Source organism: Zhongshania marina (assembly GCF_002915595.1).
Lineage (GTDB): Bacteria > Pseudomonadota > Gammaproteobacteria > Pseudomonadales > Spongiibacteraceae > Spongiibacter > Spongiibacter marinus_B.
This window is the reverse complement of record NZ_PQGG01000024.1, coordinates 1-102500: the sequence shown is the minus strand read 5'-3', so window position 1 is coordinate 102500 and position 102500 is coordinate 1. Positions and strand designations below refer to the sequence as shown.

Below are 102500 nucleotides of genomic sequence, written 5' to 3'. Positions count from 1 at the left end.
ACGCCGTGAATCAAGCGGGTCATTTCTTCGGCAAGCACTCGCTGCGCCGCCGGCTTGCCGACAGAGCGATCCTCAAGCTCGATAGCATCGATATCTGCGAGAGACAAAAATGTGAAGTAGCGAAGGAATTTGTATACGTCCGCATCTGCCGTGCCAAGCCAGAATTGATAAAAGGCATACGGTGATGTCTTGGCTGGATCAAGCCAAATGGTGCCCGATTCGGTTTTACCAAACTTTGTACCATCTGCTTTCGTCACCAGTGGCATAGTTAAACCATGAACCGCGGCACCATGCTGGCGACGAGCGAGATCCACCCCCGCGATTATATTTCCCCACTGATCTGAGCCACCCAGTTGCAAGGTGCAACCGTGCCTCTTATATAGCTCTGAGAAATCCATACCCTGTAATAGCGAATAACTGAACTCGGTAAACGAGATACCAGAGCCCTCTCTATTTATACGCTGCTTTACCGACTCCTTGGCAATCATGCTATTTACAGAGAAGTGCTTACCAATATCACGCAAAAATTCAAGCGCCGACATAGGACCAAACCAATCTAGGTTATTGGCCACCTCAGCGGAGTTTTCGCCACAATCAAAATCAATAAACCGTGAAACCTGCGCTTTTAGACGATCAACCCAACCAGCCACTACATCAGGCGTATTTAATTGCCGCTCCTGCGCCTTAAAACTTGGATCACCAATAAGCCCTGTCGCTCCACCAACCAAGGCGATGGGCTTATGGCCTGCCTGCTGAAAACGACGCAGCGCTAATAAAGGTACAAGATGACCAATATGGAGACTGTCGGCGGTCGGATCAAAACCACAATACAGTGTGCGCGAGCCCTCAGAGAGATACTCACCCAAGCCATTCTCACCAGTCATCTGCGCAACCAGACCTCTTGCCTCTAACTCAGTGAGTAAATCTGCATTTACTGCTGTCATACACCGACCTTCATATATAAGAAGCGCAAATCACCATATAGGCAATCTGCAAAATTAGGAAAATACCGAAGAGCCGGCAAGATACAACAACCGACAACAAATGCAAACCGCGAAAAGCTGACAGGCCGGCCCGCCCAAGCTAGAATCTACTTTAAGTTTCGGTTTTTACGGGCTTTAAGCACGCAGTACATTTGTTATACTGCGTAAAAAACCATCAACAGGCATTTAGTAATTAGACTATGCAAAACTGGATACCCAAAAGGCACGCCGTTCGCAAAGGCACAAACGGCAAATTTCCGCGACGCCATTTGGCTCTTGCTGCATCGACTCTTATCGCACTTGGTTTGTCCCTACTACTATTGCCAGGCGAAAATGCCGAAGCAAAACGCACTGCAATTCCACTCAACCTAGAGCTCAGTCCAACAAGAGCCGCCAGCAGCTCAACAGACACTGCACCTATAATAGAAGAAACCGAAAAACCCTGGACTGAAGTACAGGTAAAATCTGGGGACTCACTTTCTGCCATCTTTAGCCGCGCAGATCTCACCCCCCAAGATCTTCATGAATTGCTCACAACAGCACCCAAGGCGAAAGCACTGAACAAGATCCGTCCGGGACAGAAGTTATCATTCCAAATAGATGATGGCGGCAAACTCGCCGCCTTGAGCTACCAAATAGACAAACTTAACAGCCTTGTTTTTGAGCGCGGCGTAACGGGCTTTGGCACTACCGAGCTTGCAGAAACCCCCGAAATTCGCCAGCGCGTCGCCAGCGCAACCATCACCTCGTCGCTGTATAAGGCTGCGCAAGACGCCGGCGTAAATCAAAGCATTATTATGGAGCTCGCCAATATTTTCGGTGGCGTCTTGGATTTCGTATACGACGTTCGCAAAGATGATTACTTCATTGTTATATATGAAGAGCTTTACTTAAATGGCGAACGCCTAGGCAGCGGGCAAATTCTCGCGGCGCAATACTTCAACCAAGGCCGCTCGTTTCAAGCCTATCGCTATATAAATAGCCGTGGCGATGTCGACTATTTCTCTGAAAGCGGCGAAAGCATGCGCAAGGCATTTTTGCGCGCGCCACTAGACTTCACACGCATCAGCTCTGGGTTCAACCCCAAACGCTTACACCCAGTGTTTAAAACCGTACGCCCACACCGCGGCATAGACTACGCAGCCCCCCGCGGAACGCCGGTATATGCAGCCGGCGATGGCCGAGTTTCAGACGCAGGCTACTCAAAAGCAAACGGCAACTACGTGTTCATCAAACACGGTGAGGCCTATATCACCAAATACCTGCATTTACATAAGCGCGCCGTGTCAAAAGGCGAGCGAGTTCGACAGCGTGAGACAATTGGCTGGGTGGGCTCCACTGGCTACGCGACGGGACCACACCTGCACTACGAATTTTTAGTTAATGGCGTACATCGCAATCCTGCAACAATCGTCACCAAGCTACCGCCACCGACCAAGGTGAGTGCTGGCGAGATGTCAATTTTCAAAAGCCAGATTTCTGGCATGCAACTCCAGCTAAAAACCTACGCTGCCCAGCGCAGTTACAACAATATTGACGCTGGCTAATGGTGTCGAAGTATATTGGATTGATGTCCGGCACTAGCCTAGACGGCATCGACGCAGCGCTAATTAGCGTCGATGAAGATGACAATATCCACTTCGAACACAGCATTTCGGCAATTCTGCCAGCCGAGCTAAAAACAGACATACTCACGCTCTGCGCTTCGAGCACCGACGAGATAGAGCTACTCGGCAAAACCGATCGAGAAATCGGCCGCGTGTTCGCCAATGCTGCTCTGCAACTCTGCACCAGTGCGAGTATCAGCCCCGCCGACGTCACCGCAATTGGCAGCCACGGCCAGACTGTGAGACACCGCCCACCAGACGCCACACGAAATAGAAATCAAGCATTTACCTTGCAAATTGGCGATCCGAATACAATCGCGGAATTAAGTGGTATCACCACCATCGCCGATTTTCGACGGCGCGATATTGCCGCCGGCGGCCAGGGAGCACCACTGGTACCCGCCTTTCACGCCGCGGCATTTGCTAGCGAGAACGAAGAGCGCGTTATTCTAAATATTGGCGGCATGGCCAATATTAGCCTTCTAAAGATAAATGGCGATGTTATCGGTTTCGATACCGGACCCGGCAATGTACTGATGGATAGCTGGATACACACTAGCCTAGGGCAAGACTTTGATCGCGACGGCAACTGGGCAGCCAGCGGCAAATCCGATGCAGAATTATTAGAGCACTTTTTACAGCTGCCGTTTTACGCCCAATCTGGCCCCAAAAGCACAGGACGCGAGCAATTCAATCAACAATCCATTTTCGATGCTTTACGCCATTTCCCGAGCATTGCGCCAGAGAATGTGCAGGCAACATTATTGGAACTCACGGCGCGCAGTATTAGCGATGCCATAGAAAAGTCCAGCGCAGGCACGACACCGGTTTTTATATGCGGCGGCGGCAGCGCCAACCTCGCACTTTGCAAACGTATTAGCGCGCTACTTCCCGACCGTCGAGTTGAAGATACCCGCATGCTTGGCATTCCACCCGACTGGGTAGAAGCGGTAGCATTTGCATGGCTAGCCAAACAAACGCTAAACCAGCTTCCTGGCAACGTTCCGGCTGTTACCGGCGCCGACGGACCACGCATACTGGGCGCAATTTATCCTGCATAATTAGATGCAAAATCGAACAGCACGGGAAATAAGAAAGAGAATGGTACACAGATCGGCCCAACGAGCGTCAGGCCGAGATAAAACTAAACCGAAAACGAAGACCCACAACCACAGGTGGTACTCGCATTTGGATTGCTGACCACAAAGCGCGAGCCCTCAAGCCCCTCTGTGTAATCAACCTGCGCACCGTCAATGTACTGATAACTTAATGGATCGACCAGCACAGTAACGCCATCGCGCTGCACCAGCGTGTCATCTTCTTCAGCAATTTCATCAAATGTGAAACCGTACTGAAATCCAGAGCAACCACCACCAGTAACAAATACGCGTAACTTCAAATCATCGTTAGCTTCTGACTCGACTAGGCTTCTAACCTTTGCCACCGCCTTATCCGTCAATGTTAGGACTGACGGCGTGAATTGTTCAACCGCAGACATATATCACCTCGCTACTACATTGGTACAAATTTGTACCACAACTGACGTAATTATCGGCTTTCCCGACTAATTTAGTCAAGTATTAAAGCCCTAACAGCAAACTACGGCAGCAAGGCCAAGCCCTGCAGCCCCATTGTCTCTGGCAAGCCGAACATAATATTCATATTCTGAATAGCCTGACCAGAAGCGCCCTTCACCAAGTTATCGATAACCGACAAGACCACCACGGTATCTCTATTCTGCGGACGGTACAGCGCCAAGCGGCAGGTGTTTGCACCCCGTACCGAGCGGGTTTGCGGCAAACTGCCCAAAGGCATTACATCAACAAACGGGGCGTCGGCGTAGCGCTTTTCGAACATAAACTGCAGCTCATCCAAAGATACCGCCGGATCCAGCAACTCTGAAAACAAGGTGGCGTGAATGCCACGCACCTGCGGCAACAAGTGCGGCGTAAAGGTAAGATTAACCGGCCCCTCAGCAGCTAAAGCCAACTCCTGCTCAATTTCAGGCAAATGACGGTGCCCCGCCACACCATAGGCCTTAAAGCTTTCAGACAATTCCGCATAAATATTATCTAGCTTGGCCTGACGCCCTGCGCCACTCACACCCGACGCAGCACTCGCAATCAAACGCTTAGGGTCAACCAACTTCTGTTCAAGCAGTGGAATCAGCCCAAGCTCCACCGCTGTTGGATAACAGCCAGGGCAGGCAATCAGCTTTGCATCGCGAATCTTAGCTGCATTGCGCTCTGGCAAGCCGTAAACCGCTGTCGCCAACACATCTGGGCACACGTGCTCTTCGTTGTACCATTTAGACCAAAGCGCTGCGTCGCTGATTCGGAAATCCGCCGACAGGTCCACGATACGCGTTCCCGCCGCCAATAGTTCAGGCACCATATTCATCGCGACATTATGGGGTGTCGCAAAAAATACCACGTCACAACTCGCCAGCGCGTTTACATCCGGCGCGGTAAAACGCAGATCAATAGCACCGCGCAAACTCGGAAACAATTCATCAACGGCAACACCGTCTTCAGCGCGGGAGGTAATCATCGCCACCTCAGCCTCGGCATGGGTAGACAATAAACGTAGCAACTCTGCACCGGTGTAGCCTGTACCGCCTACTATTCCAACTTTTAACACCCGAATATTCCTCTCTTAACGCTGTTCATTCTTTTGCTCAGCAAGGGGCTTATCTGTCGCCACTGCCAAACCTGACTCTTCCTTTTCACGCAGCAAGTAATCCCAGCTACGCACTAAATCTCTTGCTAATACGTGGTACACCGGCTCCGTCATTACGAGCTTCGACACCGCTGTTGCCACAAGTGCACTGACCATTAATGCGGGCAGTATGTCATGATTATTACCCGTCAGTTCCAACACAATAACAAATGCGGTAATCGGCCGCTGCACTACCCCCGCAAAATAACTGGCCATGCCAACCAAAATTAACGATACCGCAGGCACCTGTGGAAATAGGGGGCCCATCACCGAACCAAGCTCAGCACCTGCCGCCAAACTCGGTGAAAAAATACCACCGGGCACGCCACTGAAGTACGTCAGCAAGGTTGCCAGTATTTTACCACCCGCGGTCAACCAACTACCTTCCGCCTGCCCTGCCAGCAGGGCTTTTGCCTCTACATAGCCGCTACCCATCGTAAGGCCACCGGACAGAATCGCCATACCAGCTAAAAATATACCGATAATAAACGCGACTCGCAGTGGTCGCCGCGTTACAAAGGGTGCTATAGCCCGATTACCCTGCACTAAAAACAAACTAAACAAGCCACCCAGCAAACCACAGACTACGCTTACCCCAATAATATAAGGGTAATCAGACAAGGGCATTGCCGTGACATCGGGAACACCAAAATAGCTATAGTGCCCAGCAAATGCCAGTACAACCACCCCCGAGAGAATGATCGCCATAATAAATGTACCAGTGGTTCGCGCCTCCATCGACTGCTGAAGCTCTTCAATTGCAAACACGATACCCGCCAGCGGCGCGTTAAACGCTGCCGACACCCCTGCAGCACCGCCGGCAACAATCAAACTGCTTTCCACTTGACGCTGTTTCAACTTGGCCCAAGTGCCAAATTTATACATTAAAGCCGCGCCAACATGAACACTCGGTCCCTCTCGCCCAACCGTTGCACCGACCAATAAGCCGGCGCAGGTTAACAGCACTTTTAATATGGCCACTCGCAATGACAGAAACGGACCACGCAACCAGTGATAGCTCTGCTTATGCGCCAGCAGTACCTGCGGAATACCACTGCCTCTGGCCGCCTTTCCCCCTAAATTCATTACCCACACAATAGCCATTAGCCCAAAGGGGGTGATTACCAAAAAAGCATAGGGGTAGCGATCAAAAACATGCTGGGTAATTGAGAAGCTTTCTTCCGACAACCACGCGAAACTTTGGATAACCAGACCAACAGTTAAGGCCCCAAACCAAAATACACCGCGGGTTTTCCAGTCTTCTACGGTACCCAATTGCCGACGCGTATGACGGTTGCCCAGCGTCCACCACAGACGAAGTCTGCGAGCAGTCTGGGTACGTTTACGATTGGCAGTCATGCAATAGGGGCCTGTGCAGGCGGCAGAGCTTAATCAGAATGTGCCGATAAAAATGGTGCGGCGGGCCGCAATTGGCTGACAGATATTGTATGCTAATTCACCGACAACACCCAGTGCTCAGAAACGTGATTTTATCCAAACGGCGCAATGCGACTGCTTAACGTCGCTTTATGCCACGGCACCCCGTACAAATAAGCTAGGTAAATCATCATGCTTTGGTTAAAAGCCTTCCACATTATTGCCGTCATTTGCTGGTTTGCCGGCATTTTCTACCTGCCTAGATTATTTGTTTACCATGCAATGGCGGAAGATCAAGCAACCCGTAATCACCTAAAAACCATGGAGCGTAAGCTCTACCGTTTCATCAGCCCCTTTGCGGTATTAACCATCGTGTTTGGCGCTTTACTGATCGCACCGAATATTGATTACTACCTGCAGGCTGGTTGGCTGCACTTAAAATTACTCTTCGTTATTGGGCTTGTTGCCTACCACTTATACTGCGGCCACCTAGTTAAAGTTTTTGCCAACGACAGCAATCAGCGCCAACACGTTTTTTATCGCTGGTTTAATGAAGCCCCTGTTATCGCCCTATTTGCCATTGTATTGCTGGTGGTACTCAAACCCTTTTGAGCCCAGTCAACCCCGCACTAGCGATAATGTACCCAGCGCGGGATAATGCCCGCATACACTTTTCACAATTAAGATCTTTATATGACTAGCTCCGAACACTTATTTGAAATCGCCCGCCAACGTATCCCCGGAGGCGTCAACAGTCCGGTGCGCGCCTTTAAAGCAGTCGGCGGCACGCCAAAATTTATCGACCACGCATCCGGACCATACCTCTTCGACACCGAGGGTAAAAAGTACATCGATTATGTATTGTCTTGGGGCCCCATGTTACTCGGCCACGCCCACCCAGATGTCATTGCAAGCGTTACCGCCCAGCTCCAAAAAGGCCTTAGCTTTGGCGCACCAACAGAAATAGAAACCCAGCTCGCCGAAAAGCTCTGCAGTATCATGCCCGGCATGGACATGGTTCGCATGGTTAACTCCGGCACCGAAGCCACCATGAGCGCCATCCGCCTTGCGCGGGGTTATACCAAACGCGACAAAATCATCAAATTTGAAGGCTGCTATCACGGCCACTCAGACTCCTTGCTAATAAAAGCCGGCTCAGGCGCGCTAACAATGGGCGTACCGAGTTCGCCCGGTGTTCCCGCTGCACTGGCAGAACACACCATCACCCTGAGCTACAACGACATAGACGGCGTACGCGCCGCCTTTGCCGAGTATGGCGAACAAGTTGCCTGCATTATCGTGGAACCGGTTGCCGGCAATATGAATTGCGTACCGCCCATACCAGGTTTTCTCGAATGCCTAAGAGAGTGCTGCGACGATAACGGTGCAGTTTTCATTATTGATGAAGTCATGACCGGCTTCCGCCTAGGCCTGCAAGGTGCGCAGGGCTATTACGGCGTGAGCGCAGACCTGACTTGTCTGGGCAAAGTCATAGGCGGCGGCATGCCGGTAGCCGCGTTCGGCGGCAAGCGTGAAATCATGGAACACATTGCCCCCAGCGGGCCGGTCTACCAAGCTGGCACCTTATCTGGCAATCCCATTGCGATGGCGGCCGGGCTTTGCATGCTAAAACACATCGAAAAGGACGGCTTTTACGAGCCAGTTTTCCACGCAACCGATATGCTTGTTGAAGGCTTAAGAGAGCGCGCCAAGGCTGCCAACATCCCCATGACCAGCAACCACGTTGGCAGCATGTTTGGGGTATTTTTTACCGATGCCGAACACATCACCAACTACCAACAAGTCATGGCCTGCGACACCGAGCGCTTCAATCGCTTTTTCCACGGCATGCTAGAAGGTGGCGTTTACCTAGCCCCCGCCTCCTACGAAGCAGGCTTTCTGTCATCGGCCCACAGTGACGCCGATATTAACGACACTTTAGATGTTGCGGAACGTGTTTTCGCTACACTCCGCTGAGGTAGGTCAATGACTAAATCACTTGAACGCGGTGCCTTTCCCAATACTCGACTTCGCCGCCTGCGCGCCAAAGACTTTACACGGCGGTTAATGCGCGAAAACCAACTTGGTGTCGACGACCTGATCTACCCCATGTTCGTATGCGAAGGTAGCGATACTCGGCAAAGTATAAAATCCATGCCGGGTATTGAACGCCTGAGCTTGGACTTAATGGTCACAGAGGCTAAGCTCCTCGCAAGCCTTGGCATACCCGCCATCGCACTTTTCCCCGTGGTCGGCGCAGACAAAAAGTCACTACTTGCGGAAGAGGCCTACAATCCAAATGGACTAGCTCAAAACACGATAAAAGCGATTAAAGATGCCGTTCCCGAGCTCGGGATTATCACCGACGTCGCCCTCGACCCCTACACCACCCACGGGCAAGACGGCATCATCGACGACACTGGCTATGTATTAAACGACCGCACCGTAGAAACCTTATGCCTGCAAGCCCAAGCGCAAGCGGATGCCGGCGCCGATATTGTCGCTCCCTCGGACATGATGGACGGACGTATCGGCGCAATACGCCAAGCGCTTGAAAACACAGGGCACATCAACACCTGCATACTGAGCTACGCTGCAAAATACGCCTCAGCGTATTACGGCCCGTTTCGCGACGCCGTAGGTTCAGCGGGAAATTTAGGTGGCGGCAACAAATACACCTACCAAATGGACCCCGCGAATAGCGACGAGGCCCTGCACGAATGCGCGCTGGACTTGGCAGAAGGGGCCGACATGATCATGGTAAAACCCGGCATGCCCTACCTCGACATTATCCGCCGTGTTAAAGACGAACTAGCAGTACCCACCTATGCCTACCAAGTCAGCGGTGAATACGCCATGCACTGTGCGGCATTTGAAAACGGCTGGTTAGATAAAAATGCGGTCATGATGGAGTCGCTGCTCGCCTTTAAGCGCGCCGGCGCAGATGGGATACTCACGTATTTCGCCAAAGACGTGGCATTATTACTTAACAAGTAGTGTTTACGCTGTCACATGCAACGCTTATCGTTACGATGAATAAAACGACATACTACAGGGGATCTACCATGCAAAAACGACTGATAGCCTTGGCAATACTCGCAGCGAGCGCATCTGTTGCTACTCAGGCTGATATTGTCGGTGCCACCGCAGGCGCCTATATGTGGAAGCAAAGCTGGGAAGGTGATGTAAAAGCAGGTTCTCAAAGCGTAGATATGAATAAGGACCTAGGTTATGACGACGAAACGGGCAAAAGCTTTTATGTAGCCCTAGAGCATCCAGTTCCTGTCATACCCAATATTCGCCTGCAACGCACTGATCTCGATATTTCCGAGCAGGGCACATTAACAAAAAGCTTCACCTTCGATGGCAAAGGCTATGCGCAAAGTGAAGTCGTAGATTCAACGACTGACCTAAGCCACACCGACGCCACCCTGTACTACGAAATTTTAGACAACTGGGTCAATCTTGACGTTGGTGTAACCGTGCGTATGTTCGACGGTGAAGTGAGTATAAAAGGTACAAGTGGCGAAGGCGCCATCGACCTTGATGCACCCGTACCAATGGGCTATATCAATGCACGCTTTGATCTGCCGCTGACTGGGCTGTACGCATCTGGCCTCGTAAACGTCATTTCCTACGGCGACAATAAAATCTCTGACGTCACCCTTGGCCTCGGCTACGAGCTAGGTATTGTCGGCCTAGAAATCGGCTACCGTAATTTCGACGTCGATCTTGAAGATGACAATGAAGAGGCCAATGTCACCGTTGATGGCTACTTTTTAGCAGTGGTTATCGACATCTAGTCAGCATCAGAACCTACAAAAAGGCGCATTTCTATTGCGCCTTTTTTGTTTAGTGTTGTCCTATAACTACACAGCTAACTATTTGCCCTACAACACGCCATAAAATGAAAAGTACTATGTTGAAAGCACTTCCGGTCATAGCCGGCCTTTTTTTCAGCCCGCTCGCATCAGCTTGCGAATGCTTGTGGGAAGGACCATTCAAGTCTGTTTATAGCGAAGCAGATCTGGTCGTTTACGGCGAGGTCAGCGCCCGCCAAGGCAACGGCTTTGATCTTGTAGTAGACACCATATTTCAGGGCAGCGAGTACCGCGAACAAATTCGGGTATGGGGCAAAAAAGACGATTTATGCCGCCCAGAGGTAGACGAATTCACCCCAGGCAGCCAGTGGGTTATGGCGCTCAAGCGCATCGACAATCCACCAGCCGACGCCTTCAATCCCTTTAAAGCCAATATCAGCTTTGGTCGCCAAGATGACTTCAGTCTATCTAGCTGCGGTGTTTATTGGCTACCGGTCAAACAGCAGCGAGTGTCAGGAAATATTCTAGACGGCTCTCGCTGGCAGTACCTAGACACCAAAAAGACGCCGGTTATCATGCCCGTGTTTGAAGCGTGGATAAAAAACATTCTGCCCGATGACGCCATAGCTGAGGCGGTAAAGCCACAAACCCGGGCAAGACAACTACTAAATGAAACCAAAATTCATTTATGGGAACAGCAGCGCAACCCGCTGCCGGACGCGGAAGACTTAGATTTTCGACCGCCCACAAGACTTGAAGATATCGCCCTGCCTGAAAACAACGACAACTCAAACGAGACTGAGTAGCTCGTCCAACATTTTTAGGGACATCCCCCAAATTCGGCGCTTACCAAAATGGTAGCAGGGCAAAGTCATCGCCAACTTACCACGGCGCCACTCCATCGTATCGCGCTGGCTGGGATCCATTAAAAAGCTCAGCGGAATCCACACTGCCTCCGCTACCTCGTGGTTTGCCTGAATGCTGACCGCGGTGTGCAATTTAAAAACATAGGGCGTCACAACCATCGGCCGCCGACCGGAATGCGGGCGACTAACGATATCTGACAAGCGGCCAATACAGTGGCCCGCTTTTTCTAAATAAATGCCCGTCTCTTCCTCGGTTTCTCTAATCGCGGTACGCAAACCGGTAACATCATCTCGATCCATTCTTCCGCCGGGAAACGCCATATGCCCCGACCAAGGATCGCCCTCACGATCGGCTCGTTTAATCATTAGCACTTCAATATGGTCGTTCAGCTCTCGTAAGATTAGCGCCACCGCTGAGCGCTTCACCCAGCGTCGCCACCATCGCTGGCGGGGCTTAAACTTATCTAAACGCTCAATAATATGCTGAAGCGCCACCTCTTCCGACGTTTTACCGCTCAATACAAACCCCTAAAATTCAAACCCACGACGATCATCTTGGCCGTGCTAACATTGCTATATAATAGCATTGTAGGCGGCTGGGCCGACGACAATCCCACCCAGCATTGAGAATTGAAAGCATAGCCATGACGAAAACAGACATTATTGGTCGCCATGATCTTGAGATACTACTCAGGCATTTTTACCAAGATGTTCTAACAGATCCCATCATCGGCTTTTATTTCACAGACGTCATACCGTTTTCATTGGAGCACCATCTGCCACGTGTTATCGACTTTTGGGCACAACTACTTTTTGGCGAAATGTCTTACCAGGGACAGCTGTTTGAGCGCCACCAAAACCTTCACCGCCAAGCCAAACTCAGCCAACACCATTTTCACCGCTGGCTATACCTGCTAAACAACAGTATCGACCTGCTATTTGAAGGTAAAAACTGCACCGCGATGAAAACCCGAGCGGCCCGCATTGCAAATTCAATGGGAGAGGCTCTGGAGCAAAAAGCACCGCCCAGCACCACCCTCGACGGTGTACAATTTTTTAATCCGAATTAATTATCCATACAAGCGACGAAGACGGGAAACAGCTTCCTCTAATCGATCAAGCCCAGTGGTGTAGGCAAATCGAACATGTTGATCTGCCTTATAGCGGCCGAAATCCTCACCAGGGGTAATAGCAATGCCGTGATTTTCTAATAAATCTAAGCACAGGCGCTGGCTAGTCGTTTTAAATCGCTCAATACCCGCATACAAATACAAAGCACCAGCAGGACAATGGGGAATATCGAACCCCAAATCCCGCAACGCCGGTAATAAATAATCACGCCGCGCTGCAAATTCATCCCTGCGCCGATTAAGCTCAACGCGAGTATCTGGCTCAAAAGCGGCCAAGGCTGCATATTGAGCCATGGTAGACATGGAGATAAAAAAGTTCTGCGCCAGTTTTTCCAAATGCGGCACCGCCTCTTCCGGCGCGACCAGCCAACCCAGACGCCAACCTGTCATGCCAAAGTATTTAGAGAAGCTATTAATCACAAAGGCTTTATCTGTCATCGCCAAAATACTGGGGGCATCCACGCCATAATTTAAACCGTGATATATTTCGTCAACGATTAAATGGCCCTGCTTCTTCTCACACAAAGCCTGTAAATCCCTCAACTGCGCGGCAGTTAATATTTCACCCGTCGGATTCGCCGGCGACGCCACCATAATACCCTTGGTATTTGCCTGCCAATATTGCTCTGCTTTCTCTGCACTTAACTGAAAACGATCTTCTGGCCCAACCGGTACCAACTGCCCTTCACCTTCCACCAAACGCAAAAAATGCCGGTTGCAGGGGTAACCTGGATCCGTCATTAGCATGCCTTCACCCGGGTTAATTAATAGCCCCGCCAACAACAGCAATGCACCCGAGGCCCCAGGTGTAATCATGATCCGCTCGGGGGCAATATCCAGCCCGTAGTCGCTACGGTAGTAACGCGAGATTGCTTGGCGCAACTCGGGAATACCCGTCGCCGGCGTATAGTGTGTTTCTCCTCTATCCAGCGACGCCTTAGCGGCATTAACAACTGCAGCAACCGTACTAAAGTCAGGCTCGCCGGCCTCCATATGCACGATGTCACGGCCCGCAGCAGCTAGTTGCTTTGCCCGCGTTAACACTTCAACGACTCGAAATGGCTCTATATCGGCAAGCCGATGCGCAAAGGAGTTTTTCACCTATACTTCTACCTATTGGATAAAAATGGGAGTTTAGCTTTATCCTCATCACCTTAACATCACCATATCAGGGTAGTGGATGCACTAAAGGTGAATTTCGTGTAGCGCGAGCGGCTCATATCTGGTAGTTTTGCCGGTTTGGCGACACAGCGTCGTCGCGCATGTCCGCAGTTTGCGGTTAACGGCTTGTACAGAAGAGGGCCAGCCATGCCTGCACAGCAGAGTACACCTGAGAATTTAAAAACTTTCGTCCCTTATAAAGAAAAAAAGGGCGAAAAATACATGAACGAAGATCAGAAGGAGCACTTTCGCCAAATTCTGCTTAGCTGGAAGGCTGAGCTGATGGAAGAAGTAGACCGTACTGTAAGTCACATGAAAGACGAGGCAGCAAACTTTCCCGACCCCGCAGATCGTGCGACTCAGGAAGAAGAGTTTAGCCTTGAGTTGCGCACCCGTGACCGCGAGCGCAAGCTCATCAAGAAGATTGACTCTACCCTCAATCTGATTGACGAAGACGATTACGGCTTTTGCGATACCTGTGGCGTAGACATTGGCATTAAACGCCTTGAAGCCAGACCAACTGCAACCTTGTGCATTGATTGTAAAACGCTAGACGAAATCAAAGAACGCCAAGAACGCGGTTAATCTATATGGGCGGCTTCCCGCCGCCCATATAAGCAGGCTTGCTATGTCAGTCTCCAATACCGACTATATTGGCCGGTTTGCCCCCTCCCCCAGCGGCCCACTCCATCTCGGTTCCCTACTTACCGCAGTCGCCAGCTATCTCGATGCACGCGCCAAGCACGGCAAATGGCTATTGCGCCTAGAAGATATTGACCCACCACGGGAACAAGAGGGAGCGGCAAACCTCATTATTAATAGCCTCATCGCCCACGGCCTAAAATGGGATGGCGATATTCTTTGGCAAAGCCAGCGAAGCAAGCATTACGACACCGCATTAAACCAGTTATTAAACAATCAACGTGCCTACTACTGCAGCTGTTCCCGCGCTCAACTCAACAGCACCGGCGGCATACATCCAGAATCCTGCCTTCAAGCTTTCACGCCCGGCGACGCAGCTATTCGCCTCAAGATCGAACAGCACAACGTAGAATTTGTGGACCGCGTACAGGGCCCCCAATGCTTTCAAAGTAAGAATATTGGCGACCCCGTTCTCAAACGTCGAGATGGACTTTATGCCTATCAGCTCGCCGTCGTTGTCGACGATGCCGAGCAAGAAATTACCGATATTGTTCGCGGCGTAGACTTACTCGACGCGACCGCATGGCAAATTCATTTACAAGAGGCACTTTCGCTACAGACTATTCGTTACCTGCATCTTCCCGTTATTGTCGGCGACGACGGCCACAAACTCAGCAAACAAAGTTTTGCCCCCGCCATAGATGATCAAACCGCCAAAACGAACCTGCTTCAGGTATTGCGCTATTTAGGACAAACACCCCCGCCGGCAGAACTAAATATTGCCGAGCTCTTACAATGGGCTACTCAACATTGGCGGACTGACCACATACCAAGCCAAACCGCACTTAGCCTGCAAAGCAGCTAGCAATGTTTTGCAGTTTGATAGCGGCTCCAGTAACATCAGTTCGACATTGAAAGTCTCGCGGCCACCATGCAAATTCACTCCTCATTACTGCTTCTAGCGACCTTTACCTTTATCTTTGCACCGGCACTAAACCGGTGGCTGAGCGACGCCAGTAGCGTGTGGTATCTCCATCATGTAGTTTGGCTGCTGATCATTATTTTTGTCTTTATTAGCCTATATCAGCAGCGCCGCAATGACCCTTAGCCCAAATACGCTGTTCTTTATTGGCATTGGCTATTTATTACTACTATTTGCCATAGCCTACGCCACCGAACGCCAGCTGCTGCCGTCACGCTTAGTCAACCATCCCAGCATTTATGTCTTGTCGCTGGGTGTGTATGCCAGCGGTTTCGCCATTTACGGAGCGGTCGGCTTTGCCGAGCGCTATGGTTATAGCTTCCTCAATTACTATATTGGCCTGTCCGCCGCGCTGATTTTGCTACCCATTTTGCTCGCACCGCTGCATCAAATATGCAAAAGCTATCGCCTAAATTCCCTTGCGGATTTATTGAGTTTTCGCTTTAGAAGCTCATGGGCAGGTTCGCTGGCTACCTTCTTCTTGGCTCTATCCGTTTGGCCTCTACTCGCCATACAGATAAAAATTGTGTCTGAATCTTCCCTGATTTTAAGTGCCGGCGGAGCTATTGGCGGCGACAGCAGCATTTTTAAAAACCTAACCGCACTGCTTTTTTGCGTGGTCATCACTGTCTTCACCATTTTATTCGGCTCACGGAACCTCGCCTCTAAAGACAGCCATCGGGGACTCGTTGTCGCCCTCGCGTTTGAATCCGTCGTTAAAATGCTCGCTATAGTTTTAGTTGGCATCGTCGCCGTTTACTCGGTATTCGACGGTTTCGACGGCCTTCAACTCTGGCTAGACAATCACCCAGACGTCATTCAAGAGTTAAGCGCTCCGCAATCAGGCGACACCAATCGCCTGATGCTTATTATGTTTTTTGCCGCCGCAGTCTGCATGCCCCACGTTTTTCACATGTTATTTGCCGAAAACCCCAGCAGAAAAAACTTGACCACCGCAAGCTGGGGCCTGCCGCTCTTTTTATTGGTAATGAGCCTACCGGTACTCCCCATACTCTGGGCCGGACAAGCATCAGAGCTAAGCTTAGCAAGCGATTATTTCGCACTTGGCCTAGCACTAAATACCGACAATTTATGGCTAACCACGCTGATTTATCTAGGCGGGCTATCTGCAGCGAGCGGCGCAATTATTGTCACCACCCTCGCACTGGCCTCAATGAGTTTGAACCACCTCGTTCTCCCCATATTGCGCCCCAAAGGTCGAAATGTTGATATCTATCGCTGGCTGCTAATGACCCGCCAACTGCTGATCTGCGCGATCATTTTAATCGGCTATATTTTTTATGAATTAATTGACGAAACCCAGTCCCTTACTAACCTGACTATGGCGTCGGCCTGCGGCTGCTTGCAATTCTTACCTGGCGTACTTGCCGTACTCTATTGGCCTCGCGCCAATCGCAATGGATTCATAAGCGGCCTAAGCGCCGGCTTTGCGGTGTGGACTCTAGGCCTACTAGCGCCCATGTTCGTCGACTACCACCCCGCCTTTATGGAAAACCTCTACATCAACGAGGTGGACGAAGATCTTTTTTGGGTCGTGGTCGCCAGCCTCTCGCTGGGTATTAACAGCGCATTTTTTATTGTGGTGTCTATCTTTAGCGACACCTCGGCAGAAGAGCGCAGCGCTGCAGAAGCCTGCACACTCGATGACTTAAACCGCCCCAGCAGACATACGCTAAACCTGCAAACGGCAGGAGAAATGAAACAGCGCCTGCAGGAAGCGCTAGGGGATCACGCCGCCGAGCAAGAATTTAGTCGCGCGCTAGAAGAGCTGCAACTGAATGAATTAGAAACTCGGCCCTATGCACTCCGGCGTATTCGCGATCGAATCGAAATCAATCTGTCCTCGCTAGTCGGGCCATCAAGCGCTCGCCGTGTCATTGACCGCACACTGCCCTACACCGACAGCGTGCTAGGTAGCAGCGAAGACATAACCTATATAGAAGAACGCCTAGAGCGCTACCAGACCAACCTCACCGGCCTCGCCGCTGACCTCGACAGCCTGCGCCGCTATCATCGCCAAACTTTGGAAGACCTTCCCATTGGCGTATGCGCTCTGGGTCGCGACCAAGAGATTCTGCTATGGAATATGTCCATGGCGGAGATCACCGCCATTAAATCTGGAACCGTTACCGGATCCCGCTTAACTGGCCTACCCGAACCTTGGGCGAGCTGCCTAATTAACTTTTTAGCCAGCAGCGATCTCCATCGCAGCAAATTTTGCGTCGAAACCGAGAAAGGTCTGCGCTGGCTAAATTTGCACCGCACCGAATCTCAGATGTGGGGGCGTGACGAAGTAATTGTGGTAGTAGAAGACATCACCGACACTCAACTGCTAGAGCACGAACTCACCCACCAAGAGCGACTCGCCTCTATCGGCCGTTTAGCCGCCGGTGTAGCACATGAAATTGGCAATCCCGTTACCGGTATTGCCTGCCTTGCGCAAAACCTGCGCTACGAAACCGAAAACCCCGACACACTTGAAACAGCTTCACAAATCGTTAAGCAAACCCAGCGCATTAGCAGCATTGTTCATAGCTTGGTTAATTTTGCCCACACCGGACGCGAAGCCCGCTCCCTAGTGACCGAAGCGGTCAATGTGCGAAGCTGTGTTTCCGAAGCAGTGCAACTGCTAAGCCTAGATAACGAAGCGCGGCAAATTCATTACAACAATAACTGCCCTATCGACATTATTGTGCAGGGTGACAATCAGCGCCTTATGCAGGTATTTATCAATTTACTATCCAATGCCCGTGACGCCAGTAGCGACAATGCAATGATTACCATTGATGCACTGCGCGAAGATAGCGAAGCGCATATCACGGTCACGGATCAAGGCAGCGGCATCGATCAACATTTACAAGACAGAATTTTTGAGCCGTTTTTCACCACCAAAGACCCAGGAAAAGGCACCGGCCTCGGCTTGGCGCTGGTTTACAACATTATTAACGACTTAGGCGGTGACATTAGTATCGAAAGCCCCGTGCCGGAATTCAGTAGCCACGGCACCCGCATACACATACGGCTAACACTAAGCCACGCCGAGCCGAACTAGAATTATTTTGCTGATCGCGTTATGTTGTTCGGCTACGCGCCAGCTCGGTAGTGGCCGCACGAACCCACGGAGAAAATTATGCCCAGAATCCTAATAGTCGAAGACGAAGATGTCATCCGTCTGGCACTGCGGCGCCTGCTCGAACGCAATGACTATCAGGTAGATGAAGCCGACTCCGTACAAAAGGCTTTAACGAGCTACAACGTCAACGACTACTCACTCATTATTAGCGATCTGCGACTGCCCGGCGCTGCTGGCACCGACCTCATCAGTAAAACCGAAGCACCCGTGCTAATAATGACCAGCTACGCCAGCCTAAAGTCTGCGGTAGACTCCATGAAGAAGGGCGCAATCGACTACATTGCCAAGCCCTTCGATCACGATGAAATGCTGGAAACCGTCGAGCGCATTATTCGCAGCACCACCGTCGAGCGGCAGCCCAACACAGTCGAACCCACTAGCATTCAGCGCAAGCAAATTGCCGATGCCAACGGCATGATCGGCAGCTGCAAGGCCATGCAGCAGTTATATGACCATATTCGCCGCGCCGCCCCCACCGACGCGACGGTGCTGGTTCACGGCGAAACCGGTACGGGTAAAGAATTAGTCGCCCGCGCAATTCACAATCAGAGCACGCGCAGCGGCAAACCCATTATCTGCGTCAACTGTGCGGCAATCCCGGAAACTCTCATTGAATCGGAGCTATTCGGCTATGAGAAAGGGGCATTTACCGGCGCCAACACCAATCGCACCGGTCTTATTGAAGCGGCAGATGGTGGCACTTTATTCCTTGACGAAATTGGCGAGCTACCTTTAGAAGCTCAAGCGCGGCTGTTACGTTTTATTCAGGAAGATGAAATTCGCCGCATCGGCTCGGTAGAATCAATAAAGGTAAACGTCAGACTGATCTGCGCAACCCACCGCGACCTAAAGGAAATGGCCCACTCTGGCCGCTTCCGCGAGGATTTATACTACCGTATAAACGTAATGAAGCTGGAACTGCCACCCCTGCGTGAGCGCGGCAAAGACATTTTAGAGCTAGCCGAAACCCTGCTAAAAAGCCGTTGCGAAAAAATGAAGAAACCGCTGATGCACTTCAGCCCCAAGGCCATTCAAGCAATTACCACCTATATATGGCCAGGCAATATAAGAGAGCTAGAAAACGCCATCGAGCGAGCTGTCATATTATGCGACCGCAAAGAAATCGATAATGAGCTGCTCGACATAGATTTAGAGCTGGTCGATATCAGCCAAATCCGCGGTCGGCGCAACGACACCCCGCCTCGCGCAGCAAACAATACACCTGATCGCAATCGCGACAACCGCAAACCCATTCACGCAGACCCAAGTGAAGACCTGTCGCTAGAAGATTACTTCCAACGCTTTGTACTTGAACACCAAGATTCAATGAGCGAAACCGAGCTCGCGCAAAAGCTTGGCGTTAGCAGAAAGTGCCTCTGGGAGCGTCGTCAACGCTTAGGAATTCCACGCAAGAAGGTTAGCGCACGATCCTAGGTGCAGCGTTACCAAGGACAAGCAATCGTAACAAAGGGCGTTTATTAAGGTAACAATTCACAAATTTGCAAAGCGCAAAACAAATGACAAACAAATCCAAGTCATTGATTAAAAAAGAAATTGCAAAGTTGGCACAGCACATGCTCTATATTGGGAGCGAAGAATAATAAAAAACGAAAATAATAATAAGAAAACAGAGAAAGAATAATAATAATACATAAGCAAAGAGACCTGGGTGGGGAAGACATTGTTTTCCCCTTCTTCGTTTTTGAAGCCCCTAAATTATCCCGTAGACACTTATTCGAACCCACACTCCCAATAAAATTCCATCCGTCGTTTAACAACACTCCAAATACGCCTGTGCTAGAATACTGGCTTCATAAAATTCACCGGCTACCCGCAGACATCAATGACATCTAGCTCCGTTACTGGGCTCTGGAAAAAGTTCTCAAGTAAATTTTCCAAACCCAGCCAATACACGCCAAACTCCGTGACAGTCATTCCGCGAGACGAACACTGTGTTTCTCGCAAAAATATCAGCGACGCCGCAATCAAAGTGATAAGACGGCTCAATGAAGAAGGCTATGACGCCTTTCTCGTTGGCGGCGGGGTCCGAGACCTTTTATTAGGCGGCCACCCCAAAGACTTCGATATTGCCACCAACGCCACCCCCGAGCAGGTTCGCGGCGTATTTCGCAATAGCCGCATCATCGGCCGCCGCTTTCGCATCGTTCACGTCCGCTTTGGCAATGAAATTATTGAAGTCACCACCTTTAGAGGCGGTCACGACGCGCCGAGCACAAGCGCCCAGCGCAATAAGCATTCAGCGCGTACTGAGTCCGGCATGCTAACCCGCGACAATGTCTACGGCTCCATCAATGAAGACGCCGCCCGCCGCGATCTCAGCATAAATGCCCTGTATTACTCCAGCCGAGACTTCTGCGTCTACGACTATGTCGGCGGCATGCGGGATCTAGAGCAAAAACTTATCCGCATTATTGGCGACCCAGAAACCCGCTACCGAGAAGATCCCGTACGCATGCTGCGTGTTGTGCGCTTTGCGGCCAAGCTAGACTTCGATATTGAACAGCACACCGAAGAGCCGCTAAAGCGTTTAGCTCCGCTGCTGACCGATATCTCTGCAGCACGCATGTTTGACGAGGTCATCAAGCTGCTAATGTCTGGGCAAGGCATTCAAACCTACGCCTTATTGCAGCGCTATGGACTATTCAGCCCGCTCTTCCCCGCCACCCAGAAAATGCTCGACCAACACGAGCCCGCAGCGGAAGCCATTATTCAACAGGGCCTCATTAATACCGACGCTCGCATTGCCGAAGGCAAGCCTGTTACACCGGCATTTATTTATGCGGTATTGCTATGGCCAATGGTAAAACGCATCCACAAAGAAATTATCGACAGCGGCGTGCCTGAAATCCCCGCACTTCATCAAGCTGCCGAGCGGGTGCTACACAAACAGCAACAAACTGTGGCTATCCCCAAGCGCTTTTCACAACCCATGCGCGATATATGGGAGCTGCAATGCCGGCTCACGCGTCGCTCGGGAAAACGCGCAGAACAACTCTTAGAGCACCGTTACTTTAGAGCCGGCTTCGACTTCTTATTATTGCGGGAACAAGCTGGCGAACTAAGACCAGAACTAGGACAGTGGTGGCTGGCATTCCAGGAAGCCCACGCCGACACTCGGGGCGCCATGCTCACCCAAGTTCCCAGTGGCGACAAACCTCGCCCCAGACGTCGCCGCAGCCCTCGCAAACCACGATGATTCGCAGCTATATCGCGCTGGGCAGCAACTTAAACCAGCCGAGACAACAAGTCAGCACGGCAATTAGCACCCTTGCCACGCTGGCAAACTGCCAACTCATTGCTCAGTCACGCCTTTACGGCTCCGTGGCTATTGGGCCTGGGGAGCAAGACAACTACGTCAACGCCGTCATTGCCCTCGACACAAGCCTAAGCCCTGCAAGCTTATTGCTTGCCCTGCAATCTATCGAAGCGGAGCACCAGCGCCAGCGCAATGTCCGCTGGGCCGCCAGAACCCTTGACCTCGACCTCCTGCTGTACGGCACAGAATCCATAAACACACCCGAGCTCACCGTTCCGCACCCCCGCATGTTTGAGCGAGACTTTGTGCTTCGCCCCCTTGCGGATATTGCGCCCGCTGAATTACTTCGCCACTATCTGCACAACAAGCTCGGCAAGGACGGCAAGGACGGCAAGCTTGATTACTCCGATAACGACAACTTATGGGTTTTAGAACCAGATGATAAAGCGATCACTAATTAACGAGCCCATTATCAATAGCGAAAAGCCGCCTTGCTTTATCGCCATAGAAGGCCCAATTGGGGTAGGAAAGAGCACCCTAACTCGCCGATTAGCCGAATCACTGGGTTATCAAACACTGCTGGAAAAAGCCGAAGACAACCCCTTCTTAGAACGTTTTTACGCCAACCAACGCCACGCGGCCCTGTCTGCACAGTTATTTTTCCTATTTCAGCGGGCGCAGCAGCTCAGCGACCTGCGCCAAAGCGATATGTTTAACCAAACCCATATCGCCGACTTTTTGTTTCAAAAAGACCCTTTATTTGCGCAAATCACCCTTGATAGCAACGAGCTAGAGCTATATCAAAAAGTTTACCAACAAGTACAGGTTGATATACCAACGCCAGATCTGGTGATTTATTTACAAGCACCGGTGAAAGTTCTTAAAGAACGCATTCAACATCGTGGCGTACAATTTGAGCAAAGCATACATGGCGACTACCTAGAGCGAGTCAACGCCGCCTACAGCGAGTTCTTTTTGTCATACAACGACTCCCCGCTACTCATTATTAACGCCAGCGACATCGATTTCGCCAATAATGACCAACAATATGAGCAATTGCTGCAATATGTACTGGAAATACGCAGCGGCCGCCATTACTTTAACCCCACTTTTTTCTGAGCACTGCCGAGGCCCACTATGAGTAAGGTCAACATCCTCAAACTGCTGACTAAAAAACAACAGCAAGAAAAATTTGCTGTGGTCACCTGTTACGACGCCAGCTTTGCTAAAGTGGTCGAAAAGGCCGGTATCGATGCGATTCTCGTTGGCGACTCGCTAGGCATGGTATTACAGGGCCGCGACTCCACCCTGCCAGTCACTATAGAAGACATGAGCTATCACACCGCCTGCGTCGCCCGCGGCTGCGATCAACCCTTAATCATTAGCGACATGCCATTTGGCAGCTATAACACCCCCCAGCAATGTGCCGACAACGCCGCCACCCTCATGCGCGCCGGTGCCCATATGGTCAAAATTGAAGGCGGTAGCTGGCTCGCCGACAGCATTACTCTATTAAATCAGGCAGGTATCCCAGTCTGCGGTCATCTCGGCCTAACACCGCAATCTGTCAATGTCTTGGGCGGTTACCGCGTACAGGGCCGGGACGACAGCCAAGCCAAGGCCATTCTTGCTGATGCAGTGGCGCTAGAAGCCGCAGGGGCCGCAATGCTGGTACTCGAATGCGTACCACGCAAGCTCGCGACAGAAATCAGTGCAACCCTAAAAATTCCTGTTATTGGTATTGGTGCTGGCAACGGCACCGACGCGCAAGTACTGGTGTTACATGACCTCCTCGGCATTACCGAGAAGACCGCCCGCTTTGTACGTAACTTTGCGGAGGGCAGTAACGGTGTAGAAGATGCCTTAAAACGCTACAATAGCGCCGTAGTCGATGGTAGTTTCCCCGCAGACGAGCATAGTTTTGACTAAGGGTTTATAATCCCAACCTGTTACCTGGGGGAACATTTTTCAAGGTAACAAAGTCGTGAATTTTTTGTTACCAAAGCATTGAACGGCAATTCCGATTGGGGCATACTTGCCCGCCACTGGCCAAACTGATCAGATTATGAACAGTCTTTTCAGCTTTTATAGGCCGTATAGCCAGTGTATTGGTCGCCAGCCCGCGGTGTGCGCGGACTGACTTCACAGCAAACTACCTTCGCCCTGCGAAGTATGAGATTGGGAAGTTGGGTGGTATGAAAACTTACAGCACAGCCGCATCATTAAGGGCCGCTCTTAGCTCGGGGAAACGCGCCGGTAAAACCGTCGCCTTTGTACCGACTATGGGCAATCTGCATGACGGGCATCTACGTCTTGTTCAGCGCGCCAAACAGCACGCCGACATCGTCGTTGTCAGTATCTTTGTTAACCCGCTGCAGTTTGGCGCCAACGAAGACCTCAGCAGTTACCCACGCACCTTAGCCGCAGACAAAGAAAAATTGTTTGCCGCAGGCGCACAATTTTTATTCCTTCCGCACGTAAACGAAATTTACCCGGAAGGCATGTACAGCCACAGCAAAATAGCTGTACCTGAGCTGTCTGACCGCCACTGCGGTGCGAGTCGTCCGGGGCACTTTACCGGCGTCGCGACCATTGTGGCGAAGCTGTTTAATATTGTGCAGCCAGACACTGCCGTGTTTGGCGAAAAGGATTTTCAGCAACTTAGCGTTATCCGTAAAATGGTGCGCGACCTCTGCATGCCAATCAATATTGTTGGCGTTGCAACGGCTCGCAGCGAAGACGGTTTAGCCCTGAGTTCGCGCAACGGCTATTTAAATGCCGAGCAACGTGAAATTGCACCGGTTTTACATCGTGTATTGCAGGAAACCCGCGAGGCCATCGCCTGCGGCTACGACAGCTATAGCAAGCTAGAGCAGCACGCCAAAATCAGCCTTAACAAGGCTGGCTTGGAGTCTGACTACTTTACTATTTGCGACGCTAGCACCCTGCGTCCGGTAACAGCGGACACCGAAGAAGTGGTCATACTCGCCGCCGCCAAACTTGGCAGCACGCGTTTGATTGACAACGTAACCCTGAATGTTAACCCTAGCGCCGACTGGGGAATGCTGGCTACTAATTAAGCCAGTAAAGACTGAGAGAGAAAGGAATAGCGTTATGCAGTCCGTTATGCTGAAAGCTAAACTTCACAAAGCCCGTGTTACCCACGCAGTGCTGGATTACGAAGGGTCTTGCGCCATTGACGGTAAATTGCTCGATATGTCGAGCATCCGTGAGTTTGAGCAAATTCAAATTTACAACGTCACCAATGGCGAGCGCTTCACCACCTATGCAATTCGTGGCGAAGACAATAGCGGCATCATTTCTATTAACGGCGCCGCTGCACACAAAGCCAATGTTGATGACGTTATTATTATTTGCGCGTATGCAACATATTCTGAGGCCGAGCTAATCAACTTTAAGCCGCGCCTTATTTATATGAATGCTGACAACACTGTTAGTCACGCCAGCAACGCCATCCCCGTTCAAGTCGCTTGATTTCCTGACAGAGGCACGGCCTCTGTCACTCCCCTCCCCAATATTTAGCTGCCCTTCGCCGGCGAATTAGCCCTGCCCTACACCTTCGTATTTCTGCAAATAAAATTAGTCTATTTTAGGGTTCAATCACCGCGACCAAGCCGTTATCCTGCGAGTAATAATTACCACCTTCAAGGTCGTTTGCTGCAAAAGCAACGGCCCGCAATGATAACAATCGCCTTAAAGAGAGAAAGGTCATGAGTAAGATTAACGTCCACCCCGTTCCAGCCAATTTCGCCGCCAGCGCGCACATCAATCGGGCGCAGTACGATGAGATGTACCAGCAGTCACTTAACGACGCCGACAACTTCTGGGCAGCCCAAGCCGATGCATTTTTAAGCTGGGACAAGCGCTGGCACACCGTTAATCAATACGACTTTGTAAAAGGCGAAGCAAGCTGGTTTGACGGCGGTAAACTAAATGTTGCCTACAACTGTATTGATCGTCACTTAGAAACCCGCGGCGAACAGACCGCCATCATTTGGGAAGGCGACAATCCCGACGAATCAAGCCACATCACCTATCAAGAACTTCATACCGCCGTCTGTAAACTCGCAAATGTACTACTCGCCCAAGGCGTCACCAAAGGTGATCGAGTATGCATTTACATGCCAATGATTCCAGAGGCCGCCTACGCCATGTTGGCCTGCGCCCGCATTGGCGCCATTCACTCAGTTGTGTTTGGCGGATTTTCCCCCGAGGCCCTTAAAGACCGCATTCAAAATGCCGAATGCAAAATGCTTATTACCGCCGACGAAGGCCTGCGCAGCGGCAAAAAAATCCCCCTCAAAGCCAATGCTGACCTCGCCCTACGCGACTGCCCCAGTATTGAATCCTGCTTGGTCGTAAAACGCACTGGTGGCGCCATTGACTGGCAAGAAGAGCGCGACTTTTGGTACCACGACGAAGTCGCTAAGGCATCCGCAGACTGCCCAGCCGTCGCGGTAGAAAGCGAAGCCCCACTATTCATTCTTTACACCTCCGGCTCCACCGGCAAGCCCAAAGGCGTACTGCACACCAGCGCCGGCTATCTTCTGCAATCGGCGATGAGTCACAAATACGTTTTCGACTACAAAGACGGTGAAGTATTTTGGTGTACTGCAGATGTCGGCTGGATCACCGGCCATAGCTACATTGTGTATGGCCCGCTAGCCAATGGCGCAACCACATTGCTATTTGAAGGTGTGCCGACCTACCCCGACGCATCCCGCTGCTGGCAGGTGATCGACAAACACAAGGTCAGCATTTTCTACACTGCTCCCACCGCACTACGCGCACTAATGGGTGCTGGCGACGAATTCGTCAACAAAACTGACCGCAGCAGTCTGCGCTTGCTAGGCACCGTCGGAGAACCCATCAACCCAGAAGCGTGGGAATGGTATCACCGCGTCGTCGGTGAAGAACGCTGCCCCATCGTAGACACATGGTGGCAAACCGAAACCGGCGCCCATATGCTCACCCCGCTACCCGGCGCCATTGATATGAAGCCAGGCTCCGCTACTCGCCCCTTCTTTGGTGTGGAACCCGCGCTGCTGGACAATGACGGCAATGAAATCGAAGGCGCCGGCGAAGGCTTATTGGTCATCAAGCGCTCTTGGCCTGGACAAATCCGCAGCGTCTACGGCGACCATCAACGTCTTATTGAAACCTATTTCAGTACCCATCCCGGCTACTATTTTACCGGCGATGGTGCCCGCCGCGACGCCGACGGTGACTACTGGATTACCGGCCGTGTTGATGACGTTTTAAATATCTCGGGCCACCGGATGGGTACTGCAGAAGTCGAAAGCGCCTTAGTGCTGCATGAGGCCGTAGCCGAAGCCGCCGTTGTGGGTTATCCCCACGATATAAAAGGACAGGGAATTTACGCCTACGTCACTCTTATGCATGACGTTGCCGGCAGCGAGCAACTCATCAAAGAACTCACCGCACTGTGTGTGCAAGAGATTGGCCCCATCGCCAAACCAGATTTAATCCAGTGGGCACCGGGACTACCCAAAACCCGCTCAGGTAAAATTATGCGCCGTATTTTACGCAAAATTGCCGCCAATGAACTCGACACACTAGGCGACACCTCAACACTGGCCGATCCAGCGGTGGTTGATAAGCTCGTTGAAAATCGCCTAAATCGCTAACAGTCACCACAACGCAAAACGGGGCGCACAATTATGTACGCCCCGTTTTATTTAATGGCACCAACGAAAAACTAACAAGTATTATCAGCGGCAAAAATAAATAAATATTACGGAAAAATATACAGCGGAATTAGAGCAGATATAACTTTTGTAGCACTATAAAATCACCGAGCGACCACCATCAACCGCAATAATCTGACCGCTAATATAGGGCGCATCCACCACCAAAAACGCCACCGTCTGAGCAATATCACTAGCCTCGCCCTGCCGCCGCAATGGCACTCGCTGGGTCAATTCCTGCTTTTCTTGAATACTGTATTCGGTCTCTTCCGCGGGCCATAAAATAGCGCCTGGCGACACCCCATTCACGCGAACCTCCGGCGCAAGCTCAAGAGCCAGAGACTGAGTCATCATTGCCACCCCCGCTTTCGCCATAGAATAAGCGGGATAGCTTTTTAAAGGTTTACTACCGTATATATCGACAAGATTAACAATGCATCCAGCCGACTTCTTCAGAGCCGGCGCCAAAGCCTGCGACAAAAAGAAGGCACCCTTAAGATTACTGCCAAACAAATCATCCCACTGCGACTCCGTTACCGACGCCATCGGCGTTGGGTAAAAGCTAGACGCGTTATTGACCAATACATCTAAGCGCTGCCACTGCGAAACCGCCTTGGCTGCCAAGGCTTCGACATCAACAAGTGAATTCATATCGGCACTTAAAGTCACGGCAGATTCAGGCCGCAAGGTATTCAAGGCCTCACATAACTCACTCGCCGCCTCCCCAGAAGAACGGTAATGAATCACAATACGATAACCCCGCGCATGCAGTGTTCGGCAAATTTCAGCCCCCAAACGCTGCGCCGCACCCGTGACTAAAGCGACCGGCAACACTGCCCGATCAGACTCGGAAGCCCCGATACCCATTCACGCAAACCCGCCATCAACAGGGCCTATCAAACAATCTATACCCTCTTCTCTTATAGTTGCCTCTATTTCAAATAAAGCATCTTGGTCTGATTCGAAAGCATCTTCCCATACCGTAGAATTATTAAACTCATCAAAAACCTCTAGCAACCACGCTCCGTCGCCATCTTCACAAATTTCAACGCGAAGCTTTTTACCATCTTGCTCAATGGTGCGGCTCAGTGGAGAGAGTTTTAATTCGGCGTTATCAGACATGAGGCGTATCTCATCGTTGTAATGACAGGAAATTATCCTGTGCATTATACGCAAGCAGCCCAGCCCTGCGACAACTCGCGACAAAACCACGCCAAACCTCGACCTGAAGCCCATAAACACGTATAGTACGCGCCCCGCACATCATCCTCTTTTTACTAATTTCACTTCACACTCATTGGGTATAAAACATTGATTTCCGCCGCAAATATCACCATGCAGTTTGGTGCCAAGCCGCTTTTTGAAAACATCTCCGTTAAATTTGGCGGTGGTAATCGCTACGGCCTTATTGGCGCGAACGGCTGCGGCAAGTCCACTTTCATGAAAATTCTAGACGGCAGCCTAAAGCCCAGCTCGGGCAATGTGTCGCTAGACCCCAATGAGCGCATCGGCAAGCTACACCAAGACCAGTTCGCCTTTGAGCAGTACTCGGTTATCGACACTGTCATCATGGGGCACACCGAGCTTTGGGAAGTTAAGCAGGAGCGTGACCGTATTTACTCGCTACCTGAAATGTCAGAAGAAGATGGCATGAAGGTCGCCGACCTAGAAACCCAATTCATGGAAATGGACGGCTACAGCGCGGAAAGTCGCGCTGGCGAAATCTTACTCGGCGCCGGCATTGAGCTCGATCTGCATTTTGGCCCAATGAGCGAAGTGGCGCCCGGCTGGAAGCTCCGCGTACTGCTCGCGCAGGCGCTGTTTTCTGATCCAGATATTTTGCTGCTCGATGAGCCAACCAACAACTTGGACATCAACACCATCCGCTGGCTGGAAGGCGTGTTGAACGAGCGTAAAAGCACGATGGTGATTATTTCTCACGATCGTCACTTCTTAAACGAAGTGTGTACTCACATGGCCGATATCGACTACGGCGAGCTGCGGGTTTACCCCGGCAACTACGACGACTTTATGACCGCCGCCACTGCCGCCCGCGAGCGTATGCAATCTCAAAATGCTAAAAAATCAGCGCAAATTGCTGATCTGCAAGCATTCGTTAGCCGCTTCTCGGCCAACGCCTCTAAGGCCAAGCAAGCGACCTCGCGGGCCAAGCAAATCGACAAAATACAGCTAGACGAGATCAAAGCCTCTAGCCGCCAATCACCTTATATTCGCTTTAAGCAAGACAAGAAGCTGCACCGTCAGGCGCTGACCTTAGAGAACATCGGCCACGGTTTTGACGAAGTGCTGTTCAAAAACGGCAATATGATTTTAGAGGCCGGCACGCGGCTAGCTATATTGGGCGAAAATGGCGCCGGCAAAACCACCTTCCTGCGCTGCTTGGTAAACGATTTAAGCGCCCAAGAAGGCGTTGTTAAATGGGCGGAAAATGCCACCCTCGGATACTGCCCGCAGGACAGCACCAGCGATTTTGACAACGACCTAAACCTTTTTGACTGGATGAGCCAGTGGCGCAAACCAGAACACGACGACCAAATCGTTCGCGCCACCTTAGGTCGCCTGTTATTTTCTTCAGACGACTTTAAAAAACGCGCCAAGGTCTGCTCAGGTGGTGAGAAAAACCGCCTTCTATTTGGCAAACTCATGATGCAAGACACCAACGTCTTAATCATGGACGAACCCACCAACCACTTAGATATGGAAGCCATTGAGGCCCTCAACCTTGCACTGGAACATTACGAAGGCACCTTAATCTTCGCCAGCCATGACCGTGAGTTTGTATCTTCATTAGCGACCCGTATCATCGAAATCAAAGATCAGCAACTCATTGATTTCCAAGGAAACTACGACGAATTCCTATCGCACCAACTGGCGCTCGCCAAGTAAATCATGCACCGCCGAGGGCCCGCATAATCATGTCGGCCCTCCACATCCACTGCGGCAAGCCCCTATTGAGTAAAAAACGTACAAGCCTGACAGTGTAAGGTCATTTGTACTACACAGACTCAGCAATGCCGGTAACAGAAGCCTTAGCAACACCGCCCAAAACACAACTTTTAAAGTTTGTGGCGGACTCCTTGCGCGCCGGCACGATAGAATTACCGAGCCTTCCAGATATTGCTATCGATATCCGCGTCGCGATAAACCAAGCAGATTTAGAAATAAGCGACCTTGCAAAACTCATCCAGCAGGACCCCGGTCTCAGCGCCTATTTACTAAAAATTAGTCACAGCGCACATTACAACCGCGGCAAACCCGCCCGCAATCTTACCGCCGCCATCCAGCGTCTAGGCCTCAACGCTGCCCGCGACTTTAGCGCGAGCTATGCCTTAAAAACCCTATTTCTAATCCAGGATCCAACCGTAAAAAGCTATATGCGGGATATTTGGAAGCGCAGCGTGCACACCGCCGCACTCGCCCATGTTATGGCTAGGCACTGTAAATTTGACCCAGACCGCGCACTGCTGGCAGGGCTACTGCAAGACATTGGCGCGCTGCCATTACTAGCCAATGTAAAGTCATACCCAGAACTTTGCTCCAACCCCGGTGAATTACAAAAATTACTCGCCGAATTTAGCGGCAAGATTAGCGGACTCATACTGCACAACTGGCAGTTCGACGAAGAGCTCGTTCAAGTAGGCCTTAACCGCGAAAACTGGATGAGAGACAAATCTCCGCAAGCTGACCTAGCCGACCTTATTTTAGTCGCTCGCTACCACACCTACCTTGCCGAACGCAGTCACGGCAAACTGCCACAACTATCAAGACTACCGGCGTTTAAAAAACTAGGGTTAGAAGAAATAGGCCCCGAACAAGGCCTGGCATTTTTAACAGAAGCAAAACAAGAGATTGATGAGCTTAGAAGCACCTTACAGTAACGCCGGCAAACACAAGGAGTCAGCGCCGGCTGATCACGAGCCCACCTCAAGCCACATAACCAATGCACCACGTCTAATTGCGTAAATTAATGGATCATTGCCGCGCGATATCTTAATATTATCATTGAGTTATAATTTAATGATAATTGGAGATTGTTTTGGAATCAAAAACTGCTCGACTGACTGTCTTAGTTGACCCTGCAAAGAAGGCGGCATTCGAAGAGCTTTGTGCCACACAAGACCTCACCCCATCACAAGTAGTGCGGCAACTAATTCGCGGCTACCTAAATGATCATGGCGTCACCTACAGTACAAGCCCAACTCCGGCAAAAGGTCCCAAACCAAAGCGCTAGCACTGACCGCTAAGCAATAGCGGCGACTCGCAGGCACTGCCCCAAAGCGTATTCGCCGCAATAAAAATAACAGAAACCATCAAGCAAACTGAAGTGGGGGAAGAAGTACTAGCCGCACTCAACACCCACCTCAAATTGGCGAATATTTCACGCTAGTCTAACTTAGGACCGGCAGCCACCAAGGCAAGCCCCTCCTCGGTATCCGTAAATTGACTAAAGTTAGCAACAAACTTAGCGGCCAAGGCGGAAGCTTTGTCGGTCCACTCTTTAACATCACCATAGGTATTTCTCGGGTCAATAATGCCGCCATCGACCCCTTCAAGCGCGCTCGGAATTTCTAGCCCAAATATCGGCAAGGTATTAAATTCAGCCTTTTCAATTGAGCCATTCAAAATGGCATCAATAATACGACGCGTCGCCTTAATGGAAATTCGCTCACCAGTACCATTCCAACCAGTATTCACGAGATAGGCCTGGGCATTAGACTGCTCCATGCGATTATTGAGCACCTCCGCGTACTGCGTGGGATGCAAACTTAAAAACGCAGCGCCAAAACATGCTGAAAAGGTTGGCGTAGGCTCGGTAATTCCCCGTTCGGTGCCCGCCAATTTAGAGGTATAACCCGACAAGAAATAATAACGAGCCTGCTCTTTAGTCAAACGAGTCACCGGCGGTAACACGCCAAATGCATCTGCAGTTAAAAAGATAACTTTATTTGCATGGCCACCCACAGAAACTGGTTTGACGATATTCTCAATATGGTAAATCGGGTATGAAACGCGGGTATTTTCAGTTTTAGACGAATCGGAAAAATCGACATTGCCCGCCTCATCCACAGCTACATTTTCCAATAGCGCATCACGCTTGATCGCCGCATAAATCTCCGGCTCTTGCTCTTGACTGAGGTTGATGGTTTTGGCGTAGCAGCCACCCTCAAAATTAAAAACGCCGTTGTCGTCCCAGCCGTGCTCATCGTCACCAATTAATGCGCGCTTTGGATCGGTTGATAACGTGGTTTTTCCTGTCCCTGACAACCCAAAAAATATCGCGGTGTCGCCGTCGGGGCCAACATTGGCTGAACAGTGCATGGACGCAATACCTTTCTGGGGCAGCAGATAATTCATTACCGAAAAAAGGCCTTTTTTCATTTCACCGCCATACCAAGTACCACCGATAAGCTGCACCCCTTCGGTCATATTAAAGGCAACAAAATTCTCTGAATTAAGCCCCTGCTCTTGCCAATTTGGGTTAACCGCCTTAGCCCCATTCAGCACGACAAAGTCCGGTTCAAAATTTTCAAGTTCAGCCGCAGCAGGGCAGATAAACATATTTTTTACAAAATGAGATTGCCAAGCCACTTCGGTTACAAAACGGACTTTTAGACGACTCGCGGGATTCGCACCACAGAATAAATCATCAACAAACAAACGCTTACCGCTAAGCTGCCCTCCCACTACGGCTTTTAGCGACTGCCACGTCTCTTGCGTAATAGGCTTATTATCATTCCGCCCCTGATCTGACCACCACAGCGTGTCGCGAGTTGTATCATCCTTAACAAAATACTTATCCTTTGGTGAGCGTCCAGTGAAGATACCCGTATCCACCGCGACTGCACCACTGCTTGTTAAGCGTGCCGCCTCATACCCCTCCAACCCCTCGCGCGTCTCTTCTTGGAACAGAGTCTCGTAATCCGGATTGTAAAGAATAGCCTCAGGATCATGAATACCGTAGTGCTTGAGGGCCTGCTGCAATCGGAGATGGGGCATGGTAGGAATCCTTTTACTGAAATTAATACAGATGTGACTTTCAACAACGTTAAATGATAATATTATTATAATGCTATTATCATACTTAACAATGCCCTGTTACGACACAGGTAGGCAGCCCTCGTAAAAACATTGGCATTTCCGCACCAAGAACTACGGCTAATTTGATAGTAGTAAAAAGCTAATTCTCACTTAACCCGAAAAGGAATATCCGGCTTGTCTCATAGAGCACATCTTTTGTCATTGCGAATAGGACATGCACTGCGCGAGGTATTTGCCGATGGATACTCCCGCGCAGACCTACTCAAAGACCTTATTGCCGGAATAACCGTTGGTATTATTGCCATTCCTTTAGCAATGGCACTGGCTATCGCCAGCGGTGTCGCGCCGCAATATGGCCTGTATACCGCAATGATTGCCGGCGCCATCATCGCGCTCACCGGGGGAAGTCGCTTCAGTATTTCTGGGCCAACGGCCGCATTCGTCGTCATCCTGCATCCACTGGCAGAAAAACATGGCTTAGCCGGCCTATTACTAGCTTCCATTATGGCCGGCGGTATTTTAGTGACAATGGCCTATGCGCGACTCGGCCGCCTCATTGAATACATACCAGAATCCGTCACGCTGGGATTTACCAGCGGCATCGCCATTGTAATCGCGGTATTACAGATCACTGATTTTACCGGCATCACAATCGACACCATGCCCGAACACTTTATTGATAAGCTAATCGCCATCAGCAGCCAACTTCAGCAAACCGATTTGGGTAGTTTCGGCATCGCCCTGTTCACGCTTGCAGTTATGATCGTGTGGCCGCGGCTTGGTAGCCGCATTCCAGCACACTTGCCCGCACTCGTATTAGCCTGTTTATTAGGTATTCTATTGAGTTGGCAAGGCATCGATGTAGACACCATTGGCTCCCGCTTTCATTACCTACTACCCAGCGGTGAACAAGCACCCGGCATCCCCCCTTATTTGCCCACATTTGACTGGCCTTGGAACAGACCCGGCGCAGATGGGCAAGCACTGGGGTTATCGCTGAATTTAATATCAGAGCTACTTCCCGCCGCCTTCGCCATCGCCATGCTAGGCGCCATCGAATCATTGCTGTGTGCAGTTGTACTCGACGGCATGTCAGGCAAACGTCACAGCGCCAATAGCGAATTACTAGCGCAAGGTTTAGGCAACCTAATAACACCCTTCTTTGGCGGCGTAACCGCAACAGCAGCCATCGCGCGCTCAGCAACCAACTTCAAGACTGGCGCCGTATCGCCTATTGCAGCCATTGTTCACTCAATAGTTGTGTTACTCAGCTTATTACTTCTCGCTCGAATCTTGGCGTATATCCCTATGCCCGCCATGGCAGCACTTCTAATATTGGTTGCCTGGAATATGAGCGAAGCAGCAAAATCCGTAAAGCTGGTGCGCTCCGCCCCCAGCAGCGATGTACTGGTATTTTTGACCTGCCTATCGCTAACCGTTTTCTTCGATATGGTCATCGCCATCACCGCCGGCATCGTGTTGGCTTCGCTATTATTTATGAAAGAGATTGCTGCATTAACAGATGTGGTCGACATTACTAACAACCCGGACTTTGTCCACACAAAGCCGCCAAAGAATATAAGAGTGTTAAAAATTAGAGGTCCCTTATTTTTTGCCGCCGCCGATCGCATCGTCGGAGAACTCGCTACGCAAATGAACGGGGTTAATGGACTCATCATACATTTACAATACAGCGCTTACTTAGATGCCGGCGGACTCGCTGCAATCAAGAAATTAATTGCCCACTGTCAAAAAAACAACATATCCATTCGTTTTTCTAACTGGCAATTCCAACCACTCAAAACCTTAGCAAAAGCACGAGAAGAAGCATCCGGCGCGCTAGACGTATCATTTCCTACCCTAGACGATGCCATTGAAGATGCCCTAAAGAAAGGAACACCACATGAAACTAGATAATGCCATTGCCATAGGCAAAACCGGCGCGTGGAAAGAAGCGCAAGTGCGAATCAGGCCGGGCAATCAAGCCCAATGGTTTGTTATGCTGCGCGACAAGCACAGCAAGTCCTTTGTTTTTGCCGACAATGACGACAAACCCATCGCCACAGAAGACTTAAATACATTAGTCCCATTAATCAAATCACTTGGCCTAAGTGATTTCACGGTTTATTTATAATTTTTAAAGGAGCTAAATAATGAGTACGCTACCCCCTTGTCCAAAATGTGAGTCCAGCTACGTCTATGAAGTACAAGCCGTATTATCTTGTCCGGAATGCGGATTCGAATGGAATCCTAACGAAGCCGCTGCAACGGAAAGTGAATTCGTTGTAAAAGACGCCAATGGCAACCTACTTGCGGAAGGAGACTACGTAACTCTCATTAAAGACCTCAAAATCAAGGGCACATCAACTACGGCTAAAATTGGCACCAAGGTAAAAATTGGCCGCCTAGTAGAGGGCGATCACGACATCGATTGCAATATCAAAGGTATCGGCCCAATGATGCTAAAGTCGGAGTTCGTTAAAAAGAGTCAGTAACTCACAGGGGCGAATGCAGACACCATACCTAGCTAAAGCCCCTTCCTTCACGTATAAGCTCCAGCCGCAAACGAACCACCTCGTCATTCAAAGTGGTAACCGGCGGCAGCCAGGAAAATATCGCCTTTGCACCCAGCGGGCGCAGCCTAATGGGCAAAGCTATTGGCGGCAGCATTCCATATGAAGCCTATGATGCAGCCAAGCAATTACAACCCCCTATTCTTAATGTGAATTACATCGTGCATTTTGTGTACTTTGGCAGCGAAACCGAATAAAGATCTAATGCCTATTCAGACATCAAAGGTGCAGAATATTCCGCAGAGGTAAGTGCAGGGCAAGGCATTCAGGTCAAATCGGGTTCCGGCATAGATTGGTTGCGCGGCATCACCAGCACCTTTAATGACCCCAATGCGAAAGTGTATATTCAAGCTCCCGTTGTTATTCCTGGTGCTTACGGCAACACAGAAGACTCAACCAGTGGGCTCCAGAAGACCGCCAATGTTTTCTCCTCTGTACTTGGCGCAGTGAGTGGCGGATCTTCTAGCACTAAAGATATTAATATCACCGCCGATCCAAACCGGTATAAAGCGAAGGCTAGCGCAGCGCTGACTGAAGCCAACAAACGCTTAGTGGGGGCTTTAGCCGCAGCGAAATAGTATTCATATTCGCCATCCCACCTTACAAAAGGGCCAGTGGATTCATTATTCACTGGACCTTTTTTTGAGATATCGCACATCAATAAATGTTGTCAGAAAATATCTCTGCCGGCATTTTTATTTTCACAATATTCCAAACGCTAACATCGCATTGGCGACTTTTTTAAAGCCCGCTATATTCGCCCCCTTGGCATAGTCAACATAGCCATCGTCCTGCACGGCAAACTCCAAACAATTCTTATGGATATTCCCCATGATCTCACGCAGCATCCCCTGTAGCTGCTCCTCTTTTAAACTGATTCGCGTACTGTTTTGGCTCATTTCCAAACCGGATACGGCGACACCGCCCGCATTGGCGGCCTTGGCCGGCCCAAACAAAATTCGCGCCTTCCGCAGCACTGCAATAGCATCATTGCTGCAAGGCATATTGGCGCCTTCAACTACCGCCTTCACGCCATTTTTCAGTAGAATTTTAGCTTCTTTCTCATTCAGTTCATTTTGCGTTGCGCAGGGCATGGCAACATCACAGGATACTGACCACGGCCTTTCTCCGGCATGAAAAGTAGCACCAGAATAAACATCCACATAACTTGCTAAACTTCCGCGCCCCTGACTCTTTTTTTCAACTACCCACTGAATTTTTTCATGATTAAATCCATCGGGATCGTGAATAAAACCAGTGGAATCAGACAGGGTGACAACCTTAGCGCCAAGTTGAATTGCCTTCTCTGCGGCGTGTGTAGCCACATTGCCCGCCCCCGAGATCGCAATAACTTTACCGTCTATGGTGGTTTTCTCTTGTTTAAACATATGATCTAAAAAATACACCACACCATAGCCGGTAGCTTCTTTGCGAACCAGGCTGCCACCCCATTCCAAGCCCTTACCTGTTAACACACCAACATAACGATTAGTTATGCGCTTGTACTGACCGAACATATAACCGATCTCGCGGGCGCCCACGCCAATATCACCGGCGGGAATATCCGTGTCTTCACCCACATGCCGATATAGCTCGGTCATAAACGACTGGCAAAAACGCATGATTTCACGATCAGACTTTCCTTTAGGGTCAAAATCAGAGCCTCCCTTTCCGCCGCCCATAGGCAGGCCGGTTAAACTATTCTTAAAGGTTTGCTCGAAGGCGAGAAATTTCAAAATACTTTGATTAACGCTTTTGTGGAACCGCAAGCCACCCTTGTAGGGGCCAATGGAATTATTATTCTGTACGCGATACCCCCGCTGCACCCTGACATTGCCAGCATCGTCTTCCCAGCATACGCGAAAAGAAACCACTCTATCTGGCTCAGCGATACGGTGTAAAATTTGCGCTTCGTGGTAGACCGGCTTGTCACGTATAAAATCAAAAATATCAACGGCAACCTCGTAGACAGCCTGATGAAACTCGACTTCACCAGGATTCCGGCTAACAACCCCTTCCATAAATTGTTCTAAACCAATGTACTGAATCACTGACATGCGGCCACCCTCATAAATAGGACCAGATCTTAGCAGATATCAGATATAGCACACGACCAGCAACACTCCTTATCGAGTCTTTCGATGCAAAATAAATTTACTCTCAGCTCGCAGTAAAACTAATAATCTCATGAGTCCACAGCACCAAAATAACGATTTAAATAAGTGGCAATCACATCCACTCGATGCCAGCTAATTACACTCAGTGTCCGCGGGCACCATAGCGCGACGGATCCGCCCCAGTCATTGTATCTCAGCGATGAAATGCGACTTAGCCCAAATATTGACACTGTAAACTTCAGGGGATATCTTGAGCTCGCCTAGACATTGCGAGCCATGACATGAGTACAGAAAATCAGCATTACCCACACCTCTTCACACCCCTCGATCTGGGTTTTACTCAGCTAAAAAATAGGGTGGTAATGGGCTCCATGCACACCGGTCTAGAAGATCGTTTTTGGCAATTCCCCAAACTCGCCGCGTATTTCGCGGAACGCGCCAAGGGCGGCGTGGGCCTTATGATAACTGGCGGTTACAGCCCCAATCGAAGTGGCTGGCTTTATCCCGGCGCCAGTACGTTTAACTCCCGTTTAGATATTCGCAACCATCGTAAAGTCACCAAGGCAGTACACCAAGCGGGAGGCAAAATTTGCCTGCAAATTCTTCATGCCGGCCGCTATTCCTATCATCCACTCTCTAAAACTGCCTCAACAAGCAAAGCGCCAATCAATCCGTTTAAAGCTCGCGCCTTAAGTACCCGCGGCGTGGCCAGCACAGTCAACGATTTTGCCCGCACCGCACAACTGGCCCAAAAAGCTGGGTACGACGGTGTCGAAATAATGGGCAGCGAAGGCTATTTAATTAATCAATTTTTAGCGCCAGCCACTAATAAGCGCAAAGACCGCTATGGCGGCAGTCCCGAAAATCGCCGTCGCTTTGCCGTGGAAATTGTCAGCGCCGCCCGCAAGAAAGTCGGCCCTAATTTTATAATTATTTTCCGCTTATCAATGCTCGATTTAGTGCCAAACGGTTGCACTAGAGAAGAGATAATAGACCTCGCCAAAGAGATTGAAGCCGCCGGCGCAAACTTGATAAACAGCGGTATTGGTTGGCACGAAGCGCGCGTACCCACCATCGTCACCTCGGTACCCCGCGCCGCATTCAGCGAAGCTACTGCCGCCGTAAAACAAGCAGTCAATATTCCTGTTATCGCCTCCAACCGTATTAATATGCCAGATATTGCCGAGCATATTTTGGCGAAGGGCCAAGCCGATATGGTGTCGATGGCCAGACCGATGCTGGCCGATGCCGAGTGGGTAAACAAAGCGGCCAGTAATCGTAGCGACCAAATCAACACCTGCATCGCCTGTAATCAAGCATGCTTGGACCACACCTTCCAATTGAAACGCGCCAGTTGCTTGGTAAATCCCCGCGCCTGCCACGAGACTGAATTGGTCTTTAAGCCCACAACCAAGGCCAAAAAAATTGCCGTCGTCGGCGCTGGCCCGGCAGGGCTTTCCTGCGCCACTTCCGCAGCAGACTGCGGACACCTTGTGCATTTATTTGATCAAGCCGACAAGATCGGCGGTCAATTTAATTTAGCCAAAACCATTCCCGGCAAAGAAGAATTCAGTGAAACCCTGCGCTACTTTGGCACGCAAATTGATCGATCAGGGGTCAAACTCACACTTAATCATCGCGTCGAAAAGGCCGAACTTATCAGTGGCGCTTACGATGACGTCGTCATTGCCACTGGCGTCAGCCCGCGCGCACTGAATATTCCAGGTATCGACCACCCCAAGGTGGTTTCCTACATAGACGTATTAAAAGGTACAGTCACCGTCGGCAAGCGCGTCGCCCTTATCGGCGCCGGCGGCATCGGCTTTGATGTAGCGGAGTATCTCGCCCACGACCACAGCGCTGAATCACCGCAAAGCATCGCCAGTTGGTCTGCCGAGTGGGGTATTGACCAAAGCAGTGCCGAACGCGGCGGGCTCGTAACCAGTAAACCTCAAGCCTCACAGCGGGAGATATTCCTGCTTCAGCGCAAGACCACTGCACTGGGTAAAGACCTAGGCAAAACCTCCGGCTGGGTACACCGCGCCACCCTCAAAAATAAAGGTGTCAACATGCTGGCTGGCTGCAGCTACGACCGCATAGACGACCAAGGCCTACATATAAGCCAAGAAGGCAAACAACGCCTGTTAGAGGTAGACCACATTGTAATCTGCGCAGGACAGGAGCCGCTCCGCGAGCTTTACAACTCGGAATCGGAACAAGGCGCAAAAACGAGCCCGCGCTACCACCTCATCGGTGGCGCGAATATCGCATCGGAACTCGATGCAAAACGCGCAATACGCGAAGGTGCAGAACTTGCGGCACGCTTGTAAATGCGCAGTGATGTAGCGCCATACTTTGCCTAACTTTAAAGAAAAGCCATTTAGCAATTAACTTAATGGCTTTTTGTTTTATTAATTTTTAAATTAACAAGCCAAACCGACACTAGCTTTCCCGCCGGCCCAACTCATCAATTACAGCGTTTTCAAATACTCAATAATCGCCTTCCGCTCTGGGTCTGTGAGTACCGCAGTAAAGTCGTGACCCTCATTACCTTGGCTATACAAATGGGTATTATAAATTTTTCTATCTTCCACCTGCAGTCTGGTCGCCTGCAGAAAGACCGGCAACTGCCCAAGGTTCCACGTCAAAATTAAATTGCCGTAGAGCTGGCTAAGTATGTCTTGAAATATTGGACTGTCGTTACTACCGGGGGTGCAGTCCAAGAATGGAATGGTACCCTCGCCACAGCTTAGTGCATCGTAGCGCCAACCCATTTTCTGCGGATCGTAGGCTCTAGCCATACTCACATCAAAGCCCATTACCACTTTACCCTGCTGATCGCTGCGGGCGGGGGTAGATACTCGGCGCCAAATCGCCGGACGCGCCTCGGGATCAAGCAAGCCCCACACATCTGGCACTGAGCCATTGTGCAAATACGGCGCCGTGGCCCAAACCCCATAAAGTGGCGGTGCTAAATAGCCCACCTCACGATCACCTCTGACCTCTTCGCGATTGCGTGGGCCACAGTCATTTTCAGTGCCAACGGTTTCATAAAAGCCTAAGAAGCTATTGCCACCATATTGGTTAACCGCTTCGTTGTTGGTGTCTACCCGCGCAGGGTCAGTACGAATAACACGCTTAGGCGCAATATTACTGGCCACCCCTTCCATCAGCGGATCGGCCAAGTAGCTGCTGTCATTCACATACCGTGGCGAATACGCGCCGTGACAACTCGCACAGGAACCATTGCCACCCTCGGGTTCTGGAACGGTATTGTTTAAATCGCTCGCCCACAAGTTTTTGCTGTGGAATAAAATTGCGCCCTGCTCTGCCAAAGCTGTATCAATTGGCAATGGATATTCTGGGGACTTCAAAGACATCATCCACTTGTCTGCGTCTTGCGCGTGATCGCGCACCCAGTTTTCACCTTCATCGCCACCTGTTACCCCATCGATTGGGGTATAGAAAATCATATCAACGCGACTAGAGTCAGCGGCAAAATAACCATCTTGAAACTTAACCGGACGATGACCAATATTCCACCACGCCGGTGTATCCCCCGACGCGGTTGATCCAGAGGTAAGCACACCAAACAATTGCTCATCAAAACTTGGTCCGCCTTCCTGATTAATCAAGAAAAACACATTCACATCGCTCGCATTATTCGTCCCACGGCTGGTACCAAACAAACTGAAAATAGCACCAAAGCCTTTCCCATCGAATCCGCTCGCCGCACTCAGCCCCAACTCCTTCGCCATCAAGGCAATATCCTGCAGGGGATTACCGCTACCGTATTGGAATCCGGTGTCAGCACCCTCGCCAACTAAACCGGCAGCACCGCTATGACAGGCGTGACAGGTGTAACCCAAGGTTCCCGTCCACTCGCCATTGGGTCCGCGCATCTGGGTCATAAAGGCAGGCAACTGACCGCTGCCGCCATTGCTGGTATTAGGATCTTCGCCGGGCAATGGGTATGGGTTACGCGTTTGGCTAATAGGCATGCCGTAACGCTCGGCAAGCAAGGTGTCAAAATTATCTGGTCGCGCCATCAAACCCCATTGCTGCCACACCTTGTTATAGGAGCTGGCTGGTATGGCTAACAAGGCACTTGTGTCGTGATAATCGCCATCGAAGAAAGTACCCGCACCCACTTCACCGTTGCCCACCATCAGCTCACGACCGCGCTGGGAACTGGCACGCAAGTCACCGCAGGTTTGCGGATGCGCATTTTCTCCGACCAAGGCAGGATCGGCATGACAATCTACCCAATAGGTATTGAACTCCACCGCACGACCGTCACTAACCCCAGACTGAACCAAGGCACGAGGATCTTCAGGTAGTACCGCGCTATCTGGACGAGGATTGCCATTGTCATCGGCAGCGCAATAATCAAACCAGACGTGGCCACCCCGCGCGCTACCCAACAGAGGTTGCAAATCTGGCGCGGGACCACTGCCACCGCCGCTCAAAGCACAACTATCTGGATTATCCCAGCAAGCCAATAGCGTTCGCATAGCTTCATAGGGCTGGCTCCCCACCGGCCACGGCTTACCACCGCTGTGCGGTTCACTAGGATCACTGGGCTCAATTAATAGGGGATTGCTTTCCACTCCGCCACCAAGGGCCTCCCAAGATGCGCGCAGCAAACGAAAATCATCAGCGGCATTAGTAGACAACATCAAACCATCGCCTTCAGCGGTATCTGCTACCCCACCAGGAATATGGCAGGTGCGGCAAAATCCAGACGACGTTTGTAAACGGGTTTGAAAAAACTCTTCTGCCGAAGCACTATTGCCGGAATTAGGGGTGCCACTGCTGCCACCTTGGGGACTGCCGCTACTTCCGCCGCCGCAGGCGACAAGCGATAACAAGCCTGAGATAAGTAAACTATGTGCTAGGCGAAAACGGCGCATGCGGTACTCCTGAGGCCCCGTCACCAACAAATAGAGTGTAAAACAGGGCAAACTGAACTTATTTTATAGCCCAGTATGCACCACCCGCCAATCGTCCATATTGGTAAGCCGTGCCACCCATTGTCCGGCCAAGCCAGGCCAAATTTGGGGTCAGTGTAAAAACTATCACTCGCGTGATGGTCAATACACCAAGGTAGCCAGCAAGTTACCGCTTCTTTCGCCCAGCCGCAGAGTTTTTACACTGCCCCCAATTATCAAAGGGTTTTCAGGTATTCAATAATCGCCCGCCGCTCGCCATCGTTGAGTACATCGCTAAACACATGGCCGCCATTGCCTTGACTAAAATGCCGCGTGTTGTAGACCTTACGTCCCTCAATATCAGAATTACTTAAGGACGGCGGGTTGGTAATATTCCACGCCAAGAGTAAATTGCCGAACAATTCCGACAAGAAAAAATCACTCACATCGTTAAGCGGGTTACATTCCAAACTCGGCACCGAGGCACCAAACTCGCAATTCAACTCATCAAATCGCCAACCCATTTTGCTTTGATCGTAACCGCGCTGAAAATCCGTTTCAAAACCCATCACTACCTGCCCTTTCTGATCGGCGCGGGCCTCCTTAGAAACCCGCCGCCACACCGCAGGCCGCTCGGCAGAATCCAACAAACTCCACACATCGGGTACCGAGCCATTATGTAAATACGGCGCGGTTGCCCACACACCATATAACGGCGGTGCGGCATAACCCCGCGGCCGATCATTGCCGTTTGCATCTACCTGCATACCCGGCATATTTTGCACACGACAATCTTGGCTGCTGCCCTCTGTCTCAGGATAAGCAACGCTAGTCGTCGACATCGCCTCGTTGGTGCCGTCGTTGTACGTTGTAAAACGCACGCGGTCTGTATCAATAATATCGATAGCCACCACATTGCTGGCAATCCCCTCCAATACAGGGTCTGCCAAATAAGCAGGGTCATTCACAAAGCGCGGCGAATACGCACCATGACAACTCGCGCAACTGCCGTTGCCACCCTCGGGTCGCTGTACCGGATTATTTAAGTTGCTCGCCCATAGGTCTTTGGTATGAAACAGAATCGCGCCCTGCTCTGCCAACGATTCATCAAACTCACCGAGATACTCCGGCGATTTTTGCGACATGATGTAGTGATCGCCATCTTGCACATGATCACTAATCCAAGTTGGGTCCTGCTCAGGCAGGCCGTACTTATTCGTTAGCAGAGGTTGAAACAGGGCAAAGTCCACCCGCACCGCATCACCGGGAAACATCGCGTCAACAAACTTCACCGGCCGACGGCCAACATTCCACCACGCCGGAGTATCGCCTGTTCCCGTAGTACCGTTGCGCATGACATCAGCAAACTGCTGCGGTGTTTTAAACCCTGTTAATGCAGTGATATTAGAAAACTGCGCATTATTAGTACCGCGCACCCGCCCCGCTAAACCTAGGCGATCTATCGCAATACCAACCACCGAGCCAAAGGCCGCAAAATCTCGCGACACCACCGTAGCATCCAGCAAGGAACCACCGCCGCCATAAACAATTTGATTGTTTACCGTGGTGCTGTGGCAGCCCTGACAATTATGGCTAATCTCACCGCTGTAGCTGCCATCTTCCATACGGGTTTGAATCAAACCGATCGGTAAGCGACCACTGCCGCCATTAGTGAGGTTAGGGTCTTCCCCCATCAAAGGATAAGGGTTGTTCACCGACAAGGGGCCAAAACCATAGCGCTCAGACGCCAACTCATCAAAATTATCTGGGCGGCCAGGCATACCCCAAATCAACCACAGCTGGTTGTACAAGCTCGCCGGAACAGCAGAAAAGCCGTGGGGATTGTCACCGGCAAACGTTGAACCCGGACGAACTATCTCCCCATCCTCATACTTTAAATAACTGCCGTCGGCCTGCTTCATCGGCGCAGCGCCCATAATCACCTCGCCGCGACGCGTTGAGGTACGCAACTCACCACAGGTTTTTGGATGGGGCTTCTCCCCCACCAAATCAGGGTCAATATGGCAATCTTTCCAAAACGCATTAAAGTGCACTGCGCGACCATCATTAAAACCTGGCTGCACAAGCGCGCGGGGATCTTCCGGCAACACCGCCGCGTCAGAGCGCGGCGCGCCGCTGCCATTATCGGCACAGTAATCAAACCACGCATGCCCACCGTGGGCACTTCCTAACAAGGGAGCTAAGTCGGCGGGAATGTCATTACCGCCACCACTCAAGGTACAGGTTTCGGGATTGTCCCAACAACTTAGCAAACTGCGCATTGCCTCATACGGCGCGCTACCTTTTGGCCACGGCTTACCACCGCTATGGGGTTCTGCAGGATCACTGGGCTCAAGCAACAGCGGGCTGCTGTCCACACCGCCACCAAGCCCCTCCCAAGCCGAACGCAAATTAGCAAAATCGTTTGCGGTATTGCTGCTCAACATCAAACCGCGACCATCATCAGTATCCGCTACGCCATTGGGAATATGACAGGTGCGACAAAAGCCCGAGGAGGTTTGCAAATTGGTGCGAAAAAATTCTTCCTGACTGCCTGCCGGCGCATTCCCGCCACCAACGCTGCTGCCGCCCTGCGGACTCCCACCAGAACTACCGCCACAGGCTGAAAGCACCGCGCCAATTAAAAGCGCGCCAAACCCCGTCAGATTTCTTTGCCACATGGGCATACCCTCTCCACACCTACTTATCATTATTTACAAAGTGTGACAGAGAATGGTTTTTGAATGCGGTAGGCAAACGTCAGAGATTGTCCGCAAGCGACAAGGCAGATACGCGGTAATAATTGGCGGGAATAATTAGAAACAGTGTCGTTGATTTAAGCAATTATCTACTTCAACGACTCTAACCTCATTGATCTATCTGCTGAACCGCAAGAGCACAAGATATAAAAGACATGCTTATTCATGACTTATGGCGCGCAAGCTAGGCTATAGATAGTCTTGCAGAATCTTGAGGCTCGCAGCGTGATCATTGGCTGCCTTGCTACGAATATCTTTGCCAAGAAAATCGGCGAGCTTGTTGCCAATTAAAGGAATTTTACACTCCACTGTCCATTGCATTACGTTGACTGCACCGCGTTCGTGAGCCTTTAGTGTCATTACGCTTCGGATGTGTACTTTTTCCAGTCCTTGGAGCTGAATTTCGAGTTCGCCTTTTCGGGTTTTAGTATTCCAGCGGTCAATCTGACGAACGCTAATTTTTTCCCCACCTGGTAGAAATTTCTTGATAAAACCCGGCAGTGGCAGAGAGGGCTCCATAACAAAACTGCAGTCGACAAAATACTGTTCTGGATCGTCGCTACTGCCCACAACCTTGATATTTTCAAGACCCAGCTCTTCATACTTACGCGGGCAAAATGCGGTGTCAAAATACATGCGCTCGACGGCTTCAAGGGGGGCATCAAAAATGTGTTCTTCTACAAAATTCATCGTGTTTTCTTCTAATTATGCGTTATTAATAAATCAGCTATTGTGCTGCAGTTTCATATAATTGAGTTATGGTCGCAATACCCGTGGCAGGCGCTGTTCAAGTGCACTCGCGATCAAGAGTTCAGTGTTATTGCCTTTTATTATATTTCAACGACTCTGACCCCATCGATATAGATAGATGGAAGGTTAATTTTTCTCTCGGCGAGAATCTCTCGAAATTGCCCCAGCAACAGACTTGATACACGATCTCGGAACTCCTCGATTCCAAAAACGTAATGTTCTTCACCAGCTGTCATATTGCGCTTAGTCATAGCAGTTCCAGAAAAACGTAACACCTCAAGAAGAGGCGCGCTGTTTGCGCGTCCTTCTTGCTTGAATTGTTAGGTGATTCCACTCGCTCCATATAAGAAACATGAACTTTTCCATCTTCTTTACCTTGCATAACAACTGCAAAGAATGAGTCATTTGTGATGTCTGTCCAATGGTGATTAAGCAAAGCTACTAGTTCATCTACAGAATTCACACCTCGCTGGAGTATCTTAGTCTTGGCTTCAGAACCACCATATTGATAATCTCTCTGGGAATGAAGATAGTTTCCGGCGTTGCCGTAAGCCTTAAAAATATCGGTTTCAGTCATAAATGGCCGTTCTTCATGAGCGAGATCCTTCACTTTTCTTATGCCATCCTGATCTGAGCCATCTTCTGCCTTCGGCGTAGGGAAAAAATTTAAATTAAATCGTTGAAGCTCGGATTTTATTTTCTGAATCTCATACCCCTTTCTAAGGGTTTTGTTCAACGTAAGGCCGGCGGATTTGTTTGCGACAATACATGCAAACATTATCAGCTCAATAATTTTTCTTAGTTGTAGATAAACAGTATCAATGTCGGTTTCGATATAGCCGGTCATGGATTGACCTGCCTGATGCATTTTCATTAGCCTAGAAACCACATCCGTTCTTTTCTTTATCTCTTCCATGTAGCTTGCATATTTGGTTACACAATCAGTGATTTCTTTTTTATTCATTATGAAGCCTGAACTCCTTTACACCTAACAACAAATTCAAATGCGTTCCACTTTATAGCTCATGCACATAGCAAGTCTAATTGCCAAGGTGTTTAAGCAGGAAAATTCAATTTAAATCAGGACAATAGTACGCTTGAAATGGATTTTTCATTTGCGTGCATCCTGCATTTGATGTGGAGTCCCTTAGCTCTGAGCATAACCACCTCCTAATAAAAATCAATTGCTTAAGTAAATCCGATCAGAATTAGTGAGCGCCATGCTGCTGAATACGAGTTTGACCGCTTAATCGACTGACCGTTAACGAGACGCTAGGCCATCATTGACGGTAGACAGCTGGTCTAGTTCTGGGATGAACCAATACCAACTCTGGAATTATCTATACGTTAATTCTTAAACCTTAACTCTAAATTTTCGGCACTAAATCTCCCCCCAGCATTCCCGCCTGATCAATCCACAAATGCGGTAATCCTAGGTCATTCAAAAAGGCTGGCGCACCCTTTTCACCTTGCAACATGGCGACGGTTGCGGCGGTTCCCGCAAGCAAGCACAGTGGCGCGACAACGGTGACACCGGCCATCGGTTTGTCTACGGGGCGGCCGGTGCGGGGATTGAGTATATGGCTATAGCGTTTGCCGTCTATCACCATATAGCGTTCGTAGTCGCCGCTGCTCGCGAGGCCGCCGGTCTTTAGCTGTATGACCGCTACCGCCACTTCGGGATCGCGGGGGTTGCGAATACCAATTTGCCAAGCGCTGCCGTCGGGGTGGGGGCCAATGACACTGATGTCGCCGCCCAGTTCCACTAGGCCGTGACCGATGCCATGTTCTTCGCAAATGATGGCGGCGCGGTCGGCAGCGTATTCTTTGCCGAAGCCGCCAAAGTCCAATTCCATTCCTTGCTGTAAGGAAATATTAGGGGCGTCCCAGTGCACTTTATTCCACCCCACCCGCTTTAAACAAAATGCGACGGCGGCGGGGCTGGGTAGTTGGCCGAGTTTAAAATTCCACACTTCGCGCAATACGCCTGAGCTAATATCAAACAGGCCACCGCTCTCGGTATAAGCGGTGGTAGCGTAATTAATTAAGGCGCAGGTTTCTTCGTCAACAGCGATGGGATCGCCGCCAGCGGCGGCATTGATTTTGCCCACCACGCTGTCGTCACGATAGCGGGAGTAGGTTTGTTCAATACGGATAACGTCGGCTTTGGCTGCCTCCGCGGCCGCATCGGCCATTGTTTGCGATTCGGCGTATAAACGCAGTTCGCAGGGGCTGGCCATTGCGGTGAAAGGATAGTGGTAAAGCTGCACGCGCTGTCTCTCCGTTAGAATTTAAGGAGCATGCCAGCGCGCATTTTAGAGTCGCCAGTTAAGTCCCACGGAGAGAATATCAAATTCTACCAGGGCAGGGTTTTCTACATCGACGGAATCTAAAGAATAATCTGCGCTGGCTTCGTAGCTTTCCCACTCGGCATGCAGGTCAAAACGTTGCCAACGCTTCTCTAGGCGTAGTTTTACACTGATTGCCCCATAGGGTGACAAACGATAATCCGCAGAGCCAAAACCATCATTGCGCGCCGAAAAGAAATACGGCGCATAGAAGAAAGCTTGGCTTTGAGTGTAGTAACGCAGCGACGGTGTGAACACCCAACCGCCGGGCAGGTTTTGATACCACGCTGCCTCTATGGTGCTAGAGGCAACTTCCCAATCGTCTTCAAAATAACGATAGTCCAAATGCAGGGCTGCTTTTAAGTCCGGCAAAAAATGCCGCAGCCGTGCTTGGGCGACAAACTGATTGCGGTCGTCTGGCCGGCTATCGTTAATGGTAATGGCTTGATCATCTATCCAAACTTTTTTGTAGGGATCAGATAAAAAGCCCCTCTGTAGGCTGTAAGTCAAACTGCCCTGCACCACGGTGGTTTTGCTTAAGATTTGCGACAGTCCGACAAAGGCCGTGGTACTGTCTCTGGTAGCGCGCTCAATGCGGTCTGGCAATATAGTGCCGTCGGTCGGCTCTAACTCGTCGTCACTATAGCCTAGGCCAGCCGTTAGGGTGAGCTGGGTATCGGGGATTTCATAGAGCGCCTCTACCCCCGCATTTACCGCGAAATAATCTTTTTCATCCGACACGCCGGCAATCAACGAAATTACGGTTTTGTCGTTGAGCAGATGATTAACCTTAGCCTGTAGGTCTTTGCGTTCTTCGTGAATGGTGGCGCCGCTCATTACCTGCACCGGCCCATCTTGCCCCGGCAGAATAAACCACGGCGAGGCACCACTCATGGTTTCATACATAAACTCGATACTGGCGTCAGTTTTCTCGCCCAGCGGCATTTGCGCTCGAACTTGTTGGGTGTCGATCTCGTAGCGCTCAAGGGAGCCGCCGGAAAGTCTGCTGCTGTCTAAATCTGCTTCGCGATAGGCCGAGGCCTTGTACTGCACCACGGTTTCGGTCAGCACTGAAGCGGCCTGAACTGAAGTGCTCATACCAGGAATAGCCAATGCTGCGCTGGTTAATGCGGTAAGAGCGCGTTTATTTTTTAAGTTTTGACTCATATCACCGCCCTTCAATTACAACCGCAGCCGCCGCCACCAGCGGAGGCGCCGCCATTGCTGGCTTCTTTACTAAAATGCACATGGTTGCGATAGGAACTACCCAGCGCATCTGGGTCCCAAGCCATTTCTGGCCGCGCCAGAAAATCCCGCTCCCAGGCTTCCACCGGCTCCACCGCGCACGCAGCTAAGCCCGATAAACCAAGCAGTATCAAAACTAGACGCATATCAAGATTCCTCTGCTAAGAGTGCCAGCACTTCTTTGCGCAAGCGCTCGGCATCGCCGGGGCGAAAGCCCTCGTGCACACGATGCACCAGCCCCTTTTTGTCTAGTAAAAATGCGGTCGGCATACCTTTCACGCCAAAGGCGGCGGGCAAGCTATTGTCAGGATCGCGAAGCACGGGGTAAGTCACTGGGTAGGCTTTTAAAAAGCTGCTGGCGTCTTGGCTGTAGGCATCTACGTTAATAGCTAGCACGGCAAAACCGCGCTCGCCCAGCTCTTTATAAAGCGCCTCTAAACTTGGCAACGACTGCCGACAGGGGCCGCACCAAGAGGCCCAAAAATCAACGTACACCACCTTGCCCGCGTAGTCCGCCAAGTTGTGGCGTTGACCATCTAGCATATCTACGCGGCTAAACTCAGGGGCTTTATCTCCCGCCGTCACAGCCACCGCCGCGCCCGCAGAGAAAAATAATATGATGCTAATTAGTATTAAACGAAGATCAGTCATGGCGTTTTATTAGTTTATTTTATTGGCAGCCTAACAGCTGCTAAGCCGGCCCCTGTGTTCGTAGAGGCCGCTGATTATCCGCACATGCCAAGTCTGGCACGCAGGGCGTTAAAGTGTCTTCAAGTACTCAATAATAGCGCGTCTTTCCGCATCCGTGAGTACCACCGTGAAATCATGCCCCTGATTACCCTGCGAATAGATATTGGTATTGTAGACTTTGCGCGCCTCTATCTGCTGATCAACAAGGGGAATACTGGCCAGCTCGTCTATGGGCAAATTCCACAGCAGAGCCACTTCCGTGTATATCGCGCCCAAGACATCTTGAAGACTGGGTAATGAAGGATCGATAGGATTGCAGTTCAGCAATGGCTGCGTTGCAGGAAAGCCGCTTACACAATCAAGCTCGGTATATTTCCAACCCATTTTTTCGTGGTCGTAGGCGCGGTTGATATCGGTGTCGAAGCCCATCACAACACGCCCCTCCATCCCTTCTGGTGCCGGCGTAGATTGACGCAACCAAATATTCGGCCGCTCGTTATTAGGGTCTAGCACACCCCACAAATTTGGCACCGAGGCATTATGAAAATACGGCGCCGAGGCCCATGTACCAAACAGCGGTGGCGCCAGCATTACCGATTCATTATTCGGGGTATCACCAAAGTCGCCAATCCCGCATTCCAAAAATGGGTTGTACTCAATTCCCACATTGGGGGAGCCGTCGGCATTGCGAAGACTTTGCTGCGCATCCGCGTAAACAGAGTCGGTGCGAATCACGTCCATCGACACTAAATTTGCGGCAATACCCGCCATACGCGGATCAGCTAAAAAGCTGGGATCGTTTGCGTAACGTGGCGAATAGACGCCATGACAACTCGCACAACTGCCATTACCCAATTCATCTGGCTGCGGCACAGGGTTATTCAAACTCGCCGCCCACAAGTTTTTATTGTGGAATAAAATTGCGCCCTGCTCTGCCAATGACTGATTCACCGGCCCCGGGTATGCAGGCGCTTTTAGCGATTCCGCCCAAATTTGGAATGGGTAAGAGGCCTCATCTACCCAAGCGACGGGATCATCATTTATGGCCAGTGGGTAATAGGCCGCCATATCAATTCTTGAAGAATCCATTGGCAACACCGCGCCGTGAAACTTCTGTACGCGGTGCCCCATATTCCACCACGGCGGACTTTTGATGTTACCGATAGCCTGACTAAATAAAATTTTGTCGTTGGTAAACTCTTCTGGATTGCCGCCATTAAATACCAAAAATCCAATTTGGAATTGATCGATAGCACCGGTGCCACGGTTTGGCGCAATGGTTAGCGGCCCACCTAAAATACCAAAGGTCGGGCTTAAACCTGCAGCGGCAAAATCCCGAAATGCCACGGTGAAATCACCAATGGTGCCCGCGCCGCCAAAGACCGGCGCTTGCTGGCCCGCGCTCGCGGTAGATAGCTGGCCGTCGTGACAAAACGAACACAGCTTAACGCCAATCTGACCAGTCCAATTTCCATCTGCTTCACGTAGCTGGGTAAACGCCACCGGCAACTGACCGCTGCCGCCGTTAGTCTGATTGGGATCTTCACCGGGTAGCGGATAAGGATTGCGCTCAAGAGGCAGGGCCGAACCGTAGCGCTGCGAAATCAAGTAATCGTAATTCGCTGGGCGCGCTGGCAACTGCGGCGCGGCAATATAGCCCGTCCATGTTTGCCAAAGATTATTGTAAGCATCGGCGGTAATCGTAAACAAAGAACCACTACCGGAGATGCTCGTAGGGTCAGTAAAATTAGCGTACTCGGTGGTTTGCCCGCTAAACATATGCGCGGTCTCTGGCTGACCTTGGCCGCGACCGATCAGCGCGCCCTTGGCGTGAAGTGTGCGGTAGTAGCGGCGAATTATCTGGCTTGCCGTCACAGAATTCAGCCCAGGCGTGACCACCGCGACTGCTGTGCAGCAACACTTGCTCCCCACTATTGTTGCTAGTGTCGGTTTCCGTGTTACTTCCCGACTCTGGCGCAGAAGCTGGATTCGCCGCAGAAGAACTACCGCCGCCACCGCAAGCCGCCAAACTTAGTACGAGACTGACACTTAGTAGCCACTGATATTCCCTTCCCATGAAACTCTCCCGAACAACAGCAAACTTATTATTAACAAACTTTGTAGCGGATCATTTAGCCATGTTAGAGCAGAGGAATATTGAACGGGGATGCCAGCACTTGTCCCAACATACAGTGACAAATGCTGACTAAAGTCAGCCGGCCGTAAGCCTAGACAGAGATATTATTTGCCAACAAATACCGCAGGACGTTTTTCCATAAACGCTTTTACGGCTTCCTGCGCATCTTGAGTGGCAACACAGATATTCTGCGCCTTGGCTTCCAGCGCAACGGTTTCCATATAACTGACATCGAGTGCCTGGCGAAGTATTTTCTTGGTCTCGCGCAGCGCAATCGGTGCCCGCTCAGACAGCGCCGCCGCCCATTGCAGTGCCACGTCATCGACCTGATCAGCGGGTGCTAATTTACTGGCAATGCCGGCGTCCACACACTCTTGGGCGCTGAGCCGCGCACCCTCAACAATGGCTTGAAATGCGCGGGAATAACCCATGCGTCGCAGCAATTGCCAGCTCACACCGCCATCCGGCACCAGGGCAATATTGGTAAAGGCCAATAGCAAATACGCGTCGTCTGCCATCACCATCAAATCGCAGGCCATCGCAAAAGCACCACCAATACCCGCCATGCCACCAGATACCGCAGCAATTATTGGCTTATTCAAATAGCTAATTTTTTCAAGTACGGGAGCATATTCTTGAAGGATTTGCTGTTCAATCGTTTCCGCGCCGCCCAAGCCCTCAGCTAAATCTGCGCCGGAGGAAAACATTCGCCCCTCGGCACCCAGTACCACCGCGCGAATTGCATCGTCCGCGTCTACCGCATTTAAAGCGCTGAGCAATTCTGCCCGCAGCTGCGCATTAAAGGCATTTAAAGACGCCGGACGATTAAATTTGATGAGCGCAACCGCGCCATCAACGGAGAAACTTAAACATTCATAGGACATTTTTATACTCTCCAGTTTTAGTTGCGGTCGATGTAAGTCAGAAAGCTTTCCGAGAAAATTTCTCGAGAAATAATTAATTTCATAATTTCTGAGGTGCCTGCAAAAATTCGTGTAATGCGTGCATCGGTATACATGCGAGAGATCGGATACTCATCCATATAACCGGCACCGCCGTGTAGCTGAACGCCTTCATCTACCATGCGGCCCAGTACTTCACTGGTATATAGCTTTGCTTTCGCGGCGTCTTCGGCGGTGAGTTTGCCGTCGTTATACGCGGCAACGCAGGCGTCAACATAGGCCTGTGCTACGTCGATTTCGGTGCGTAAATCTGCCAATTTAAACTGAGTATTTTGAAATCCAGACAGCGGTTTGCCAAAGGCCTTGCGCTCCATTACAAATTCCCGCGTCACTTCAAAGGCTTTTTGCGCTGTAGAAATAAAACCGCAGGCGCCAATCAAACGCTCCTCAGCCAAGCCCTGCATTAAGTAAATAAAGCCTTTGTGCGGGTCGCCTAGAACATTGTTCTTAGGTACTTTTACATCGGTAAAAAACATCTCGGCGGTGTCCTGCGCTTTCATGCCCATTTTTTTCAAATTGCGGCCGCGCTCAAATCCTTCCATACCCCGCTCTACTAAAAATAGACCCACCGCATGGGGATTATTTTCCGGATCAGTTTTGGCGGCAACAATGACAAGGTCGGCGTTAATACCGTTACTGATATAGGTTTTAGCCCCATTTAACAGCCAGTAATCACCCATATCTTTTGCGGTAGCACGCATGCCCGCCAAATCAGAGCCGGCATCTGGCTCGGTCATCGCAACCGCTAATATGCATTCACCCGTAACGCATTTTGGTAAAAAGCGTTGCTTCTGCTCCTCATTGCCAAAACGCGAAAGATAGGGCCCAACAAGGCGACTGTGCAGCGTATTAGTCCAGTCTCCGGCATATACATTGGCGGTTTCTTCCATAATGATTTGCTCAAAGCGAAAATCTTCATCGCCCATGCCGCCGTATTTTTCCTCTGGCCAAATCATCAAAAAACCTTGCTCGCCAGCTTTGGTATAGGCCTCGCGATCGACGATGCCCTGCTCCCGCCAACGCTCAACATTAGGCGCAATTTCCTTGTCTAAGAATTTACGGTAAGCGTCCCGAAACATAATTTGGTCTTCGGTAAAATGACGTGGCAGCATAATGAATCCTTACAATTTTTCAGTTCGGTATGATGGAAAGTCGCTGTGAAGATACTGAGAATTTAGTGATAAACGCCAATGCGCGAAAACATCGGCGGTGCTGATCGGCGGCACGTTTAGCTGCAAAGCAAAACTGCCGCGACCTGTTAATTTCGATTTAACTACGGCTTAAAATGCACCGCGCAGGGTAACTCCGTAAGTGCGTGGTGCCGACACATAGCCGTTGTAGTCATAATCGTCGCCCACATTTTGCAGCGGCGAATTAAAGTGCTGAGTAACATAGCGCTCGTCGGTGCAGTTCTGACACCAAAGATTTACCGACAAGCCGGTGGTCGCAGACTCTAAGCCGATGGTGACGGCGTATTCGGTTTGCGCATCGCGCTTTTGATTATTGGCGGGGTTTGTAAACTGCTCGCCAGAATAATAAGCAGCAATACGACCACGCAATGCCAGGTTGTTGGTAATTGGCTGATCCAAACTTAAGGATAAATTACCAACAAATTCTGGGGCCTGCGCAAAATCGCGGCCCGACAGCGAAGCCGGTGTGCCTAGCGCCTCTTCTGTTAAGGCCTCAGACTCGCCAAAGCGCGCCTCTGGCAACCAGGTCACATCAAAGCCTAGAGTCAGCGCATCAGTTAGCACAAGCTGGTTTTCCATTTCGGCACCGTAGGCTTCTGCTTCGGGGGCATTCAAAATGCTAAATGCCAAGCCGTCGAAATTAGCCACTTGCAGGTCGGTTAGATCGTTGTAAAACAATGCGAAGTTGCTCCGCGCGCGGCCGCCGAAGTAATCGGTTTTCAAACCTAATTCATAGCCTTTTATAAATTCAGATTCGTAGTTGGGGCTATTCGGCGTGCAGTCGCCAATCGTGCCGCTGGTGCTAGGCACGCCACAGGTCGGTTCGCTGGGATTGTCACCCACGCTGCCCGCTGCTTGGTTGTCTAAATTCACGCCCCCAGACTTATAACCCAAGCTATAAGATAAATACGCCATTGCGTCATCGTTGATTTGATACTGCAGGGCGAACTGACCGCTGACCGCAGAGTCGGTGTATTCGTCATCGTATTCTGGGCCGGGTTGCGCACCCAGCAAGCGGAATGGTTCAAGCGGGTTGGCGGTAAAGAAGCGGCGGCGCATCATGCCGGTTTTTTCATCTTTGGAGTAACGTACACCGGCGGTCATGCTCAAAGAATCTGTTAAATCAAAATTCCAATGCATAAATGCTGCATAAGATTTACCCGTGCCCTGCATATTAATATCGCTGATTAAACCGGGCTGTGCCAAAGGCAGGGCGTCAACCGGAATACCCAAGCCCTGCAAAAAGCCAGTTAAATTGCTGGCGGCCAACATCAAATCTACCGGCACACCCAAACCTGCTGGCGCATAAATGGTGACGTATTCCGTTGCCTGATCGCCCCACACTAGCTGGTGGTCAGCATTGATATCTTCGTCGGCGTAGTACACACCCAGCACATAGTCGGCGTATTTAAAGGGGCCGAAATCTTGGAACTCGCCGGAGAGGGTAAATTCTTGCGAGAAGACCTCAGTCGATAGCGACTCGTTAATACCTAAAATATTGGCGCCGCTAAAATCAGCATCCATACCAATTTGCTCGATGCTCCACTCGCGATAAGAGGTAACCGAGGTGAGCTGCAAACCAGAGGCTAGTTGCCACGTCGCGTTTACTTGCAGGCCTTTGTCTTCAACGCTCTGATCGGTGTCATTACTCAAGACCTGCTCATAATCTTCAAACTTATTGGACGGCGTTTTTAATCCGCGATCCATTGTCAGTTGATCGATATAGCCCTGCATGGGGCCGTCAACCACATCAACTTGTCCGTAGCAGCAATTCGCCTCTTCTTGAGACCAATCGGCAATCACTCGCAAACTGAAAGTATCGCTGGGTTCAAATAGCAGTTGGCTTTTCAGGGCGCGGGGCGCGCTGTCGTTATACTGCCCGCCATTGGGATCTTCAATAAAGCCGTCTTTGCTGCCCCACAGACCGGCAACACGCAGCGCCGTTGTATCGCTAAGCGGCGTGTTCAATGCACCGCGCACCATTTGCTTGCCGTAATTACCCACCGACAATTCATAATTGCCCTCAACAACATCTAAGCTCGGGGCGGTAGAATTAATAATTAAGGCACCGGCAGAGGTGTTCTTACCAAACAGAGTGCCCTGCGGGCCGCGCAATGCTTGTAGGCTTTCAATGTCTAGCCAGTTCTGCATGGCTTGACCAGCGCGGGTGCGATAAACACCGTCAAAAAACACACCGACCGCACCTTCAAAACTGCGGTTATTTCCCACGGTACCAATACCGCGAATAAAGATATTGGCGCTGTTGGCCGCCGAGTTTGTGACGTCGAATTTAATACTGGGGGAAATCGCCTGAATATTGCCGATGCTATCTACCTGCGCCATCGCCATGTCTTCAGAGGTCGCCGCTGTTACCGCAACCGGTACATCCTGCATGCTCTCGGAACGGCGCTGGGCGGTCACCACCACCTCTTCGAGCTGTCGGCCCGCGCTACTTTGCGCCGTCGCCGGTAGGGCCGCCAGTAATGCTGAGGCTAGGGCCGTCATGCGTAAAAGTGATTGGTTTGAGATCATCTAGCGCTACTCCACTCTTTATTATTGTCTCGGCTGCGGTATTGACCACATCGACACAAGCTTATCATTGCAGCTATTGTGGAATATTGAAGAGCGTCAATATTGGCAGCGACTGCCACAAATTGTTAGCTGATACCGCATTAGACAAAAACCGAGGGGCTAAAAACAAAAAAGCAGCCAGCCCACCGGAGGGGGAACTGGCTGCAAAGTAAAACCGTTTACCGACTAAAATGCGGCGCGGAAGCTTACCCCATAGGTTCTGGGCGCAGACACATAGGCATTGGCATCCGTACCCTGCAAAGGCGAATTAAAATGCTGCGTTACGTAGCGCTCGTCGGTAGCGTTTTGAACCCACAGCGTCACACTCCAGCCCTTGGATTCAGAATGAATACCGGCGCTGAGGTTTAGCTCAGTTTCCGCATCACGCTCTAAATTATTCGAGGCATTGGTATATTGCTCACCGGAGTACATGGCCGCTACGCGAGCTTTAAATGACAGCTCATTGCTAATTGCTTGGTCAACGGTAAAACTCAGATTACCGGCTAACTCTGGCGCTTGTGCAAACTCCCGATCAGAGAGAATTCCCAAGCTAGCATTCTCACCAAAGCGCGCCTCAGCCAACCATGTAACATCAACATTCATGCTCAGCCAATCATTGAGCAAAAATTGGTTTTCGATTTCTGCACCGTACACTTCGGCATCAGATGCATTGATCACGCTAAAGGCGGTGCCGCTGAACAAGGCCACCTGCAAGTCTTTCATGTCGTTGTAAAACAGCGCGATATTGCTGCGGGCACGACGATCAAGATACTCGGCCTTCAAGCCCAATTCATAGCCGTCGATAAACTCAGAATCGTAACGCGGATCATTAGGTACGCAGTCGCCAAAACTAGCGCAGCTCGCCTCCGCTGGGTTATCACCCACGCCACCGGCTGCGGTGTTATCAATATTCACGCCACCCGCTTTATAACCACGGCTATAGGACGCATAGGCCATCACCGCATCGCTGATATGGTATTGCAATGCCAGCGAGCCACTTAGCGCAGAGTCACTATAATCTTGGTCGTAGGTCGGCCCCGGCTGAACCCCTTGGGCACGGAATGCAGAATTCACTGTGGAGGTAAAAAACACGCGCTCGATAGCGCCCTGCTTTTCATCTTTGGAATAACGCAAACCTATTGCCGCGCCCCACTGCTCGCTGAAATCTAAATTCCAGTGCATAAACGCGGCATAAGACTGACTTTCTGCAGGCATATGGTGATGAGCCCACAAACCCTCTGAGGCGTCGACTGCACCCGGCACACCAATCACTGTGTCGAAAAACTCTTGGGCTTGATCACCCCATAGCAGCTCATTATTCGCAAAAATATCTTCGTCTGCGTAGTACACGCCCATCACGTAGTCGGCAGCTTTAACTGGACCAAAGCCGTCCATATCGCCAGAGAGGGTAAACTCCTGCGAGAACACTTCGGTTTCCAAAGACTCATTAATGGTAAGCACATTGGCGCCGCTGAAGTCGGCATCCATACCAATCTGTTCAATTTCCCAAAGGCGGTAAGCCGTGGTCGATTTCAGAATTGCGCCGTTAGCCAGCTCAAGCTCCGCAATCAACTGCAGACCTTCGTCGCTAATTGACTGCTGGGTATCATTACTCAGCACCTGTTCGTAATCATCAAAATTAGAAGATGGCGCTTTCAGGCCGCGAGCAGGAATCAGCACATTGTCGATATAGCCCTGCAGCGGGCCGTCTACGGCATCTACCTGACCGTAGCAGCAGTTGGTGTCTGACTCAGACCAATCTGCAATCATTCTTAAGCTCAGTGCCTCGCTTGGCTCGAATAACCACTGCGCCTTCAGGGCACGGGGAGCGGATTCATTGTAGTCACCGCCATTGGGGTTTTCGATAAAGCCATCTCGCTCGGCCCACAAACCCGCCACCCGAAGCGCAGAACGCTCCCTCGTTGGCATATTGTAGGCGCCGCGCAACAACTGTTTATTGTAATTACCTAAGGTGAGTTCAATATCACCTTCGGCTGAATCTAAACTTGGCGCGCGACTGCTAATTAACAGCGCACCTGCCGAGGTGTTCTTTCCAAAGAGCGTTCCCTGTGGCCCGCGCAAGACCTGCAAACTTTCCATATCTAGCCAGTTTTGCATGGCCTGCCCAGCGCGGGTGCGATATACACCGTCGATGAACACACCCACCGCTCCTTCAAAAGAACGGTTATTACCCACGGTGCCAATACCGCGAATAAAAATATTCGCGCTGTTCGCTGCCGAGTTCGTAACATCAAATTTAATACTGGGAGAAATCGCCTGAATATTGCCTATGCTGTCTACCTGCGCCAGCGCCATGTCTTCACGGCTAGCGGCGGTAACCGCAACCGGCACATCTTGCTGACTTTCGCTACGGCGCTGAGCAGTAACCAGCACTTCTTCTAATTGTTTGGCGCCCTCTGTTTGCGCTTGCGCATGTATAGAGCCAAGACCGGCTATCGCCGTCGCCAAGGTCGTCATAGTAAAACGTGTGACTTTACTTAACATGATTTTGCTCCAGATTATTATTTTCTTTCAGGCTACCGACATCAAACAGCCGCCGAATATTTGCCGCACCATTGTCTGGGCAAGTTGATAAAAGAGATTGGTTCAAGGCGACAGCGATTGTCAGACGAGACAAAGACCGGCAAAAAATAAGTATAAGTACTTAGGCGAAAGCGGTGTGGAACCGATGCGTGGAGAATATCTTGCCCGATAAGCAAATGAAAAAAGGTGGCAGCGCAAAAATACCCGGAGTGGTAGGCTGCCACCACAAAGGATTTAACCGACTTGGCGCTCGGTATTTTCCCAATACGGTTCACGCAAAATTCGCTTCAATACCTTGCCAGACGGGTTGCGCGGCAACTCCTGAACAAAGCTGTATTGACGCGGTGTTTTGTAACCCGCCAAACGGGTTTTACAAAATTCGACGAGGGCATTGCCGTCTACCGTCTCACCCGCTTTTAATACGCACACCGCCAATGCCGCTTCGCCAAATTTAATATCTGGCACGCCGATGACAGCAACGTCTTGGATCGCGGGATGGCTAAACAAGGCATTCTCTACTTCTGCTGGGTAAATATTTTCACCACCGGAAACAATCATGTCTTTCACACGGTCGCGAATATAAAAGAAACCGTCCTCATCTAAATAGCCAGCATCACCAGTATGCAGCCAGCCATCAACAACGGTCTCTGCGGTTTTTTCTGGCAACTGCCAATAACCCTGCATGGTCGTTGACGAGCGCACGAGTAATTCACCGGTTTCGCCGGGTGCTAGAGTATTGCCCTGCTCATCGACTATTTTTAACTCTGCACCGGGCAAAGGCCGACCGCAGCTACGCAGCAAATTTGGCTCACCCGCCAAGGCCCGCTCATGATCGCTAGGCTGCAAACACAGCACCATGCAGCTCAGCTCGGTCATACCAAAACCCTGCACAAAATCGCATTTAAAAATTTTCAAGGCCGTCTGCAGGGTTTTTAAGGAAATAGGCGACGCGCCATAGGTAATACGTTTTAAAGACGAGAAATCGTAGTCCTGAATATTTGGCACAAAGGCTAAAATTGCCTGAATCATGGCGGGCACTAAGACAATATCGCAGCGATCATTGCTAATAATGGCGTCCACCACCTGCTGGGGAATAAAGTCGGCCATTAACTCTACGGTCATGCCATTGCACAGCCAATACAAGGTCGCCGCCATACCCGCTACATGGAACATCGGCAATGGAATAATGCCGCTGTCTGCTACCTGAGCACGCGGTGTAATTTGGTTGGTCATGATGTAACCGTCACTGAGTTGGCGATGGCCAATCATCACACCCTTGGGGTAACCCGTGGTGCCACTGGTATAAAGCTGTAAAACCGTGTCCTGCTCGCTACCGTGATGCGGAGACAAATTAGCGGCATCAATCTCTAACTCAGCCAAGCCCCGCCAATCACCCTGAGCACCACCGCAATAAAAGCGATGCGCGATACCCGCAACCGCCTCTGATTGCGCCGCCGCGTTCAACAACTCTTCATCACCCACTACCAGCATTTCGCTTTTGCTGTCACTGAGGATATAGCTCAGCTCCATTGGCGCCAGCCGATAGTTTAGCGGAACCAGAGTGATGCCCGCCTTCAAACAAGCCAATAGCAAAAGCGGATACTCAAGACTGTTTTTTGCCAACAAGGCCAAACGGCAGCCCGGTTTTAAACCAAGCTCTTGCAGACCCGCCGCAAGCGCGGTCGCACGGGTATTGAACTGCTCATACGTTATGGTCGCACCCGCAAAGCGCAGCGCATTCAGCGCAGGATAGTTCTGGGCGTTGTATTCAATCATTTGGTGGATCAGCATCGTCAGCCTCTGCGCAGCTCATTATTTTCAGCGTGTCATTTTGCAATGCTATTGGCATGGGAGATTGGCGAGCTACGCCAAGGCTTGTCGCAGGGCGCCAGTGCGGACTCTGGGGCCGCTTTCTGTCCGCTGACGCCATTGGACAAGTATTGTCGCGCACCGACCTGTCTGGCTTGGCGGCATTTGCTTAGAGTGCACAGGCAGTGGCAGGAGTGTTTGCACACTGCTGAAAAATGACGTCCCGAGGGACCGAGATTATCGCCGAGCCATTATTCGCGGCAAAGCTGGATTAAGGATTTATAAATGATTAAGACAAGATTAACCGAACTTCTCGGCATTGAGCATCCGATTATTCAAGGCGGCATGATGGCCGTGGGCCTAGCAGAATTAGCTGCCGCGGTTTCTAACGCCGGGGGTTTGGGAATTATTACTGCGCTAACCCAGCCGACTCCAGAAGCGCTGCGCAATGAAATCCGCCGCTGCCGCGAAATGACCAGCAAGCCCTTCGGCGTAAACCTTACCCTGCTACCCACGATCAATCCGGTTCCCTACGACGAATACGCCAAGGTCATTATTGAAGAAGGCATAAAAGTGGTGGAAACCGCCGGCCGCAGCCCAGAGGATTTTATGCCCGCCTTTAACGCTGCCGGCGTAAAAGTTATTCATAAATGCACGTCGGTGCGCCACGCCTTGAAAGCCGAAGCAATTGGCTGCGCCGCCGCCAGTGTGGACGGCTTCGAATGTGCCGGCCACCCCGGTGAAGACGATGTGCCGAATTTAGTCCTGCTGCCCTGCGCGGCGGCCAAACTTACTATTCCAATGATTGCCTCTGGTGGTATCGGCAATGGTCAAGGTCTTGCGGCGGCACTGGCACTAGGTGCCGAGGGCGTGAATATGGGCACTCGCTTTGTCGCCACCTTAGAGGCCCCCGTTCACCACAACGTAAAACAGATGATGGTAGAAAGCAGCGAGCTAGATACTGCACTGATTTTCCGAACACTAAAAAATACCGCGCGTATTTATAAAAACAGTATTGCCCGTCAAGTTTTAGAGATTGAATCACAAGCCGGTGACACCGATTTTGCCGATCTACAAGCGCTAGTTGCCGGCAAACGCGGCCGTGAAAATGTATTGGAAAAAGGTGATACCGACGATGGTGTGTGGACCGCTGGATTGGTCATGGGCTTAATTGATGACATTCCTAGCTGCCAAGTATTGATTGAACGCATGGTAGGCGAAGCCGAAGCCATCATCGCTCAACGCCTAGCGGGCATGGTGAGCGCAAACTAATCATGGCGACGCTAAACGCACTGCCGGCTTGAGGAAACATCTATGAAAACCTTTACCTTCGCGCAGTCTGATTTTAAAGACACTGAGGGACGGCGATTAAACAATACGCTGCTGTCGATTTGCTTTGAACAGGCTGGCCTTCGCTATTTGGCAGAGGTTAATGCAGCTCTAGCGACGGCTGAGGCACGCAAGGGCATGTGGCATGCGGCGTCGATGCAGTTAGATTTTTTATCCGCCGCCCGCATCAGCCAAGACTTCTACGTTGAAGTCTCGGTACTTGAGGTGCAAGCCGATAGCATTGAACTGGGCTGCCGCTTTTACCAAGACCAAAAACTGCGGGCAGTAGGTAAGGCGCTGCTTAATTATGTGAATACGCAAACGCGGAATCCGCAGCCATTAGAAGATGATTTGCGCCAGTATTTTGAAATTGAAGTGCTGCGCTTTCTTCGCATCAACGAACCCCGATCCGCTGCCCACGGCGGCGGACTCCAATTAATTCGAAATTCTAAGCTCGTAGGAAATTGATGATGTCTAATCAGTTGAGTGAACTCGACACCTTTCGCCGTGAAGTTCGCGACTTTCTAGAGAGCGCCGCCACCGACGAAATTCGCGAAGCCGGCCGTAAAACCACCAGCGTGTTTGCCCCGTTTAAGCAGGCTATGGCGTGGCAGAAAATACTTTATAACAAAGGTTGGGTCGCACCGGCATGGCCGGTGGAATACGGTGGCACTGGATGGACTATTCATCAGCGCTATATTTTTGTTGAAGAATGTAACCGCTTGGAATTGCCACCGGTATTGCCGCAAAACATCCAAATGGTAGGCCCAGCTGTTATCGGCTTTGGCAGCGAAGAACAAAAAGCTAAGTACCTACCGGGCATGTTGTCCGGCGACGACTTTTGGTGCCAAGGCTATTCCGAACCCGGTGCCGGTTCCGATTTAGCATCGCTAAAGTGTCGCGCCGACAGTGACGGTGATGACTATATTTTAAACGGCTCTAAAACCTGGACAACCTACGGCCATCACGCCAATAAAATGTTTGCCCTTGTGCGCACTAGCAGCGAAGGCAAACCCCAGCAAGGCATTAGTTTCTTGCTACTAGATATGAACACCCCCGGCATTGAAGTGCGCCCCATCATCGGCTTAGACGGCGAACCTGAACAGTGCGAGGTGTTTTTCACCGATGCACGCGTTCCCAAGGCCAACCGGATTGGCGAAGAAAACAAGGGCTGGAGCGTTGCCAAATACGTACTGGAATTTGAACGCGGGGGCAGCACCTTTGGCGCGTGGCTAACGCCGGCATTTGAACGCCTGCGCGCTCGGTGTCAGCAAAGCAATGAAAGCGGCGTGCGGCTAATAGACGATGTTAGCGTGGCGCGTAAACTCGCCAAACTTGAGGTCGATATTAGCGCCGTTGAGCACACCGAGAAGCGCGTTAACGCCAATCTAAAGCACGGCGAGAATCCCGGCCCAATGGCCTCACTGCTAAAAATTCTCGGCTCAGAAGTGATGCAGCAGTACTCAGAATTGCAATTAGAAATTTCTGGTGTAGACGCGCTTGCCCAACAACATTCCGCCCTCCATGTGGAAAGCGGAATAGCGGCAATAGGCAGCGAAGCCGATATGTTAGCCATGCCCTATTATTTAAACACACGAGCCGCCTCGATTTATGCCGGCTCGAACGAAGTTCAGCGCAGCTTATTAGCCAAGGCGGTCATGGGCGCCTGACACAAATCACGTTAAAGAATAGCGTCTAAACGCCCAGAATATTCAGGAACACACTATGTTTTATCAATACAGCGAAGATCAAAACGCCTTTAGAGACAGCCTGCGTCGCTTTGTGCAAGATCATTACGATTACGAAACACGACGTCAGCGCCTTGAAAAATCTGAGGTATTCAATGCTGATTACTGGCGACAACTGGCCGAGCTCGGTGTACTGGGCCTACCTTTTTCAGAAACCGACGGCGGCCTAGATTTAGACTTCCCCTACTTGATGGCGGTTGCCGAAGAGATTGGGCGCGGCCTAGTGCTAGAACCCGTGTTGCCGGTAACCGTCGCCGGCCGCTTGCTGGCAGCATCAAATAGCAGCGACGCTAAATCCCACTTGGCTGCGCTTATTTCAGGCGAGTGCTTAGTGAGTCTGGCATGGGAAGAATCTAGCTCGCGTGGCAATCCCCTCCTAACTCAATGCACACTTGTCACCCGTGGCGATGGCTATGTTTTAAACGGCAAAAAGCAGGCGGCATTGGCGGCGGCGGAAAGCCAATTTTATATTGTGAGTGCACGGGACAGCGGCGGAGACCTGCAACTTTTATTGCTAAACGCCAAGCACAGCGGCATTACGCAACGCTGCTACTTACTGGCCGACGGCAATAGCGCCGCCGATCTTGAATTTAACAATGTTGAGCTTCCCGCAAGTGCGATAATCGCAAGTGCTAGCCAAGCGGAAGCCCTGCTGCAAACCGCGATATCCGAATCGATTGTTGTCATGGCTGCAGAAGCAATCGGCGCCATAGATCAATTATTAGTCATTACTCAGGAATATTTGCTGACCCGCAAGCAATTCGGCATGCCCTTGGCGATGTTCCAATCATTGCAGCATCGCTTTGCCGACATGGTGATTGCCGCCGAAAAGTTGCGCTCATTATTGTGGGCTGCCTGCCAGCAACTAGGCAGCGACAATCAAGAAAAAGCAGCAGCGCAATTAAAAGTGCAGCTTGGCGAAAGTGCCCGCTATGTGGGGCAGCAAGCCGTGCAATTACATGGCGGTATTGGTATGACCGACGAACTCAATGTGGGCGCCTATTTTAAACGGCTTACGGTAATGGAATTGCTCTGCGGCCAGCAGGATTATCATTTGGGTAAATTGGCAGAGTTGGCGTTGGTTTCCTGACGGCGACGACGTAGGGTTTCTGGCGGCGCGCCAAAGTAGTCGCAAAAAGCGCGGTTAAAATTGCTGGCGTGCTTATAACCCAACTGATACGCGATGGCCTTTAAGGGCATATTACTGCTATGCAAATACTGCTGTGCGAGCTGCATGCGCACCTCTAGGCAAACCTGCCGAAAGCTATGACCGTTCTGGGATAAATAGCGCCGCAAACTGCGCGGCGCTATATTTAATTGCTTGGCAGTACCTTCAAGAGAATAGGCGCAGGATTGAGGGTTTTCGATTAGGGCTCGCCTCACCCGCGCCGTAATACTATTGCCCCTATAGCCGTCGCCCAGTAACTGCTTTAACTCGCTAGAAAATGTGCGGATCAGCTCGGCGTTTCCCGAGGGGATGGTCACGTGCACTAGCGACTTTGGCATCGCCAAAACCGAATGGGAGCTATTGAATTCAACTGGGCAGGCGAACAACTCAGAAAAGCGGTCTTTATACGGCGGCGCCGGAAAATTAAAGGTGACGTAGCTTGGTGTGACAGCGCGACCACTGGGAATAATCGCCTGTATGCAGCGCCACACTGCAATCATGCTCATTTCCAATATCTGTTCGCTCTGACTCCGCGCCGTGCCCGCTACGGTAAACACTGTGCGCGCATGCTCCCCAGACATCACTATTTTATTGCGCAATAAATAGTTCGACTGATTCAAGGCATGGCTTGTTATACGCGCCGCCTGCAAGACCGTTGGCGCGGTTAAAACCGCATAGCCTAATAAACCAGAATCGGTAATTTGCGCTTGATCACCAAGCTGTAGGGCAATATCCGGCACTGGCCCATCACGTAGTTGCGTCAGTGCCCGCAACGCGGCTTGCAGGCTGCGGTTTTCACTGGTCGCCTGCGACCAATCGGATTTAATACCGCAGTCCATCGCGATCTGTCTGCTATCGATCTGGGGATAGCGAGAGTGCAATATATCCCGCAGCGCCGCCAAGCGCCGTCGCCCCATATGTTCCAGTTCGAAGAGCTGCACGTTCTCACCTTATTATTATGTGGCCCATAATGATAATCAGTTGTGGCCAATAATGATATCAATAAGTCGTTAGGGACAGTTTATTGCTGCTAATGTACACCCCATCGGCAGCATCATGCCGCCCATACAATAACAATGCACCGTAGCCATATGCCAATGCGGTGCGCCAGAGGAGAAAAGTTGTGCGCACACCGACCGTCTGCAACGAGTATCTACAAAGCACCCTAGAGTATCTTTCGAGCAAAGGTATTAGCAAACAGCAGCTACACGCTGTAATGCGCCATACGCCGGAGGAGCATCTTACCGACAATGGCCGCTTCCCGCTGCGCCTGTTTGAAATGCTATTAGATGCCGGCAGCCAGTTACTAAACGACTATTATTTTGGCGCCCACGCTGGCGCCCACAGCTCTAAGCAAGCTTGGGGCATGGTCAACTATTTGGGTATGAGTGCACCAAGTACCCGTGAGGCAGTCAACGCGGTAGTGGATTTCTCGCGTCTACTTATCGACCACGGCGACGTCGACTTTAATCCCATAAACGATGACTTGGCGCGCCTAAGCTGGCAATTGCCGCCGCGCCAAGCACCCTCTCGGCAGGTAATAGAATTTTTCTTTACTAGCTGGTACCGCGCCAATAAACCCCTGTTAGACCGCTGGTGCAGCAAACGCGAAATTCATTTTACGCACCAAGGCCCAGCGAATTCCGAAGAAATTGCCCGTATTATTGAAGCGCCTGTGCACTACAACAGTCATAGCAACTGCGTAGAGTTCGACAGTCACTTTTTGGACCGCCCAACCCGCTTCCCTCATACCGCCATTCACCGCTCGCTGGTACAGGCCGCCCGCGCAGAGCTGGCAAATTTACAGTTGGAAGACCGCGTTATTCGCGATGTGATGGACTGTATTGTTCGCCAACTTCCCGAAGGTGTGCCGCGCTTAGAAGATGTTGCAGCGGACCTTAGCCTTGCGCCCCGCACCTTGCAGCGACGCTTAAATCACACCACCACCAATTTTAAATGCTTGGTCGACGAAGCCAGAAAAGAGCGCTCTCGCAAACTTATTGCCGACCACGATATGGGGCTATTAGATATTTCTGCAGAACTGGGCTTCAGCGATCAAAGTGCTTTCCAAAAGGCATTTAAACGCTGGTTTGGCCAAGCGCCTGGCCGCTACCGCGTCACCATGCTCGCGGTTGGCTAATACCGACCTTATACAGACAATCCCTGCCTACCCCGCTTCGGCGGGGATTTTTTTAACAACACAATCAGCTTAGAGGTAATCGCAAAATGCTAATAACAGCCGCAGTAGTAAAGGAACAGGGCGGGGCATTTTGTATTGAAAACTGCGAGCTAGATTCACCCAAGGCCAATGAGGTTTTGGTAGAAGTGGAAGCAACGGGAATTTGTCATACCGATATCGCCGCCCGCGACCAATATATGCCGGTGCCACTGCCGGCAGTGCTCGGCCACGAAGGTGTCGGTCGCATACTGCAATTAGGCGATGGCGTAAGCGAATTTGCCATTGGTGATCGTGTACTTATGAGCTTTGGCAGTTGCGGCCAATGCAAGAATTGCCGCAACGCAGCGCCGGGGTACTGCGACCAAGGCTTGGTATATCAAGTACTTGGCTCTCGCAGCGACGGTAGCTCACCCATAAGCCAACAGGGCAAAGCCATCACCGGCCACTTCTTTGCACAATCGTCATTCGCCAGCCACGCTGTTGCCGCCACCCAAAATATGGTGCCGCTGGCAGACGACCTCGACCCTACTTTAATGGCACCCCTGGCTTGCGGCGTGCAGACCGGCATGGGTTCGGTGCTGCTTAGCATGGCCGCAGAAAGTGGCAGCAGCATTTGTATATTAGGCTGCGGCACGGTGGGTTTATCTGCCATTGCCGCTGCAAAAATAGCGGGCTGCAACCCAATTATAGCCGTCGATATAATGGACAGCAGACTGGAGATGGCCCGCGAACTAGGTGCCAGCCACTGCATACGCGGCGACCAAGAATCCCTTCAGAAAGCACTGCAAAAGCTCGGCGGCATTGATTACGCCCTCGATACCACCGGCGCACCAGCGGTTGCCGACGCAGCTTTCCAAACCCTAAAACCGCGTGGCTGTTTGGTCTGTGTTGGTGTGGGTAAGCCGGGCGCCAAACTCAATATCGATATGGGCCTGCTCATGGCCACCGGCAAACAAATACGCGGTGCCATAGAGGGGGACGCCGTACCCCGAGATTTTATTCCCCGTATGATTGAATATTACCGCGCTGGTCAACTTCCCTTAGACAAGCTCGTTACGCGCTATGCCTTTGAAGACATTAATCAAGCCGTTGCCGACACCTTGAGTGGCAAAGTGATTAAGCCGGTTTTAAGCATGAGCAACTAGCACCGCTGCATTTACTAGGCATCGCGAATATCCAGCCCCAAAGCGAATACCATTACAGCGCTGCTATTCCCCAGCGCTTTCTTGGGGGTATTTGCGCATTCGTTTTTTGCGTGGCAAGCTGCAAGACATGTCCTTTCTAGTGATGTCCCTTATGTCTTCTATTGCCGATAAAAAGCCGCTTTTTTTACCGACTATCACCCTTGGTTTGGCCGTGTTGTGCAGCGCCGCGTTTGCCAGTGATCCGGTCATTGTACCCGAGGCCGCCAGCGGCTTTAGGGCCTCACACACCGTTGAAGCTAAATCGGCAATGGCGGTTACAGCAAACGCCTATGCCACCGAGGCCGCTGTAAAAATACTCAAGGCGGGCGGCTCTGCTGTCGATGCGGGCATTGCTGCGCAACTCGTATTGGGTTTGGTAGAACCCCAATCATCCGGTATCGGCGGCGGCGCATTCATGCTCTATTGGGACGCCGAAAAAAATAAATTAAGTAGCTGGGATGGCCGCGAAACTGCACCTCAGGCGGTCGACGAAAATTATTTTTTGAAAGCCGATGGCAGCCCAATGGGCTTTTTTGAGGCCGTGGTCGGCGGGCACTCGGTAGGTGTTCCCGGCGTTATTGCCATGCTCGAGGCCGCACATAAAAAGCACGGTAAATTACCTTGGGCAGATTTATTTTCACCGGCAATTGCACTCGCCAAAAATGGCTTTGTCATTTCTCCACGCTTACATACCTTACTAGTTCAAATGCCAAAGGTGGCGGTTAATCCGGCGATTAGTGCGTATTTCTTTAGCGACGCCACTACCCCAAAGGCGATTGGCACTCGGCTTAAAAATCCCGATTACGCCGCCACCTTAAAGAAAATTGCGAAAGATGGTAGCAAGGCTTTTTATCACGGCACTATCGCTAAGAATATGGTGAAGACAATTCACAGCGATCCGAATCGCACAGGCTTATTAAGTGCAGCCGATTTAGCTAGCTACCAAAGTAAGGAACGAGCCCCTGTATGCGCAGCCTTCCACAATTACCAAGTTTGCGGCGCACCACCGCCATCCTCCGGCGGCACAACCGTCATCGCTATTTTAAAAATGATTGAGAAAGTAGAAAAAAATACCTCTACATTTACAGAAGCCGATTTTATACACACATTCATTGAAGCTTCACGCCTCGCTTTTGCAGATCGAAATACTTACGTAGGCGACCCAGACTTTGTGAGTGTGCCTACCGCTGGCCTAGTTGATTCAACTTACTTAGCCCAGCGTGCGGGCTTGATTAAGCTTGATCAACGCACCCCGCAGACCGAGGCGGGCAAGCCGCCGCTAGCCCCTCAGCGTATTACAAGTACATCGCCCGAACTTCCATCAACCAGCCATTTCAGCATTGTGGACACTGAGGGCAATGTACTTAGCATGACCACCAGTATTGAAACCGCCTTCGGTTCGCGAATTTTTGTTGATGGGTTTTTGCTGAATAATCAGCTAAGTGATTTTTCATTTACACCCACGGACAGTGATGGCAGCAAAATCGCAAACCGAATTCAAGCCGGCAAACGCCCCCGTTCATCTATGTCGCCAATAATTGTATTTAAAAACCATAAGCCGCTGCTTGCTATTGGCTCGCCCGGTGGCGCAAGAATTATAGATTACGTCGCGGCCAGTCTTTACCGCATTCTAGTTGAAAAACAAGAACTCGCAGCAGCCATTAGCGCTGGCCATATTATTGCGATGGGAGATACAAGCGAATTGGAAATTGGACGCTTCACCAGCGAGCTAAAGAATCAGCTCAAAGCGCGCGGACACCAGTTTAAAGAGCGTGATCAAACCAGTGGTTTACATGGAATTTTAATAGAAGACAAAAAATTAAAGGGCGCCGCGGACCCCCGCAGAGAAGGACAAGCACTAGGCTTTTAGCACGCACTCAACCCGCCTGCTATAAATATAATACAGGCGGGAAAGCCGGAATATTTAAGTCATTTTTGCAATAAATTTTAACGGCGCAAACTTCATTACGACGCCCATTGGCACCCAGGGCCACGCTGGGACTTTAGCCTCGGCGGGCTCTTTATCTATCGCCTTTACCAAAGCTTTGCAGCCGGTCTCTAAATCAACACGCAATGGTGCCTTCTTCAAATCTTTATTTATTGGCGTAAGAATAAAACCAGGCAATATACAGCTTACTTTTATTGGCGTACCCAATACATCAGCGCGTATGCCCTCGCTCATGGTTCGCAACCCAGCCTTGGTAGCAGCGTAAATATTAATAGCACGGGGCATACCGCGCACTGCACTCATTGACGAAACGGTGACGAGGTGACCACTGTTTTGCTCACGAAATATTTCTAAGGCCGCCTCGCACTGAGCAAGTGCGCCAATAAAATTGGTTTCTGCAGTGCGACGATTCGCCTCAAAATAGCCCGTCCCCAGCGAGGCACCTTTTCCCATACCAGCATTCACGATCACCCGATCGATGCTGCCCATGTCTTGCAGAAAGGCGCGAAACACCTCAAATACCTGAGGATAATTGCAAACATCGAGTTCGCGAATAAATACTTTTACATTCGGGTAGCTCGCTTCGATATCAGCCTTTAATGCCTGCATAGGTTCCATGCGCCGCGCGCACAGAGCGAGGTTGCAGCCCTTGGCAGCAAACTGCCGTGCCATACCTTCACCAAGACCAGAGCTAGCACCGGTAATTAATATATTTTTACGCATAAGATTTCCCATAAAATAAATTATATTCACTCACAACACGCCGGCATGCTAAGCCCTAGCGGTAACTCAATAAGTCTCGATATTTACCGTCAAAATGACCGTGTTCATTCATACTCGCTAATACCGCACCAGATTTGCCGACCAATACTTTGCTATAAGCCGCATTTGCCAACATCCAGCTTAGCGACAAAGCTTTCATATCATTTAACTGCAATAGCTGACGACTCACCGCCGAAATCGCACCCCCAGAAGTAAATACAAATATATTGCCGCTGGCGCCACCCGCTGCCGCTAATCCGCGCTCAATACGACTGCAGAAAGCCGACCATGTTTCTCGGTATTCGTGATCATACTCACCGCCACACCAACGCTGCATTGCATGCGAGAAATGTTTTTGAAATCCGGCTTTGGGATTTTCTCCCGCCATATCCTGCACCATCATTTCGCCCACGCCAGGCAATGCGGTATAGGCTTCTAGTATTTGCAGATGATCGTACTCATTCCAATCCGTGTTTGTCGACCATAGCGACGTGTCCACAAACTTTGCCCCCAAACCCATCGCATTCAAACATTGCTCAGCGGTTTGTCGGTGGCGCTTCATGCCGCCACAAATAATAGTATCTGGCTGAATTCCCTGCGCCGAAAAATACTCACCCACATGTTGCGATTGCCGCATGCCTAAATCAGATAGCTGATCGTAATCTTCCGCCCCAAATGAGGCCTGACCGTGGCGAATTAAATACAAAGCCGGCATTACACTTGCTCCCGAATAATTCGCTGGCAGCGACGATCTAAATACCAAACAATTAACCAAAAATTTTTAAAGGCGGGATTGCGGGTTTGCTTGTGGTAATAGCGATAGTAAATTTGCTGAATAATCACCGCCAAACGAAACAGACCGAACACTTCATAGAAGGCCCAATTTTCTGTACTCAATCCCATTTTTTCACAGTAATAAGACACGACTTCTTTACGGCTTAGCATTCCTGGCAAATGAGTAGGTTGGCGCCGCGTTGCACGCATAATCTTGTCATCATCAGCCTGCACCCAATACGCCAGCGCGCTCCCCAAATCCATTAATGGATCACCAAGGGTTGCCATTTCCCAGTCGAGAACACCTAATACCTCAGAGGGATTGTCTGGATTCAACACGACGTTATCAAAGCGGAAGTCATTGTGAATAACACAGCTGCGCACATCCGCTGGTGTATTCGCCGCCAGCCAATGCATTACTTTTTTAAAGCTCGGCACATTCCACGTTTTAGATTTTTGAAAACGGCCACTCCAGCCGCGCACTTGCCGCTCACAATAGCCCTCACCCTTGCCCAATGACGCCAATCCCGCAGATTCATAATCTACTTGATGCAGGGCCACTAATTTATCCAGCACCGACAAACACAAATCGCGGGTTTGCTCAGCGCTAAGCTGCAAACCCTTGGGCATATTAGCCCTAGGAATAAGGCCTTCGATCCGGCGCATCACGTAAAAATCGCAATCAATCACCGAGGGGTCATCACAGAAAGCGAGCATTTCAGGGACAAAGGGAAATGCCGGTGCCAGCGCTGACTGCACCTTAAACTCCCGCCCCATATCGTGAGCAGATTTTGCCTTGGTGCCCTTTGGTGGCCGGCGCAAAATAAGGTCGTGGCTTTCATATTCTAAGCGGTAGGTCCAGTTAGAAGCGCCACCGCCATATTGGGTAACGACAGGCTCGCCAAGCAAACCCGCAATTCTTGGTTTTAACCAAGCATCCACCGCAGCAATATCTAACTCTTCACCGCTTCGTACACTACCTGCTACGTCGATTGTCGCCTTGCTTTCCATTCGCCAATCAGCCTTTTGCTCTATTCGTCATCATCCGCGCGGTTTGCTTCAACATCATGGCGCGATAACGCTTAAACGGTAGCCAGCGCTTCAGACGCCAAATTGCACGCCCTTCAGGATGCGGCAGAATATAAAAATCACCTTTTTCTATCGCGCTAAATACTCGACCCGCAATTTCAACTGCGCCGAGCTTGGCCTTGTTCACCAAACGCTGGGTTGCCGCTTGGCTATCTGCATCTGAGGCGCGAACCGATTCCGCAAGGTTTGTTCTAAAGAAGCTCGGGCATACCACCGACACTTTTATATTGTCGGCGTCTAACTCCAAGGACATTGTTTCTGACAGTGCAACTACTGCTGCCTTAGTGGCGCAGTATGAGCCCATCTTGGGCGGATATATTAATCCCGCCAAGGACGCGATATTCACAATATGGCCGCTGCCTTGATCGCGCATTAAGCGCGCAAACACTTTAGAGCCACGCACCACACCGAGTAGATTGATGTTTACCACCCACTCCCAATCCTCCATAGAGAATTCCGCAATACCGCCTGCGGTGGCAACGCCAGCATTATTAATAACCACATCCACGCCGCCCCAATTACTCAGCAACCAATCGGCAGCACTTTGCAGGGCATACTCCTTAGTCACATCGCAATTAATATAATGCGCTTTGCCTTTTGCTTTTAATTCAGCAAGCGCTTCCGCGCCACGCCCATCATCAAGATCGCCAATGCAGACCGAATAGCCCGCATCCGCAAAACGGTTGGCTAAAGCGCGCCCCAAACCAGACGCGCCGCCGGTGATAAAAACTCGTTTCGATCCCATTGTGTGTGTGCTCCCACAAAATTAAATTTATTATTTATATTTTGCCAATTCCATGCGGGCGATTAAGCCTCGATGCACCTCATCTGGCCCATCTGCTAAGCGCAGCACCCTCGCCATCGCAAACATATTCGCCAGTGGCGTATCGTTAGAAACACCGGCACCACCATGAATCTGGATCGCCGCATCGACCACGTCTTGCAATACATTCGGCGCAACCACCTTAATTGCCGATATTTCGGTCAGCGCACCCAAGGCACCAACAGAATCAATCTTCCACGCCGCATACAGCGTAAGAAGGCGCGCTTGATCGATAGCAATACGGAAATTAGCTAGCCGTTCCTGATTGCCACCAAGATTGATAATCGGCTTACCAAATGCCACCCGCGAGGTACCGCGCTTAATTAGCAACTCTAGGGCTTTTTCAGCAGCTCCCAAAGCCCGCATGCAATGATGAATACGCCCTGGTCCCAAGCGACCTTGGGCAATTTCAAAACCGCGCCCCAAACCTAAAACTAAATTGCTCTTGGGCACCCGCACATTTTCAAACCACACTTCGCCATGCCCTTCAGGTGCATCGAAATGATTAAAGACCGGCAACATGCGCTTAATGGTAACGCCCGGGGTATTCATGGGAACCAAGACCATTGAATGACGGTTGTGACGGTTGGCCTCGGGGTTGCTCACTCCCATAAATATGCCAATCTCACAGCGCGGATCGCCAGCACCGCTAGACCACCATTTTTTGCCGTTAAGAATAAGATCGTCACCATCTTCAATGATGGTCGCTTCCATATTGGTGGCGTCAGAAGAAGCTACGTCCGGCTCGGTCATAAAAAATACTGAACGAATCTCCCCTTCTAACAAAGGCTCTAGCCAGCGCTGCTTTTGCTCATCACTACCGTATTTCCACAACACTTCCATATTGCCGGTGTCTGGCGCATTACAATTGAATACTTGCGGAGCAAGATGGGAGCGGCCCATTTCTTCGGCCAGAGGTGCATACTCCAAAGTCGACAAACCCGCGCCGCGCTCTTCATCTGGCAAAAATAAATTCCACAGGCCCTGATCTTTAGCTTCTTGCTTTAGCGTTTCAATACGAGGATCGACTCGCCACTGGGTCCAATCGCTTCCGCTATTCCCCGCCAGTATTTCTGGCATTAAGTCTGCTTCTACTGGTGCAATACGGTCTTTTATAAACGCGCGCACGCGGACGATAAGGTCTTGGCAACGCGGGCTGTGGCTAAAATCCATGAGCTACTCTCCTATGCATATCCGCCTAAAGATAGACCCACTCAACACATCAGTCTAATTTATTATATAAATGATCTATAATTACCATCATGAATGTATTCCGCAGAGCAGGGCTTGCCACACGCCATGGATTTAAACCTATTTAAAGTCTTTGATGCGGTATACCGCGCCAACTCCTTAACCGAGGCCGCCAAAGACCTGCACATCACCCAGCCCGCCGTTAGCAATGCCCTTGCGCGTTTGCGTGAGCATTTCGACGACCCGCTCTTTGTACGACGCGGCCGCAGTATTGCGCCAACGCCTTTGGCTGACAGTATTGCCGGCGACATCAGCAATTCGCTGATAACACTGCAGGAAAGCCTGCATCGCGGTCAGGAATTCAACCCCAGCACCTCTAAGCGCCAATTTGTTATTAGCATGGGTGATCCTACCGAGTTTATCGCGCTACCGGAATTGACCTCACAGCTACAGCTACAAGCCCCCGGTATTAGGCTGCAAAGTCAGCGCTTGGTAAGAGATCAGTTAAGCCGGCAATTAATCAGCGGTGAAGTGTCTATGGCAGTGGATATTCCGCAGTCACTTGATAGTAGCATCCAGCAGCAATTTTTATTTAAAGATCAGCTATGTGTGCTTATGCGCAAGGATCACCCGCTGAGCGCCCAAACACTAACCTTGAAACACTATCTAAACGCTGGGCATATCAGCGTATCGGGGCGCAGCCGTGGCACAGTTCTAGAAGACACCACTTTAAATAGGAAGGGCTTAAATCGAGATATTATTTTTCGCGGCCAAAGTTATTATTCTGCGAGCCATATTATCGCGAAATCTGATTTACTGCTCACCTTGCCGCGCCATTTGGCCCTGCGTTTCCAACAGTTTTTACCATTACATATCGCAGCGCTGCCACTAAAAATACCGGCACTGGAGATGATGATGTACTGGCACCGCAGCGCAACAAACGACACCGCCCACGAATGGCTAAGAAATTGTATTCAGAAAATTATTGCTCAGCACGGAGATGGAGCGCAGCCCGAATAGGCTGAATGACTTGTCGATAAGCATAAAAAAAGCCGCTTGCGAATATCGCCAAGCGGCCCTGTAGATTGCGCAAGGCAAGCTTAGGTCAAAGGATAATGCGCTGGATAAGGTAGCTGAGCCACACCGCTTTCGACCGCAGCCTGCGCAACCGCCGCAGACACCTTACCTAAAAGACGGCGATCTACCGGCTTGGGAATAATGTAATTAGGCCCAAAAGAAAGCTCACCCACACCACAGGCATCAATCACCGCCTGCGGTACATCTTCTTTTGCCAGCTCACGAATCGCGTGAACCGCAGCAATTTTCATTTCTTCATTTATCGCCGTTGAACGCACATCTAGAGCGCCACGGAAAATAAAGGGGAAGCCCAAAACATTATTAACCTGATTCGGGTAGTCGGAGCGACCCGTCGCCATAATCAAATCGTCACGCACCGACAAAGCTAACTCAGGCTTAATTTCTGGATCAGGATTTGAGCACGCAAACACAATTGGCTTAGGTGCCATTGATAGCAACATCTCAGCGCTTAATAAATCTGCACCGGACAAACCGACAAATACATCAGCATCTTTAATCGCATCACTCAAAGTGCGCGCATCGGTATCGTTTTGAAATTCTTCTTTATATTTATTTAAACCGGCACGCCTCGGATAAATAACTCCACGGCGGTCGATCATATAAATATTTTGGTATTGCGCACCCAAACTCACCAACAACTTCATGCAGGCAATGGCAGCGGAACCCGCACCAAGGCAAACCACTTTTGCTGTTTCAATGCTTTTTCCCTGAATCTCTAGCGCGTTTAGCATGCCCGCTGCGGTAACAATGGCGGTGCCGTGCTGATCATCGTGGAAAACAGGTATGGGACAAATTTCTTTTAATACGCGCTCAATCTCAAAGCACTCCGGCGCTTTGATGTCTTCTAAATTGATGCCGCCAAAAGTAATTGAAATACGCTTAACAGTGTCGATAAACGCTTGGCTATCTTCTGCATCTACTTCGATGTCAATCGAATCAATATCGGCAAAGCGTTTAAATAATAATGCCTTGCCTTCCATAACCGGTTTGCTAGCCAGCGGACCAAGATCACCCAGCCCCAAAATTGCCGTGCCATTAGAAATTACCGCGACCAAATTGCCCTTGCTGGTGTATTTATAAGCATTGATAGGGTCTTTTGCGATTTCACGCACAGGCTCAGCCACACCCGGGCTATACGCCAGCGACAAGTCGTATTGAGTTTCAGCCGGTTTCGTCAGCGTAATACCGATTTTGCCCGGTGTTGGGAGAGAGTGGTAATCCAGAGCCGCCTGCTTCACATCTTTGGACATTCTTTATTTCCCGATTCTCGCTTTTTCACAGAGGGCGAAAAAGCCGTTATAAAAGTATTAGTGCTAACAATAACAGTTGTATGACAACGCTGCACTGCAGCTAAATGAAGAAGATTAGAGTGTTCGTTGACAACATCCTATGTGCTCTTTCGCCAGCAGCGGATACATCATCGTTGTGAGCACTACTGATTTGCTGCGCGAAAAGTATCAGCCGTCATTGCGACATTTTGAAACATTTACAAAACCAAAAGCTGTAAACAAAAATGCCCGGTCAAATACTTAACCAGGCACTTTCTTAGTGTGGCTGCAGTTAACAGACCACTAAGCACTACCGCGATATTACGCTTTAGTGGTACCACGGCTGCCGAAACGCTTGCGGAACTTGTCAACACGGCCGCCAGTATCAAGCATTTTTTGCTTGCCGGTGTAGAACGGGTGACATGATGCACATACGTCAACGTGAAGTGCCTGGCCTAAAGTAGAACGCGTTTCAAAGGCGTTACCACAGCTGCACGTTACGTTGATAGCAACATAATTCGGATGGATATCTGCTTTCATGGGTCTTTCCTCATTGATCGCCGCCACCCGATCTTTTGCCGGGCACCGCGCAGGGCTGACAAGCTTAAAAAATAGCTTGAAATTCAGGCGGCGAATATTAACAGAAATACCTCAAGAAGCAAGTAAGACGCGCCATGAGCTAAAAACGAGACTCTTACCGCCGCACTATTTCTTATACACTGTGGCTCTTTGCCGTAGCGAAACCGCTTTTCCATGCCGAAACTTGTCTCCATTGCCGTTCCCTGCCCCCTGCGCCGAGGCTTCGACTACCTGTGGCCGGAGTCATTGGAGCAAGCCCCTGAGCTCGGCATGAGGGTAAGTATTCCCTTTGGGCCACGGCGCCTCGTCGGCGTCATAATCGCCACCGACGTCAGCAATACTATTCCCAGCAATAAGATGAAAGCGGTGCTAAAAGTGCTGGATAGTAAGCCAACACTTCCCCCTGAGCTTGTAGCACTGGGGCTCTGGGCCGCCGATTACTACCACCACCCTATTGGCGACTGCATTCAACAAATGCTGCCTGTCACCCTTCGCAAAGCAGAGCCCGCCAAAGAAAAGCCCGCCCAATATTGGCAGTGCAGCGAGCAAATAAACCAATTGCCGGCCCTGTCAGCGCGGGCGCATCAGCAGCGCAGCCTACTCTCAGTGATCGAGCAGTCCGGGCAACTTTCGCGCAGGCAAATAAAGGACCTGGGCTATAGCAACAATGTTCTTAATACCCTGATTAATGGCGGCTACTTATGCAAGGCAGACGCCCCTCTCGCCAAGCCGAGGGACGCGCAGGCAAATAAGCCCATTTTAAATAGCGAACAAGAAGACGCCGTAAACACCATTTTCAACGCGCTTGGCCGCTTTGAACGCTTTTTACTCGACGGTGTAACCGGCAGCGGTAAAACCGAGGTTTATCTGCGCGCCATTGAGCACTGCCTCGCCCGCGAAGAGCAAGCACTGGTGTTGATCCCAGAAATTGGCCTAACCCCACAAACCCTTCAACGTTTTGAGCAACGCTTCCCCGGCCAAGTAAGCACCTTACACTCTGGACTCAGCGACGGCGAACGCCTACTCAACTGGCAAAATATTCAATCAGGCAAACATCAAATTCTGCTCGGCACCCGCTCTGCGGTGTTCACACCCTTTAACAAATTAGGGCTGATCATTGTTGATGAGGAGCACGATGCCTCCTACAAGCAGCAGGACAGCTGGCGCTATTCCGCAAGAGATATTGCCGTAAAACGCGGCGCAGACCACCACTGCCCCGTGGTACTCGGCAGCGCAACACCCAGCCTCGACAGCCTGCACAATGTTGCGCAAAGCCGCTACCAGTTGCTTGAACTACGGGAGCGGGCCGGCGGTGCAAGCGCGCCCAGCGTGCGCCTATTAGACATTCGGAATGAGGCCTTAGATGAAGGCCTTAGCGAATCGCTGCTCGAAGCAACGACTCGCACCTTGGAGGCCGGCAATCAGGCCCTCATCTTTTTAAATCGGCGTGGGTTTTCCCCCCAGCTGCAATGCCATAGCTGTGGCTGGCTAGCAAACTGCCAAGCCTGCGACGCGAAAATGACCGTGCATTTTGGCCGCCGCGAACTCCGCTGCCACCACTGCGACGCCAGCGAAGCTCTGCCGAGCATTTGCCCCCAGTGCCACAACCACCAACTCATCTTTCAAGGCCCCGGCACTGAGCGCTTGGAACTGAGTTTAAAGCGCCACTTCCCCGACGTAGCCGTCATACGCATTGACCGCGACACCACCTCTGCCAAGGGCAGCATGCAATCACTGGTCGACGACATCCACACCGGCAAACCCTGTATTTTGGTCGGCACCCAAATGCTGGCCAAAGGTCATCACTTTCCCGATGTCACCCTAGTGGGGATTGTCGATATTGATGGCGGTTTATTCAGCGCAGATTTTCGCGGCCCAGAGCGCAGCGGCCAATTGCTGGTCCAAGTCGCTGGCCGCGCCGGCCGCGCCGACAAACTTGGCACGGTATACATCCAAACCCACTGCCCAGAGCACCCCGCGCTGCAGGCCTTAGTTAATGAAGGCTACCAGCCTTTTGCCCAGCAGCTACTCGCCGAGCGCAGGCTCTTTTCGCTGCCGCCCATCAGCTTTAGCGCGGTCATTCGAGCCGACGCCACATCACTGCAAGCCGCCGAAGCCTTTCTCGAACAAATTAGAGCTACGCTACCAAATGGCGACACCCAGTGGAGTATCGTCGGCCCACTACCCGCACCAATGACCCGCAAAGCCGGCAGATTCCGAGCCGCACTAATTTTGCAGGCCGAGCGCCGCAGCCTGCTGCACCAACACCTACACACCGCCTGCCACATTGGCGACCAATTAAACAAGGCGCAAAATCTGCGCTGGTCGGTAGATGTTGACCCCATCGACCTTTTTTAGGCACCCAACTCAGTTCACAGCAAATCCCCCCAGCACTGGCAGCATGGCGCGTAAACAGTGATAATACGCGACCTTGTTTTTGACCTAAGAGCTTTTGCCACACCATGAAAGAGAAAGTCGCCCAGCATATCCAACAGGCCCTGCAAACTCTGCGCAGCGCCCAGTCGTGGCCAGACGAGGTGGTGACAACTATTCAGGTAGAGCGCACCCGCGACAAAGCCCACGGCGATTTCGCCAGCAATATCGCGATGACACTAGCAAAACCCTTAAAATCTAACCCCCGTGCCATTGCCCAGCAAATCGTTGATGCGCTGCCCGATACGAGCGATATCGTCAAAGTAGAGATCGCCGGCCCCGGCTTTATAAATTTCTTTGTAAATGAAGAAAGCAACTTTCAAGTGCTGCACGAAATCTTCGCCCAGGGTGATGACTTTGGCCGCCAGGCAAGCCGCGACAAATCCATACAAGTTGAATTTGTATCAGCCAACCCAACCGGCCCTTTGCATGTCGGCCACGGCCGTGGTGCCGCCTACGGTGCCAGTGTGGCCAATATGCTGGAAGCAGCTGGTTATAAAGTCTGCCGCGAATACTATGTGAACGACGCCGGGCGTCAAATGGACATTCTTGGCACCAGTGTATGGCTGCGCTATTTGCAAGCCTGCGGCGAAACACTGACCTTCCCGAGCAATGGCTATCAAGGTGATTACATTGCCGATTACGGCCGCGAGCTTTTAGAAGAGCACGGCAATATTCTGCACCGCAGTGCCGGTGACGTATTTACAGATATAAGCGCCGATGCCCCAGAGGGTGATAAAGAAAAACATATCGACGACTTAATCAACCGCGCTAAAGCCCTGCTCGGTGACAATTACGACATCGCCTTTAACAAAGGTTTAAATGCCATTCTTGGCGACATTCGCAGCGACCTCGCCGAATTTGGCATTGAATACCAGGAATGGTTTTCTGAACGCAGCCTAACTCAAAATCCCGACCAGGTTGATCGCGCCATTCGCAAATTACAGGACAACGGCTTTATTGAAGAGCGCGACGGCGCGCTGTGGTTTATGTCTACCCGCTTTGGCGACGACAAAGACCGCGTAGTAAAACGCGACAATGGCCAAACTACTTACTTCGCCTCTGACATTGCCTACCACCTCAATAAGTTTGAGCGCGGCTTCGACACCGTTGTGAATATTTGGGGTGCAGACCACCACGGCTACATCGCCCGTGTAAAAGCTGCATTGCAGGCGCTGAATATCGATCCCGATAAATTAGTTGTGCGACTGGTGCAATTTGTGTCGCTGTATCGCGGCGACCAGCAAGTGCAAATGTCCACCCGCTCAGGCTCTTTTGTTACCCTGCGCGAGCTCCGCGACGACGTGGGCAATGACGCTGCGCGCTTTTTCTATATTATGCGCAAGGCCGATCAAGCAACCGATTTCGATCTTGAGCTGGCCAAATCCGAGAGCAAAGACAATCCGGTTTATTACATTCAATACGCCCACGCGCGGGTCGCCAGCATATTGCGCAAACTCGCTGATCAAGGCGAAACATGGACTCCAGAGATTGGCCTTGCTCAATTGTCAGAACTAAGTCACGAAGTTGAAAAGGATTTACTGGTTAAATTGTCTCGCTACCCAGAAGTACTGAGCAGCGCGGCTGAACAATTTGAGCCACATTCCCTCGCTCACTATTTGCGGGAATTAGCCGGTGATTTTCACACCTATTACAACGCCCACAAAATGTTGGGGGTAGAGACCGCTGTGCGCGATGCCCGTATTACGCTGGCATGCGCAGTCAAACAGGTCTTACACAACGGACTGACGCTGCTGGGTGTATCCGCCCCAGAGGAAATGTAAGAGCATGGCAACACAGAAAAAAACAACTCGCGGCGCAACCCGCAGCCCAGAGCGCCAAGGCCTTCCCGCCTCCGCATTGCTCGGCACCGGCTTTATTGCCGGTATTATTTGCTCGGTACTGGTCTACTCTACCGTTATTAGCAAACACCCCGAACGCGAGGCGAAGTTAGCGGCAAGCAAAGCCGCTGCTGCACAAGAAAAAGCGCAAAAGGATCGCAAAGACGTTACTAGCAATACCAAATTCGACTTCTTTACGGTATTGCCAGAGCGCGAAGTGATCGTGACCGAAGAGCCGCGACCAGCGCCAAAAAAACCAAGCAACACGATTCAGCAAGTAGACAAGCCGCCGGTTGAAAAGCCGGATATCAGCGGTGAGCGCTATATTCTACAAGCGGGCTCCTTCCGCCAAGGCGCTGACGCCGATCGACGCCGAGCACAAATTTTACTGCTTGGCCTCGACGCCAAAGTGGAATCAGTAGAAGCCAATGGCGACCGCTGGCATCGAGTTTACGTGGGGCCGTTTCAATCTCACAACACCCTCAGCGATGCGCGTAGCAAGCTCATCAACGAAAGTATCGACACCTTGGTTATCCGCCAAAAGAAATAGCACCAGCTTAAGACGCAAAACGCCCTTGAAATTCTCAGGGGCGACCCCACCTACCATATCGAACCCCACCGCATTTCTATTAACGATAAGGAGTCCCGCGTGGAACAGTTTCGCGGCACCACAATCCTCTCCGTTCGCCGTAACAATCAAGTTGTGATTGGCGGTGACGGCCAAGTCACTATGGGCAATACGGTCATGAAGGGCAATGCCCGCAAAGTCCGCCGCCTTTATAAAGACCAGGTTCTGGCAGGTTTTGCCGGCGGCACCGCCGACGCCTTTACCCTCTTTGAATTATTTGAGGCCCAGCTTGAGAAACACTCCGGCAAATTAGTTCGCGCCGCCGTAGAGCTCGCCAAAGCCTGGCGCAGCGAGCGCTCATTGCGCCAACTTGAAGCACTGCTCATTGTTGCCGACAAAGAAACCACCCTCGTCATCAGTGGCAACGGCGACGTCATCGAACCGGAAGACAATATGATCGCCATCGGCTCCGGCGGCTCCTTTGCAACCGCCGCCGCCCGCGCACTGATGGACAACACAGAGCTAAGCGCTGGAGATATTGTAGAAAAAGGCCTGACAATCGCAGGCGATATCTGCATTTATACCAACCACAGCCGCACCATTGAATCACTAGAATACTAAGCGCCACAGCGCCCTCGGAGTATCTGATGTCTAATATGACACCCCGTGAAATTGTTCACGAACTCGACAAACACATTGTTGGCCAGAGCGACGCAAAACGCGCCGTAGCTATCGCCCTGCGCAACCGCTGGCGCCGCATGCAGCTAGAAGAAGATTTGCGCAACGAAATCACACCTAAAAATATTTTGATGATTGGCCCCACTGGGGTTGGTAAAACTGAAATAGCCCGCCGACTAGCCAAACTATCGAACGCGCCATTTATAAAAGTAGAGGCCACCAAATTTACCGAAGTTGGTTATGTGGGCCGCGACGTAGAATCCATTGTCCGCGACTTAGTTGATGTGTCTATTAAACTATACCGCGAGCAAGCCATGGAGCAAGTCAGCCATCGCGCCGCCGATGCCGCCGAAGAACGTATACTCGACATACTGCTGCCACCCGCGCGCGGCGAGAATAATGGCGAAGAACGCAGCGACAACACCCGCCAACTATTTCGCAAAAAGTTGCGGGAAGGTGAGTTAGACGATCGTGAAATCGACATCGAGCTAAACGCAACACCCATCGGCGTAGAGATTATGGCGCCACCTGGCATGGAAGAAATGACCAGCCAATTACAGGGCATGTTTTCTAAACTGGGCAGCGACAAAAAGAAAACTCGCCGCATGAGTGTTAAAGCGGCGCTAAAACAAGCTCAAGATGAAGAAGCCGCAAAGCTGGTCAACGAAGAAGACCTGAAAACCCGCGCCCTAGAAGCCGCCGAGCAAAATGGCATTGTCTTCATCGACGAAATAGACAAAGTTGCGAAACGTCAGGAAACTGGTGGCGGCGATGTTTCCCGCGAAGGCGTGCAGCGCGATTTGCTGCCCTTAATTGAAGGCTGCACCGTGAGCACCAAGCACGGCGTTATCCGCACCGACCACATATTATTTGTGGCATCCGGCGCCTTCCATTTAAGCAAACCCTCAGACTTGATCCCCGAGCTGCAAGGTCGCCTACCGATCCGTGTAGAATTGTCGGCGCTAACCCCCGATGACTTTGAGCGCATTCTTACCGAACCCCACGCTTCTTTAACCGAGCAATACCAAGCCCTGCTCGCCACCGAAGGCCTGAAAATTGAATTCAGTAAAGATGGCATTCGTCGCATTGCCGAAACCGCGTGGGAAGTAAACGAGCGCACTGAAAACATCGGCGCACGCCGTCTGCACACGGTAATGGAGCGCTTATTAGAAAGTATTTCTTTCGACGCTGGCGACACCCACTCGATCACCATTGACGCCGACTACGTGAATAAGCAATTGGGTGAATTGGCTAAGGATGAAGATTTGAGTAGATTTATTCTTTAAGGTCACGTCGGACGTCTGACGTCCGACGCATGCCCAGCATTTAGCCAATCACGGATAACAGCATGAACCAAGCACCCACCGACATTAAATTCCGCAAACAGTCTCAGCAGCTGGAACTTAGCTATGCCAGTGGCGAGCAGTTTACCTTAGATAGTGAATTTTTACGGGTGCACTCGCCATCTGCAGAGGTGCGGGGCCACGGTGCGGGGCAGGAAACCCTGCAAACCGGCAAACTTAATGTACAAATTACCGAGCTTATTCCAGTTGGCAATTACGCGCTGCAATTGGTTTTTAGTGACGGTCACGACAGCGGGATTTATTCGTGGACGTATTTGCGGGAATTGTGCGAACAACGCGATGCGCTGTGGAAGGCGTATCTACAAAAGCTGGATGACAATAAGGCCAGCCGCGACCCAGACGAACAGGTCGTTAAATTTTTCAATTAATACCCTCGGCCAAATTACTCCCGCAGCACAATGCGCGGGCTTAAATTCACGCCGCCATCTTCTTCTAATACGCCAATATTGACCCCCGTCGAGTTTTCTACCACGACAAGCGGCGGCTCAAAACTCGGCTGGCGAATAAATTTAAGCGTCCAGCCAAAATTTTCGATCCGGCGCAGGGCAATTTTTTGCATATCTGTCAGCAATTCTAGCGCGTTCTCAGGAATCGCTGGGCGTCCATCGCGCTGTTCCTGAATAAGAGTCATAGTCGCACCGTCATTTTGGTATTTGAAACTAGCACCATACGCCTAGTAAACGACAACTCACAGGCGCATATCACCGTATTGACAAACTTCAAAATGCGGTATCGGTCGCGAAAGCACAGGCTAACGCCACCGAGACCATTATCGCACTATATTGGCCTATAAGTTTTCCTCGGCAAACGCCGCTAAACGAGATCGTTCTATACCATTCACATGCATCACGCCGGCGTGCTCAAAGTTTTTACTTTTTTCCACAAGGTAGGTTAGGCCTGAGGTTAACGGCGATATGTATTTATTGTCGATCTGTGCGAGGTTACCCAGAACGACTATTTTTGAATTAACCCCCACCCGGGTAATAATTGATTTCAACTGGAATTGGGTGAGGCCCTGTGCCTCATCAATCACAATATAGGCATTATTAAAGGAACGACCCCGCATAAAATTCAGGGATTTGAATTGAATATTCGCCTTATCTTTAACGTATTCAATGCTGCTATAGGGCGACTCATCGGTGCCGTGCAAGACTTCGAGGTTGTCTTCAAAAGCCGCCAGCCACGGCGCCATTTTCTCCTCTTCGGTGCCGGGCAGAAACCCGATATCTTCAGCCATTGGCGGCGTCGAGCGCGCCACTATCATCTTGTCAAAGCGCTTTTCTTCTAATATTGCGTGCAGGCCATAAGCGAGGGCGATGAGGGTTTTACCCGAACCTGCGGGGCCGGTTAGTACCGTCATATCGATATGCGGCCGCGAGATCAAAAAGAAAGCCATAGCCTGCTCAAAGTTGCGCGGGCTCAGCCCCCACATACGCTGATGCATGAGCTGGTCTCGGCTTAAATCCAATAGCTCAAGCTTGTCTTCGTCTATAGACCTCACCATGCTGGCAAAGCCGCTGTCATCATAAAGAAATTCGTTTATATGCACCTTTGGCAGCACGCTGCGATTTAACACATGCAAGGTCTGTCCACCCTCGCGGAGGGTGTCAACCTTGTCGACCTGACTCCAGAAGTTGCCCGGCAGGTGCTCGTAGCCCTTGGCCATGTACTGAATATCTTCAAGAACACGGTCTTTGCGATAGTCTTCAACATTCTCCAGCCCTGAGCCCTTGGCCTTTAAACGCATATTGATGTCTTTTGTCACTAGGCAGACATAAGCCTTGGGGTTCTTCACCTGCAAATGCAGGGCGACATTAATAATGCGATTGTCGTTGGCCTGCTGTTGGCTGCCATCTAAATAGGGCGCGGGTACATCGTGGTTGATTAATTGATCAGGAAAAATGGCCAAGCTGCCATTTTCATCGCCATTGCGGGCATTGGGAATTGGCACGCCCTCTTGAATCGCCTTGGGACTGGCATTGAATAAAATTTTGTCGATGGCGTTTATCGCAATCCTCGCCTCGCGACTCACGTCTTTGTCGCGCCTATCCTTGATATGATCTAACTCCTCCAACACCGTCATCGGTATTACCACCCGATGTTCATGAAAGGCGTTTAACGCCATTGGGTCATGCAGTAATACGTTGGTATCAAGAACAAAGACTTTTTCCATAAGGCACTCTCTGTTGACAGCATAAATAAAAGTCGACACCCAGCACGGCCAATAAATAGCCAATTCGGAGATCGATAAGGGGGGTATTTAGGAGGAAAACGCCAGCTCGCGGAGCGTAGGACTGATGTCGCGAAGCTGAGCTGGTACAGCGCGCAGAGGGTTGGTGACTGTAAGCCCGAAGGCGATGAAAGCGTGACGGCAATAGACCGATCCATACAACACAGCGTAGCTTGATTATTAAAAGCGATGACCTACATTGTCAACCGTTATCGCTGTGATATCGGAAGACTCCGTCACACATTTCCGCTACCCTGTACCCCTTTTTCGCGACCCGAACACAGGTACCATCGATCCATGCTCGACAAAAACGCCCTGCAGCAGCTTAGCCAGCTGAAAACCCAAATAATCGACTCTAAAGATCAAGGCGACGGCGAAGTCCGCGGCAGCCAACGGCGCTTTGGGTTTGTACGCCTAGACGACGGTCGCGATGTCTTTCTTGCTCCCGACGATATGCAACGGGTTTTCCCCGGCGACCGAGTACGCATAAACGTTCTCACTGATGACAAGGGCAAGTTCAAAGCCGAATTAGAAAAGCTGCTAGAAAGCCCGCTAGACTGCTTTACTGGCCGCTATGTGGTTCGTGGCCAAGGCCATTTTGTCGAACCAGATTTACCGCGCTTTAATAAGCTGCTTTTTATTCCACCCTCGCAACGCAAAAAGTGCAGCGAAGGCGATTTTCTTTACTGCCAAGTGGCCCAGCACCCTTTCAAAGACGGTAAGTCACAGGTCAAAGTCTTAGAGAATATCGGCAGCCCCGACACCGCTGGTATTGAAGGCAAATACACCCAGCGCAAGTTCAAGCTGCCAAGAGACTGGCCAAAAGACTGCAGCATTGGCGGCGACCTGCGCGCCGATTCTCGCAAAGACCTGCGCGATATTCCCTTTGTTACCATCGACTCTGCGGAAACCCGTGACATCGACGATGCCCTGTGGGCACAAGCCAATGACAATGGCTGGGAGCTGCACATTGCGGTTGCCGACCCCGGTGCGTTTATTCGCCCCGGCAGCGCATTAGATCGCGCCGCCCAACAGCGCGCGAACACCGTGTATTTACCCGGTTTCACCCAAACCATGCTGCCAAACCCCATCTCGCAAGGTAGCTGTTCACTGGTGGCCGACGAAGATCGCTGCGCTATTGTCTGCACCTTGCAAGTCAGCACTGAGGGTGAGATTAGTGATATTCAATTTAGCGAGGCACTTATTCGCTCTAAAGCAAAACTGAGCTACAGCGATGTTCACGCCCACCTCCACAATGAAATGGAGTTAGATCAAGCCTGCCTAAAGGATTTACACGCAGCGAGCGTGGCACTGAAAAAGTACCGCAGCGAACACCACATTATTATGCCCGAGCAGCCGGATTTTTATTTCCAGCTAAATGAGCAACGTAAAATTGAAAGTATTACAAAGATTGAGCGCAACGACGCCCACCGCCTAGTAGAAGAGTGCATGCTCGCAGCCAATCGCAGCGCGGCAATTTGGCTAGCCGATGCTCCAGCACTTTTTGTCTGCCACGCCGGCTTGCGCGAAGATCGCTACGACAATGTCCGCACCGTTATCAGCAAAGAAATACCAAGTGCTGCCGACTGCGACATTGCCACACTTGCTGGCTATAAAGCACTGATTAAGGCCTGCGAAAGCAGCGAATCACCCCTGCCCTTGCGCAGTATTTTTGCCCGCATGCTGCAACCTGGCGACATCAGCATCCAAGCCAAGCCGCACTTTGGGCTTGGCCTAGAGCGCTACACCACCTTTACATCGCCACTACGCAAATACAGCGACCTGCTAGTGCAGCGCTGCATTCGCGCCAAACTGAATAATGAAACCCCCATACTGCCAAATGAAGATGAGCTAAACACCTTGCTAGAAGCCATTCGCAACGGCCGGCAGGCGAGCAAGCAGATGGAGCAATGGTTGCAATACCAGTATCTGGCGCGCAATACCTCGGATACCGTTTACGATGCCCGCATCGCTCATGTGAATGGCGGTGGCTTTACAGTTGAATTGCTCGACACTGGAATTAGCGGCTTTGTAGAGGCCCGCACCATTCCCGAGAAATTGAGTTTCGACGCCGACACCCTGCGCCTGTATAACGACAAACAGTCGTTCCAACTAGATCAATTGCTTAAAGTGAAAACCTCAGAGCTTGACGACTTCCAGCGCAAACTGATGTTTTTATTGGTTGACTAGAAGACCAAGCAAATCGTTTTGACCTGACAAAGCAATCAGTGCTTAAACTTGATTCGGGGCTAGCGCAGCACCGAATCAAGTCGCAACTTATAGGTAAATCGACAAGTCAGTATTCTTAACGATTTAACACATCGTCGCGGACACTTTCCGCAATTTTCGCGACTTCGCCAATATCATCATTACTCACGCCAAGCTCAGCGAGTGTCGCCGCTAAATTTTCCACGACTGCATTAAAATGGCTATCATCAATACCCATCCCGGCGTGACCACTGCGCATATCTTTACCGGTGTACTCACTGGGACCGCCAAACACCATCGTTAAAAACAGCTTTTGCTTGCGAGCCTGCGCAAACATATCAATATTTTCAAAGAATGAACTAATGCGCTCATCAGCCATAATTTTGTCATAGAAAATATCTACTGCCTTATCAACCGCAGCTTCACCACCTATGCGCTCATACAATGTTGTCATATTCTCAACCCTCACAAATAACATGCATTTATTATGCATATTTAAAACATGTATAATACCTGCATCTTTTATTGCGGCGCAATACTCTAACGATGAAATTAAGCAAACAGACCGACTATGCCTTTCGGACGCTAATATTTTTAGCGCATTTACCAGCCGAAGAGCAAAGCACTATTCAGCATATCTGTGACTACTACGGCATTTCATCAAATCACATATCGAAAGTGGTTATGCACTTAGTGCGCTTGGGTTATGTAGAGGCAACACGGGGAAAAGGGGGCGGTATTCGGCTGAGCAAACCAGCAGAAGAAATTGCGCTGGTAGATGTGGTAAGTCATTTTGAAACAACACTGAAGCCCATCAATTGCAATGAGCAGCCCTGCCGAATTATCAGCAGCTGTAAATTAAAAGGCTTATTAGAAAAAGCCGTTGAGGCTTTTCTAGCCGTATTAGCGGCATATACGCTGGCCGATCTACTCGATAACGAGACTCGCGCCATCCTCTTTCAAGACGCTTAAACATGTGCCGGCTAGCACGCCGGCACATCAAAGCATCCAACTTAATAATCAGCGTGCTTTGGCGTACGCGGAAAGGGAATAGCGTCGCGGATGTTTTCCATTCCGGTAATGTAATTGAGCAATCGCTCAAAGCCCAAACCAAAACCAGCGTGTGCCACCGTGCCGTAGCGCCGTAAGTCGCGATACCACTCCAAGCCCTCTAGCCCCTGCTCAGCCATACGACGCTCCAACACGTCTAAGCGTTCCTCGCGCTGGCTGCCGCCGATGATTTCGCCAATTCCCGGCGCCAATACATCCATTGCTGCGACGGTTTTCTCGTCGTCATTCATGCGCATATAAAAGGCTTTTATATCCTTGGGGTAGTTGGTCACAATCAAAGGGCCACCCACATGTTCTTCGCACAAATAGCGCTCATGCTCAGACTGCATGTCTAATCCCCAGCGCACAGGAAACTCAAATTTCTTATTCGACTTCTCTAAGATTTTAATTGCATCGCTATAGTCCATGCGCTCAAAACTACTGCTCGCCACTTTTTGTAGGCGAGCCAACACACCATCATCGACAAACTGATTAAAGAAGGCGAGGTCGTCTTCGCAATGCTCTAAAACCTGCGCCAGTAAGTAGCGCAAAAAGTCTTCTGCCAACGCTGCGTCGTCATCTAAATTTGCAAAGGCAATCTCCGGCTCCACCATCCAGAACTCGGCGAGGTGGCGACTGGTATTGGAGTTTTCGGCCCGAAACGTCGGCCCAAAGGTGTAAACCTTAGACATGGCCAAACAATACGCCTCCGCATTTAGCTGGCCAGACACAGTAAGAAAAGCCTCACGACCAAAAAAATCTTCACTAAAATCGATACCGCCATTTTCACTGCGCGGCAAATTCATTAAATCTAGGGTGCTAACACGGAACATCTCACCCGCACCCTCGCAGTCACTCGCCGTAATCAGGGGGGAGTTAATCCACTGAAAATCTCGTTCATAAAAATAGCGATGTACTGCATTTGCTAAAACTGTTCTTACCCGCGTGATAGCGCCAAAGGTATTGGTGCGCGGCCGCAAATGCGCCACTGTGCGCAGGTATTCAAAGCTATGGCGCTTTTTGGCAATGGGATAGGTATCTGGATCATCTACCCAGCCACAAACCTCAATCTGCTTCGCCTGTATTTCAACGCTTTGCCCCTTGCCCTGAGAGGCCACCAATTCGCCACTGACAATAACCGAGCAGCCCGCGGTTAATTTCAAAATCTCCGCCTCGTAGTTGCCAAGTTCCCCGGGCGCGACCACCTGAATAGCCGACTGCGCTGAACCATCGTGCACTGCTAAAAATGAAAAACCGCCTTTAGAATCTCGACGACTGCGAATCCAGCCCTGCACAGTTACCTCACAGCCCGGTTCACGCTGTCCTGCCAATAAGGCTTTTATCGATACCACAGACATATGTTCTCCAAAAGATATAAACCAAGTTCGCATTATAGGCGCGCAAATCCAATAGCAGTAGTCATTGCCGAGGCGGTTTTTTGATCGGACAATAGCTCGACGCTTTATTCCGGCTAAAATAAATTAGATACTGTTCTACACGTTCATTCGCGGTGAAATTGATATGCAAGCAGAAAACTTTGTTGCCCACCGCGGCTGGCGTCAGCACTACCCAGAAAACACCCTCATCGCCTTTGAACAGGCAATCCAAGCGGGCGCAGTGAATATTGAGCTAGACATTCAACTTAGCGCCGACCACGTTCCCTATGTTTTTCACGACGCCAATTTAATGCGCATGTGTCAGCGTGAAGGCTTGATTTGGGATTACCCCGCCGCCGAGCTGGACACATTTTTTGCTAGCGAAAGCTATCGCTTAGGTAATGCATTTCCGCACAATCCCATGTGCCGGCTCAGCGACATCGTAGACCTCCTCCAAGCCAACCCTGCCGTAAATGCCTACGTCGAAATTAAAGAGGAAAGCCTTACGCAATTTGGCGAGCAAATAGTTGTCAACGCTGTTATTAACGCGCTGCGTCCCGTAGCCTCTCGCTGTATTCTCATTAGTTTTGAACTTAGTGCCCTCCGCCTCGCCCTTCACGAGGGTTGGCAACGCTTTGGCGCGGTATTTGATGTGTGGCCAGATCCCCAGTCGGCTGCGCTGGTCGAGTTACAACCTGAAGTTTTATTCTGCGACCGCAACTGTGTTCCCATAGAAGTTGATCTATGCACCCTCCCGTGGCCCATTCTTATATACGAGGTGGGAAGCAAGATTGAGGCTGATGATTGGTTTGCCCGTGGCGCGGTCGCGGTTGAAAGTTTTTTAGTTGGTGAACTACTCAGGGAATACAATCTAAAGAGCGCTTAATAATTTTAAAAAAACACTGCTGTCAGAGGTTTTTCCCTGTTATTACAACTATTTAACCCCCGCGCCATCATTACACCCACTTAAACGCTGCTTAAATATTCGGTAATAGAAGCGCTAAGTCCTTGTTTTTACTTCCCTGCAATTCTATCCAAATGATTAAAAAAGCGTGTAAAAGCAATATTTTAAGCCCGTTATGACAGCCTTTATGTAACCCAAATATTTATTGATTCTTCGTATACTGACTCCGTCATCAAGACAAACACAAACTTAATACACGGAGCACTACCATGACTCAATTACAACAAGCAGTACAAAATCAAGACTCTAACGTAATCGGCGAATTAGTTGCCAAATACAGCCTGCTAACGATTGTTGCTGTCGGCATCGCGTCTTGCTTTATTAGTTTGATCTAAGCTTCTATCAACTACGAGGATTTAAAAATGAACTCGCACACCGATACGGCGTGTACGATTAGTGACATTGCTCAGCATGGCGCAAAATTTAGCCTGATCTCCATCGTTTTCACAGGCTTGTATTATTGCATCGCCACACTCTTCTGAGTGACTTAACAACCATCTCCACGCTCAGATAAGAAGTAAAATTTGCCGCCAAGCATCGGCGGCAAATTCATCCCTCCGTTTATCATGACCAACACGCTATCACCGTGACTGATCCCGCTATATTGCAAGCAGCTCATTCACCCCGCACACTAGCGAATAATGTTTATTCTTTGGATTTAAGATCATGAGCTCTTTACACCAAGCCAGCTATATTTTATTTAGCACCAAGAAACGCGACGGCAGTTTTGTTGCGACCCCTGTTTGGTGTGCTGGCGATGCCAAAACACTCTATATTTTTTCTGCTGGCCAAGCGGGCAAGGTCAAACGAGTACGCAATTTTAGCGAATGTAAAATCGCTCCCTGCACCGTCACAGGTAAACCGCTTGGTGACAACGTCAACGGCAATGCCTATTTAATTGACGAGGCAGAAAGCAAACTAGCCCACCGCCAACTTGTTAAAAAATACGGCCTGCAAATGCGTCTTCTAGACGTGGGGGCAACCCTAGGCGGCCGCAAGAAAACCCGCGCGTTTATCCGCATAGACCTGACCTAAATGGCCATGTGTCCATGTCAGCCAAGTCATTGACCCATCTGCGCACATCGCTTAGCGTAAGATTTTTAAAATAACAGCGGAGAATACCTGTGCGCACCCTGACCCAATGGCTAGACGAATATAGCGCATCTCACCAAAATCCACGCAATAAACGCATCCATTATTGGTGTGTGCCGGCCATTGCCGTGTGTACTGTCGCGCTACTTTGGCTGGTGCAAATTCCCGCCACGCAGGTCAACCTTGGGCAGCTTATTTTAATTGGCGCGATGTTTTTTTACGGCTATCTGTCAGGGCGACTCGCGCTTGGCATGCTGCCTTTTGTGATTTTAATTGCCGCCGGCATTATGGCGTATCAAAGCTTTGTGGCATTTCCTATGTGGATTCCCGCCGCCGCGATTTGGATTATCGCTTGGTTTTTTCAATTTGTTGGCCACAAAGAAGAGGCCCAAAAGCCATCATTCTTTACCGATGTTTTATTTTTATTGATTGGGCCACTTTGGATTCTTGGTGCAGTTTACGACAAACTCGGTATTCGCTTTCGCAATAACTAGGCGTTACTCCGGCAAACGGCACAGCAGATGCACATAGCGCCCCAGCGACCAAAAAGGTTCATCTGCGCCGTACTGCCACTCAAGAGCTAGCACGTCATCGAGGCTGCGCTCAGCCCGCACCGCCCTCGGCATTAAATCGTAAACCAAACGAATACCGCGCTTAGCCACTACCTCCAAACCCGCCTGCTGCAAGAAGGTAATAATCTGCTGAGGCTGACGGGGCGAGGGAGGCGTAAGACCACCCGGGTGCCCAGCAAAATCCCTATCCCGCAATTTATACAAATTGCCCTTGGCCATATTGCTTAAAATTAGCGCATTGAGATTATAAAACATCAGCGACAAATGAGCCCCAGGCCGCATTCCTGCGACTAAGGCCTCAATTACCTGCTCTGGATCGGCAACCCATTCTAATACCGCGTGGCAAAGCACAAGGTCAAAGGCCTGCTGATTGCACTGTTGGGCGGTAAGCTCCTGAATAGCGGCATGGCGTATATTTAGCTGCGACGTTAAGCCCGCTTGAGCAGCATCGCTACGCGCTACGTCTAACATCTCTGCGGAAATATCATTGAGCAGCACTGTATGACCTTGGGCGGCAAGGCGAATGCTCATCTGCCCCAGACCGCCACCCGCGTCCCATACCGACAATACCTGCCCATCACCTAGCGCGGGCAATTTGTCGGCAAGTTCACGCCAGCACAGTGCCAAGCGCAACTCGCCTTTCGCGTTTCCGTAGATATTCTTTTTAAAGCGCGCAGCAATACCGTCAAAGTTACGATCTGTCATTCTTTAAACCTGCGACCATAAATAAGGACTGCATGAAAGGATTACTCAAAGAGGCCGCAGCTTAAGCAAGGCGGAGCAAAAGCTCAATGCAAAAAAAAGCCGGAGCATCCGCTCCGGCTTTTTAATAAATTTTGACATCCTATGTCGCACCCAATCCGTTGAATGCTGAAGTCTTCCTGACGATGCCTATTATGGGCGCTTCCTGAATAAGTAGAAGCAGACAATAGCAGCGTGTTGTGTGAGATATTTCTCACGCAACACGCTGCTAGACCGACCCTAGGCGTCTAGGTCAGGAATTAAATCGTCTTTTAGCCACTCTATCTCATCCTTTATGCGCAGCTTTTCTTTCTTCAAACGCTGCAACAAGAGCTGATTTTGGTAAGGATTCAAAGCCAGCTCAGTTATTTCCGTATCCAGAGCACGGTGACGAATTTGTAATAGCAAAATACGTGCACTTGCAGAGGGAATTCTGTCCATTTTGAAGCTAAATTCCTATAAGGGATTTACGAAAATTCATTGCACTTTTTACTCTGCGTGGCCTAAACACACAAGCCTAAAGACCACTTTACATAAAGAATACTGATCTTTTTAGTCAATGGCGATTGATTACTTACGCCATTGTCGGCACTGAGGGTGTCCGCAATACTGATCACGTAAACTCATGGCGCCCTGTGTTCCGCGCCGCAATTAGTCAGAGGCCCCAAAATGTATACCGAAATATGTAAAAAGCTCGGCATTGAATATCCCATTTTTGCGTTCACACACTGCCGTGACGTCGTCGTTGCCGTCAGCAAAGCCGGCGGTATTGGTGTATTGGGCGCGGTTGGCTTCTCTCCCGAAGAGCTAAAAGCCGAACTAGACTGGATCGACGAGCATATTGGCGACCTTCCCTACGGCGTAGACATCGTTATTCCACAAAAATACGAAGGCATGGGCGATATGAGCCCAGAAGACCTAGAAAAAGAATTGTGGAAGATGGTGCCACAGGAGCATATCGACTTTGCACAAAAATTATTAGCAGACGCCGGCGTTCCTGAATGGCCAGACGGCACAAAAAGCATGGGCTTGCTCGGCTGGACCGAAGCGACCGCAACACCGCTTTTAATGGAGGCCCTCACTCGCCCCAAGTGTAAACTCATCGCCAACGCCCTGGGTACACCACCTGCAGATAAGGTAAAAATGATTCAAGACAGTGGGCGTTTAGTGGGCGCACTCTGCGGCCGTGTTAAACAGGCCAAAGCACACAAAGAAGCCGGCCTAGACTTTATTGTTGCTCAAGGTGGCGAAGGTGGTGGTCACGCCGGCGATGTTGGCTCTGTGGTGTTATGGCCCCAAGCGGTTGCCGCCGCTGCGCCAGTTCCGGTTTTGGCCGCTGGCGGTATCGGCAATGGCCAGCAAATGTTGGCGGCAATGAGCATGGGCTGCGCTGGCGTGTGGACGGGCTCTTTGTGGTTAACAGTAGAAGAAGCGCATGCGGAGCCCGCACAAAAAGAATCCCTGCTTAAGGCCTCTAGCGAAGATACCGTGCGTTCACGTTCATGGACCGGCAAAACCTGTCGTATGCTGAAAAACGAATGGACCGAAGCATGGGAGCGGCCTGACGCGCCAAGCCCGCTGGGCATGCCACTACAAGGCATGGTAAGTGGCGACGGCATACGCCGCACATCGCGCTACGCCTCCGTGGGTGACTGCCAGAAAGTGGCCTTCAATCCTGTTGGTCAAGTTGTAGGGCAAATCAACCACGTTGAATCAACCCGCGCCGTGATATTCCGCTTGGTGACCGAATACGTTGATGCTCTGGATCGAGTCAATAATTTGATGCCGCAGGACTCTTAATCCCGCTTGGCCCCAGAACATAGTTCTGGGGCCACCTCCCCTATCCTCGCTCTGCCAAGACCCGCTCGACGGTATCAACAATTACCTGGGTTTGCCGGTCCACCTCAATATTTACCCGATCACCAAGCTGCATTTTTGCAAAATTAGTCACACGTAAGGTTTCTGGAATTAGGCACACCGTAAATTCAGCCGCTTCTCGCTGGTAGTCCGCCACCGTCAAACTACAACCGCAGACTCCTATAAAGCCCTTCTTAAATACATATTTGCTCAAATTTTGGGGCAAGCGAAATCGCAGCGTGCAGTTATTCTCGGTGGTTTCAATGCCAATAATTTCAGCGCAGCCATCTACGTGACCAGAAATATTGTGACCACCAATCTCAGCCCCCTGCTTCGCTGAACGCTCTACATTCACCCTATCACCGTCATTCAATTGACCTAGGGTTGTTAAGGACAGGGTTTCTTGCATGGCGTCAAAGGATACCCGCGCACCGTCTATGCTAGTCACCGTCATACAAACGCCATCTAAACCAACACTGGCGCCAATCACTAAATCCTCAAGCAGCTCGGTGGGTAGGTCTATAAATAGCTGGTGCAGGCCAGGTTTGCGTACCACTTTCGCTAGCGGATAAGCGCCATGCACAATTCCCGTATACATATATTGGATGTCTCTATTGGCTAAGAAAAATTAAAGTGACAAGATTGTAACAGTACTTGAAGGCCCCAAATCAATACTGCATTATGCTTGCACTTAGAATAATAACGAAGAGCTCAAGATTTATGATGACGATTTTAAAGATTGCCCAACTCTTATTTTGGCTTGCCTTTGCCGTCAACTTCGCATTTCCATTACTTGGTGAGAACAGCTACTGGCTAACATGGGGCGGCCTCGGCATTCTTAGCGCCCACGTCCTAGAATGCATTGTTTTCCGCAAAGACATTCACCGCGAATACGCAAATCCACTGGAAGGCTACGTGGTGGTATTACTATTTGGCGTGCTGCGCACCGGCGAATGGATTGGTAAAAAGGACAGCTAAACACCCTGCTCCCCTCCCCCATCAGGCCGCGGCACGAGCGGCCATAGCACCTTGGCACGAGAGCTGCTAGGATTGCCTTTTCCCAAAAACACTTCGTCAGGGCAGAGCTATGAAGCGGGTTATTTTCAATCAAAAAGGCGGCGTCGGTAAAACGAGCATTAGCTGTAATTTGGCCGCAATTAGCGCATGGAAGGGGCATAAAACCCTGCTAATCGACTTAGATATTCAAGGTAATAGCAGCGAGTATCTCATTGGCCCCCAGTTTCGCGACCTAGAAGATAATGCCGCCGACTTTTTTAAACAGAAACTTTCCCTGTTCGGCAAGAGCAAAGAAGCTAGCGACTGCATCTACGAAACCGAGTTTGAAAACCTGTATTTAATGCCCTCCCACCCGGAGCTGGCGGTAATCGAGCGGGAGCTAGAAACTCGCCACAAGATTTACAAACTCCGCGATGCGCTAAACAAACTCCAGACAGAATACGAGCATATCTACATTGATACGCCACCGGCATTGAATTTTTACAGCCGCTCAGCGCTAATTGCCGCAGATTCCCTAGTCATCCCCTTCGACTGCGATAGCTTTTCTCAGGGCGCACTTATGGGCTTGATGGAGACCGTCGAAGAAATTCGCGAAGATCACAATCCCGCGCTCAAATTAGAAGGGATTGTGGTAAATCAGTTTCAAGCCCAAGCCAGCTTGCCGACCCAACTCATTGACAATATGAAGGCCGACGGCCTACCTATTTTTGATCAGTACTTAAGCAGTTCGGTAAAAATGAAAGAATCTCGCAGCCGGCAAATACCGCTGATTCACTATGCGCCGTCGCATAAATTGACCCAGCAGCTTCTGAGCCTTCACGACAGCTTAGAGGGCAAAGCAAAAGGCAAGGCCACAGCAAAAAGCGCCTAAGCCCTATGCCTTGTGGTGGCACCCGCCACAAGGCATTAACTGCTTTATGGTGCAGACGTCCCCATGCCAACCTTACCCACCTTATTAATGGTGATATCACCTAGTCCAAAATTGGTGACAGCAGCAGTAAGGCTAAGTTTGTAATCAAGATCTGACTGCAAATTACCCAATATCTTACTTAACACCCCAATCCCACTAAGCAGATTTACTTCTACCGGCACCACCAACTGCGTCTGGCCGTTTGCAGGTAGACTGATTGCCTCATTCAAACTGCCGCCTGCCAAGGATTGGCCCTGCAGCTCTAGGGTGTAACGCAGACGCCCAAGATTCACCGCAAAGGCATTTGGATTATCTAGTTGTAAACCGACCAACAGCTTTTGCTGAAAGCCATTACCTGGCGCCATATTAAGATGCGTAATGGCCACCTTCGGCTTTTCAATAGGATTAAAGGCAGCGCAGGCCGCTAACACCGACGCGGCAACACATATAAGCAGCAATCTATACATAGTATTTATCATTTCTTAGCCTCGCTTTTAGGCATTTTTTAGACAAAAAAAGGGCGTCACTAATGACGCCCCTCTACAACTGATTGCATGTATTACTGAGTTGGCAGCATCTCAATTTCTACACGACGGTTTTGCTCGCGACCAGACGCAGTGCTGTTGTCGGCAACGGGATCACGTGGGCCGTAGCCAGTGGTACGAATACGGCTTGCCGCTACACCTTGGTTCATGAAGTAACGACCAACACTACCAGCGCGCTGCTCAGACAATGACTGGTTAGTTTGGAAGCTACCTGTTGAGTCGGTATAGCCGTTAATTTGCATTAAGGTTTTATCAAACTCTTTAGCCACTAATACTACGCTATCCAATACGTCAGTAAATCCGCCTTTAATAGCTGAACTGCCGGTATCGAAAGTAATATTGCCTGGCATGATCAGCTTGATAGTGTCACCAACGCGCTCAACACCTACACCAGTGCCTTCAAGACGTGCACGCAGCTTGGCCTCTTGACGGTCCATATAGTAACCGTAACCACCACCTGCCGCCGCACCTGCTACAGCACCCTGCAAAGCACCTTTTTTGCGATCGCTCTTACTAGATACTGCTGCACCTAATACGGCACCACCTAAGGCACCCCAGCCAGCACCCTTAGCCGTGTTACTGGTCTTTTCTTCGCCAGTATACGGATCGATACTACATGCAGTTGCAAACACCGCCGCAACCAGCAGCGTAGTCCAACGGCTTACGTTAATAGAAATATTCATTGGTGAACCCCCTCGTTCGTCATCAATCTATGTGTCCTGAGACAATCATGACACAGCTATTATCAAAAAAAACATGCCAATATTCACAGCATTAAATATTCAATGCGCTTTCATAATTCACATATAACCCGTAGTGCATTTAGGAAGGAGGTAAGTTACTCACCCTCATAAAGAGGTTATCATTAGTTTACGAGAAAAATGGTAACGAGATGAGTAACTTACACAGCGTTTATAGCAAAATTCTGTCTCTTTTGCACGAAATTGAGCCAGCCGATAATTTTTTGAATCAAATCAGAACACCTAAGCTAAGCGATAAGGAGCTACTCGCGCTCAGTCTTGCAGCTGAAACACTGGGCATTGATTCAGAACACTTTTTGTTCAAACAGCTGCCTGCGTGCATCAATGGGAAAATTGAGCGCTCCGTTTATAACAGAAGAGCGCGAAGGTTGAGTTTTAAATTAGAAGAAATCAGAAGCGCTATTGTCACGCGATTAGATGTTGATAACGATATAAATATTGTCGATAGCATGCCATTGGAAGTGTGTAAAATGAGTCGATCTAATCGCAGTAAAATTTGCCAAGAATTTGAATCTAGCTCGCCAGATTTTGGTTTTTGTGCAGCACAAAATATGCGCTACTTTGGCTATAAGTTACACGCGGTTTGCTCACCGAGTGGCGTGTTAAAAATGTACGATATATCAAAGGCTTCGGTTCATGACATCCATTACCTAAACGATATTGAAGGCCAGTTAAACAATTGTGTTTTGATTGGCGATAAAGGGTATTTGAGCAGAGTTTGGCAAACAGATTTATTTTCATCAAGTTGTATCAATTTGCAAACACCGATGCGAAAGAACCAGAAAGAGTTTAGAGACTTTCCGGCTAAATATCGTAAAGCCAGAAAGCGGATCGAAACATTGTTTTCACAACTTTGTGACCAGTTCATGATACGGCGGAATTATGCAAAATCGTTCAAGGGTATTTCGCGCAGAATTGTGACAAAGATAGCGTCCCTCACATTAATTCAATGGTTCAACCAACGTGAAGGGAATAAATTAAACAACCTGAAAGTGGTCATTTCCTAAATGCACCACGGGT

Annotated in this window: 94 protein-coding genes (1 of these 94 running past the window's edge); 52 read left to right on the top strand and 42 right to left on the bottom strand. The window is 50.5% G+C overall.

Features of this window, described 5'->3' with window-relative positions:
- On the bottom strand, window positions 1-944 hold the 5' portion of the coding sequence (tyrS, locus tag C0068_RS10430; RefSeq protein ID WP_103684437.1) for a tyrosine--tRNA ligase. The gene continues 358 nt to the left of window position 1, outside the view; the window shows 944 of its 1302 coding nt (coding positions 1-944); its start codon is at window positions 942-944; its stop codon lies beyond the left edge, outside the window.
- 239 nt (window positions 945-1183) lie between these two features.
- Between tyrS and C0068_RS10425 the strand changes: the two genes are divergently transcribed.
- Window positions 1184-2530, top strand: coding sequence for a peptidoglycan DD-metalloendopeptidase family protein (locus tag C0068_RS10425; protein ID WP_103684436.1), 1347 nt, complete (start codon window positions 1184-1186; stop codon window positions 2528-2530).
- Window positions 2530-3651, top strand: a complete 1122-nt coding sequence (locus tag C0068_RS10420) for an anhydro-N-acetylmuramic acid kinase (protein ID WP_199176153.1) — start codon at window positions 2530-2532, stop codon at window positions 3649-3651. Before C0068_RS10425 ends, C0068_RS10420 begins: the two co-directional genes overlap by 1 nt.
- Window positions 3652-3734: 83 nt before the next feature.
- On the opposite strand, the gene erpA is transcribed toward C0068_RS10420, so the two are convergent.
- The 3 genes from erpA to C0068_RS10405 form a co-directional block, all read right to left on the bottom strand.
- Window positions 3735-4088, bottom strand: coding sequence for an iron-sulfur cluster insertion protein ErpA (erpA, locus tag C0068_RS10415; protein ID WP_103684435.1), 354 nt, complete (start codon window positions 4086-4088; stop codon window positions 3735-3737).
- Between the two features lie 101 nt (window positions 4089-4189).
- A complete protein-coding gene (gene argC / locus C0068_RS10410) occupies window positions 4190-5230 on the bottom strand; it encodes an N-acetyl-gamma-glutamyl-phosphate reductase (RefSeq protein WP_103684434.1) in 1041 nt (346 codons plus the stop codon).
- A gap of 15 nt (window positions 5231-5245) precedes the next feature.
- Window positions 5246-6667 carry a chloride channel protein gene (locus C0068_RS10405; protein ID WP_233208794.1) on the bottom strand — a complete coding sequence of 474 codons (1422 nt, stop codon included), beginning with the start codon at window positions 6665-6667 and terminating at the stop codon, window positions 5246-5248.
- 210 nt (window positions 6668-6877) lie between these two features.
- Between C0068_RS10405 and hemJ the strand changes: the two genes are divergently transcribed.
- From hemJ to C0068_RS10380, 5 genes are all read left to right on the top strand, one after another.
- Window positions 6878-7297, top strand: a complete 420-nt coding sequence (hemJ, locus tag C0068_RS10400) for a protoporphyrinogen oxidase HemJ (protein WP_103684433.1) — start codon at window positions 6878-6880, stop codon at window positions 7295-7297.
- Between the two features lie 81 nt (window positions 7298-7378).
- Window positions 7379-8662 (top strand): glutamate-1-semialdehyde 2,1-aminomutase, encoded by a 1284-nt coding sequence (gene hemL / locus C0068_RS10395; RefSeq protein WP_103684432.1) that lies wholly within the window; start codon window positions 7379-7381, stop codon window positions 8660-8662.
- A 9-nt stretch (window positions 8663-8671) separates the two neighbouring features.
- Window positions 8672-9682: a porphobilinogen synthase gene (gene hemB / locus C0068_RS10390; RefSeq protein WP_103684431.1), complete on the top strand. Its 1011-nt coding sequence runs from the start codon at window positions 8672-8674 to the stop codon at window positions 9680-9682.
- A gap of 68 nt (window positions 9683-9750) precedes the next feature.
- Window positions 9751-10488, top strand: coding sequence for a TIGR04219 family outer membrane beta-barrel protein (locus C0068_RS10385; RefSeq protein ID WP_103684430.1), 738 nt, complete (start codon window positions 9751-9753; stop codon window positions 10486-10488).
- 116 nt (window positions 10489-10604) lie between these two features.
- Window positions 10605-11312, top strand: a complete 708-nt coding sequence (locus C0068_RS10380) for a hypothetical protein (protein ID WP_146047874.1) — start codon at window positions 10605-10607, stop codon at window positions 11310-11312.
- Here C0068_RS10380 and C0068_RS10375 read toward each other — a convergent pair.
- Entirely contained in the window at window positions 11295-11891 is a 597-nt protein-coding gene (locus C0068_RS10375) for an NUDIX hydrolase (protein ID WP_103684428.1), read from the bottom strand. The genes C0068_RS10380 and C0068_RS10375 overlap by 18 nt on opposite strands.
- Window positions 11892-12016: 125 nt before the next feature.
- On the opposite strand from C0068_RS10375, the gene C0068_RS10370 reads away from it, so the two are divergent.
- Entirely contained in the window at window positions 12017-12442 is a 426-nt protein-coding gene (locus C0068_RS10370) for a group III truncated hemoglobin (protein ID WP_103684427.1), read from the top strand.
- On the opposite strand, the gene C0068_RS10365 is transcribed toward C0068_RS10370, so the two are convergent.
- A complete protein-coding gene (locus tag C0068_RS10365) occupies window positions 12443-13603 on the bottom strand; it encodes a pyridoxal phosphate-dependent aminotransferase (protein ID WP_103684426.1) in 1161 nt (386 codons plus the stop codon).
- 207 nt (window positions 13604-13810) lie between these two features.
- Between C0068_RS10365 and dksA the strand changes: the two genes are divergently transcribed.
- From dksA to acs, 11 genes are all read left to right on the top strand, one after another.
- Entirely contained in the window at window positions 13811-14248 is a 438-nt protein-coding gene (dksA, locus tag C0068_RS10360; protein WP_103684425.1) for an RNA polymerase-binding protein DksA, read from the top strand.
- Between the two features lie 43 nt (window positions 14249-14291).
- Window positions 14292-15170, top strand: coding sequence for a tRNA glutamyl-Q(34) synthetase GluQRS (gluQRS, locus tag C0068_RS10355; protein WP_103684424.1), 879 nt, complete (start codon window positions 14292-14294; stop codon window positions 15168-15170).
- 232 nt (window positions 15171-15402) lie between these two features.
- Window positions 15403-18360 carry an ATP-binding protein gene (locus tag C0068_RS10350; protein WP_103684423.1) on the top strand — a complete coding sequence of 986 codons (2958 nt, stop codon included), beginning with the start codon at window positions 15403-15405 and terminating at the stop codon, window positions 18358-18360.
- Window positions 18361-18438: 78 nt separating this feature from the next.
- On the top strand, window positions 18439-19875 hold the full coding sequence (locus C0068_RS10345) for a sigma-54-dependent transcriptional regulator (protein ID WP_103684422.1): 1437 nt from the start codon (window positions 18439-18441) through the stop codon (window positions 19873-19875).
- A 409-nt stretch (window positions 19876-20284) separates the two neighbouring features.
- Complete coding sequence (pcnB, locus tag C0068_RS10340; protein WP_103684421.1) at window positions 20285-21658, top strand: polynucleotide adenylyltransferase PcnB; 1374 nt, start codon at window positions 20285-20287, stop codon at window positions 21656-21658.
- Window positions 21655-22179 (top strand): 2-amino-4-hydroxy-6-hydroxymethyldihydropteridine diphosphokinase, encoded by a 525-nt coding sequence (gene folK / locus C0068_RS10335; protein WP_103684420.1) that lies wholly within the window; start codon window positions 21655-21657, stop codon window positions 22177-22179. The genes pcnB and folK overlap by 4 nt, the downstream gene beginning before the upstream one ends.
- Window positions 22157-22837: a deoxynucleoside kinase gene (locus C0068_RS10330; RefSeq protein ID WP_103684419.1), complete on the top strand. Its 681-nt coding sequence runs from the start codon at window positions 22157-22159 to the stop codon at window positions 22835-22837. The genes folK and C0068_RS10330 overlap by 23 nt, the downstream gene beginning before the upstream one ends.
- Before the next feature lie 18 nt (window positions 22838-22855).
- Window positions 22856-23647, top strand: coding sequence for a 3-methyl-2-oxobutanoate hydroxymethyltransferase (gene panB / locus C0068_RS10325; protein WP_103684418.1), 792 nt, complete (start codon window positions 22856-22858; stop codon window positions 23645-23647).
- A 266-nt stretch (window positions 23648-23913) separates the two neighbouring features.
- Window positions 23914-24798, top strand: coding sequence for a pantoate--beta-alanine ligase (gene panC, locus C0068_RS10320; protein ID WP_103684417.1), 885 nt, complete (start codon window positions 23914-23916; stop codon window positions 24796-24798).
- Window positions 24799-24832: 34 nt separating this feature from the next.
- Window positions 24833-25213 (top strand): aspartate 1-decarboxylase, encoded by a 381-nt coding sequence (panD, locus tag C0068_RS10315; RefSeq protein WP_103684416.1) that lies wholly within the window; start codon window positions 24833-24835, stop codon window positions 25211-25213.
- A gap of 236 nt (window positions 25214-25449) precedes the next feature.
- Window positions 25450-27387 (top strand): acetate--CoA ligase, encoded by a 1938-nt coding sequence (gene acs, locus C0068_RS10310; RefSeq protein WP_103684415.1) that lies wholly within the window; start codon window positions 25450-25452, stop codon window positions 27385-27387.
- A gap of 156 nt (window positions 27388-27543) precedes the next feature.
- Here the strand turns inward: acs and C0068_RS10305 are convergent, their stop codons facing one another.
- Entirely contained in the window at window positions 27544-28314 is a 771-nt protein-coding gene (locus C0068_RS10305) for a pteridine reductase (protein WP_103684414.1), read from the bottom strand.
- The gene (locus tag C0068_RS10300; RefSeq protein WP_103684413.1) at window positions 28315-28569 is read right to left on the bottom strand and encodes a hypothetical protein; all 255 of its coding nucleotides are present in this window, start codon (window positions 28567-28569) and stop codon (window positions 28315-28317) included.
- A 189-nt stretch (window positions 28570-28758) separates the two neighbouring features.
- Here C0068_RS10300 and C0068_RS10295 point away from each other — a divergent pair, with 189 nt between their 5' ends.
- The 3 genes from C0068_RS10295 (at window position 28759) to C0068_RS19655 (ending at window position 31699) form a co-directional block, all read left to right on the top strand.
- Complete coding sequence (locus C0068_RS10295; RefSeq protein ID WP_103684412.1) at window positions 28759-30354, top strand: ABC-F family ATPase; 1596 nt, start codon at window positions 28759-28761, stop codon at window positions 30352-30354.
- Window positions 30355-30479: 125 nt separating this feature from the next.
- Window positions 30480-31346, top strand: a complete 867-nt coding sequence (locus C0068_RS10290) for an HDOD domain-containing protein (protein WP_103684411.1) — start codon at window positions 30480-30482, stop codon at window positions 31344-31346.
- A 146-nt stretch (window positions 31347-31492) separates the two neighbouring features.
- Window positions 31493-31699 carry a hypothetical protein gene (locus C0068_RS19655; protein WP_332908289.1) on the top strand — a complete coding sequence of 69 codons (207 nt, stop codon included), beginning with the start codon at window positions 31493-31495 and terminating at the stop codon, window positions 31697-31699.
- 152 nt (window positions 31700-31851) lie between these two features.
- Here C0068_RS19655 and pckA read toward each other — a convergent pair whose 3' ends face one another.
- Window positions 31852-33465, bottom strand: a complete 1614-nt coding sequence (gene pckA / locus C0068_RS10280; RefSeq protein WP_103684409.1) for a phosphoenolpyruvate carboxykinase (ATP) — start codon at window positions 33463-33465, stop codon at window positions 31852-31854.
- A 216-nt stretch (window positions 33466-33681) separates the two neighbouring features.
- Here pckA and dauA point away from each other — a divergent pair, with 216 nt between their 5' ends.
- The 5 genes from dauA to C0068_RS10255 all read left to right on the top strand — a co-directional run bounded on the left by dauA (window position 33682) and on the right by C0068_RS10255 (window position 36658).
- Window positions 33682-35424, top strand: a complete 1743-nt coding sequence (gene dauA / locus C0068_RS10275; RefSeq protein ID WP_103684408.1) for a C4-dicarboxylic acid transporter DauA — start codon at window positions 33682-33684, stop codon at window positions 35422-35424.
- On the top strand, window positions 35411-35641 hold the full coding sequence (locus C0068_RS10270) for a hypothetical protein (protein ID WP_103684407.1): 231 nt from the start codon (window positions 35411-35413) through the stop codon (window positions 35639-35641). The genes dauA and C0068_RS10270 overlap by 14 nt, the downstream gene beginning before the upstream one ends.
- 19 nt (window positions 35642-35660) lie before the next feature.
- Entirely contained in the window at window positions 35661-36002 is a 342-nt protein-coding gene (locus C0068_RS10265; protein ID WP_103684406.1) for a zinc ribbon domain-containing protein YjdM, read from the top strand.
- Window positions 36003-36151: 149 nt separating this feature from the next.
- Window positions 36152-36277 carry a hypothetical protein gene (locus C0068_RS19790; protein ID WP_269844895.1) on the top strand — a complete coding sequence of 42 codons (126 nt, stop codon included), beginning with the start codon at window positions 36152-36154 and terminating at the stop codon, window positions 36275-36277.
- 99 nt (window positions 36278-36376) lie between these two features.
- The gene (locus C0068_RS10255) at window positions 36377-36658 is read left to right on the top strand and encodes a hypothetical protein (RefSeq protein ID WP_103684404.1); all 282 of its coding nucleotides are present in this window, start codon (window positions 36377-36379) and stop codon (window positions 36656-36658) included.
- 123 nt (window positions 36659-36781) lie between these two features.
- On the opposite strand, the gene gdhA is transcribed toward C0068_RS10255, so the two are convergent.
- A complete protein-coding gene (gdhA, locus tag C0068_RS10250; protein ID WP_103684403.1) occupies window positions 36782-38137 on the bottom strand; it encodes an NADP-specific glutamate dehydrogenase in 1356 nt (451 codons plus the stop codon).
- A gap of 341 nt (window positions 38138-38478) precedes the next feature.
- On the opposite strand from gdhA, the gene C0068_RS10245 reads away from it, so the two are divergent.
- Window positions 38479-40527, top strand: coding sequence for an NADPH-dependent 2,4-dienoyl-CoA reductase (locus C0068_RS10245; RefSeq protein ID WP_103684402.1), 2049 nt, complete (start codon window positions 38479-38481; stop codon window positions 40525-40527).
- A 141-nt stretch (window positions 40528-40668) separates the two neighbouring features.
- On the opposite strand, the gene roxB is transcribed toward C0068_RS10245, so the two are convergent.
- The 15 genes from roxB to C0068_RS10175 form a co-directional block, all read right to left on the bottom strand.
- On the bottom strand, window positions 40669-43110 hold the full coding sequence (roxB, locus tag C0068_RS10240; protein WP_103684401.1) for a rubber dioxygenase RoxB: 2442 nt from the start codon (window positions 43108-43110) through the stop codon (window positions 40669-40671).
- Window positions 43111-43364: 254 nt separating this feature from the next.
- Entirely contained in the window at window positions 43365-45815 is a 2451-nt protein-coding gene (locus C0068_RS10235; RefSeq protein WP_103684400.1) for a c-type cytochrome, read from the bottom strand.
- Window positions 45816-46076: 261 nt separating this feature from the next.
- Window positions 46077-46577 carry a DUF2505 domain-containing protein gene (locus C0068_RS10230; protein ID WP_103684399.1) on the bottom strand — a complete coding sequence of 167 codons (501 nt, stop codon included), beginning with the start codon at window positions 46575-46577 and terminating at the stop codon, window positions 46077-46079.
- A 307-nt stretch (window positions 46578-46884) separates the two neighbouring features.
- Window positions 46885-47601, bottom strand: coding sequence for a hypothetical protein (locus tag C0068_RS10225; protein WP_103684398.1), 717 nt, complete (start codon window positions 47599-47601; stop codon window positions 46885-46887).
- 403 nt (window positions 47602-48004) lie between these two features.
- Window positions 48005-48907, bottom strand: coding sequence for an FAD:protein FMN transferase (locus C0068_RS10220; protein WP_199176152.1), 903 nt, complete (start codon window positions 48905-48907; stop codon window positions 48005-48007).
- Window positions 48908-48952: 45 nt separating this feature from the next.
- Entirely contained in the window at window positions 48953-50152 is a 1200-nt protein-coding gene (locus C0068_RS10215) for a DUF3570 domain-containing protein (RefSeq protein ID WP_103684397.1), read from the bottom strand.
- An 11-nt stretch (window positions 50153-50163) separates the two neighbouring features.
- Complete coding sequence (locus C0068_RS10210) at window positions 50164-50376, bottom strand: DUF4266 domain-containing protein (RefSeq protein ID WP_103684396.1); 213 nt, start codon at window positions 50374-50376, stop codon at window positions 50164-50166.
- Window position 50377: 1 nt separating this feature from the next.
- Window positions 50378-50881 (bottom strand): TlpA family protein disulfide reductase, encoded by a 504-nt coding sequence (locus C0068_RS10205; RefSeq protein ID WP_103684395.1) that lies wholly within the window; start codon window positions 50879-50881, stop codon window positions 50378-50380.
- A 108-nt stretch (window positions 50882-50989) separates the two neighbouring features.
- Window positions 50990-52795: a c-type cytochrome gene (locus tag C0068_RS10200; RefSeq protein ID WP_146047872.1), complete on the bottom strand. Its 1806-nt coding sequence runs from the start codon at window positions 52793-52795 to the stop codon at window positions 50990-50992.
- On the bottom strand, window positions 52692-52997 hold the full coding sequence (locus tag C0068_RS19455; RefSeq protein WP_146047871.1) for a hypothetical protein: 306 nt from the start codon (window positions 52995-52997) through the stop codon (window positions 52692-52694). The genes C0068_RS10200 and C0068_RS19455 overlap by 104 nt, the downstream gene beginning before the upstream one ends.
- A 164-nt stretch (window positions 52998-53161) precedes the next feature.
- On the bottom strand, window positions 53162-53941 hold the full coding sequence (locus C0068_RS10195) for an enoyl-CoA hydratase/isomerase family protein (RefSeq protein WP_103684393.1): 780 nt from the start codon (window positions 53939-53941) through the stop codon (window positions 53162-53164).
- 17 nt (window positions 53942-53958) lie between these two features.
- A complete protein-coding gene (locus C0068_RS10190; protein ID WP_103684392.1) occupies window positions 53959-55131 on the bottom strand; it encodes an acyl-CoA dehydrogenase family protein in 1173 nt (390 codons plus the stop codon).
- A gap of 168 nt (window positions 55132-55299) precedes the next feature.
- Window positions 55300-57741 carry a TonB-dependent receptor gene (locus C0068_RS10185; protein WP_103684391.1) on the bottom strand — a complete coding sequence of 814 codons (2442 nt, stop codon included), beginning with the start codon at window positions 57739-57741 and terminating at the stop codon, window positions 55300-55302.
- A 225-nt stretch (window positions 57742-57966) separates the two neighbouring features.
- Complete coding sequence (locus tag C0068_RS10180; protein WP_103684390.1) at window positions 57967-60285, bottom strand: TonB-dependent receptor; 2319 nt, start codon at window positions 60283-60285, stop codon at window positions 57967-57969.
- A 273-nt stretch (window positions 60286-60558) separates the two neighbouring features.
- Window positions 60559-62115 carry a long-chain-fatty-acid--CoA ligase gene (locus C0068_RS10175; RefSeq protein WP_103684389.1) on the bottom strand — a complete coding sequence of 519 codons (1557 nt, stop codon included), beginning with the start codon at window positions 62113-62115 and terminating at the stop codon, window positions 60559-60561.
- A gap of 303 nt (window positions 62116-62418) precedes the next feature.
- Between C0068_RS10175 and C0068_RS10170 the strand changes: the two genes are divergently transcribed.
- From C0068_RS10170 to C0068_RS10155, 4 genes are read left to right on the top strand one after another with little or no spacing between them, the layout of a single operon-like run.
- The gene (locus tag C0068_RS10170) at window positions 62419-63405 is read left to right on the top strand and encodes an NAD(P)H-dependent flavin oxidoreductase (protein WP_103684388.1); all 987 of its coding nucleotides are present in this window, start codon (window positions 62419-62421) and stop codon (window positions 63403-63405) included.
- Window positions 63406-63447: 42 nt separating this feature from the next.
- On the top strand, window positions 63448-63930 hold the full coding sequence (locus C0068_RS10165; protein WP_103684387.1) for an acyl-CoA thioesterase: 483 nt from the start codon (window positions 63448-63450) through the stop codon (window positions 63928-63930).
- The gene (locus tag C0068_RS10160; protein ID WP_199176151.1) at window positions 63930-65132 is read left to right on the top strand and encodes an acyl-CoA dehydrogenase family protein; all 1203 of its coding nucleotides are present in this window, start codon (window positions 63930-63932) and stop codon (window positions 65130-65132) included. Before C0068_RS10165 ends, C0068_RS10160 begins: the two co-directional genes overlap by 1 nt.
- A 55-nt stretch (window positions 65133-65187) precedes the next feature.
- Window positions 65188-66300, top strand: coding sequence for an acyl-CoA dehydrogenase family protein (locus tag C0068_RS10155; RefSeq protein WP_103684385.1), 1113 nt, complete (start codon window positions 65188-65190; stop codon window positions 66298-66300).
- Here the strand turns inward: C0068_RS10155 and C0068_RS10150 are convergent.
- Complete coding sequence (locus C0068_RS10150; protein ID WP_103684384.1) at window positions 66261-67319, bottom strand: AraC family transcriptional regulator; 1059 nt, start codon at window positions 67317-67319, stop codon at window positions 66261-66263. The two genes, C0068_RS10155 and C0068_RS10150, sit on opposite strands and share 40 nt — an antisense overlap.
- Window positions 67320-67501: 182 nt before the next feature.
- Between C0068_RS10150 and C0068_RS10145 the strand changes: the two genes are divergently transcribed.
- From C0068_RS10145 to ggt, 3 genes are all read left to right on the top strand, one after another.
- Window positions 67502-68518 (top strand): AraC family transcriptional regulator, encoded by a 1017-nt coding sequence (locus C0068_RS10145; RefSeq protein ID WP_233208793.1) that lies wholly within the window; start codon window positions 67502-67504, stop codon window positions 68516-68518.
- An 86-nt stretch (window positions 68519-68604) separates the two neighbouring features.
- Window positions 68605-69702 carry an NAD(P)-dependent alcohol dehydrogenase gene (locus C0068_RS10140; RefSeq protein WP_103684383.1) on the top strand — a complete coding sequence of 366 codons (1098 nt, stop codon included), beginning with the start codon at window positions 68605-68607 and terminating at the stop codon, window positions 69700-69702.
- Between the two features lie 91 nt (window positions 69703-69793).
- Window positions 69794-71611, top strand: coding sequence for a gamma-glutamyltransferase (gene ggt / locus C0068_RS10135; protein WP_233208792.1), 1818 nt, complete (start codon window positions 69794-69796; stop codon window positions 71609-71611).
- 54 nt (window positions 71612-71665) lie between these two features.
- Here ggt and C0068_RS10130 read toward each other — a convergent pair whose 3' ends face one another.
- From C0068_RS10130 to C0068_RS10110, 5 genes are read right to left on the bottom strand one after another with little or no spacing between them, the layout of a single operon-like run.
- Window positions 71666-72412 carry an SDR family oxidoreductase gene (locus tag C0068_RS10130; RefSeq protein ID WP_103684440.1) on the bottom strand — a complete coding sequence of 249 codons (747 nt, stop codon included), beginning with the start codon at window positions 72410-72412 and terminating at the stop codon, window positions 71666-71668.
- 55 nt (window positions 72413-72467) lie between these two features.
- Window positions 72468-73166: a histidine phosphatase family protein gene (locus C0068_RS10125; protein ID WP_103684382.1), complete on the bottom strand. Its 699-nt coding sequence runs from the start codon at window positions 73164-73166 to the stop codon at window positions 72468-72470.
- Window positions 73166-74236, bottom strand: a complete 1071-nt coding sequence (locus C0068_RS10120; protein ID WP_103684381.1) for a phosphotransferase family protein — start codon at window positions 74234-74236, stop codon at window positions 73166-73168. The genes C0068_RS10125 and C0068_RS10120 overlap by 1 nt, the downstream gene beginning before the upstream one ends.
- 7 nt (window positions 74237-74243) lie before the next feature.
- Complete coding sequence (locus tag C0068_RS10115) at window positions 74244-75059, bottom strand: SDR family oxidoreductase (RefSeq protein ID WP_103684380.1); 816 nt, start codon at window positions 75057-75059, stop codon at window positions 74244-74246.
- A 30-nt stretch (window positions 75060-75089) separates the two neighbouring features.
- Entirely contained in the window at window positions 75090-76310 is a 1221-nt protein-coding gene (locus C0068_RS10110; RefSeq protein ID WP_103684379.1) for an acyl-CoA dehydrogenase family protein, read from the bottom strand.
- Window positions 76311-76436: 126 nt separating this feature from the next.
- Here C0068_RS10110 and C0068_RS10105 point away from each other — a divergent pair, with 126 nt between their 5' ends.
- Window positions 76437-77348 (top strand): LysR family transcriptional regulator, encoded by a 912-nt coding sequence (locus tag C0068_RS10105; RefSeq protein ID WP_103684439.1) that lies wholly within the window; start codon window positions 76437-76439, stop codon window positions 77346-77348.
- An 80-nt stretch (window positions 77349-77428) separates the two neighbouring features.
- Here the strand turns inward: C0068_RS10105 and C0068_RS10100 are convergent, their stop codons facing one another.
- Together C0068_RS10100 and rpmE are read right to left on the bottom strand one after the other, a co-directional pair.
- The gene (locus tag C0068_RS10100; protein WP_103684378.1) at window positions 77429-78676 is read right to left on the bottom strand and encodes a malic enzyme-like NAD(P)-binding protein; all 1248 of its coding nucleotides are present in this window, start codon (window positions 78674-78676) and stop codon (window positions 77429-77431) included.
- Window positions 78677-79015: 339 nt separating this feature from the next.
- The gene (gene rpmE / locus C0068_RS10095) at window positions 79016-79234 is read right to left on the bottom strand and encodes a 50S ribosomal protein L31 (RefSeq protein WP_103684377.1); all 219 of its coding nucleotides are present in this window, start codon (window positions 79232-79234) and stop codon (window positions 79016-79018) included.
- 213 nt (window positions 79235-79447) lie between these two features.
- Here rpmE and C0068_RS10090 point away from each other — a divergent pair, with 213 nt between their 5' ends.
- The 6 genes from C0068_RS10090 to C0068_RS10065 all read left to right on the top strand — a co-directional run bounded on the left by C0068_RS10090 (window position 79448) and on the right by C0068_RS10065 (window position 86525).
- Window positions 79448-81631, top strand: coding sequence for a primosomal protein N' (locus C0068_RS10090; protein WP_103684376.1), 2184 nt, complete (start codon window positions 79448-79450; stop codon window positions 81629-81631).
- 104 nt (window positions 81632-81735) lie between these two features.
- Entirely contained in the window at window positions 81736-83490 is a 1755-nt protein-coding gene (gene argS, locus C0068_RS10085; protein WP_103684375.1) for an arginine--tRNA ligase, read from the top strand.
- A 4-nt stretch (window positions 83491-83494) separates the two neighbouring features.
- A complete protein-coding gene (locus C0068_RS10080) occupies window positions 83495-84097 on the top strand; it encodes an SPOR domain-containing protein (protein ID WP_103684374.1) in 603 nt (200 codons plus the stop codon).
- A 99-nt stretch (window positions 84098-84196) separates the two neighbouring features.
- Window positions 84197-84736 (top strand): ATP-dependent protease subunit HslV, encoded by a 540-nt coding sequence (gene hslV / locus C0068_RS10075; protein ID WP_103684373.1) that lies wholly within the window; start codon window positions 84197-84199, stop codon window positions 84734-84736.
- A gap of 26 nt (window positions 84737-84762) precedes the next feature.
- Window positions 84763-86079, top strand: a complete 1317-nt coding sequence (gene hslU / locus C0068_RS10070; protein ID WP_103684372.1) for an ATP-dependent protease ATPase subunit HslU — start codon at window positions 84763-84765, stop codon at window positions 86077-86079.
- Window positions 86080-86141: 62 nt separating this feature from the next.
- Window positions 86142-86525 carry a gamma-butyrobetaine hydroxylase family protein gene (locus C0068_RS10065; protein ID WP_103684371.1) on the top strand — a complete coding sequence of 128 codons (384 nt, stop codon included), beginning with the start codon at window positions 86142-86144 and terminating at the stop codon, window positions 86523-86525.
- A 14-nt stretch (window positions 86526-86539) separates the two neighbouring features.
- Here the strand turns inward: C0068_RS10065 and C0068_RS10060 are convergent, their stop codons facing one another.
- Together C0068_RS10060 and C0068_RS10055 are read right to left on the bottom strand one after the other, a co-directional pair.
- The gene (locus C0068_RS10060) at window positions 86540-86788 is read right to left on the bottom strand and encodes a hypothetical protein (protein ID WP_103684370.1); all 249 of its coding nucleotides are present in this window, start codon (window positions 86786-86788) and stop codon (window positions 86540-86542) included.
- A gap of 156 nt (window positions 86789-86944) precedes the next feature.
- The gene (locus C0068_RS10055; RefSeq protein ID WP_103684369.1) at window positions 86945-88330 is read right to left on the bottom strand and encodes a PhoH family protein; all 1386 of its coding nucleotides are present in this window, start codon (window positions 88328-88330) and stop codon (window positions 86945-86947) included.
- A 354-nt stretch (window positions 88331-88684) separates the two neighbouring features.
- Here C0068_RS10055 and C0068_RS10050 point away from each other — a divergent pair, with 354 nt between their 5' ends.
- Window positions 88685-90577 (top strand): VacB/RNase II family 3'-5' exoribonuclease, encoded by a 1893-nt coding sequence (locus tag C0068_RS10050; protein WP_158249971.1) that lies wholly within the window; start codon window positions 88685-88687, stop codon window positions 90575-90577.
- A gap of 115 nt (window positions 90578-90692) precedes the next feature.
- Here the strand turns inward: C0068_RS10050 and C0068_RS10045 are convergent, their stop codons facing one another.
- On the bottom strand, window positions 90693-91049 hold the full coding sequence (locus tag C0068_RS10045) for a group I truncated hemoglobin (RefSeq protein WP_103684438.1): 357 nt from the start codon (window positions 91047-91049) through the stop codon (window positions 90693-90695).
- Window positions 91050-91141: 92 nt separating this feature from the next.
- Here C0068_RS10045 and C0068_RS10040 point away from each other — a divergent pair, with 92 nt between their 5' ends.
- Window positions 91142-91567, top strand: coding sequence for an Rrf2 family transcriptional regulator (locus C0068_RS10040; RefSeq protein WP_103684367.1), 426 nt, complete (start codon window positions 91142-91144; stop codon window positions 91565-91567).
- A gap of 41 nt (window positions 91568-91608) precedes the next feature.
- Here C0068_RS10040 and asnS read toward each other — a convergent pair whose 3' ends face one another.
- Window positions 91609-93003 carry an asparagine--tRNA ligase gene (gene asnS, locus C0068_RS10035; RefSeq protein ID WP_103684366.1) on the bottom strand — a complete coding sequence of 465 codons (1395 nt, stop codon included), beginning with the start codon at window positions 93001-93003 and terminating at the stop codon, window positions 91609-91611.
- Between the two features lie 163 nt (window positions 93004-93166).
- Between asnS and C0068_RS10030 the strand changes: the two genes are divergently transcribed.
- The 4 genes from C0068_RS10030 (at window position 93167) to C0068_RS10020 (ending at window position 95571) form a co-directional block, all read left to right on the top strand.
- Window positions 93167-93907 (top strand): glycerophosphodiester phosphodiesterase family protein, encoded by a 741-nt coding sequence (locus C0068_RS10030; RefSeq protein WP_103684365.1) that lies wholly within the window; start codon window positions 93167-93169, stop codon window positions 93905-93907.
- A 287-nt stretch (window positions 93908-94194) separates the two neighbouring features.
- Window positions 94195-94320: a hypothetical protein gene (locus C0068_RS19785; protein ID WP_269844894.1), complete on the top strand. Its 126-nt coding sequence runs from the start codon at window positions 94195-94197 to the stop codon at window positions 94318-94320.
- 331 nt (window positions 94321-94651) lie between these two features.
- Window positions 94652-95020, top strand: a complete 369-nt coding sequence (locus C0068_RS10025) for a PPOX class F420-dependent oxidoreductase (RefSeq protein WP_103684364.1) — start codon at window positions 94652-94654, stop codon at window positions 95018-95020.
- Between the two features lie 89 nt (window positions 95021-95109).
- Entirely contained in the window at window positions 95110-95571 is a 462-nt protein-coding gene (locus C0068_RS10020; protein WP_199176150.1) for an Mpo1 family 2-hydroxy fatty acid dioxygenase, read from the top strand.
- 3 nt (window positions 95572-95574) lie between these two features.
- Here C0068_RS10020 and C0068_RS10015 read toward each other — a convergent pair whose 3' ends face one another.
- The gene (locus C0068_RS10015) at window positions 95575-96354 is read right to left on the bottom strand and encodes a methyltransferase domain-containing protein (protein ID WP_103684362.1); all 780 of its coding nucleotides are present in this window, start codon (window positions 96352-96354) and stop codon (window positions 95575-95577) included.
- 276 nt (window positions 96355-96630) lie between these two features.
- Entirely contained in the window at window positions 96631-96831 is a 201-nt protein-coding gene (locus C0068_RS10010; RefSeq protein ID WP_103684361.1) for a YdcH family protein, read from the bottom strand.
- 228 nt (window positions 96832-97059) lie between these two features.
- On the opposite strand from C0068_RS10010, the gene C0068_RS10005 reads away from it, so the two are divergent.
- Window positions 97060-98190 carry a nitronate monooxygenase gene (locus C0068_RS10005; RefSeq protein WP_103684360.1) on the top strand — a complete coding sequence of 377 codons (1131 nt, stop codon included), beginning with the start codon at window positions 97060-97062 and terminating at the stop codon, window positions 98188-98190.
- A 40-nt stretch (window positions 98191-98230) separates the two neighbouring features.
- On the opposite strand, the gene C0068_RS10000 is transcribed toward C0068_RS10005, so the two are convergent.
- The gene (locus tag C0068_RS10000) at window positions 98231-98845 is read right to left on the bottom strand and encodes a riboflavin synthase subunit alpha (RefSeq protein WP_103684359.1); all 615 of its coding nucleotides are present in this window, start codon (window positions 98843-98845) and stop codon (window positions 98231-98233) included.
- A gap of 122 nt (window positions 98846-98967) precedes the next feature.
- Between C0068_RS10000 and C0068_RS09995 the strand changes: the two genes are divergently transcribed.
- Window positions 98968-99225 carry a DUF1145 domain-containing protein gene (locus tag C0068_RS09995; RefSeq protein ID WP_103684358.1) on the top strand — a complete coding sequence of 86 codons (258 nt, stop codon included), beginning with the start codon at window positions 98968-98970 and terminating at the stop codon, window positions 99223-99225.
- A 109-nt stretch (window positions 99226-99334) separates the two neighbouring features.
- The gene (locus tag C0068_RS09990; protein WP_103684357.1) at window positions 99335-100135 is read left to right on the top strand and encodes a ParA family protein; all 801 of its coding nucleotides are present in this window, start codon (window positions 99335-99337) and stop codon (window positions 100133-100135) included.
- 44 nt (window positions 100136-100179) lie between these two features.
- Here C0068_RS09990 and C0068_RS09985 read toward each other — a convergent pair whose 3' ends face one another.
- Window positions 100180-100653, bottom strand: coding sequence for an LEA/WHy family protein (locus C0068_RS09985; protein ID WP_103684356.1), 474 nt, complete (start codon window positions 100651-100653; stop codon window positions 100180-100182).
- A gap of 80 nt (window positions 100654-100733) precedes the next feature.
- The gene (locus C0068_RS09980; protein ID WP_103684355.1) at window positions 100734-101402 is read right to left on the bottom strand and encodes a YiaD family glycine zipper/OmpA-like lipoprotein; all 669 of its coding nucleotides are present in this window, start codon (window positions 101400-101402) and stop codon (window positions 100734-100736) included.
- A 209-nt stretch (window positions 101403-101611) separates the two neighbouring features.
- Between C0068_RS09980 and C0068_RS09975 the strand changes: the two genes are divergently transcribed.
- Window positions 101612-102487, top strand: a complete 876-nt coding sequence (locus C0068_RS09975) for an IS982 family transposase (RefSeq protein WP_103682565.1) — start codon at window positions 101612-101614, stop codon at window positions 102485-102487.
- The last annotated feature ends 13 nt before the right edge of the window (window positions 102488-102500 follow it).

Coding starts and splice junctions, on each gene's coding strand:
- C0068_RS10425 (WP_103684436.1), top strand. CDS start 1,184: ATGCAAAACTGGATACCCAAAAGGCACGCCGTTCGCAAAGGCACAAAC.
- C0068_RS10420 (WP_199176153.1), top strand. CDS start 2,530: ATGGTGTCGAAGTATATTGGATTGATGTCCGGCACTAGCCTAGACGGC.
- erpA (WP_103684435.1), bottom strand. CDS start 4,088: ATGTCTGCGGTTGAACAATTCACGCCGTCAGTCCTAACATTGACGGAT.
- C0068_RS10405 (WP_233208794.1), bottom strand. CDS start 6,667: ATGACTGCCAATCGTAAACGTACCCAGACTGCTCGCAGACTTCGTCTG.
- hemJ (WP_103684433.1), top strand. CDS start 6,878: ATGCTTTGGTTAAAAGCCTTCCACATTATTGCCGTCATTTGCTGGTTT.
- hemL (WP_103684432.1), top strand. CDS start 7,379: ATGACTAGCTCCGAACACTTATTTGAAATCGCCCGCCAACGTATCCCC.
- hemB (WP_103684431.1), top strand. CDS start 8,672: ATGACTAAATCACTTGAACGCGGTGCCTTTCCCAATACTCGACTTCGC.
- C0068_RS10385 (WP_103684430.1), top strand. CDS start 9,751: ATGCAAAAACGACTGATAGCCTTGGCAATACTCGCAGCGAGCGCATCT.
- C0068_RS10380 (WP_146047874.1), top strand. CDS start 10,605: ATGTTGAAAGCACTTCCGGTCATAGCCGGCCTTTTTTTCAGCCCGCTC.
- C0068_RS10370 (WP_103684427.1), top strand. CDS start 12,017: ATGACGAAAACAGACATTATTGGTCGCCATGATCTTGAGATACTACTC.
- dksA (WP_103684425.1), top strand. CDS start 13,811: ATGCCTGCACAGCAGAGTACACCTGAGAATTTAAAAACTTTCGTCCCT.
- gluQRS (WP_103684424.1), top strand. CDS start 14,292: ATGTCAGTCTCCAATACCGACTATATTGGCCGGTTTGCCCCCTCCCCC.
- C0068_RS10350 (WP_103684423.1), top strand. CDS start 15,403: ATGACCCTTAGCCCAAATACGCTGTTCTTTATTGGCATTGGCTATTTA.
- C0068_RS10345 (WP_103684422.1), top strand. CDS start 18,439: ATGCCCAGAATCCTAATAGTCGAAGACGAAGATGTCATCCGTCTGGCA.
- pcnB (WP_103684421.1), top strand. CDS start 20,285: ATGACATCTAGCTCCGTTACTGGGCTCTGGAAAAAGTTCTCAAGTAAA.
- folK (WP_103684420.1), top strand. CDS start 21,655: ATGATTCGCAGCTATATCGCGCTGGGCAGCAACTTAAACCAGCCGAGA.
- C0068_RS10330 (WP_103684419.1), top strand. CDS start 22,157: ATGATAAAGCGATCACTAATTAACGAGCCCATTATCAATAGCGAAAAG.
- panB (WP_103684418.1), top strand. CDS start 22,856: ATGAGTAAGGTCAACATCCTCAAACTGCTGACTAAAAAACAACAGCAA.
- panC (WP_103684417.1), top strand. CDS start 23,914: ATGAAAACTTACAGCACAGCCGCATCATTAAGGGCCGCTCTTAGCTCG.
- panD (WP_103684416.1), top strand. CDS start 24,833: ATGCAGTCCGTTATGCTGAAAGCTAAACTTCACAAAGCCCGTGTTACC.
- acs (WP_103684415.1), top strand. CDS start 25,450: ATGAGTAAGATTAACGTCCACCCCGTTCCAGCCAATTTCGCCGCCAGC.
- C0068_RS10305 (WP_103684414.1), bottom strand. CDS start 28,314: ATGGGTATCGGGGCTTCCGAGTCTGATCGGGCAGTGTTGCCGGTCGCT.
- C0068_RS10300 (WP_103684413.1), bottom strand. CDS start 28,569: ATGTCTGATAACGCCGAATTAAAACTCTCTCCACTGAGCCGCACCATT.
- C0068_RS10290 (WP_103684411.1), top strand. CDS start 30,480: ATGCCGGTAACAGAAGCCTTAGCAACACCGCCCAAAACACAACTTTTA.
- pckA (WP_103684409.1), bottom strand. CDS start 33,465: ATGCCCCATCTCCGATTGCAGCAGGCCCTCAAGCACTACGGTATTCAT.
- C0068_RS10270 (WP_103684407.1), top strand. CDS start 35,411: ATGAAACTAGATAATGCCATTGCCATAGGCAAAACCGGCGCGTGGAAA.
- C0068_RS10265 (WP_103684406.1), top strand. CDS start 35,661: ATGAGTACGCTACCCCCTTGTCCAAAATGTGAGTCCAGCTACGTCTAT.
- C0068_RS19790 (WP_269844895.1), top strand. CDS start 36,152: ATGGGCAAAGCTATTGGCGGCAGCATTCCATATGAAGCCTATGATGCA.
- gdhA (WP_103684403.1), bottom strand. CDS start 38,137: ATGTCAGTGATTCAGTACATTGGTTTAGAACAATTTATGGAAGGGGTT.
- C0068_RS10245 (WP_103684402.1), top strand. CDS start 38,479: ATGAGTACAGAAAATCAGCATTACCCACACCTCTTCACACCCCTCGAT.
- roxB (WP_103684401.1), bottom strand. CDS start 43,110: ATGCGCCGTTTTCGCCTAGCACATAGTTTACTTATCTCAGGCTTGTTA.
- C0068_RS10235 (WP_103684400.1), bottom strand. CDS start 45,815: ATGCCCATGTGGCAAAGAAATCTGACGGGGTTTGGCGCGCTTTTAATT.
- C0068_RS10230 (WP_103684399.1), bottom strand. CDS start 46,577: ATGAATTTTGTAGAAGAACACATTTTTGATGCCCCCCTTGAAGCCGTC.
- C0068_RS10225 (WP_103684398.1), bottom strand. CDS start 47,601: ATGAATAAAAAAGAAATCACTGATTGTGTAACCAAATATGCAAGCTAC.
- C0068_RS10215 (WP_103684397.1), bottom strand. CDS start 50,152: ATGAGTCAAAACTTAAAAAATAAACGCGCTCTTACCGCATTAACCAGC.
- C0068_RS10210 (WP_103684396.1), bottom strand. CDS start 50,376: ATGCGTCTAGTTTTGATACTGCTTGGTTTATCGGGCTTAGCTGCGTGC.
- C0068_RS10205 (WP_103684395.1), bottom strand. CDS start 50,881: ATGACTGATCTTCGTTTAATACTAATTAGCATCATATTATTTTTCTCT.
- C0068_RS19455 (WP_146047871.1), bottom strand. CDS start 52,997: ATGGGAAGGGAATATCAGTGGCTACTAAGTGTCAGTCTCGTACTAAGT.
- C0068_RS10195 (WP_103684393.1), bottom strand. CDS start 53,941: ATGTCCTATGAATGTTTAAGTTTCTCCGTTGATGGCGCGGTTGCGCTC.
- C0068_RS10190 (WP_103684392.1), bottom strand. CDS start 55,131: ATGCTGCCACGTCATTTTACCGAAGACCAAATTATGTTTCGGGACGCT.
- C0068_RS10185 (WP_103684391.1), bottom strand. CDS start 57,741: ATGATCTCAAACCAATCACTTTTACGCATGACGGCCCTAGCCTCAGCA.
- C0068_RS10180 (WP_103684390.1), bottom strand. CDS start 60,285: ATGTTAAGTAAAGTCACACGTTTTACTATGACGACCTTGGCGACGGCG.
- C0068_RS10175 (WP_103684389.1), bottom strand. CDS start 62,115: ATGCTGATCCACCAAATGATTGAATACAACGCCCAGAACTATCCTGCG.
- C0068_RS10170 (WP_103684388.1), top strand. CDS start 62,419: ATGATTAAGACAAGATTAACCGAACTTCTCGGCATTGAGCATCCGATT.
- C0068_RS10165 (WP_103684387.1), top strand. CDS start 63,448: ATGAAAACCTTTACCTTCGCGCAGTCTGATTTTAAAGACACTGAGGGA.
- C0068_RS10160 (WP_199176151.1), top strand. CDS start 63,930: ATGATGTCTAATCAGTTGAGTGAACTCGACACCTTTCGCCGTGAAGTT.
- C0068_RS10155 (WP_103684385.1), top strand. CDS start 65,188: ATGTTTTATCAATACAGCGAAGATCAAAACGCCTTTAGAGACAGCCTG.
- C0068_RS10140 (WP_103684383.1), top strand. CDS start 68,605: ATGCTAATAACAGCCGCAGTAGTAAAGGAACAGGGCGGGGCATTTTGT.
- C0068_RS10130 (WP_103684440.1), bottom strand. CDS start 72,412: ATGCGTAAAAATATATTAATTACCGGTGCTAGCTCTGGTCTTGGTGAA.
- C0068_RS10125 (WP_103684382.1), bottom strand. CDS start 73,166: ATGCCGGCTTTGTATTTAATTCGCCACGGTCAGGCCTCATTTGGGGCG.
- C0068_RS10120 (WP_103684381.1), bottom strand. CDS start 74,236: ATGGAAAGCAAGGCGACAATCGACGTAGCAGGTAGTGTACGAAGCGGT.
- C0068_RS10115 (WP_103684380.1), bottom strand. CDS start 75,059: ATGGGATCGAAACGAGTTTTTATCACCGGCGGCGCGTCTGGTTTGGGG.
- C0068_RS10110 (WP_103684379.1), bottom strand. CDS start 76,310: ATGGATTTTAGCCACAGCCCGCGTTGCCAAGACCTTATCGTCCGCGTG.
- C0068_RS10105 (WP_103684439.1), top strand. CDS start 76,437: ATGGATTTAAACCTATTTAAAGTCTTTGATGCGGTATACCGCGCCAAC.
- C0068_RS10100 (WP_103684378.1), bottom strand. CDS start 78,676: ATGTCCAAAGATGTGAAGCAGGCGGCTCTGGATTACCACTCTCTCCCA.
- rpmE (WP_103684377.1), bottom strand. CDS start 79,234: ATGAAAGCAGATATCCATCCGAATTATGTTGCTATCAACGTAACGTGC.
- C0068_RS10090 (WP_103684376.1), top strand. CDS start 79,448: ATGCCGAAACTTGTCTCCATTGCCGTTCCCTGCCCCCTGCGCCGAGGC.
- argS (WP_103684375.1), top strand. CDS start 81,736: ATGAAAGAGAAAGTCGCCCAGCATATCCAACAGGCCCTGCAAACTCTG.
- C0068_RS10080 (WP_103684374.1), top strand. CDS start 83,495: ATGGCAACACAGAAAAAAACAACTCGCGGCGCAACCCGCAGCCCAGAG.
- hslU (WP_103684372.1), top strand. CDS start 84,763: ATGTCTAATATGACACCCCGTGAAATTGTTCACGAACTCGACAAACAC.
- C0068_RS10065 (WP_103684371.1), top strand. CDS start 86,142: ATGAACCAAGCACCCACCGACATTAAATTCCGCAAACAGTCTCAGCAG.
- C0068_RS10060 (WP_103684370.1), bottom strand. CDS start 86,788: ATGACTCTTATTCAGGAACAGCGCGATGGACGCCCAGCGATTCCTGAG.
- C0068_RS10055 (WP_103684369.1), bottom strand. CDS start 88,330: ATGGAAAAAGTCTTTGTTCTTGATACCAACGTATTACTGCATGACCCA.
- C0068_RS10050 (WP_158249971.1), top strand. CDS start 88,685: ATGCTCGACAAAAACGCCCTGCAGCAGCTTAGCCAGCTGAAAACCCAA.
- C0068_RS10045 (WP_103684438.1), bottom strand. CDS start 91,049: ATGACAACATTGTATGAGCGCATAGGTGGTGAAGCTGCGGTTGATAAG.
- C0068_RS10040 (WP_103684367.1), top strand. CDS start 91,142: ATGAAATTAAGCAAACAGACCGACTATGCCTTTCGGACGCTAATATTT.
- asnS (WP_103684366.1), bottom strand. CDS start 93,003: ATGTCTGTGGTATCGATAAAAGCCTTATTGGCAGGACAGCGTGAACCG.
- C0068_RS10030 (WP_103684365.1), top strand. CDS start 93,167: ATGCAAGCAGAAAACTTTGTTGCCCACCGCGGCTGGCGTCAGCACTAC.
- C0068_RS19785 (WP_269844894.1), top strand. CDS start 94,195: ATGACTCAATTACAACAAGCAGTACAAAATCAAGACTCTAACGTAATC.
- C0068_RS10025 (WP_103684364.1), top strand. CDS start 94,652: ATGAGCTCTTTACACCAAGCCAGCTATATTTTATTTAGCACCAAGAAA.
- C0068_RS10015 (WP_103684362.1), bottom strand. CDS start 96,354: ATGACAGATCGTAACTTTGACGGTATTGCTGCGCGCTTTAAAAAGAAT.
- C0068_RS10010 (WP_103684361.1), bottom strand. CDS start 96,831: ATGGACAGAATTCCCTCTGCAAGTGCACGTATTTTGCTATTACAAATT.
- C0068_RS10005 (WP_103684360.1), top strand. CDS start 97,060: ATGTATACCGAAATATGTAAAAAGCTCGGCATTGAATATCCCATTTTT.
- C0068_RS10000 (WP_103684359.1), bottom strand. CDS start 98,845: ATGTATACGGGAATTGTGCATGGCGCTTATCCGCTAGCGAAAGTGGTA.
- C0068_RS09995 (WP_103684358.1), top strand. CDS start 98,968: ATGATGACGATTTTAAAGATTGCCCAACTCTTATTTTGGCTTGCCTTT.
- C0068_RS09990 (WP_103684357.1), top strand. CDS start 99,335: ATGAAGCGGGTTATTTTCAATCAAAAAGGCGGCGTCGGTAAAACGAGC.
- C0068_RS09985 (WP_103684356.1), bottom strand. CDS start 100,653: ATGATAAATACTATGTATAGATTGCTGCTTATATGTGTTGCCGCGTCG.
- C0068_RS09980 (WP_103684355.1), bottom strand. CDS start 101,402: ATGAATATTTCTATTAACGTAAGCCGTTGGACTACGCTGCTGGTTGCG.
- C0068_RS09975 (WP_103682565.1), top strand. CDS start 101,612: ATGAGTAACTTACACAGCGTTTATAGCAAAATTCTGTCTCTTTTGCAC.